This window comes from Patiriisocius marinistellae, from assembly GCF_009014635.1.
Lineage (GTDB): Bacteria > Bacteroidota > Bacteroidia > Flavobacteriales > Flavobacteriaceae > Patiriisocius > Patiriisocius marinistellae.
Genome location: NZ_BKCF01000002.1, coordinates 1 through 115,343 on the forward strand (window position 1 = coordinate 1; position 115,343 = coordinate 115,343).

Genomic DNA, 115,343 nt, shown 5'->3' on the forward strand with positions numbered 1-115,343 from the left:
CTAAGGTGGTTATAGCGACGGGGCTCACCTCTTACCTTTCCGAACAGAGAAGTTAAGCCCGTTTGCGCCGATGGTACTGCACTCGTGGGAGAGTAGGTCGCCGCCTTCTTATAGGACTCAATCAATTAAATTGATTGGGTCCTTTTTTATTATAAAAAAATTAAAGAAATTTAGCTGATTAAAGCTGGTAAAAAAGTCTTTTTTATACTCTTTGATTTTTAAATCTTTAACTGCCCAAGATAATATTGAAGTTCCATTAATGCTTTTGTTTTCTTATTTGTTATGAATAGCAGTAGTATAATGAATCCAAATTTATTTGTTGTTAGACTCTTAAATGTATAAACAAAAAAAACCTGTATATGAACAATGAAATTTGGATTACAGATAATTTTTTGTAGTAGAATTTATAGTTTTCGATTTAGAAAGGTTTTTTTTCAAGTCAATAAATATTATACTTGAAAATATTAATGGAATAATGATTGTTAACCGTCAATTCTAAAGGGGGTATAATACATTAAAAATTTTTTGATTAATAAATAATATCCAACATTAAAAAATTGATTTCATTATAGTATTAATTCCTTTAAAGCACATAAAAATAGCGCTTGCTCCAACAATTATTCCTAGAACCAAAAAGAGATAAAATGTCCAGTTATCTTTATTTAAGCCAGATAATGTAATTAAATATGGTCCAAGAAATAGCAAAGGCAATGCAAAAGCTAAAAATTTTAAGCCTCTTACTAATAACTTTACGTCTGTGTGTTCTTTACCCATTTTGATATTCTTTAATAGCAGTCCTTACGCTCATATGTTTTAATAGTAGTTCTTTTGCTTTATCTTCTGAAATATTAAGTGCATCCATAATCATTTTTTCACCGCGAGCAACTAGTTTGTTGTTGCTCAACTGCATGTCTACCATTTTATTTCCAACAACACGCCCCATTTTAATCATTGCTGCTGTTGAAATCATATTTAATACTAATTTTTGCGCTGTACCAGCTTTCATTCTTGAACTGCCAGTTACAAACTCTGGACCTACGACAACTTCTATTGGAAGTTTAGCTGTTTGTGCTAATGGACTTGCTTCATTACACGTAATACATCCAGTAACAATATTTTGTTCATTACATTTTATTAATGCTTCGATAACGTATGGAGTAGTGCCAGATGCAGCAATACCAATTACAATATCTTTTTCTGAAATATCATATTTTTGTAAATCCCGCCATCCTTGATCCTTAGAGTCTTCAGCAAACTCTACTGCGTTTCTAATTGCTTTATCACCGCCAGCTATAATGGCAATTACAAGTTTGTGTGATACGCCAAAGGTAGGCGGACACTCACTTGCATCAACAATTCCTAACCTTCCACTAGTGCCGGCACCCATGTAAAAAAGGCGTCCCCCAGTATTTATTTTTTCTGAAACTACTGTTATTAATGCCTTAATTTGCGGTAATGATTTTTCAACCGCTAATGGAACAAGTTTGTCTTCATTGTTCATATTGACAAGTAGTTCCTCCAAACTCATTTTATCTAAATGGGTATGGTTTGAAGTGGCTTCAGTGGTTTTTGTAAAACTCATAATTTTATTCTACAGTGTAAACGATTTTTGATAATTCTGATATTCTAAAATAGCCCAATGGGTAATTATCTGTGTTTGTTTCATTAATAATATTTCCGCGGATGGTTGCTGGCTGTGTTTCAAATGGACCTCCACCATCTGAGCTTTGTTGTAATAATGCAAACATAAAGTTATAAAATTGTTCGTCAACACCATACAAACTGAATGAAATTACATCGTCAGGTTCTATGTCATCAGCAAAGTATATTGCTTGAAAAGTATTTCCGCTAAAAAATTCGTCTGAAAAAGAATCTCTTAAATCACCCCTATCTGAAAGTCCTTCGAAAAAGTAATAATTATTTTCATTACTTGGATCTGTAAAACTTATCTCAACTTCAATCATATCGCCTGTGAAACCTCCTTCATTATTTTGTGTTACTTCTTCAAGGGGTACTACTGTTTGTAATGATGTTGTTGCAGTATATGTTTCATCGTTGTGTATTATTTTTAATGTATAATTTACCCCTAGTTGAGGAACTATAGCTGTAGTATATTCACCATCACCCTGATGTTCAAACATAAAAACTTCATTATTATCGCTAGTAATTGAAACAATGGCATTGGTAACTGGAGGGACCTCGTTTCCGAAGAAAGGAGCAGTCTCTGAAAGTTTAATTTTAGGTGTAACACTGCCGTCATCTAAAAGTATATTGATACTGGCATCAATAACAAGTCGTGGTGCGGTAGTATCTAATTCAACCTCAATAACTTCCTCACAACTCCAAAGGCTAATTGCTATAAGTAAAAGTATGAATGTATTTTTCATAGTTAAAATTTAAAATTATAGGTCACCGCTGGGATTATACCAAAAATGGAAAGCTTAGTAGCTTCGTTTTGACCATTATCTGTATTTTCTCTAAAAGAAATTGATGACGCATTTTTTCGGTCATATATATTATAGACGCTAAATACCCATTCTCCTTTAAAACGTCGTTTTACTTTCGCTTTTGGTTTCCATGTTGCAGATAAATCCATTCTATGAAAATCTGGCAATCTACTTGCATTTCTGGGTTCATAAACTGGTACTACGATATCATTATAAACATATTGACCTGTAGGATATGTGGTAGGTTGTCCTGTTTGATAGATAAAATTTGCGCCAAATGACCATGATGGTGATAATTCGTATTGTCCTGTGATTGAAAAGTCATGTACTCTGTCCCAAGCGGCATTATACCATTGACCATTATTTATGCCTGTTTCAATAGTGTTTCTTCCAGGGGTTCTTTGTTCAGATTTTGATAAGGTATAAGAAATCCAACCTTGAAAATTACCTGATGTTTTTCTCAAAAGAAATTCTAATCCATATGCTCTTGCTTCACCATTTAAAATAATTCTTTCGATTGCGTCATTTGCAATTAAATCTGCATCGTCAACATAGTCAATTCGGTTTTGAACTTCTTTATAGTAAGCTTCGACCTCGAATGAAAAATCATCAAAAGCTCTAAAATATCCAGCTGCAACTTGATCACCTATCTGTGGGTCTATAAACTGACCACTTGGGGCATAGATATCAAATGGAGTAGGGGATGTTGTATTACTAATTAAATGGATGTATTGGGTAGTTCTGTTGTAACTAGCTTTAATAGAGGATTCATCATTTAATTGATACGAAATTGCAAAGCGTGGTTCTAAGTTTAAAAATGATTTAATTGAAGCGTTTTTTGAAATACTTATAGTGTCAATGGGTTTTGCTTTTTGATAGATATCAATCGCTTCATTATATATGATTGGATTATCATCTTCATAAACGAAAACAGATTCTTGCCCTAAACGATTAAAGGAGGATAAACGTAATCCAGCTTGAATATTAATTTTAGGAGATACCTCTAGTTCACCTTCTAAATAAATAGCATTTTCAAAGGCATATTTGTCTGCTAATTTTTTAGGATTTATACCGCTATCTTCTGATGTTGCACTAATTTCACCTGGATTGAATTTATAATAAATGCTGTTTAGTCCATATTTTAATTTCAATTTTTCTGAAAAATAATGCGTTAAGTCATATTTTAAGTTGAAGTTTTTTATACCACTATCAAATTGAAATTCAGCAAATTTAAGTTCTAATCCATAATAGTAATCTGAATAAATTAATGATAAATTGCTAAATAATTTATCACTAAACAGATGGTTCCAACGTAGATTTACAGTTGTATTTCCAAAACTATTAGCAAATAAATCACTAATTTTAAATACATCTCTTCCAAAGTACCCTGAAAGAAATAATTTGTTATTATCATCTAAATCGTAACTTATTTTTGTGTTTAGATCATAAAAGTATGCCGTATTATCATTTCCAGGATCAACTAAAGGCAAGAATAAATGTGCATAAGTACTACGCCCACCAATTAAAAAAGATGCTTTATCTTCAACAATTGGTCCTTCTAATAGTAATCTACTAGCTAATAAGCCTATTCCTCCTGTTGCATGAAACTCTCTTTTATTTCCATCTTTTTGATAAATATCTAAAACCGATGAAACACGACCTCCATAACGAGCTGGAATCCCTCCTTTGTATAGGGTTACATCTTTAATCGCATCTGGGTTAAAAACAGAAAAAAATCCAAATAAATGAGAGGAATTATAAAGAGTAGCTTCATCAAGTAATACTAAATTTTGATCTGCAGCTCCACCGCGAACATTAAAACCACTTGCGCCTTCTCCAGCATTTGTTACGCCAGGCAATAATGTAATTGCCTTAATGACATCTGCCTCTCCAAGTACAGCAGGAATACTTTTAATGGTGCTCGCTTTAAGTGTGTTGACACTCATTTGAGGGGTTTTGATGCTCATTTTTTCAACGTCAGTTTCTAAGATAACTTCGTCTAAGAACTCACTTGCTTCATCTAATGAAACATTTCTAGTCAATGGCGTATTTAAAACTATCGTTTCTGTATAATCTGTAAACCCTAAACTATTATAGATAACTTCATGTGTGCCTGCAGGTAATGTTATAGAATAAAATCCATACTCATTAGTAATAACTCCAGTTTGTAATGTTGGGATTATAATATTTACACCTATCATTGTTTCACCAGAGGATGATTCAGAAACAGTTCCGCTTAGGGTGAATTTTTCTTGGGCTGTAGCGATTAAGCCTAATAATAAAAGTAGATAAGGTAACTTTTTTTTCAAATCTTAATTGTTAGTTTTAATAAAAAAGGGCATTAAAAAGATAAAACACTTTTGTCATTTTGACTTTAGTTTCATCTGTTTAACACCCTTTAATAACGATTATAATACTATTTTGTTTCAGTAAGTATTTTATTGAAAGTTCTGCTTGGTCTCATTTGTTCATTTACTAAAGTTTGAGTGGGTTCGTAATATCCACCTATATCAACCGCATTTCCTTGTGCGTCTAAAAGCTCTTGTAGAATAATTTTCTCATTAAATTTTAATGCATCATGTACTGATTTAAAACGCTTTTGTAATGCGTTATCTTGGGTTTGCTTAGCTAATGCCTCTGCCCAATACAAAGCAATATAAAAATGACTGCCACGATTATCTAATTCGTTTACTTTTCTAGATGGCCCTTGATTATTTTCTAATAATTTTTCTGTAGCGTCATCTAATGCTTCCGAAAGTATCAAGGCTTTATTATTTTCATAAGTTGTTCCTAAATGTTCTAATGAAACGGCCAGGGCTAAAAATTCGCCTAAAGAATCCCATCGTAAATGCCCTTCTTCAACAAACTGTTGCACGTGTTTTGGTGCAGAACCTCCAGCTCCAGTTTCAAATAATCCACCTCCATTCATTAAAGGAACAATAGATAGCATTTTTGCACTTGTTCCTAATTCAAGAATAGGAAACAAATCTGTCAAGTAATCTCGTAATACATTTCCGGTAACGGAAATAGTATTCTCACCTTTTTTAACACGCTCTAAGGTATATATGGTCGCTTTTTCTGGAGATAAAATTTTTATTTCTAAACCACTTGTATCGTGATTTGGTAAATAAGTATTTACTTTTTTAATAATTTCGGCATCATGAGCTCTGTCTTCATCTAACCAAAATATGACTGGCCAGTTTGTAGCACGACCTCTTGTAACAGCTAATTTTACCCAGTCTTGAATAGGTAAATCTTTTACTTGACACATTCTCCAAATATCACCTTGCTCAACATTATGTGACATTAAAATAGTTCCATTTGCATTCATTACATTTACAGTACCAGCTTCGGCAATCTCAAATGTTTTGTCGTGCGACCCATATTCTTCAGCTTTTTGAGCCATTAATCCCACATTAGGTACTGTTCCCATTGTAGTAGGATCAAATGCTCCATTCTCTTTGCAAAAATCAATTGTAGCTTGGTAAAGTGCAGCATAGCTGCTATCTGGAATGACTGCTTTTGTATCTTGTTGTTTTCCTTGTGCGTTCCACATTTGTCCAGATGTTCTAATCATTGCAGGCATTGAAGCGTCAATAATTACGTCACTTGGTACGTGAAGATTTGTAATGCCCTTATCACTATTAACCATTGCAATATCTGCTTGGTTATTCATTATTATATCAATATCCTCACGAATAGCATTTGCTTTTTCAACAGGGAGTTCATCAAGTTTACCAACTAAATCTCCAAAACCATTACGAACATCAACACCTATCTTTTCAAACTCTGTATCATATTTTTTAAATAGATCAGCAAAATAAGTCTCAACTGCATGACCAAAAATAATTGGGTCACTCACTTTCATCATTGTTGCTTTCATATGAAGAGAAAATAACAATCCTTTTTCTCCAGCATCTTTAACTTGTTCTTGTAAAAAAGATAATAATGCATTTTTACTCATCACAGAAGCATCAATAATCTCGCCATCTAAAACAGAAATATTATCTTTAAGGGTCACTTTTTTTCCTGCAGTAGTAGATAATTCAATTTTCACACTGCCTTTGTCTGCAATAGTTACAGACTTCTCATTGTGTCTAAAGTCTCCCGATGACATGGTTGAAACATGTGTTTTAGAGTCCTTAGACCAAGCACCCATACGGTGTGGATTTTTCTTGGCGTAATTTTTTACAGCTTTTGGTGCACGTCTATCACTGTTTCCTTCTCTCAAAACAGGATTTACTGCACTACCTTTTATTTTATTATATGTAGAGAGGATTTCTTTTTCTTTATCATTTGAAGGCTCTTCTGGGAAATCTGGAATTGCAAAACCTTTTGCTTGAAGCTCTTCAATTGCTGAAACTAGTTGAGGAATAGAAGCGCTAATGTTTGGTAGCTTAATAATATTTGCCTCTGGCGTTTTAGCTAATGCTCCAAGTTCTGCAAGAGCATCATTTACACGTTGATCTTCATTTAAATATTCAGGAAAATTAGCAAGTATTCTTGCGGCAAGTGAAATATCTCGTGTTTCAATATCAATATTTGAAGGTGCCGTAAATGCCTTTATAATTGGAAGAAATGAATGCGTCGCTAAAAAAGGAGCTTCATCTGTTTTTGTGTATATGATTTTAGCTGTTTTTGCCATTGGTTTAAAGTGTTTTAAATTTCAACAAATATAACGATTTGGGTGCGTTTTTTCCCTTCGGAAATTTGATAAAATTTGAATTTGAAGACATTAAAAATATATAGCTATTTTTTAAGATTTCTTTTTTTAGGAATGGAATAAATGAGAATACTGTAAATGTTAAAAGCCATAACATTGTATGAATACAGTGTTATGGCTTTTTCTGAAATAGATTTTAAACGATGATTATCAAATAATCTAAAGTAGTCAAATAATATAAGGCTCCACTCGTGATCTATTTCAAGGAAAGAGTAAACATTTTATTTTCATAATAAAACTTACGTTATACAATGCTCTTAAAATAAATACTCTCACTTTTTTTAAATTCTTCCTGCTTATTCTTGAATAAGGTCCTCGGTCTACTATTAAAAAAAGATATAAAGAACGTTTCTTTAATTACTAATTATAATGTTTCCATTTATTTAGTTGATTAAAGATAATGATAGATTTTGATTTAGCAAAGATTTTCAAACAATTAATAATGAACATGTTATAAACAGATGTTTTTAACAATTGTTTATAAAAAAAGCATCGTATATAATACGATGCTTTTTTATGTTGTCTAGTAATAGTCTAGTATCTTTTTTCTTTGATACGAGCTTTCTTACCAGTAAGACCTCTAAAGTAGTAAATACGTTTTCTACGTACTGCTCCTTTTTTGTTAATTTCAATTTTCTGTAATGCTGGCATATTCACTGGGAAGATACGTTCAACACCTACAGTTCCACTCATTTTTCTAATAGTAAATGTTTTAGTAATTCCAGTACCTTTTACTTGAATTACAACACCTCTAAAAAACTGAGTTCTAGTTTTTTCACCTTCACGAATTTCATAGAATACAGTTATAGTATCACCTGCTGAAAATTCTGGGAAGTCTTTTTTTGTTACAAATTCGTCTTGAACAAATTTAATTAACGATTCCATAGTTATAAATTAATATTGTTAGTTTAAAGTAACATTCGCGATTTTCGCCAGAGGTTAAGTTAAAACGAGTGCAAAAATAAGCAATTTATGTAATGTAGCAATCTTTCTGCAATTTTTATTTTGTTGCTGTTATCCAGCTATTTATCTTTTCTTCTAATAATGCTAATGGCACACAACCAGTTTCTAAAACTTGATTATGAAATTGACGAATGTCAAACTTATCTCCCATTTCTGCTTTAGCTTTAGCTCGTAATTCTTGGATCTTTAATTGCCCTATTTTGTAGGATAATGCTTGACCAGGATTTGCCATATAGCGCTCAATTTCACTAATGATTCCAGCTTCTGGTTCTGCTTCGTTTTCTAATGAATATTGAATTGCTTTCTCGCGACTCCATCCTTTTGCGTGCATACCTGTGTCAACCACTAAACGAATTGCTCTATGCATTTCGGCACCAAGCATCCCAAAATATTGATAAGGGTCTGTGTATAATCCTAGTTCTTTTCCAAGGGACTCACTATATAGAGCCCAACCTTCACCATAACCACTATACCAAAGCGTCTTTCTGAAATCTGATAACGTTTTACTTTCTTGTGTTAATGAAATTTGGTAGTGGTGGCCTGGTATCGCTTCGTGTAAAAATAATGACTCGTCACTATATACATTGTACTTTGTAGCATCTGGAATTGGTGTATAAAAAATACCCGGACGCGTTCCATCTAAAGACCCTGGATTATATTCTGCACTAGCCGAATTTTCTCTAAAGGCTTCTGTGCGGCGAACTTCAAACGGAGTTTTTGGTTTTGCGTCAAATAGTTTTTCTAATTGTGGTTTCATAGTTTCGTGAATTGCATTAAAATTTGCAATCACTTCTTCAGGTGTTTTAAACGGCATCAATTTTGGATTACTGCGAACATCATTGAAAAATGCTTTTATGTCTCCTTCAAAACCTATTTGGTTTTTTACTTGTTCCATTTCCGATAGGATACGAGCTACTTCTTTTAAACCCAAATTATGGATCTCATCAGCCGTCATGTTTGTAGTGGTGTACAATTTAATTTGATGATTGTAATATGCTTCACCATTAGGTATTGCATCGATACCTGAAGATTTACGACCTGCTTCTAAATATTCGTTTTCCATAAAGTCATGAATACTCTCATAAGTAGGGATTACCTTGTCGGCAATCATGTTAGTATATTCAATAGTAATTGTCTCTTTTTCTTCGTTAGAGAAAGACTCTGGAATAGTATATACTGGACTATAAAAAAGATGCTTTTTTACATCTGTCACGGTCATTTCGTTTAACTGGGGAATTATTTTTTTAATAAGAGATGCAGGAAGTACATAACCAGTTTTAACTCCTTCTCTCATATTATTTTCTGCCATAGCAAGCCACTGTAAATAACCGTCAACTCGTAGCTGCCAATTTTTATAATCGTCGACAGTGTTGAAGGGTTGTGCACCAGCACCACTTGCAAGTTGGCCAAAGGTTAAGTTTGCCGTCCACATTTGGTCAATAGGGAAGTACTGATGATTTTTATAAGAAAGGTGCTCTAGGTTGATATCACATTCCCATTTTAAAATATCCAAGCTCATTTTTTGACTATCTGTTAAATTGCTGCTGTCGTATGATGCAATTTTCTCTTTATATGAATTATAATAATTCTTCATAGCGTCAATATGATCTTGAGATAACGGATTAGGGTATTGCTCATTATATCTATTATCTCCAGACATTGTAGCGCTTACAGGATTCAATTTAAGACCATCTTCATAATAATCTTTTAGCATGGTTTCAAAAGTTTCGTTTGAATCAACGGTAGCTGTTGTTAAAGTTGTTTTTTCTTTACAAGCTACAATTGTGAATAAGCAAAATGATATAATTGCAAGTGTTTTTTTCATATTGAAATTATTAAATCTAATTTTTTAAATTCTTTTATTCTTCTAATAAATCTGGTCTTAACTTCTCGGTCCTTTCTATCGCTTGGTCTTCGCGCCATTGTTCTATTTTTTGATTATGACCGCTCAGTAAAATATCTGGTACTTTCCAGCCTTTATATTCTGCGGGTCTTGTGTAAATAGGAGGTGCGAGCATATCATCTTGAAAACTATCAGTCAACGCGCTAGTTTCGTTACCAAGTACACCAGGTAATAAACGAATTACGGCATCGCAAACAATTGCTGCAGCAAGTTCACCACCACTTAATACGAAATCTCCAACCGAAATCTCTCTGGTGATAAATTGATCACGCACTCGTTGGTCAACCCCTTTATAATGACCACAAAGAATAATTATATTTTCTTGTAATGAAACTTGATTTGCAATACTTTGATTAAGGGTTTCACCATCTGGAGTCATATAAATAACCTCATCATAATCACGCTCAGCTTTTAGCTTACTTATACATTTATCAATAGGCTCAATCATCATTACCATGCCTGCGCCACCACCAAATTGGTAATCATCAATTTGATTATAACTATTAGTAGCAAAATCTCTCAAATTATGCATGTGTACTTCAACCAGTCCTTTTTCAATAGCTCTTTTAAGTATAGAAGCTTCAAAAGGGCTTGTTAATAACTCTGGTAATACTGTAATAATGTCAATGCGCATAGTCGTAAAATATATCGCAAAAATATGCTTTTTTTAAGACGTCAACTATGCTGTTGTTAGATTTTGAAGTACTTCGGAAATATGTTCTTAAATTTTTTTGGTACTGGAATTGTAATTTCCATACTTTCGGTTGTAAATGGGTGTTTAAATTTTAAAGAAGAAGCATGTAAATAGAGACCTTTACCTTTTAAAATGTGTGGCTCATTTCCGTAGTTAACATCCCCAAGAATGGGGTTTTTAATGTAAGACAAGTGTTTCCTTATTTGATGACGCCTCCCTGTTTGAGGAAAAACTTCTACAAGATTTAATAAACTAAAACGCTCTGAAACTACACTTTTTAATACCCGAAATTCTGAAACTGCTGCCTTGTCATCAATAGTTACGTCTATAATCCCAATCTTGGGCATCTTGTCAATGGTTATTGCTATATATGTTTTTGTAATTGCTTTATCTTCAAAAAGTTTGTTAAGTGCAATAATGCTATTAGTCGTTTTTCCAACTAATAAGCATCCAGTTGTTGGATAGTCAAGACGATGAACTGGTTGTGGAATTGTAGCGGTGGGAAGTTTGCTAGGCTTTACGTTATTAATAAGTGCGTTAGCTACAGTTTTAAAAGTATTTCCGCTTACAAGAATTCCAGGAGGTTTGTTAATTATTGCGAGGTGTTCATCTTCAAATACCACTTCAAGTTTTAATTCAAGCGACTTGTGTTCTCGTTGTACCGTTTCAGAAGTAAACACTAATTTTTCTCCACCATAGATAAAAGTTGCTGTTGTAGCCGGCTCGCCATTAATTGTTATTTGGTTTTTTTTAAGTGCTTTTTTTAATGCAGATTTTGTAGGGAGTAAATTAAAAATAGCCACACCATATTCTTGGAGTCTTAGAGGATGCTCCTGTGGTGTAGCTATATGTGTTTGAATTATTTTATTAATCAAAGTACAATTTAAATATTAAAAAGGTTTTTTTCCTTTTCGCTTATTTAGTTTGTTAAAGGTCTTATCTCCTTTTGTTTTTGCTTTTTTGTATTTCTGTTTAATTGTTCTTTTGTAAGAACCGCCTTGATTTGTTTTGCTATTTTTCTCACTTTTTTCGTGAAAACTTTCGCCTCTTATTTCTTTAAAACTTTTGTGTGGATTGTCAGGCTCTACAACATGCGGTTGCTCTTCTGGAGTTAGTTTTTTTGAAATCTCTAAGCCTTCGGGAAGCTCTAATTTTTCAATTTTTAAATCCATTAAATTTTCAATGGCTTCTTTGTAAGATTGTTCGGTTTCCGTAGAAAAAAGGAGGGAAGTACCATCTGCTTCTGCACGCCCAGAACGCCCTATGCGGTGCATATAGTTTTCTGGAAAACGAGGTGTATCTACATTAATTACATGACTAATGGTGTCAAGGTCAAGCCCACGTGCCATGATATCTGTAGTTACTAAAATACGCGTTGTTCCTTCGTCAAAATCTTCAATACTACGTATCCTGTAATTTTGTGTTTTGTTTGAGTGAATCACTGCAACGGCACTACCAAATACCTCAGTTAATTCATTAAATAATCTATCTGCACTCTTTTTATTAGAAACAAAAATGAGTGTTTTTCTGTATGTTTCCTTGTCCTTTAATAGTGAGGAAAGTAAGTTAGCTTTTGTATAGAAATTAGGTACATCGTAACTATACTGCTTTATATTATCCAGCGGAGTTCCACTTACAGCTACTGAGATGGTTGTTGGGTTTCTAAAAAAATCGTTTATGAAAACTTCAACATCCTCTGTCATTGTTGCTGAAAACATGATGTTCTGGCGCTGTTCTGGGATGATTTCAAAAATATTTGTCAATTGAAAACGAAACCCTAAATCAAGCATTACATCTACTTCATCAATCACTAATTTATTGATGCTCTTAGGTTTTAATGCTCTACTTAAGATTAAATCATACAATCTTCCTGGAGTTGCCACAACAATATCTGCTCCTTGCATGACTAACTCTTTGTGTTGATTTATGTTGACGCCACCATAAACACCCACAACCCTAATGGAGGAGTATTTACCAAATTTTTCAATCTCATCCACAACTTGGATAACTAATTCTCTTGTAGGTACAAGTACTAAAATGCGAGGATCTGTTTGCTTTGAAAATTTAAGTCCGTTGATTAGTGGGAGCATATAGGCAAAGGTTTTACCTGTTCCCGTTTGAGCAATCCCTACCACATCTTTTCCTGCCATTATAGGAGAGAAGGTTTCTTTTTGAATTTCAGTAGGTACTGTAAATCCAAGGTCTTCAATTGCGTAATTAAGCTGCTTATTAATTTTAAAATCCTGAAAAGAATCCATGTAATAGGTTTTGCTGCAAAATTACAAATAAAACCAGCGTGTAACTACCTTGCTAGAGTATAGTTTAATGACGGTTGTGTTTTATTCTGAAATTTGACTTCGAAGGTTATGGGTATATTACAAATCTCTTCGTTTTAATATAGCGTAGCTTCCGTAGATAAAAATAGTGGTCCAGATTAAGACAATTAAAATTGTATACCACTGTACATTATAATCTTTATTAAATTCTTCGCCTACTTGATTAGCAAGAGTTTGTACACCGCCAAGTCTTGTAACGGGTTCTTTTATTAAATCTGCCATAGATTCTAAAGGAAAAAAATTGATGATTTTCTCAGCGATTTCAGTTCCTTTAAATAATTGCCATTTTAAAACTCCATAAATTATTCCTTCAATAATTTGCCATATTACTAAAAAGCCTAATGCAAAAGCAGAGCGTTTTACAAAAATGCCTAAGAATAAACAAAATGAGAAAAACCCAACCAACTTAATAAAATATGCTAGTAGGTATTCCATATCTCTGAAAACAACAGCTAGCTCTGTGTGGTCTGAAAAGAAAAACCCAAGTATTAACGAAACTAAAAACACAAATACTGTAGATATTGCTGCAAACATTAAAACGGTAAGAAATTTAGACGTAATAAATTCCTTTTTGCTCATACCATCAATTAAGTTTTGTTTGAGTGTGCGATAGCTATATTCATTAGACATCATAGACACTATGATTATGGCAAGGAATAATTTTAAAATACCAGCAACGTAAGTATTAAAGTGCCAGATAAATGGGAAATTAAAAAATCCTTGGTCAGCAATTCTAAAATTAACTTGTGCAAAATTAAACTCGATTGATGCAATTAATGCAATTGCAATTATGAGAAGAAAGTAAACTGCGGTAATAACTTTTGCCGCCTTGTTTAATTTTATTTTTTGGATCTCTATAGATAGTAATCTAAGCATGGCGGTCTAGTTTAGCGTTGGGTTGGTTGTATTTTTTGTAAGTTCTAAAAATTGCTCTTCAAGACTTTCTTTGCGTTTTACTAAGTGTGATAAAGTAATGCCTTTTTCAAATAATAATTTATTGAGTGATGCAGCGTCAATTTCTTTAGTGAGATAGGCAACTATTTTTTCGCCTTCGGTTTTAATGACTCCAAAATTAGTATCAGCCTCTAAAACTTTTTTCAAAGCTTCCATATCTGCACATTCCATAGTAACAAAACCAAAACTTGCATTCATACCATCAACAGAACCTACGTACAAGCTTTTTCCTTTACGTAAAATTACTACATGGCTACACACTTTTTCAACCTCATCAAGTAAATGGGAGGCTAATAAAATAGTAGTGCCTTCAGAAGCTATTTTCTTTATAATTTCTCTAATTTGATGAATTCCTTGTGGATCTAGACCATTTGTAGGTTCGTCTAAAATCAAAATTTCGGGGTCATTTAAAAGTGCTGAGGCAATTGCCAATCGCTGTTTCATCCCTAATGAAAATCCTTTGAATTTATCATTTTGACGCTCTAGTAAATCAACTGTTTTTAAGGCTTTTTGTACTTGCGTAACTGGTACCCCTTTAATCTTGCAAACCAACTCTAAATTTTGTTTTGCAGTCATATATGGGTAAAAGTTAGGACTTTCAATAATTGCTCCTACTTTTTTCAAAGCGTTATGCGTTGAAGTGTTTCCTCCAAACCATGCAAAATCTCCAGCAGTTTTATTTACAACATTTAATACAATACCTAGAGTGGTTGATTTGCCACTACCGTTAGGGCCAAGTATGCCATAAACATTTCCTTTTTCAATACTGAATGATAAATCATTAACAGCAACGAGTTTCCCAAATTTTTTAGTAAGATTTTTAATTTCAAGAATGGTTGACATAGGAATTTGGTTTTAGGTCTTATGGGTATGACGAATTAGGGTAGAATTTGTTACAGTTTTGAACTTTTGCTTTTTTTAAGCTTTAATTATTACTCCAAATAAAAAATCTCAAACCTTAAGTATTTTAAACTTTTTTAGGTTTGAGATTGGTCTTTTTAAATTATAAAAATCTTAAGATTTTTGCTCCTTGTTAAAGTACACCAGATAATAGTACATTTGTTTTTCCTCATCCCAACCCTTTTCTACAAACTTGTCTGCGCTGTCTGAGTTAATGAAATCCATTTTAATCTGGATATTTGTATCAAGATTGATAACATTTTTAATCTTTTTTCTTGCATCACTAACAGCTGTATTTGCAATATTAAAAGATGTTAAATCTTCAATTTTATATTTAGGAGCTTGCTCGGTTTTGTAATGATTAAATTCTGGAATCAAATCTGGGTTTTCAATCACTTCATTCATGAAAGCACTTTCGTTAAACGTATCGTTTTTAGCAAAGTGATTTACTGCCCTATTCATGAACATCACTTCCTCTTTTTTGTCTTCAGCAGGTAGTACAACATCTTTCGCAAAGTCTTGACAGAACTTTAAATACTTTTTTGTGCGAAAATTATCATCCTCACATGCATCAACCCCTAGAAAACTTTCTAACCAGTATTTGGCATCGTATCGATTACTATCAACACTCAAAATTTTATAACCTTCTTCCTTGTGCGTGTTGAATATAATACAACCTTTATCTAGTTTGTTCAAGTTCACACCTTGTTGTAATAAAGCTTCTAGTTGCGTGTCAGTCTCTTTAAATTGAAGAAAGTCTTGTTTCAATTCGCTCTTAAAAATCCCAATGGCATCCATTTTCACGTTGTCCAGTTGTACATTTTCTAAATAGGCAACATATACTTCTCCACTTTTAATAAGGGGATGAATAGACTGGTCGTAAAGATGCTTTGTTATCTTTTTACTTTCCTCATGAATAGACTCAGGGTTGCCAAAAATTTGAGCAGCACAGTTATAAATTTCATGAAAATCTAAATCTACTTCACCAGTAAAATTGAAATAATTTTCTTCTTTGTCTCTAAATGGTTTCAAGAAAAACTCTTTTAATAGCGGAGTAATCTCATCATCCATTTTGTAAGGCTCAGATGATAATAAAATAGGCTCATTCTTACTCTTATTCCCCACACGGTGAATAGATAAAGAAGCAATATGTGTTGTATATAAATTTATCATTTAAATGCTTTTTTTGCCTTAATAGGCTTTGTTTTGGGTACTTCGGAAATATTAATTAATTAACATTCTAGCCTAACGACTTAAATTATCTGTTTATTTATTTAATTCCAATTCTCATCAAAATCCAAAGATTCATAATCATCAGCATCCATGCCATAATCGTCATCACCGTATTCATCATCAAAAGGATCGCCGTCTAGATTTTCACTTACAAATTCTGGTTCTTTAGGCTCAAAAGGAACTTCTCCGTGTGAGTACATCACGTTAGGATAAGTCATTCCAGATTCTTCTTTGGCAATATCAGCAAGTTCGATAATGAATGTCCACATTAAAAGAAAATCGTACACGTAAACTAAATTACGGTCATCTTTATTAATGATATTTTCAAGATAAGTTTCGCCCATTGTAATGACAGGTTCATCTTTTTCGCCCATATCAAATTGTGCAATTTCAAGCAATTGTTCCCATTGCTCATTGCTTGTGTAGAATGAAGCCATCTCACTACCATCAAATCCAAATGACTGTAAAATTACATTATTAAAATCTTCAAATGAAGCTTCACTTTGTATTTCAATATCACGAAAAACTTCGTCGTCACTGTTTAAAATAACTCTAAATCTATAAATCATTACTGCATAAAATTAAGTGGGCAAAGGTACTTTTTATTGTGGGTTTTTACTAGCGGTGTTGTCACATTTCCGAAGTGAGTTTTAAACATTTTTTTTGCTCAATGGGAGTTGATGAGTTTTGGGATTTAAAGAAAAACCTTATTCTTTATTATAAGTTAAATTTTACTTAAACAATTTGACTTTAAGGGGTGACAGTGATAACGTAATTTCAGCTTACTTATAGTCTCTTCTTTTTATTTTTGTAGCGTAACGGCTTTTCTTTTAAGATCAAAGCTTCCAGCCTCCATTGCTACATAAAATTGTACTCCAAAAAGTAACGAAGCGACTATTAAATGAGCTGGTTGTGATAAAGCTGGAAAATCAAAATAGTACATCGCCATTCCCGTAGCAACTTCAAGCCCAATTAAAATGAGAACCCAGTTCATTTTTTTTAACCCGTAATTAAGTTTTCTATTGGTATAAAATAATGAAAGATTGAGCACAAGTACAATAACTGAGAATGTGCGGTGAATGTAGAATTGTAGCGTAGGGTTTTCTAGCCATAATGATTTAGCTTCATATCCTACAATATCAACTGTTTCGTCAACGTGTTGACGTACTTGTGTCCCTAAAATTACTTGCACTAGTGTTAATAATAGCGCAACTAATAAGAGCTTTTTATAATTATTGAATACCTTAATTTCTGTTCTATTTTCTGCTGAAATATATAACAAGTAAATAAGTACTGCGACAATCACTAGCGCCATAACCATATGGATAGTAATTTTCACTGGCGATAGTACTGAGTAGACAACCGTTGCTCCCAGCCAAGCTTGAAATACAATCATAAAAACACTCACGATTGAAAGAATTGTAATACGTTTTCTATGTTTCCATTTCCAAATGGAAAGTATTGCCATTGCAAGTATAGCAAGTCCTGAGAGCGCACCAAACAATCTATTTATATATTCAATCCACGTGTGCCAAACGTTAAATGTGGCGTAGTCGTGTTTTGTGTATGTTTCCCAGTTGCGTTCATCATAGGTGGTTGAAGTTGTAAAATTTACTGTTGCAACTTTTAGTGATTCGCCAACAATAATTACGTGCCCTTTTTCAAAAGTACGCTCCGGCGCCCATTCTAACACAGAAGCTTCCGTAGGAGGAATGTAGTATCCAAAACATTTAGGCCAATCTGGACACCCCATGCCAGAGCCCGTCATGCGTACCATGGCACCTGCAATGATGACAAGGTAAACAAGGATTAAAGCAATTTTGACCGATTCTCTATACATGGTTTACTTTTTTTTGATATTCAGATTTGGTGAGTTTATACCAAAATAAATCTACTGTTTCTCCAGGATATGGCTTTGTGTCATTGTGAGCAAAACCAAGTTTTTTTAATACAGAAGTCGATGCAAGATTCTCTTTTTCAACAAATGCTATTAGTTGTGATAATTTTAGAGTGTCAAAAGCATAAGTAATTATCGCTTTAGAAGATTCTGTAGCTATTCCTTTTCCCCAATATTCTGGTAAAAAGCGATAGCCTAAATCTGTTTGGTTTATTTCTGAAATATATTTTAAACCATTAAACCCTATAATTTTGTTAGTGGTTTTATCTATCACAGCAAACCTACCATATCCATATGTGTCATAATCTTTTAGCCACACATTCTTAATTAAACTAACTGCCTCTTCAATTGTTTTTAAAACAGTATTGCTAGTATATTTTTGTACCTCAGGGTTTGAGCTAAAACAAAAAACACCTTTTTCATCACCAATTTTAAATGGGCGAATTAACAATCGTTCTGTTTCTAAAACTAGGTCCATTAATTTATTGACAATCCTAATTCTTTTCCTTTTTTAAGCATCAATGCCTTTGCTTCTTCATAATCGTTTGAAATATCTCCTTCTAAGATTGCTTCTTTAATTGCATCTTTAATAATTCCAATTTCTCGCGATGGTTTTAAATTAAAAGTCTTCATTATTTCTTCACCAGTTACGGGTGGTTGAAAATTACGTACTTGATCACGTTCTTCAACTTCAACAATTTTATCTCTCACGAGTTTAAAATTATTGTGATAACGTTTAAATTTTTTTGGATTCTTTGTGGTAATATCTGCTTCGCATAATGTCATTAAATCTTCAACATATTCTCCAGCGTCAAATATGAGTCTGCGTACGGCACTATCTGTCACATCACTTGCTAGTACAATAGGGCGGGAGCTCATTAACACCATTTTTTGAACAAATTTCATTTTGTCATTTAATGGCATTTTTAAACGCTTGAATAATTTATAGACCATTTTTGAACCCACAAATTCGTGTGCGTGAAATGTCCACCCCACTTTTTTATCAAATCTCTTCGTAGGAGCTTTTCCTATATCATGTAATAATGCTGCCCAGCGCAACCATACGTTATCTGTTGTCAGCGCTATATTATCAACCACTTCAAGCGTGTGCCAAAAGTTATCTTTATGTCTTTGTCCTTCCTTTTCATCAATACCTTGCAGCGCAAGAAGCTCTGGCATTATGTGAGGTAATAGATTTGTTTTATGCATTAGCGCAAATCCTATTGAAGGAACGGGAGATGCTAAAATTTTATGAAGCTCATCTACAATACGCTCATTTGTAATGATTTTAATGCGTTCTGCGTTGCGAGTAATGGCATCCAGTGATTCCTTTTCTATCGTAAAATTAAGTTGCGTAGCAAAACGAATAGCGCGCATCATACGCAAAGGGTCATCACTATATGTAATATCTGGATTTAATGGTGTACGAATAATTTTATCGTCTAAATCCTTTACACCATCAAAAGGGTCTAGTAATTCTCCAAAAGTATCCTCGTTTAAACTTAGTGCAAGCGCATTAATTGTAAAGTCTCTGCGGTTCTGATCATCTTGTAACGTTCCGTTTTCTACTTTTGGGTTACGGCTATCTTTAGTATAGCTTTCTTTGCGAGCTCCAACAAACTCAAGTTCAACACCAGCGGTTTTTAAAGCAGCAGTACCGTAAGTTTTAAAGATAGCAACTTTAGGCTTATGTGATAAGTTTTTAGAAACCTCTTTAGCAAGTTCAATACCGCTACCTACTGCTACAATGTCAATATCTTTAGCATCACCACGTTTTAATAAATAGTCCCGTACAAACCCACCAATAACGTATGCATCTAATGAAAGTGCATCTGCCGCTTTTGAAACGGTATTAAATACTGGGTTTTTTAAGGCGTTTTTGTATGTAGGCTTTGACACAGAAATATTGTTTTTGCAGACTACAAAAATAACACTGATTTAGCGGAAAACCTTGTTTGAATCCTGTAATTATTCCTTCTTTTTTACTTCAGAAATATTAAATAGTTGCTATAATCTAGTTTGATTAAACAATGTAATTATTCTCTAATAATCTTTACATGCCCATCTTTACTTAATTTTATAATAGCAGAAGGCTTTTCACTTTTACCAGTGCGGTTAAGGTCAACGATGTAATCTACACCATATAATATTTCTTTTGAAATTTCACTAAAGCTTCCAGGAGTCTTTTGTCCACTAATGTTTGCTGAGGTTGAAACAATAGGACGACGAAATTTTCTACAAAGTTGTTTACAGAAATCGTCTTGAACAACGCGTATTGCAAGTGTATTATCAGAAGCGATGATATTTTCAGAAACTCTAATGGGGTCATCATAAATAATTGTGGTGGGTTTAGCGGCATATTTCAAAATATCATAAGCCACTTCAGGAATATCTTCCACAAACTGGTTAAGCATTTTAAAATCATTAACTAAACAAACCATGGATTTGCTCTCAGCTCGTTGTTTCAATTTGTAAATACGGTCTATTGCATCTGGGTGTGTTGCGTCACAGCCTATTCCCCAAACTGTATCTGTAGGGTATAAAATAATTCCTCCGCGCTTTAAAACAGCGAGTGCGTTTTCAATTTCGGTTCTCATGGTTTAGTTTGTTTATAACGTAGTGAATTGTCCATCCTATTTTCGTTTAGTATAGTAGGCCGCAAGTAGCTTTTTTTCTTTTTAAACAAAAATAAAAGTGATAAGTAATTTTTAATTAGTAAATATCTAAAATTTCCGAAGTGCTTCTTTACCACATATAAATACGAAATGTAACTCTCCATATTTATGGCCTTTGAAGTTCCAATACTCACACCTTGGATATGAGTAATTCTAGCCTCTGGTACTAAAGCAGCTGTAAAATTGTGCTTGCGTAATCGCTCGCAAATATCCATCTCCTCCCAATATAAAAAAATAGATGTATCAAACCCACCAATTTTTTTAAACACTGAGGTTTTAAAAAATAGAAATGCACCATTTACCCAATCTACTGTGATAGGTGTTGAATATTCTTTATTTCTGTTAGGATAGCGTTTTGAATTAATGGCCTCTAAAAATCCACGACCAAAAAGTAGCCTTCTTATTCCTTTATTATGATCAAAAGAGGGTACAAATTTACCATGCTCGTCATAATTTTGAGCTGTGGTAACACCTACTTTTGGGTGTGATTCAGAATAGGATTTCAAAATTGCTATACAATCATTTAGAAGAAAAGCATCATTATTCAAAAACAAGAGGTAGTTAGCATTTGCAAGTTTTGCACCCATCATATTTCCGCCGCCAAAACCTGTATTTATTTCACTTCGATGTAAAATAATATTAGTGGCAATGGGAAAATTTGATTCAAGGTTTTTATAATCTAAAGTTTTTGAACAATTATCAACTACTATTATTTGATACGAGTTTGATTTGTTAGTGTGTTTAATAACAGCATCAATACATTGTAATGTGTATTTTGAACTATTATAATTTATCAATATGACTGCTACGTCAAACATTATTGCTTTTTTCTTATTTTCGTCAAAGATACAATAGCCTAAGGGTTTAATGTTATAAAGAAAAGAATATACATTTGAAAAAAATTACCATCATTACGCCTTATGCATTTTCTTATCCATCACACATTGTAATTGTGCTTAAGAATACCGCTGGTGTTGATGCTGCAATTATATATCTAGACGAACCAGCTTTTATCTATCAAAACCTATTTCATCGAGTACAAAATTTTTTATCAAAAACGTTTTTAAAGAAAAATCTAAAAAAAACATTTGCTACAAAAAGAATTTTAAAAGAGCTTGCCATTAGAGGACAACAAGATGAAATATTTGTCATTCGTCCAGATTTGCTTGAAGATACAATGTTGAAACTTATTAAGTCACAGACTAATAACATGGTAGCGTATTACTGGGATAGCACTCGCAGATTTCCTAGAATGATTGATGTTGCACCGTTTTTTGATACGGTTTATAGTTATGATAGACAGGATGTTAAAGTACATAACTATTATTTTTTAACTAATTATAATTTTTATGAAGCTTCAGTTTTAGCAAAGCCGAAATATAACTTCTTCAACATATCAACTAACGATTATAGACTTCCTTTACTAGAAAGAATAGCTGAATATATAACGTCAAAAAAATGGTCACAGCAAATTTTAGTTTATAATAAAACTGAAATTGATGTTAAATATGTAAAATGGATTGATGCTCAAATTGCAACTAAAGATGTTAAGGCACTTATAGAAAATTGTAGTATTATAGTAGAGATTCAACGTAGTGAACAAATAGGGCTTTCTTTTAGAGTTTTTGAATCATTAGCATTAGAGAAAAAGCTAATTACAACAAATAGAGATATTGTTAATTACGATTTTTATGACTCAAATAATATTCTAGTTCTTGACATAGAAAATATACACATACCCAATTCATTTGTTACAACACCTTATAAAAAAATAGATAAAGATATTGTTACATATTATCACATTGATTCTTGGGTTAATCGCGTATTTAAATTAGAGTAGCGATTTATAAACCTCAAGATATTGTTTTGCGGTTTCATTCCAGTCAAAACTCTTTGCGCGTTTGATATACCAATCTTCAAAAATAGGCTGGTTTTTCTTAAAAGTTTGCATGCCTTCTTTAAGTATTTTAGCCATATATTCGGGCTCATAATGGTCCCAATAAAAGCTGTTGTCACCACCTATTTCTGGTAGAGAAGTGTTGTTTGAAAGAAATACAGGTTTGCCAAAATACATGGCTTCAATAGGCGGAATCCCAAAACCTTCTCGATGTGAAGGAAATACAAAAGCTTCACAATTTTGCAAATAATAATATTTTGCAATATCTTCAATTTTACCTGTCTGGAATACGCGGTCATTAAGCTCATATTCTTCAACTAAATGTGTCAACTTATTTGCGTAAATTGATGTATTATTTCCTGCCAAAACCAAATCATATTCTGGCGTATGTTTTAACATTTTTACTAAACTGATAAAATTTTTCCGTTCGCTAAAATCTCCAATAGAAAATAGATACGGCCGCTCTGTTTTTATTGAAGGTTTAAACGTTTTTGGGATGTTAACTTTAGTAATAGTATTGCCGTTGTAAATAACATATTCTGGTACATTGGGAACAGTAAAATGTGCATGCGTATCTTCCTTTGCAAAATTAGAAATATAAACAATGCCATTGCATCGTTTTAATTTTGCTTCAAATTTTTGTCGTAGTTTTTGCTGTAATCCTTCAGAGCCTTCAGTAACAAAATGTACGTCGTGCACTGTCAAAATATATGGGATGTTGTAGAAAGGTTCAATTTTAATATTCTGATTTAGACAATGCCAAACATCATATTTTTTCTTAATTCTAAAAGGTTTGTGGCGCGTAATGCTTTTATATTTTCTGTAATAAAAACTTGTGCCAAATTCCTTTTTTAAAGAGTCAACGTCCTTTGCATGCAAGGTAATATTCATGCCCGAAGTATCCTGTTTGGCGAGTGCTTTTATCAAATGATAATTGAACTGTCCAAAGCCAGAGAATTTGTTTTTTAAATTATGCGATTCTAAAAATACTTGGTGCATTATTCTGTTTATTGAGCCTTTATGCTTTTAATTTTACAATATAATGTTTCAATCAATATTACGATACAGCAACCACAAATTTACATACCTTTTAAATACTGAAAATGCACTCACGTATGCTAAGATAAAACCTTCTTTGCCATCAAGAATACCTAATCTAAAAAAAAATTGATTTACAAATCGATACCACGGTCTAAATAAAAAATGGTATAGTGTAGGCTTTTTCTTTTTCGCATATAACATCTTTGCTTGCAATGCACTATATTGATGCATTTTACCAGTATAATTGTCAAATGATTTATACGTGTAATGTGGCAATCTATTTTTTAAATGTGCTGTTTCACCTTTTGCCTCTAGTGTTTCGTGCACTAAATTATCGTTGTAATTACAGTAATTTTTATTGAAAACACGAATCACATTATCATTTTGTAATCCACTATATTTTATACGTTTGCCCATAAAATGAAACTCTCGATTTACATAATAAGCAATTGCTTTTGGGTTTTTTAGCGTTTCAACAATTTCGTTAGCGAGCGGTTTTGTAATTTCTTCATCAGGGTCAAAAAAAACCACCCAGTCATTATTTGCCTTAGAAATAGCAAAGTTTTTTTGTGCAGAAAAATTATCAAATTCACGTTGAAAGACTGTTACTTTTTTATTTTTTGAAGCAATAGCAACAGTGTCATCAATACTTTGCGAATCTACAATGATAATCTCGTTAGCAAACCAAAGACTATCTAGGTAGCTTTGCATACCGCTTGCTTCATTGAGTGTGATGGCAACTGCCGAAATTTTTGGTAGATTTTCCAATCGGTTTGTTTCGTTTGGGTGTAAAAGTACTAATTTTACAGTGATAAACATCGATAACCTCTATGGCGAAACTTCCTATTTTAATGTATCACAATATTGCTGAAACCGAAAGTAATGGGCTCACAATTAGCGCTACAAAAATAGAAGAGCAGTTTAAATATTTGGCTAACAAAAATTTCCGAAGTTATCATTTTAGTGAATTGAATGACTACTCAAAATTGCCTGGAAAGAGAAACGTGGTTATTACTTTTGATGACGGTTTTCTAAGTCAGTTAGAGTTTGCAGTTCCGCTTTTAAAGAAGTATAATTTAAAAGCTACTTTTTTTATCCCATTAGCTTATTTGGGTAAAAATGATGCTTGGCACACGAAGAGTCTCCCTATAATGACTTCGGAAATTTTAAAAACATTAGACCGATCAGTTATTGAATTAGCCTATCATAGTTACCATCACAAAAAATATCATGAGCTTAATATTTCAGAAATAAAGGAAGACACACGGCTTAGTATAGAAACAGTTTCTAAAAATGAACTTTCATTTTCGCCAGCAATCGCATACCCTTATGGGAAATTCCCAAAAGCAAAATTTTTAAAACAAAAATTTGTAAACCATTTAGAACAAAAAGGTTTTAAATATGGATTAAGAATAGGGAATAGATTGAATAAATTTCCATTTAAAAATAAGTTTGAAATCCAGCGAATAGATATTAAAGGGGAGTATTCTTTTAAAAAATTTAAGCAGAAACTACGCTGGGGTAAGTTTTTTTAATTTATCGCATACCTTTTTGTAATAAACGCAACTTTACATAACGTTCAAAAACACCGTAGGCATTTACTGCGGCAACGGTTAATCCTGGTACCCCGTCTTTAAAGCCTCCTTTGAGAATGAAGCTTCTAAAAAAACGGTAGCTAGGTTTTATAAAAAAATGAAACCAAGTAGCTTTTTTTCCTTTATTATAAAGTTGCTCTGCTTGATACCAAGCATAACTTTCTTTTTTTGTAATGTAATTTGTGAGTCCTTTATAGGTGTAATGGAGCATTTTATTTTCTAATTTTCCTGTGCTTCCTTCACACGTTAACTTCTCATGTACTGAGCCACTATAATTAGCCCCGTTTCTTTTTACCAATCGCAACACATCATCACTATGGCTATATAAAAAACGATTCATGTAAAAATGAGGGAAATTAATTTTGTATCCGCCGTGTTTTGGGTTGGCGATGGTTTTTTTAATTTCTGCTTCTAAGGATTGTGTTACGCGTTCATCAGCATCTACAAATAGTACCCAATCACCCGTGGCTTCTTGTAATGCAGCATTTTTTTGACCGCTAAAGTTATCAAATTCACGTTGCACAATTTTAGTCACGTAGGGCTTGGCAATTTCAATAGTTTTATCTTCAGAAAAGGAGTCGATTAAGATAATCTCATCAGCAAATGCAACACTCTTGAGCGCATCTTCAATGTAGGCGGCTTCGTTATAAGTAGGTATAATTACAGTGAGTGTTGGCATATGGCAAAAGTAAGTAAAAAGCTTGAAGTTGAGAGTGCGGAGCTGGGAGTTTAAATGAGGGAAAATATGAAGTATAGAATTTAAAAACAGCATTTTTTTACCTGACTTTTTAGGTTTAAGATTACATCTCTAATTTTTAAATACAGATTTTAAATGCTAACTCAATGGTCTATTTGTTTAAAATTTCAGAAGAGAGACTATTAAGTTTTTTGATCATTAGTCAATCATTATCTGTCTTATATCTCCCAGCTTTTTTTCTATCTTTGTAGCCATGAAAACGATTGATACTTCTATCATAATAAGTACTTATAACGCAACCGAATGGTTGGAAAAAACGTTGTATGGATATAACAATCAAACGTATAGAATGTTTGAAATTGTGATTGCTGATGATGGCTCAAATGATGAAACAAGACAGTTGTTAGAGCGTTTACAAAAGGAAGTTTTTTACCCAATTGTTCACGTATGGCATGAGGATAATGGTTTTCAGAAATCTGAAATTTTAAATAAAGCTGTTCTTAAATGTAGTACTCCTTATATTATAATGAGTGATGGAGATTGTATTCCACGAAAAGATTTTGTTGAACAACATGTTAAGTATAGAGAGGAAGGTTTTTTCTTGAGCGGAGGTTATTTTATGTTGCCGATGGGTATTAGTGAGGCAATTACAAAGGATGATATTTATAATGAGCGTTGTTTTGATTTAAAATGGTTAAAGGACAATGGCCTCAATACATCATTTAAAAATAACAAATTAACTGCAGGAAATGTAACGGCATCAATTTTAAACTTGATTACACCTACAAATGCTAGTTGGAATGGTCATAATGCATCTGGTTGGACTAAAGATATTATTGCAGTAAATGGCCTTAATGAAGAAATGCAATATGGTGGGCAGGACCGTGAATTAGGTGAACGTTTATTTAACTTAGGAATTAAAAGTAAACAAATAAGGTATAACGCTATTGTTGTTCATCTTGATCATCCACGTGGCTATAAAAATGAAGCTTCGATTAAGAAAAATCAGGCTATTCGTAAAGAAACGCGTGAGTATCAAAAGCAATGGACAACTGCAGGGATTGTCAAAGATGCACCACATAAAGCTGCGGTTTCTATAATTTTAAGCACCTATAATCAACCAGCCTGGTTGGAGAAATCTCTTTGGGGATTTGAAACCCAACTAGCAAAAGATTTTGAAATTGTTATTGCAGACGATGGTTCTGGGCCAGAAACGAAGGCAATGATTGATAAATTTAAATCAGAGTCAAAGTTAAGTATTATTCATGTTTGGCAAGAGGATGATGGGTTTCAAAAAACCAAAATATTAAATAAAGCTATTCAAGCTTCAAATGGGGAGTATTTAATTTTTAGTGATGGTGATTGTATTCCTAGAGAAGATTTTGTTGCAAAACATTTAAAAAACAGGAAACGAGGACACTTTCTGTCGGGTGGATATTTTAAGTTGTGCATGGAAATTTCAGAAGCTATTACAAAAGAGGATGTAGAAAAGCAAAGGTGTTTTGACGCTCAATGGCTTTTAGACAATGGTCAAAAAAAGAACTTTAAACTTAATAAATTAACTTCTCAAGGTTTAAAAGAAACATTCTTAAATACATTTACCACCACCACACCCACTTGGGATGGTAATAATGCATCTGGATGGCGAGATAATATTCTTGCGGTAAATGGTTTTGATGAACGTATGCAATATGGTGGAGAAGACCGGGAGTTAGGAGAGCGCCTTTCAAATTATGGCATTCAAGGTATTCAAATACGTTATAGTGCAGTAACTGTGCATCTTGACCACGCCCGTGGTTATGTAACAGAAGATATGATTTTTAAAAACAAAGAGATTCGTAAGAATACTAGAATTGAAAATAGTGTGTGGACGGAGTTTGGTATAATAAAGGGAGGGAAGGGGACTACTGCTGCTCGATCAGCTGGTACTTCCATAAACTCAATTTAACAACTTTTTTCAATTATAAGTTTTTTATTTTAAACCATATACTCCAACCTTCCAGTACCTTAATTCCTCGTCAGTCTTTACTATTGTAAAATCTAATTCTTTTAAAATTGTACTTTCTTTAAAGAATTCCCAGCAACCGTGACCTTCTCTATAAATAGAGGTAATTATAATTCCGTTAGGATTTAATGCGCTAATCATTCTATCAATAACCTTTTGCTTTTTTGTGTCGTGGATGTAATAGAAAGCTTCATTGAAAACAATGACATCAAATTTTTGTTTAGGTTGATAAGTGATAGCATCTGCCGTTTCAAAATGTGATTTAGGCAAGTTTCTTTCTTGTGCCTTTTTTATAGATTCTTTTGAAAAATCCAAGCCTAAAAAGTAACTGTAATCTTTTTCATCCATTCGCATAGTTAGGACTCCATCGCCAGAACCAATGTCCATTATACTTGGATTATTGTTTCCAAATTTATCAATATAACGTACAATTTGCTGGTAGCGCTTTAATTCTTTTTCGCTGGCAAGACTATCCCAACGTCCATTTTTATATTGCTTGTCCCAGCGCATTTTTCTGCGCCAATGGTTAAATTTATCAAGTATATTCATGGCTATTTTTTTGCGTTAGAAAGATGATGCTCAAGAAATGGTTTTAATTTGCTGAGGATCAATTCTGGTGTAAGTTTATCGTAAAGCTCGTCTGGCTTTTCTTCAATTTTCCTTCTTTCTTCTAGAGTAAAGGTGTTGAATAAATCTGGCTTTTCTTCTAATAAATGAATGGAATCGTGCGCTTTACCATCTTCAAAACTACACCAGTGTTCTTTATTTACATATGGCGAATAGATTGTAAACGTAGGCACTTCTAGTGCTTTTGTAATATGCACGCTACCGCCTTCGTTTGAGACAAGCAGGTCGCTTTGATTCATTAATTTTATAAAACCACGAATTGAGTCTTCGTAGATGTCAACATTAATCTGGTCTTTATTCTCACACAATTCATATATTTTAATTGCTTCTACTTTTTGATGTGGCGCATAGTTGAATAGGAGTGTAGTATTGTATGTTTTAGTAATATAATTTATAATTTCTGCTATATAACTATACGGCATTGATTTTTGAGGTGTGCTCCCTAGCACCCCTAACATAATTACAGGTTTTTTTAATTCTTTAATGGGGTTGTAATTCTTCTCTTCTTCAGTTAAAAAAATTTTTGGCGCGTATTCTGGATTTTCTATTCCAAATACTTCATCAATCATATTAATTCTATCCTCTATTGCTTTTCCGCAGTCCTTCGTACGGTGTTCTTTAAAATTTATAGGGTGTGTAAAAAATGGAAGTTTTAGTGTCTTATGCGCTCGTTTAAATCCAATGCGATATTCGGCTGTGCTAAAAAGGCAAATCAATCTACTTTGCAATTTTGAATAAGGGTCAAAAATAATATCGAACTTCATATTTCTAATTCTCCGTATCATTCTTAAAAGCTCTAACGGCTTTTTTAAAACTTTTTCTTGTACCGAAATGATGTGGTCAATATTAGGATTGTTTTGTAAAACACCCGTAGTGTAATCATACACAAAATAAGTAATTTCGCTCTGCGGAAATACCTGTTTAATATTATTAGCAATCACCGAAGAGATGAGTACATCACCAATCCTTTTGTTTTGAATTACGAGTATTTGTTTGCGTTCCATTATCTTCGCAAAGTACCGTTTTTTTGAATTTAGGGCAAATGTGTGTTTGTTGATTTATTAGTTTTATTAAAGTAGTTCATTGATTGAAAAAACACAGTGTTTTAGTTAGCCGTCTTTAATCGTTTAATGGTAGTTATAAATATTTTCTGTCATCTGTGGCTTTATAGTGAAAAGGAATAAATAAAATGAAAGTTAATAATAACCTTGCAATAAATCCAGCCTATTCTCATCTTCTTGGTGAGTTAGTTGCTGTACTTCAGGATTTTGAAAATCAAGGAGAGTATGTGACAAAAGGCGAGAGAAATGTTATTAAAAAAGCTACAATCCAAGGAGTTAAATTAAATATTAAAAAATTTAAAACACCTAATTTTTTCCAATCACTCGTTTATCAATTTCTTCGGAAAAGTAAAGCTAAACGCTCTTTTGAGTATGCGAATATACTTACTAAAGTTGGCATTAAAACTCCGTTGCCAATTGCGTTTTTAGAGCAGTTTAGGTTTGGTTTAAAAGAAAGTTTTTATGTAAGTGAGCACGTTGAATATGATCTCGATTTTAGAGTGCTTAACCATAGTCCCAATTATCCCGAACGCGACGAAATTTTACGCCAAATGGCAACGTTTACATTTAAACTCCACGAAAACAACATTAATTTTTTAGACCACTCGCCAGGGAATACACTTATTAAAAAAACTGAAAATAATACATTTAACTTCTACCTCATTGATTTAAATCGTATGCGTTTTGAATTGATGGATTTAAAGAAACGCATGCATAATTTTAGAAGGCTTTGGTTGTCTAAGAAGATGATAAATGTCATGGCGCCAGTATATGCCGCATTAGTTGGTTCGCCAGAAGATGAGGTGCGTCAATTAATGCAGTTATATAGTAAGGAATTTCAAGGGAAGGTTAATAAGCGCAAGTTGCGAAAGCGTAGAGGGTAATTTATAATCAAAGAAGATAATTTTTAGGTTGATTACTATTTCCGAAGCAAATATAATTAAGCCATTTTTTTTATTACCTTTTCAAAACTAACATTTCACTCATTTAAACGATGGCTTTGCTCATTTGCTATTTATAATTTGCTATAACTGGGTGTAGCTTTGAAAAAAAAATATCATGAAAAAATTTCATTTTTTATTTCTGTTGCTTGCGAGTATTTCTGCACTGGCACAAACGGAAGTCGCTTCAAAAATTGAGGCTGTTAAAATATTTACAAATAATGCTCAAGTTACAAGAGATGCTTCATTTATTACAACACTGGGAAAGCAGGAAGTTGTGTTAACGGGTATTTCGACTACTATAAATCCCTCAAGTTTGCAGGTGTTGTTTGATAATACAAATACGTTATTGTTATCTGCTAAATATGAAAATAATTATCTGAATTCTAAAATTAATAATCCAGAAATAGAAGGTTTGAAAACAGAGTTAGAAACCATAAATGATGACTTAGAGTGGTTGTCGCACCAACGGACTAGCCTTCAAGGAATGCTGCAAATACTTGAGAAAAATCAAGATTTAGGGTCTGGCACTTCTAGTTTTACACCACAACAGGTGCTAGAATTGAGTAATGTGTATCGCACAAAATTCCTCCAAATTAAAGAAGAAATGAGAGCGCTTGATAAAAAGGAAAAACCATTGCGAGAAAAAGCATCAAAGCTTAAAGGACAGCTGGCAGAATTGAATGCAAAATTTAATGTTCCTAGTGGAAATATTGTACTCCAAATAGAATCTAAAAAAGCAGAACGTATTAATTTAGATTGCAAGTATATTGTGAATAATGTGGGGTGGAGCCCAATTTATGATTTGAGATCTGGCGGCATTATAGAAAATGTAAATCTTACTTATAAGGCGAGTATTTATCAAAATACGGGGCTAGATTGGGATAATGTGGATCTAACAATTAGCACAGGAAATCCATCACAAAATAATAACAGACCTATTTTAAGTCCATTGTATGCTTCTATTTATGAGCAACAAATGAGAAGAGAATATGATGCTGTTATGGAGGAGGTTGAAGTTTCTAGTATGAATATGGCGTATAAACAAAGTGCAGATGGTGTAAACCCTACAAGTGTTTCTGAAAATCAGTTGACAATTGACTTTAAGATTTTAACCAAGCAATCTATAGCAAGTGATGGAAAAGAAAATCTAGTGGGATTACAAACCTTTGAATTAGATACGGAGTATGTATATCATACGGTGCCCAAACTAGACAGAAGCGCTTATTTATTAGCTAAAATAACAGATTGGAGTCAATATAATTTAGTTGCCGGTAAAGCAAATATTTTCTTTGAAGGTGCTTTTGTGGGTACTTCAAATATAAATCCTAAAGTAACGGCAAAGGAATTATTAATTTCTATGGGTGTTGATAATAGTATTGTTGTGGAGCGCACACCAATTAAAGAATATACTTCTTCAAAGTTTATTGGTAGTAACAAAAAAGAAACGATAGGCTACGAGATTACGGTTAAAAACAAAAAAGCAACACCAATTAAAATAGAAATTTTAGACCAAATACCTGTATCTCAAAATAAAAAAATAGAGGTAGAAATAGAAGATAATGGAGGTGCTGTTTACACAGAAGACATTGGGAAACTGCTTTGGACAATTAATTTACAAGCAAGAGAGACGGTGGTTAAAAAGTTTATGTATAGTGTTAAATATCCTAAGGATAGTGGTGTGATTGGGGTGAAATAATAATCTCTTTATATTCAACATCTGCGAATATTCAAAAATTTCCCAGTACTAAAAAAGTCACGCAATGAAACAACTTATAGATGTATTTAATTATCATGAAGATTTTATGTCTATTCAAGAAGCGAATGAGTTGTTTGAATATTTGATGGGTATAAAGACGCTCACCAGTATGCTAGAAATAGACACTGAGACCGGTGATTCTTTTACCTTTAATTTTGGTAAAATGATATTTGTTGATAAAGAGCTAAAAGAACAAAACAGATTTCCTAAGGAAAACTGGGGTAAAAGCTTAGAATGGTCTAAACATATTATTCCTCTTAAAAAACGAATTGAACAACACACAAATTGTGAGTTTAAAACCTGTGTATGTATTTTTTATCCTGATGGAAACTCAGGAGTAGATTATCATGCAGATAAAATAGCATTTGGTGATACATCAATAATTCCAGCCATAAGTTTAGGTGAAGAGCGACCATTTAAGTTAAGAGAAAATAAATCTAGGAAGGAGATAGGGTTATTTTTAAAACATGGGAGTTTGTTGATTATGGGAGCTAGATGTCAAGATGATTTTGAACATAGTCTCCCCGAGGATGCCAGCTTTAAACAACCAAGAATAAGCTTAACCTTTAGAAAAGTGGATGAATAAATACTGTTTTTAGTTTAGTTAAAAGTTATAATATAGCTAATGATTTCAGTAAAAAAATAAAATTCTAAAAAGTAAATCCTATTTTGATTCCACCCCATTTAGCAGTGCTACCTGTAACAAACTCTTTAGTAATAATCGCCTGCGAATATTCAAAATAAAGTGTTTTTGTTTTTATGACAAGTCCATAATTAAATTGCCCAGTCACTCGCTCTACATCTTTAGAGGCAATAGTGTATGGGCTTTTTTTATTAAATACGCCGCCTTGTAATGTAGCGTCGTATCCTATTAAACTAACAATAGGTTGTGCATAGCCATATATTTTAAAACCGCTTCTTTCTGTAATAGAAGCAAAAGGTTGATTGATAATCCCAAAAGTTGTATTAAGACCTAAAGAGGCATTAGTAAAAAGAGTTCCCACTTTTGCATTTGTTGTGGCTTGTAGCGAAAATAGATCGCTCAAATTAAGTAATTGTTTTTCGTAGCCTATCTCATAGTTGAGGACGATGTCATTTTTAATTTGGTGTCGCCATCCTAAGGGTGTTTTGTTCCCAGTGGCTTTATGGATACCTACTTGCATTTCTTCCCCAAAAGCTGCAGGGCCCATAAACCCTAAATTAAAAGAGGACGTGAATCTGGTTCTCTTTTCGGTATTTGTGGCAATCATAAAACTCTTTAACATAATCGACGCAGCAAAGGGCCTGTCACCCACTTGGACTTCGGGGAGTTCGTAGCGGTTGGGTGTAAACCCTAAATGTTCCACAGCTAGGCCATAGCGTGTTTCAGTAGCCTCATCATTTTGTTTATAAAACAAATGGTTGAACGGATTGGTTTTGAAATAGGGGAGTACTAACTCAAGACTATATCCTTGTGTATAATTCTCATCTGTCGCTGCAAAAAAGTCATTGTCGTAGTTAAATCTAAAATAGTTAGCACTTTTTATATCCCTAAAGGACACCATGTTGTCAATTTTTTGAGCTTTGGAAATTTGTAAACAAAAAAGGACAATGGAAATAAGAGTAAAAGCGTTTCTCATATTTAATATACGATGGTAGTAACAGCTTGGTTTTCCTAGTATTATTAACAAAACCTTCACGTGTTAACATTGTTTTTATGAGGATAAATGTATATTATTAGTGTATAAAGTTTTAAATAAAAACACCATGAATATTACACTAGAACAAGCAGAAAAATTAATAAAAACAGCAAAAGAAAAAGCTAAAGCATTAGATACAAAAATGAATATAGCCATTGTTGACGCTGGTGCAAATTTAGTTGCATTTGTACGTATGGATGGCGCTTGGCTAGGCTCGCTTGATATTGCAATTAAAAAGGCAAAAACAGCTCGTTATTTTGATATGAATACTGGTTCAATTGGTGAGTTGTCACAGCCCGGAGAGTCATTGTTTAATATTGAACATTCAAATAATGGGCTTATTACTTTTCCCGGAGGTGTGCCAATTAAAAATGGAAAAGGAGAAATTATTGGCGCTATTGGAGTAAGTGGAAGCTCTGTAGAAAATGACCACGAGGTAGCAGATGCAGGAGCAAAAGCAATCTAAAAAAAATAATATATTTTTTTGAAAAGGGATGATTTAAATGTATCACTCCCTTTTTTATAATTACTGAAAAATTTTTTAGGCTTTATAGCTAACTTATTTTAAACACTGCAAATTTGTTGATGTGTAATATTTCAGAAATAAATAGCGTTGCTGAAATGTTATTAGTTTAACTTAATTTAATTACAGCAATATTATAGTGAACAAATAAACCTAATATGTACTTACAATATATTAAATTAATATGAGTAGAGGATTTGTAAAAGAAGATGACCAAGAGGAAATTCCCATTGTACCACCAAGAGCAGATTTGCCAGATCGTGTTACAAACTATGTTACTCAAGTAGGAATGGACGCACTTGAAAATGAAAAGAATGCACTAATAGCTAGTAAAGATATTGTTGAAGCTATAAATGAAAATGAAAGACGGATTACAATTAATTACATTAATGCTAAGTTGCAATTGCTCAAAAACAGAATAGCCTCAGCAAAAGTGGTTGATTTAGAGAAACAAAATAAGGACAGGGTGCTTTTTGGCGCGAAAGTTACTTTAAAAATAAATAATGATAATAAACTACAGCAATTTCAACTTGTAGGTGTTGATGAAGCTAATATAAGTAAAGGGAAAATTTCATTTATATCTCCAATTGCAAAAATATTGATAAATAAAAAAGAGGGAGAGAAAGCAGTTCTTAAATTAGTGAAAGAGGATAGAAGCTTCGAAATTATTAAAATTAAATACTAATATTTAATATCATGATTTTAATGTAGTATAAAACCATAAAATTTAAAATTTGGTTTTTGTAAATCATGTATGCTTAATTATATTTACATAGATTAACTATCTTTAATTTGACATTTTTAGTTTAATGCCTTAATCTTCTTTAAATTAAAAAAATATCATGTAATAACCACCAACTCAACATAGAATGAAACTATTGCTCGCAACATTTTTAACCATAATTTCATTAACGTCTTGCATAGAAAAGAAAGAAATTAGTTCATATAATTCAGAAAACTGGTCAAAACGGGCTATTAATATTTCGGCGAAAGATTCGCTTGAGTATGGTAAATCTTACCTTTCTGTTTATTCTGAAATTTATAGTATTTCTGAACATAGAAAACATGGCCTTACAGCGATGGTAAGTTTAAGAAATACAAGTGATACAGATACCATATACTTACTCAAATCTGAATATTATGACACTCATGGTGTAAGTATTAGAACTTATTTTAATGAACCAATATATTTAGCTCCATTAGAGACTACAGAGATTATCATTGATGAGCTTGACGTAACAGGAGGCACAGGATCAAACTTTATCTTTGAATGGAAAGTACCTAAAGACTGTCCAGAACCTTTGTTTGAAGGAATTATGAATTCTACAAAAGGGCAACAAGGACTGTCATTTACAACGCACGCTGTACGTATTAAATAATATGATTGAATATTTAACCACCTTATTTTTTGTTTTTGCTGTTATAGATCCCATAGGTTCAATTCCCGTATATCTTGAAGCTACAAAAGAGTTTGATAAACTTCACAAAAAGAAAATTGCTATTAGAGCATCAGTAATCGCATTTTTTATTCTATTATTTTTTATTGTAATAGGGCAATTAATTTTAGAAGGGATGAAAGTTTCTTTGGACGCCTTTCAAATCTCTGGAGGAGTTATTCTTTTTCTTTTTGCTTTAACGATGATTTTTGGTGATGGAAAGCCAGAACAGGAAAAAAATCATATTACAGACTATAAACATGTTACAATTTTTCCAATTGCTATTCCTTCAATCGCGTCGCCAGGAGCAATTATGGCTGTTGTATTAATGACAGACAATCATATTTATACAATACAACAACAAGGAATAACAACCTTACTAGTATTAGTAGTTGTAGCTTTAACATGTTTAATTTTATTAATAGCAAATAAATTACAAGAACGTATAGGAGATTACGGAATAACTGTTATTAGTAAAATAATGGGATTGATATTAGCTTCCTATGCAGTACAAAGTATATTGAGCGGTATTAGTGCTTATTTTCTGTCGTAGAAAATTTTTTCTATAATCTCCTGCTACAATTTTCTACAATTACACAATAGTGTAAAATTTATAATTTAATTATTTACAAATCCAAAAGCTGAAGATATCCCTGAATTTGCGTGATTTTAAATTATCTTATTTTTAAAGTCTCTACCAAATAAACAAATCACGTTAACAAGTTTATTGTTTTAATATTTCTTTCTTAAAAAATATCATTAATAGTTTTTTTTGATTTAAAGCTTACAATATACTGATTGATAGCTTATAAGGCTTTTTTTATTCTTTTTTCGATGACTTATAATTATATGTAAATGTTAAAATAATATGAATTTTAACGATTATATTTGCATTTAATCTAATTTAATGTAGCTTTGTTGCCGATTATTCTTATAAAAACTCTACATAATGTACGAGGGTTTAAAAAATAAGGACCTGTTTAATTCAACAGATTAAGGTTAACAATAATAAACGAAAATGGAATTCAATATATTTAAAAGAGTTGTTTTATTTTTTACAGTTTTTGTATTTATATCCTGTAGTAAAGAGGATTTAATTATAAATGACACAAATGAGATGTCATTTGAGGATAGTTCTATTGAGTTAGAGCCTATAATTGAATTAGACCCCTTAATTGAATTTGATTTTTCAACTTCTCCCATTGACTTATTAGGAACAGATGCTCAGTTTGTAAGTGATATTCCATATGATGAGTTTGATAAAACAAGGTTTGATTTTTTTATGCCTAACAGCTCGGCACCAACTGGATTAGCGATTTTTATTCATGGAGGAGGATTTATAGCAGGAGACAAAAGTTTTATTTATAATTCCACAAATTCGGCACACGTTATTAATCTATTAGAAAATAATATTGCAGTAGCTTCTATAAACTATAGGTTATTAGATCAACAATTTGAAACAGAGGGAGTCCTTAAATGTTTGCATGACGCTAGGCGGGCGGTACAGTTTATTAGGTTTATTCATAATGAATTAAATATTGATAAAAATAATATCGTACTCTATGGCAGCTCAGCGGGGGCTGGTATTTCATTATGGTTAGGGGTACATAATGATTTTAGAGATGAAAGTAATGTTGATCCCGTTTTAAGAGAAAGTTCAAGAGTCAAAGGTGTTAGTCTTGGAGGAGTACAAGCAAGTTACGATATTGAAAATAGATGGGTGCATGATGTTTTAGGCGAATTTGATACAACATGGGAAGATCTTATTTTAGAATTTGGTACTGAAAGGTTTTTTCAATTTTATGGAGTTCACACCATTGAAGAATACAACAGTCCGGCTATAGATCGATATAGAAAAGATGTAGATATGTTATCTATGTTATCTACAGATGATCCTGAAATTTGGGTGGAAAACACACATTATGAGAATACAGAACCTCATACATTAAACAGTTTAGTTCATCATCCTTATCATGCAAAGGCAGTTAAAGATTATGCAGACGCTGTGGGAGTCCCAAACGTTAGTTATTATGGAAACCCTATACTTTATAGTGACCCGAGCGATGAAGCTTATATCGATTTTATTATTAGAAAGATAAATGAATAGACTAAGCTATAACTGATTTTAAATTTCAGTAGTTAACAAAAGAGCACTCATATTCTAAAATATGAGTGCTTTTTTATTTAATTTCTTTGACCTTAAACCGCCACATCATATTCTCTTAAAGCATCATTTAAGGATGTTTTTTTATTTGTGCTTTCTTTGCGTTTTCCAATGATTAGTGCGCAAGGTACTTGAAACTCACCAGCTGAGAATTTTTTTGTGTAACTTCCCGGAATTACTACAGAGCGTGCGGGAATTACACCTTTGGTTTCAATAGGAGTATCGCCAGTTACATCAATGATTTTAGTACTCATAGTCAATACAACATTAGCACCCAACACAGCCTCTTTTTCAACACGCACACCTTCCACAACAATACAGCGAGACCCTATAAATGCACCATCCTCAATTATCACGGGAGCAGCTTGCAATGGTTCTAGGACACCACCAATACCCACACCACCACTAAGATGCACATTTTTGCCTATTTGTGCACAACTACCCACTGTTGCCCACGTGTCAACCATGGTTCCTTCATCCACATAAGCACCTATATTGACATAACTTGGCATCATTATAACACCTTTTGAAATATAAGCTCCGTGCCTTGCAACTGCATTAGGTACCACTCTAATTCCCTTAGCCTGATATCCTTTTTTTAACGGAATCTTATCATGATATTCAAATATCCCTGCCTCCAGCGTTTCCATTTTTTGAATAGGGAAGTACAATACTACTCCTTTTTTAACCCATTCATTAACTTGCCAGCCATTTGCAGTAGGCTCTGCACAACGCAATGTACCTGCGTCACAAAGTGCCACGACTTCTCTAATAGCAGCAATAGTTGTTGCATCGGTTAATAAAGAGTGATCATCCCACGCTTTTTCTATGATATTTTGTAAATCTTTCATGTGTTATATTTCAGTATTAAATCTTAATTTTTTTATGTACTTCGGAAATTTGCTGCGCCGTAAAAATAATTTATACAAAATAAATATCTGTTAATTTAAAAATTCCAAAATCTCTGTTTACTACTTTTGTTTGTTAATCAAAAACTAGAAAAAGTAAAATAGTTTTAAGCGTCAATTATATAACTCAACTATTTAAAAGAATCTAAAGTCAATTTACTAGGCTGCAATGTAAAATTAAAAACAAAGATAACAACCCCATTCATTCCTTGCATACATTTTTAGCATACTAATCCTTAAACCCTTATTTTTGCCGAAATATGGCACGTATTTTAGCAATTGATTATGGAACTAAACGCACGGGAGTTGCCGTGACAGATGAGTTGCAATTAATTGCCAGCGGATTGACAACCGTAGATACCCATAAACTAATGCCTTTTTTAAAAGAATATATTAGTAACGAAAGCGTTGAAACTGTCGTCATTGGAGAGCCAACACAAAAGGATGGTTCGGCAAGTGATGTGGAAGGTAATATTCAGAACTTCATAAAGGGTTTTGAAGTCATATTTCCGAAGATACCCTTAAAAAGAGTGAATGAGCGTTATACTAGTAAAATGGCGTTCCAAACAATGATTGATAGTGGCTTGACAAAAAAACAAAGAAAAAATAAAGCACTAGTTGATGAAATAAGTGCAACAATTATATTACAGGAATATTTGTATAACAAGTAAAAATTATTTGAATGCACTATCATTTGTTATAATGCGTTCAACATTAAATATTTAATTAATGATTTTACCAATAGTTGCTTACGGCGACCCAGTTTTAAGAAAAGAATGTGAAGAGATTTCAAAAGATTATCCTAAATTGGATATTCTGTTGGAAAATATGTACGAAACAATGTATGCCGCAAATGGAGTAGGGTTGGCTGCACCACAAATAGGGGTGCCTATTCGATTATTTCTAGTAGATGCAACTCCTTTTGGAGATGATGAAGATTTAACAGAAGAGGAACAAAAGCAAGTTTCAGAATTTAAAAAGACATTCATCAATGCAACAATCCTAGAAGAGAGTGGGGATGAATGGGCTTTTAACGAAGGTTGTTTAAGTATTCCAGATGTACGTGAAGACGTGTTTCGTCAACCAGATATTAAGATTGAATATTTTGATGAAGATTTTAAAAAGCATACAGAAGCATATTCTGGTATTATTGCTAGAATCATTCAACATGAGTATGACCATATTGAAGGTGTGTTGTTTACAGACAAACTTTCACCATTAAAAAAGAGATTAATTAAAGGGAAATTGACAAACATTAGTAAAGGAAAAACGAACATCGATTACCGTATGCGTTTTCCAAATGCTAAAAAGAAACGTTAAACAATTGCATATAAAAAATATTCAAAACATATTTGCACCCTTATTTTAAATAATAAATAGACTTTATGAGCTTAGAAAAAGTATTATCAATTTCAGGAAAGCCAGGGCTTTACAAATTAACAACTCAAACAAGAAGCGGCTTTTTAGCTGAATCTCTTCTTGATGGAAAAAGAATTAACGTAAGTGCTAGACATAACGTAAGTCTACTTTCTGAAATTGCAATTTATACCCTAACAGAAGAAGTACCATTAAGAGCAGTATTTGAAAAAATAGCAAAAAAAGAGGATGGGAAAGCAACTATAAGTCATAAGGTTTCTAAAATAGAATTAGAAGAATATTTCTTCGGGATTTTACCAGATTATGATGAAGAACGTGTTTATGCAAGTGATATAAAAAAAGTTGTTCAATGGTATAATCTTTTAGTTAAGAATGACTTAACAGACTTTTCAGAAGCTGAAGAAGCAGTAGAGGAAGAAGTTAAAGATAAGTTGACAACCCCACAGCGCGATGCTATAACTGGAGTTTCAAAAACAACTTCACCTAAAGGTGGAGGTAAATCATCTTCTAAAAAAGGAGGAACAGCAAAAAGTACAGCTGCAAGAAAGAAGTAAATAATAAATAGTTTATAAAAAAAGCTGTCCAAAAGGACGGCTTTTTTTATTTAATACGTTGTGTTAAAAAATAACTGTACTTTTTAAAATTAATTTGATAACTTTTACATTTAAACCACAAACCACAAAATGAACTCACGCCAACAACAACTCGCCGCTTTTGATCGCTTACTTACAATAATGGATGAGTTACGGGAGCAATGTCCTTGGGATAAAAAGCAAACCATGGAAACATTACGTCACTTAACAATAGAAGAGACCTATGAGTTGGGAGATGCTATATTAGAGAACGACTTAGATGAGGTAAAAGGAGAATTAGGTGATTTGTTATTGCACATTGTTTTCTATGCTAAAATAGGGAGTGAGACAAATGATTTTGATATTGCTGATGTAACAAACCAGATTTGCGAAAAACTTATATCTCGTCACCCACATATTTATGGTGATGTTGAGGTGGCAGACGAAGAAGAGGTAAAAAGAAATTGGGAAAGTTTAAAACTTAAAGAAGGTAAAACAAGTGTATTACAAGGAGTGCCTAAGTCATTGCCAGCATTAGTTAAAGCAAATAGAATACAGGATAAAGTTGCAGGAGTGGGGTTTGATTGGGAAAAGCCAGAACAAGTTTTTGAAAAACTACAAGAAGAACTAGGGGAATTACAAGTTGAGGTTGCCGCTAATGACCAAGAAAAAATGGAGGCCGAATTTGGTGATGTTCTATTTTCTATGATAAACTATGCGAGATTTTTGAAAATTGATCCAGAAAACGCTTTAGAACGAACTAATAAAAAATTTATTAAAAGGTTTCAATACTTAGAGAAAAAGGCAAAGTCCCTAGATAAAGAATTAAAAGATATGACGCTTGAGGAGATGGATATATTTTGGGAAGAAGCTAAAGCCATCTAATTACTAAAAATTAGATATTCTTTTAATATTTTTAAGTATTTGAACCCTATATTATTCTTAATCCATTCAAGGCTTTTGGGAGTATAGAAAATAACGTGGGTACTATCATTTTTGTAAAACCAATTATCAAATTCATGTTTATCTGGAAGCAGCGAAGTTTTACAAATTAGTTGACCGTTTTCTTTTAGCAAGGATTTTAAAAGGTTAAATTCTTTTTCGGGATTATTAAAGTGTTCTATAACCTCACAACATACAATGTAATTGTATTGTGTTTTAAAGACAATTTTGTTAGGATGAAAAAAAGGGTCGTATAATGTTACATTATAACCTGCTTGATCTAATAACTTAGCAATTACAGGTCCTGTTCCAGCACCAAAATCTAGTCCATCCGAAGTTTTACTAAATTTATTTTTTATGTGCGTAACAATTGGCATTACAAATGATTGATATCCTATATCTTCGACATTATTATTGTGTTTTAAATATCTTTCTTTTTCTGCTTTTTCAGAAAGATGAAATTCAGATGGCACAGAAACTACATCACAAGTATCACAATACACAAATTTTCGTTTCTTGTAGAATGCATAAATTTTTGTAGTAAAGTTTTTACAAAGTAAGCATTGATGTTTTCCCATATTCTTAACGTAACTAAAAATAGTCCAGCTTAGTAAATATACTTAGCTGGACTATTAACACTATAAATAATTATAAAAATGCTCTATAATTAAGCTTCAGTATCAAGAGCTTCATCAGTTGATTTTGGAGCTTCTTGAATTTCTGGTTGTGGTGCGTCTTTTGCAGCACGCATTGCCTTTATTTTTGAATATTTCTGCTTCCACAGCGCCAATTGCTCTTTATGCTTTGCGATATTTTTGTGAACATCTTTGACTAAAGGGTTATCATCATCAACATGACGGAAAAAACCTAAATTATTCTCTAATTGACTAATTTCTGCTTGAACTTCATCAACCTTTTTAGATAAGAAAAATTGTTCGTTTTGTAACTGGCGATCATCGTCTTGAGAAACCATTGAGTTTACTTTATTCTCAAATTTTATAAGCTCAGCTTCTTTTTTATCTAAGTCAAGTTTACCAAATAATCCGTCAAGGACTTTGTTAAATTTCTGGTCAATACTTTTCTTTTTAAAAGGAACACGACCTATTGATTTCCATTCGGTTATTTTTTCTTTGATAGCAGTAATATCAACTTTATGATCTCCTGTTAATTCAAGGTTTTCTGTAGCATCAAGTAATACTGTTTTCTGCTCTAAGTTTACTACCTCTTCTTTGTTTTCTTCATCTTTTAAGGCATTTAACCTATCAAAATAATGATTACAAGCTTTTTTAAATTGCTTCCAAACTTTATCGCTTTCATTTCTTGGTACGTGACCAATCTTTCGCCAATCTGCTTGGACTTTTTTCATAAGCTGCGTTGCACTTTTATAATCCTCACTATCTTTATGCTCTTCAGCAATAGCAATGAGTGCGCGCTTTTTCTCTAGATTTTCAAACTGCTGATTTTTTTGATTTTTATAAAAATCATTTTTAGCTTTATTGAAGTTACGCATAGTGTCTTTAAAACTAGCCCAAATCTCCTTGTTTTTGTCTCTTGGAACACGTCCAGCTGTAAAAAAGATATCCCGTATTTCTTGCACCTGTTTCATGGATTCTTGCCATGCTTTATGGGTAGGTTTTGCTTCTGCTTTTACCTTATCAATAAGCCCAATAAGTTCTTTTTTGATGCTGTAGTTAGCCTTGAAAGTATCTTCTAATGCAGCTTCAGCCTGTTCTTTTTTATCGTGGATAACTCTAGATGCTGCACTAAATTTTTCCCAGATTTCATCACTTACTTCACGTGCAACAGGTCCAATCTCTTCTTTCCATTTGCGGTGAATTAATTGTAACTCTCTAAAAGCTTTATTAATATCACTCTCTTCAGCAAGTTCCTCTGTGTGTTTAATAAGTTTTTGCTTTTCTTCAAGATTGTGTTTAAAGTCTAGCTCTCTAAACTCATTATCTAAATGCAGAGCGTTATAATAATTGTCAACATGGTGGTGATAATTGTTCCACACTGTATTATATTTATCACGCGGAATTGCTCCCGCATCACGCCAGCGCTCTTGAATATCCTTTAGTTTTTTGTAATTTTTATTTACACTTTCATCCGTTTCTACAAGAGCTTTTAACTCTTCAATTAAAGCAGTTCTAGTTACTAGATTACTTTCTAGGCTTTTCTTTAAATTATTATAGTATGCATTTTTTTTAGCTCGGTAGATAGAAAATGCTTCGTTGAATGCTTTTTTTTCAGAAGATTCGTAATGAAAATCTATGATGTTTCCACCTTCAGCAAGAAACTCTTCTTTTTTAGTTTTAAGTAATTCTTGAAACTGGTTATTGAACTCGTTTTTGATTTCATCAACGGGATCCTTTATTTTTTGAACGGGGTATTTAGTAACTAAATTATTTAATGCTTCGGTTAAGTTGGGCATTGAAAGCTCACTATAGTCAACTTCAGGTATCTCAATTTCATCTGTTTCGTTAATATCATCAGATGTTTCTATTTCCTCTTCATCCACTTCGTTTTCTTCTGAAACGTCACTACTTGTATCACTATCGCTCTTTTCAACCATTGTAACAACCTCAGTAGTTTTTACTTCTTTGGAAGGAGTTTCAATTGAAGTTTCGGGAGTTGTGTTTGGTTTTTCCGTAGCTTTTTCAACAACGGCAGAAGTTTCGGGGGTATCTATTTCCGAAGGTATACTATCACTAGTGCTATTTTGAGCAGTAGTTTCTGCTTGGTTTATTTCCGAAGTTATTTCAGAATTATCAGTTGTTTTTTTGTCGTTTTGGTTTCCGCTAGGGGAGATTTCTTCAGACATTTCTTTCAATGTTAGGGTTCATATTCTTGCTGGTGAAGATACTAACTACTAATAAGAATGCCAAGATAGGCGTGGGTTTTTAAAAATGAAGTATTGAATTTATAAGTTCCATATTTTCCAAGATTTTTTAGCTTGGTATTCTAGCATTTTCATTCCGTTTGAAACTGTGGCGCCTTTAGCAAAACCTCTTTTTAGAAATTCGGTTTCTGTTGGGTTGTAGATAAGGTCGTAAAGAAAATGACTTGGGGTAATTAAATTGTATGGAATGTTTGGGCATTCTGTAACATTGGGATGTGTGCCCAAGGGTGTTGTGTTTATAATTAACTTGTATTTATTAATTACTTCTGGAGTAAGAGCTTTGTATGAAAGTTGTCCTTCTTTTGGAGTTCTTGACACAACTTTAAAATCAAAGTTCATTGCCTTGAGGACATATATAATTGCTTTTGAAGCACCACCACTTCCTAGCACAAGTGCTGTTTTTTCTTTGAATAGAGGGAATGATGTTAGTGCCTTTGCAAAGCCATAATGGTCTGTATTATAGCCTGCAAGACGACCATCATTTAAAATTTTAATGGTATTAACAGCACCAATTTTTTTTGCTTCTTTATCAATACGATCTAAGTAAGGAATAACATCCTCTTTGTAAGGGATGGTAACGTTTAATCCTTTGATTTCTGTATTATCTTTTAGAATGTTTTGAAGCTGATTGATATTTTTAATATCAAAATTGACGTAGGTGTGGTTTAGTTTTTCTAAATCAAACTTAATAGTGAAGAATGTTTTTGAAAATGAATAACTTATATTTTTTCCTACGAGACCAAATTTAGCCATTATTTTTATGCTTCATTTTATAATACCAGTCTAAACTAAGTACAATTAATATTCCTACAAAAATGCAACATAAAGCTAGGATGGTATCGAGAGAAAATTCTGACGGAAAATATCTATTATAACCTACAATAATATTTTTGCCATTGGCATCTACTAAAATATTATTTGAAGTATCTAAGCTAAAAACTTTTGTTTTCCATGGCCAAACAACACCTAATGAACCTGCGATGAAACCAATAATTACTGCATAAGTTGCTTTTTTATATCTTTTTAAAACATATCCTAATATATGTGATAATGAAATTAATCCTACTAATGAACCCAATGAAAACGCAGTGAGTACTTTTAATAAACGCATATGGCCTACGTCATTTACAAAGCTAAAATTACCTTGAACCATCATTGCAAAAGTGTCAAACAATGCATTTACGCTATCAACTAGAAGTAAAACGTAATTTCCTAAAAGGATAAGTATAAATGAGCCTGATAAACCTGGAAGCGTCATGCCACTTACTCCAATTATGCCACAAAAGAAAACAAAAAATAAATTATCATTTTCACGAGCAGGCTCTAAAAAACTAATAGCAACTCCTGCTGCAATGCCGCAACATAGATATGCAATGTACTTTCTATTCCATGCTCCAAAATCTTTTGATATATAATAAATTGAACCTATTATCATCCCAAAGAAAGCGCTCCAGACGTAAAGTTCATAGTGGATAATAAGATAGTCTAGAATTTTAGAAACACTAAAATAACTAATAATCATTCCTAAAATAAGCAACCCTAAAAATGAACCATTGATGTATCTATAAAAACTTTTAAACCTGCCGCCTAATAGTAGCTTGAATGCTTTTTTATTAATACGTTGAAGTGAATAGATAAACTCTTCATAAAAACCAGCAACAAAGGCTACCACACCACCAGATACACCAGGTACTTTATTTGCAGCGCCCATGACTAAGCCTTTTAAGACCAGCCAGATTTTATCTGAAGATGATCTTTGGGGTGTCAATTAATTTCTTGTTTTGAATTTTTTTTTGTTGCAGTAAATTCTAAAAAATAGATACAAGCAAAACCAAAAATAGTGCAGATAATTGCTGCTATTATTTGAGGATCACCATCATAGTTAGCAGGAAGAATACTACGTTCTAAAAAAGGTATTTCTTCACCATGACTGTTAACTCTGTACTTTAAAACTTCTTTCCATGGCCAGATTTTATTTAAAGCGCCTATCATAAAGCCAGTTAGAATGGCTAACGTTATATTTTTATAATGCTTAAACATCCAGTTAAGAACCCCTGAAAATACTTTTAATCCAGCAATAGCTCCAATACCAAAAGTAATTAATTTTAAAAATGCATTAGAAACTTGACCAAAATCTACCCTTAAAATGCCCTCGCTAAAACTTGAAATTGTACCTATTACAGAGGTGTAAGCTCCAAGCAATAAGAGTATAAATGCTCCTGATATACCTGGTAATATCATTGCAATAATAGCAATAAACCCAGCTAAAAATAAAAACCAAGTACTGTCGGTATTGCCTATTGGTTCTGCAAGAGTAATATAATATGAAAGTGCAGCTGCAATGAATACAGCAATCAATACTGAAAGTGAAAAACGAGTAATTTGTTTTCCTACGTATAAAATACTTGCAACCACTAGTCCAAAAAAGAATGCCCAGACTAAAACAGGGTATGTGGCTAGTAGCCAGGTTATTAATTTTGCTAATGAGATAATGCTCACAGCAACACCACCAAATAAAGTAACTAAAAAACCAAGATTAAATGTAACCCAAGCAGCTTTTAAACCTTCTTTTTTCCAAATTTTAAAGAAAGAAAAATTAAGGTTATGTATTGTTTCGATTAGTTCTTCGTAAATCCCAGAAATAAAAGCGATAGTACCGCCACTTACTCCAGGAACTACATCTGCAGCTCCCATTGCTAGGCCTTTTGCAAATAGGGTTAATGATTGTAAAAGCGTACGTGAAGGCATAATAGTTGGGTTGTTATGCTCTCAAAAATACAATTTATAACGTAGTTTTTTTATGGTTTTTCACAATTTCTTTAACTGATTTACTTGATAATATCATGGGGAATAACTCCTCAATAATCATGAAAAACTCTGGTTCAATATCAAGTGCATTTTTTAAATGAAATGCTCCACTATGCATTTCGGCGGTGACATAATATAAGCCTGCTAATCTAAATTCAATTTCAGCACATTCAGGATAGAATTCATTAGCTTGTGTTAGGTTATTGATAGCAGCCTCATATTCTCCAAGCTTTGTTAGTATGTCTGCACGAGTAAGCCATGTTTCAAGTTCATAATTGCCGAGTTCAATAGTTTTTCTAAAGCCTGCCTCTGCTTCTTCAAACCACTGAAGCCTTTTATTTATTTTAGCATAACGTTTCCAATAGTGCACATTTTCACTATCAATACTTATGGCTCTGTCTATAAAATAAAGTGCTTTCTCAAAATCTTTTCGTTTATAATAGTAATCCGTAATAGCTATCCAGCCCTTATCTAATAAAGGGTCTTCTTCAACACATTTTGTAAAATATTGTAATGATAACTCACTATTACCCTTTTTTTCATAACATTTTCCTATTCGTAATAAAGCGAATGAGGTAGGGTCATCAATTCCTAATGTGATTGTGTAACTTTCTATGGCTTCTTCAAAACGGTTTAGCTTTTCTAAAACTTTACCCTTTTCTAAATAAGCACCTACAAAACGATCATCACTTATAATAGCAAAATCAAATGCGGCTAATGCTTTTTTATACTTCTCTACAATACAATATTGTTTGCCTATTTGGTGCCAAGCAACCTCGCAATATGGATTTTTGTTCAGAAAGACATTGAGGTACTCAATAGCTTCTTCGTTTTCTTCAAGACACTCAAAGCAATAAATTATATTATAAAGCGCAGAATAATCTGTATCATCGCTTTCTAAGCATCTCATGAAGCTATTCTTTGCATTTTCAAAATCTTCCAAGAATAAATATTCCATTCCTAGAAGAGAAAGAACATCTGCTTTGTCTAGCGTTATTTCTAAGGCGGTTTCTAGTAATTTAATTGCACCTTCGTGATCGTCTCTACGGGATAATATATTTGCTTTTTGAATGTAAATTTCTTCGTTAGATTGCTCTATTTGATATAGTTCTTCTAATAAGGCATCAGCTGTATCTAGCTCATTTTCAAAAATGAACATTTCAACCTGAAATAATTTAAGATTTGTAGAAGTAGGGTGTTGTTCAAGACCAAGCTTAGTTGCTTTTTTAGCTAATGAAATTTTACCTATTTCTAAATAGTGATGAATAATTTCTTCAAACTGGTCAGCATCAAAAAATAAAATGCTATTCGTTTTGAGCATAGACTCAAAACGAGTTAGTGATAAATTATTAGGTTCGTCTGGAAGTAAATTCATACGCTACAATTTTACGGTTCCTACTAATTTAAAGATAGGAATGTAATATGGAATTCAATTAATGTGCCGCTATTCTTGTTAACGACTTATCAACAGATAATTTTGGTTTTAAGCTGCTGTTTTTCAATTGTTAACTCTTGCTTTGTTGGTCTTCAATGCTATCCAGGATTTCAGTCAAGATGGCACATCCTTCTTTTATTTCTTCTTCTGAAATGGTTAGGGGTGGTGTAATGCGTACTGCTGTTACTTCAAATAGTAACCAGAATAAAATGAGACCACGATCTTTACAACGTAGAATAATTTCTGAAGCTATTGTAGCACTCTCTGTAATAATTGCAAGCATGAGTCCTCTTCCTCGTATTTCTTTAATGAGTGAATGTTGTAGCAGGGAACGGAACAATTTTTCTTTTTGTAACGTTTCAGCAATTAGGTTAGTTTCGGTAATTTCTTGTAACGTTGCTAATGCTGCCGCAGCAATTACTGGATTACCGCCAAACGTAGTAATATGCCCTAATTTAGGCTTATCTTGTAATAGCGCCATTAATTCGTGAGATGCAGTAAATGCTCCAATAGGTAAGCCGCCTCCCATGCCTTTTCCCATTACGAGAATATCAGGAATGACATTAAAATGTTCAAAGCCAAAGAGTTTTCCTGTTCGACCAAATCCCGGTTGGATTTCGTCAAGAATCAGTAAAGCTCCCATTGCTTCGCATCTCTCTTTAACTTTTACAAGAAAGTTATTCGTAGGTTCAATAAACCCTGCACCTCCTTGTATAGTTTCAAAAATTACAGCTGCTGTTTTTTGAGTTATGCGTTCTATAGAGGATTCCTCATTAAAATAAATGGGGTAACATTCTGGAACAAGTGGGCCAAAAGCTGTTTTTCGTTCTTCAAATCCCATAATGCTCAGCGAACCCATTGTGTTGCCATGGTACGCGTGGTGTGCATATAATATTTCGGCTCTGCCTGTGGCACGTCTTGCCAGTTTTAATGCTCCTTCAATAGCTTCTGTGCCACTGTTAACCAAGTAGGTTGTTTCGAGTGATGGTGGTAGGTGAGAGGCTAATAATTTTGAAAGTGCTACAGCTGGTGCTTGAATATATTCGCCATAGACCATAACATGCAAATATTTTTCTGTTTGTTCTTTTACTGCGGAAACGACGCGAGGATGACAATGTCCTAAACTACATGCAGAAACTCCAGCAACAAAATCTAGATGTTTTTTTCCTTCGCTATCATAAATATAACTACCTGCTGCATGCGAAATTTCCATCGCTAACGGATGTGGTGTGGTTTGCGTTTGATATGTGTAGAAATCCTTTTTCAAAGGTTAATTTTCTTTTTTGGGAGTATTGTTTTTCTCAACATTTGTGTCTGGTGCTGTTTCAGGGGCAGCATCTTCAGGACGGTTTTTAAAATCTTTAGGAGATAATTTTGAAGATTCGGGCAAGTTCAATTCTTCTTCGGTTTTTTCTTCAAAGAATTCTCCATCATCCTCAGGTAATGGTATTCCTTTAATTTTAGGTAAAATAGGGGGTGGCTTGTTTTTAAAAAGATCTTCTTTTTTTAACAAACGTTCATCACCACGCCATTCAAAACCTGAAAGAATTCGCGCTTCTGGCGGAAGCATAGAAAGTGGATATACCTTCCCTTTCCCTTTTTTGATAAAGCGAATTCCTTGAATTTCTTGATTTTCTAAATACAACTGGATGGAACTTGAAACCGTATTATTAATACCAATCATTTTATCATTATCATTACGGGCAAAGTAAATTACTTGTGCGTTTTTATCAATATTGACGGTGTCTAATTGATTTTCTGTGAACAAGCCAGTGAGTCTCTCTCCTTTAACTTGATTAAAACCAAGACTATCTTTTTGTGCTAAGAATGCATTGTTGAACACTTTTAATGTATCTAGCTTTTCAGTTTTAGTATTAGTTATTAAATGAATGGTATCACCTGTCATTTGGTTTTCGCCACTCCATAAAATAGGACGTCTTAGCATTTTTGTAATTCCTTCTTTTTGAAAAAGGTAAATGGAATCACATTTTCCAGACGTTGCTTCTTCACCAGGTTTTGGTTCTTGAAACATGCGGGCACGATAAAATCCTTTGAGAATTCTGTTTTCAGGTTTTCCTGTAATTTGCAGTGTATCTGCGTGGACATATAATGAGTCATTATCTCTTACCGAAATTGCGACAGCTCTTTTAGTAATAAATACGGAGTCTTTTTTTCTAAATACTTCTGCATAATGGCCTTTGATAATACTTTGATTTGCGGTGTCTAAAACACGAATGTTATTAGTTGCTGACGCAAAAGCTTTGTTTCTATCAAAATAAATACTGTCACCATATAGGGTGCGATTGTCATAATCTACTCTAGAGTTTTTTACAAAATAACCAGTATCTCCTCGCGTGTCGTAATAACCACGTTCACAGTAAACTGTACTGGTTTCGCTCTCAATAACAGATTTTCCATAAAGATACGCGCCTCCTGTTTCGCTATAAAAGTCAAGTTGTGGAGAGGTTACTGTATATTTTGGGTTGACAATTTTTACGTTACTGATAAATTGGTATTTTTTGCTCTCGGCATAATATCTACCTATTCGGCTTGTTAAGGTGCTTGCGGTATCAATTACAGTGCCTCCAGACCTATAAAATGCTTGTTGCTTTACGCGGTCAAAGTAAAGCGTGTCAGTTTTTAAAGTTGTTTTTGGTTCTTTAAATACTACATTTCCACTAGCAAAGGCAAATTTGGTGTTTCCATTGTATTCAGCATAACTACTGTTCATGGTGATAGTGTCTGCTTGTTTTATTTTAACATCACCATATGCTTTTACAAAATTATCATTTAGATACACGAATGCTTGGTTACACCACATTTCAACTCCTTCATGAAGTATATATACCTGTTCATTAGCTTCTTTTGTATAGATAAAAGCATCTGGCAATTCTGGTCGTCTTTCTAAATATCCAGACTTTATGTCAACTTTAGTTTTTTCCTGCTCTTGGTTGGGTTGTGCAAATGAGGCAGTGGTTACTGTAAGTAAAAGGAGGATTATTAGTATGTTATTTGCTTTGTTCAATATTAATTTTATTTCTGTTAGGGTTGAAATTTTATGGAACGTGTAATTTATTAAAATTGCTTTTAATTATTGAAACAAAACATACCTTGGCGGAACTAGCCCATTTAATCTCATATAAACAAGCATTTGAGCTCTGTGATGAGTTATATGGTCAGAAAGTAATAAGAAAATTTGCCTTTTGGATCTATTTAAACCAAAATAGTCTAACTCGTCATCTAATTGAGTTGTGTCAAACTCTTTAATTAGATTTTTTGTTTCAACAAATGTTTTTTCGATCGTTGCGATCATTTCTTTTTTAGATTTATTAGAAACTTTATAGATTGTGTCTGTTTTCCAGTCTTTTGATGGTCTTCCTCCTAATAATGATTGACTATGCCAATCCATTGCATATCCTATATGTAATAGATTTTCAGCAAAAGACATTGATTCTGGTGTAGCTTTAAAGTTGTATTTATCTTCTGGCATTGTCTCCGCGACAAGGATTAGATACTTTTGTGAATTTTCTAACCGTTCAATAAAATCTTCAACGAAACTATTCTGCTGAGCTATTGTAGGAAATAAAACTGAATTAAACAGCAAAAAAAATAAAAGTATAAATAGTTGCTTCATAGTCTAGTTTTTTTAGATTTTTCTTCACTTAGTTAACTTAAATTATAAACGATTTTTATTTATTTAAATTTTGTTGTTAAGTCACATTTCCGAAGTAAAGACGAAACAATTACTAAAAAATCACAATCCCGAGAAGTATCGGGATTGTGATTTTTTTATCTATGTATTGTTTGAGTTCTATCTGGTCCTACTGAAACTACTTTAATAGGAATCTCTAATTCTTTTTCTAAAAATTCAATATATGTATTAAGCTCTGCGGGAAATTGTGATGGGTCTGTCATTTTTGTCAAATCTTGTTTCCAGCATTTGAAAGTATTGTAAATAGGGGTTACATTTTCTGGCTCAATATTGTACGGTAAATGAGTAATTGTTTCACCTTTATATTTGTAGGCAGTACACACTTTTAATTCATTGAATCCAGAAAGTACGTCGCCTTTCATCATCATTAATTGTGTTACTCCGTTTACTTCACACGTATATTTAAGCGCAACTAGATCTAGCCAACCACAACGTCTAGGGCGTCCTGTAACGGCACCAAATTCTCTTCCTACTTTTGCCATTTCTGCACCTACTTCATCAAAAAGTTCTGTTGGGAATGGGCCAGAACCTACTCTTGTGGTATATGCTTTAAAAATTCCGTAAACATCCTTTACTTTATTTGGGGCTATTCCTAAACCTGTACAAGCACCTGCAGCAGTAGTATTTGAGGAGGTAACAAAAGGATACGTTCCAAAATCAATATCAAGTAATGAACCTTGTGCGCCTTCGGCTAGAATTGTTTTTCCTGATTTAATTGCTTGATTTAAATATTCTTCGCTATCAATAAATTGTAACTCTTTTAATCTTTCGACTGCTTCAAAAAACTCAGTCTCCATTTCATCTAAATCATATTGGACATCTACATTGTAAAAAGCAATCATTGCCTCATGCTTATCTGCTAAAGCTCTGTATTTGTCTTTCCAGTCAGTAAGTTCTAAATCACCCACGCGAATTCCATTACGACCTGTTTTATCCATGTATGTAGGTCCTATTCCTTTTAAAGTAGAGCCTATTTTTGCTTTTCCTTTTGAGGCTTCACTTGCTGCGTCTAGTAATCTGTGTGTAGGCAAGATTAAGTGTGCTTTTCTAGAAATAATAAGCTTGGCTTTGTAATCAATATCAAATTGATCAAGACCTTCTAATTCTTTTACAAAAACAACTGGATCAATCACAACGCCGTTACCAATAACGTTCATAGATTTTTTATGAAAAATACCTGATGGGATGGTTCTAAGTACATGCTTAATTCCATCAAATTCCAAGGTGTGACCTGCGTTTGGGCCTCCTTGAAAGCGTGCAATAATATCATAATCTGCTGTTAGAACATCGACAATTTTTCCTTTGCCTTCATCTCCCCATTGTAATCCTAGTAGTAAGTCTACTGCCATAATAAAATATAATTGTTCCCTATTTTTTTTTAGGGCTGGTTGTGTTTTTCTTTCCGTAAAAATAAAGTGAATGTTTTGTGATTTCAATATCAAAAACCTCTTCAATAGTTTTCTTTATTGTTTGAATTCTGGGGTCACAAAATTCTATTACTTCACCATCTTCTAATATAACGTGATCGTGTTGTTTATCAAAATACGATTTTTCATAATGTGCTTGGTTTTGACCAAACTGATGTTTTCTTACAAGCGCGCACTCTAACAACAACTCTATAGTATTATATAGTGTTGCACGACTTACACGATAGTTTTTATTTTTCATGTTGATATAGAGAGACTCTATGTCAAAATGTTCTTTTTGGTCGTAGATTTCTTGTAAGATTGCAAACCGTTCTGGAGTTTTACGGTGTCCTTTTTCTTCTAAAAATGTAGTGAATACATTTTTGACAACGGCTTGATTATCGATGGCAGTTTTTAGCGTCATAATAAGCTACAAAGTTACTTAATTTACTTGCGTGTTACTTTATCAATTCCGTTTATTTTTTTAATGTTTTGAACCAAGTTATCAAGAATGTTTTTATTTTTTACAACGACGACAATATTACCTGTAAATACACCATCGTTACTATCAAAATGAACACCTCTCATATCAATATTTAAGTTGTTTGAAATTTCTTTCGTTACTTCATTCACTAATCCTATAGTATCAATTCCTGTGATGGAAAGTTCTGCTTTAAAGTCCCGTTGAGTAGAATCAATCCACTTGGCAGGCATAACACGATAGTTATAATTTCCTTGCAATTGTACCGCATTAGGACAGTTTTGTTTGTGCACTTTAATACCTTCATTTACAGTAAGAAATCCAAAAACATCATCACCAGGAATAGGGTTGCAACAATTAGACATTTTATAATCTAATTTTTGTTCCTCTTTACCAAAAACTAACTGATCGTATTTCTCAGTTATTTCTTCTTTATTTATTTCTTCAAAATTATTAGGCTTACGTATTTTATTTTTGAAAAAACTCACAAAAGCATTACTGCGTGAAGACGCATACTCTTTTAATTGCTTATTATCAATAATACCAGCACCCACACGATAAAATAAATCTAAACTAGTCTTGACCTTGAAAAATCGAACCATTTCGGTAATCGAATTATCATCAAAATTAATTTTTAGAGATTTCAACTTTCTCTTTAAAACTTCTTTTCCTTCATTAGCAGTTTCTTTTCTATCTTCTTTTAAAGATGATTTTATTTTTGAAATAGCTCTCCCCGTATGTGCATAATCTAACCAGTTATTAGTTGGTTTTGCATTGTTTGAAGTAATAATTTCTACTTGGTCACCACTATTCAATATATGACTTAACGGTACTAGCTTTCCATTTACCTTCGTACCCCTAGTGTGAAGTCCAATCTCTGTATGAATAGCAAATGCAAAATCTAATGCAGATGCTCCTTTAGCTAGGGAATACAAATCGCCCTTAGGCGTAAACACAAAAATTTCTTTTGAGTAGAGGTTGAGTTTGAACTCCTCAACAAAGTCAACTGCACTAATGTCTTGATTTTCTAATGTTTCTTGAAGTTTATTTAACCATACTTCAAGCCCGCCATCATCACTGTTTTTATTTTTGTATTTATAGTGTGCGGCAAAGCCTTTTTCGGCAATCTCATTCATACGTTCACTTCGTATTTGTACTTCCACCCACTTGCCTTCTGGCCCCATAACAGTAATGTGTAATGCTTCATAGCCAGTAGATTTTGGAGAAGAAATCCAGTCTCTTAAGCGTACAGGGTTTGGTCTAAAGTGATCTGTTACAATAGAGTATATTTTCCAAGCTATAAACTTTTCATCCTCTGGAGCGCTTTTGTAAATAATTCTAACAGCAAACTTGTCATAAACTTGGTCAAAAGTTACAGTTTGAGCTTGCATTTTTCTACGAATAGAGAAAATAGATTTAGGTCTCCCTTTAATTTCATAATCTAATTTCTCTGCATTTAATGAGTCTTCAATTGTTTTTGAAAACGATTTTATATAAGCATCTTGCTGTTCTTTACTCTCTTTTATTTTACTTAAAATATCATTATAAATCTCTGGCTCTGTATATTTTAAACTTAGGTCTTCTAGCTCAGTTTTAATATTGTAAAGACCTATTCTATGTGCCATAGGAGCATAGATGTATAAAGTTTCACTAGCAATTTTTACTTGCTTGTGCGCTGGCATAGAATCCATTGTTTGCATGTTGTGTAAACGATCTGCAATCTTTATTATAATAACTCGAATATCCTCATTAAGCGTTAATAGCATCTTTCTAAAATTTTCCGCTTGTAGCGATACATCACCCTCATAAGGCATGTTCGAAATTTTAGTCAATCCATCTACAATACGAGCTACAACCTCACCAAACATTTGTTCAATATCTGCTAAGGTGTAAGAGGTATCCTCAACAACATCATGTAAAAGCGCAGCAGCAATAGAGGTTGCATCAAGTCCAATTTCAGAAGCCACAATTTTTGCAACAGCAATAGGATGAAAGATGTATGCTTCGCCACTTTTTCTGCGTTGTTCCTTGTGCGCATCAACAGCTACGTCAAAAGCAGAGCGAATTAGCTTTTTATCTTCGTCTGATAAAATGCGATAGCTAATTCTGAGGAGTTCTTTATATTCCCTAGCAATTGCTTTTCTTTCTTTTTCTAATGCTTGTTCTGTCATACATTAAAAGTACAATTATGACTGAGATAGGGCAATTTTTTCTGAAATTTATTTATCTAAATATTTAAGATAAAAATCCACGTTGTCTTTTAGCTTCAAAAATGAGAATTCCTGCAGCCACCGAAACATTCATCGAGTCAATTTCGCCATTCATGGGTATTTTAATATTCTGGTTACTCGCCGTTCTCCATTTTTCAGAAAGTCCTGTAGCCTCAGTTCCAACAACTATAGCTGTAGGCTTTGTGTAATCGCAGGTGTCATAATTGACTGCTTCTTGAAGAATAGCACTATAAAAGCTAATATTATTGATTTTTAAAAAATCGATTATTTCCTCAGTAGTGCCAGTGGCAATATTGTTTGTAAATACGCATCCCACACTACTACGTATAATGTTTGGGTTATATAAATCTGTTTTTGGGTTTGCGATAATAAAAGCATCCACATTTGCAGCATCTGCAGTACGTAAAATTGCACCAATATTTCCAGGCTTTTCTGGTGCTTCACTAATGAGGATCAATGGGTTTTTATGCTGAAATTTTAAATCCTTTAAAGATAAAGCTTTGGATTTGGCGATTGCGATAATACCTTCGGTAGTGCTTCGGTAGGCTAATTTTTGATAGACGTCTAATGAGACTTCAATTATTTCGGTTTCTTGAGTTTTAAAGTTAGTTAAGTTTCCGAAGAAAATTTCAGAACAAAATAAAATAGTTTTGATGCTATAACCACCTTTAATAGCAAGCATAATTTCACGTTCACCTTCTATAATAAATGTACCTGTTTTCTTGCGTTCGCGAGACTTGTCAAGTAAGAAAAGGCATTTTTTTATAAATGTATTTTGAGGGCTATCAATTTTTTTATGCATGGGGTAAAGATATAAAATAAGCTACCTATAAAATTTTTTTATAGACCAGATACTATGGACAGTTTTAAGGCAATATATGTATATTTAGCAAAAAAAAATATGAAAAATATTATACTCTTGTTCTTCTTTATAGCAGGAAGTACCGTTGCACAAGTGACTGCAAATTTACCAGATAATATAAGAATATGTGATGTGAACAATCCTGGAGATGGGGTTGAAGTTTTTGACCTTACTATTAGAGAAGATCAAATTCTTAATGGCCAAACTGGTTTAACGGTTACTTATCATTTAACAAGTGGTGCGGCACTAAGCGGTTTTGGTGCATTTACTAATCCTCAAACATATACTAATACCTCAAACCCACAGTTAATATTTATAAGAGTGCAAGGCAATGGAGATTGGGATGTTACAAATATGGAAATTGAAGCTGTCGCTTTTCCAGAGGCTGAAATGCTTCCTGAAGATATTACAATAGATGAAGGTGATGGGAATGGGCAGGCGGTTTTTGATTTAACTATTAATGAAGATATGATGTTGGGGAGTCAATTTGCAATTGATTTTATTTTTACCTATTACCTCACGCAAGCAGATTGTGATACTGGCGTTAACGCTATTGCGAATCCTAGTACGTTTACAAATTTTGAAAATCCACAAGAAATTTTTGTACGTATGCAAAATGCTATAGCAGATTGTGGTACTTGTTACAACTACCGTATAATGAGCGATGGAACTTTAGGTTTGCATCAAAATGGTTTAAAGAGAGTTTTATTATTTCCCAGCCCTGTAACAACTACTTTAACGATTGAAACTCCGCGCCTAGTTGCAGAGACCACCTATTATATCTACAATTTAAAAGGGCAATTAATGACTTCAGAAATTTTAAGGGTGGGAGATAGTAACAAACAAGTTGATGTTTCTGAGTTAACTAGTGGCGTTTATTTTGTACGACTCATTTCAGAAGGAAGTCAAATTACACAACAAATTATAAAAAAATAAATCTTAAAGGTTTTATAAAAGCTCTCGTCTAAGACGGGAGCTTTTTTATATTTACTAAAATTAAAATTTAAACCAATGAAAAAAATATTGCTCGTAGCAGGAATAGCAATGGCTTTTACTGCTTGTAAAAACGAAACTAAAGAAAATATTAATGCTAATGATATTGTTATCAACGATACGATTAAAGTTGATAAAAGTTTTCCAGCATCTGTTGCTGGAGTAATGAAAGCACACGGTGGATTTGAGCAATGGAATAAGATGAATAATCTTTGTTTTGAGATAGATAAAAATGGGGGAGTGGAAGCACATACTACCTCATTAAAAGATAGAAAGGCAAAAATTGAACATAAGGATTGGACAATAGGTTTTGATGGTAATGATGCGTGGTTACTTGAAAATGAAAAAGGGTCTTACGAGGGTAATGCTCGTTTTTACCATAATTTAATGTTTTATTTTTATGCTATGCCATTTGTGCTTGCAGACGATGGTATTACATATACAGATTTACCAGAAACTGAAATTGATGGTGAAAAATATAAAGGAATTAAAATTAGTTATGGAACTGACGTAGGGGATTCACCAAAAGATGAATACGCATTATATTTTGATCCTTCAACAAACCAAATGGTATGGTTGGGGTATACAGTTACATATAATCAAGGTGAAAAAAGTGACAAGTGGAGCTTCATTAAATATGATAAATGGCAAAAAGTAAATGGGCTTATGCTCCCAGAAAAATTAACATGGTATAATGTAGAAAATGGGCTACCTACGAGTGAGCGAAAAGATATGTTGTTTAGCAAGGTTACGGCTACTGAGACTATCCTTGAAAATAAAATTTTTGCAAGACCTCAAGGGGCAATTGTAGTTCCTAAATAATATAAAAATTATGCTTTAATAAAAAGACCCAAATTCAAAAAAATATTGAGTTTGGGTTTTTTTGTTGTTTTTTAAAATTACTCGAGTGTCTTGATTAATTGAATGTTTTTTATTTCTGTTTCGGTTAATAAATTTGTAGCGTCTAGATTTTTATTTTCGTACCAAGATTGTGACTTAAAATAAGTGTCCATTTCTCTGCCTTTTAAAAAGGTGTGACCATGCCGAGCAAATATTTCGTTGCGCATAATTTTTAAATCTTTTTTACTGTATGATTCTAGATCCCCTAATGAAAGTTGTGTTGTACTAGCTTTTGGGAAGCGCCCATTAACAGTGGGTTGCTTAATTGCTGCTTTTTTAGGTGTTTCTTCTTTAATAATTACTTCAGGTGTTTTTTCTGGAGTTACTGTTTCAAAATGTTTAGCTACGTGACTGTTTTTTTTATAGATTATAGGAATGTCATGACTATCTTTTGCAATCATTGATTTGCTAATAATACTATCGTTATCATTAAACGCATATATAAATTCTACACGTTCTTTAGGTGAAGCAGCTTTCCAATTACCTTCATATTCAATATTTAATGTATAAGCTTCTTCAACGCCAGCGTCTAACCTTCTTTTTTTACTGGGGAATCTTTTATTTCGATTTTTTGATATGTCAATTATAGTATAATCACGACTCAAAACTTCGTTACCGCTTTCCTCATACCAATTTAAAAAGTAATCAAAATCTTTTTTTGATTCCTCTATCCATACTTCATTTTCGGTGTTTTTTGTAACAGTATTACTCTCTAATACACTACAGGAAATCATTGAAGTAATTATAACGAACGATAATAAATAACTAAAATTTTTCATGGCTTTTTGGTTTAATACGTCTAGTTGAATAGCTAAAGTTCGGCATTTTTAACCAAACGAATCAAAGTTTATAAGCTAATTTGTAGTTTTACTGATTTGAAATAGAGTAATTTATAATTTCAAAAACTAAAAGGCATTAATTTTGTAAGAGAATTCTTTAATTTAAATAGTGAGCTTTCAAGGATTAAAATTTCAGAAACCTAAAAAAGATAGAACGCTATTAAGTAATTTGTTTTCAGTAGGAGTATAAAATGGTCAAAGTAATCTTAAGTATAGAGATGTTGAGTGCTTTTTGCTTTCAAATGCATTAGCTTATTTAGTCAATATCATTAATTTTAAAGAGTTGATTTATAGCCGATTGAAATTTAGTGTTTTAATGGCCTTTTCTTTACAATACCTCCTTTAATATCTTTTATACTATTCATTACCATAAAAGCATTAGGTTCAATTTTTTCAATTTCGGTATTTAATTTATTTAATTCCAGTCTTGTTATAACAGTATAAATTATGTCCATTTCTTTTGATTTACCATCAACAGCATAACCTCCTTGACCTTTATAAATTGTTACTCCACGCCCCATTTTATCGATTATCATTTCCTTAATTCGTTTGCTTTGCGTGGAAATTATCGTTACTCCAATATATTCTTCAATACCTTCAATTATAAAGTCTAATGTTTTTGAAGCAGCGATATATGTAATCATAGAATACAGTGCGATTTCAATTGAGAGTAAGTATGCTGCAAATGAGAAAATAATAATATTTATCAATATAATTACATCGCCAATAGTAGTAGAAAATTTTTTACTTAAAAAAATTGCAAGAATTTCTGTTCCATCAATAACAGCGCCGCCTCTAATTGCAAGTCCTATTCCAGCCCCAAGGAAAAAGCCGCCAAAAATAGCAACAAGTAAGTCATCATTAGTAACGTTAGGGAATGGAACAAGTGCCACACAAAGCGCAAGACCAATTATAGCGAGCGCTGTTTTCATAGCAAATCGCTTACCCATAATTCTATACCCCATAACTATAAAAGGTAGATTTACGCCTATAATTAATATGTAAAGTGGAATATCTGTAATTGCAGCTAAAAGCAATGAAATTCCTGTTGCACCACCATCGATAAAGTCATTTGTTAAAAGAAAGCCTTTAAATCCAAACGATGCACAAAAAATTCCAACTACAATGAGAATTAGATTTTTAGTGTTTCTTTTTAATGAAATTACAAATTCTCTATATTTTTTAGCAAGTTCATATTCAGATGGTTTTTCCTTCGGAAATTTGCCACCTTTAAATTTGAGTGTTGTTTTAATTAAAATATTTGCTAAAAACGAATTCATTTATTTCGAAACTTTATTGAATGGAATAAAACTATTATGCACGAACGTCTTTTAAACTATCGTCATTATCAAAAACTTTTTTTACGTAGGAGCAAAGAGGTTTGATTTTTAAATTGTTTTTGCGAGCATGGGCGATAGCTTCCATAACCAATTTTTTACCAAGCCCTTTACCTCCAAATCTTTCCTCAACTTCTGTGTGGTCAATAGCAAATACAGATTTGCTCTCCCATGTATACGTCATTTCGCCGGCAAACTCATTATTTTCATAAATTACAAACCGACCTTTTTTACCTTTATCTTCTCTTTCAATTTTATTCATGTGTTTATTATTTTAATATATGCAATTATAATCTTATCAAATAAAAAGTTACTATGTAAGTTATAAATTTGAGTATAAAAAATTGCTTTTCTTTATTAAAATTTAACAAAGAAAAGCAACAAATAACCTTTAATCAATATTATAGAAATATACTAACTTCTTCAATACATATTATTTATTCCTAAATTAAACCGCAATATTTTGAGCTTCTTTAGCTCTATTCCAGTTTCTATGATTTGCAATAGCGCTAATAAAATCTGACGCTTTTCCATTTACAAAAATAGCTGCATCATTATTCTTAAAATTTTTAATTTCAGACATATCTATTAATTGCTCACCTTCTTTATCTACTGAAATGGCTTTGCAATATTTTAATGTTTCATTTAAAAATTTAATAAATTTTTTATTTTCACTTAATTTATCAATAGATTTTTTGCCACCTGGAATATATACTGCATCAAATAAAACACTCTCTGTGGTTGCAATTGAAGCATCAACTTTATGAGTCATATCTTCATCACATTTTATAGTTCCTCCATGTGGAGCAATTATATTTACGATTGCCTTTTCTTTTTCTAAAGCCGTTTTCATCTTCTTAAACTGCTTCATTGAAAACCCATCTGATGCTAGCACAGCTATTTTTCTACTTTCTATAGTGTCAAATTTTGTGTTAGACTGGCTTAAAGCTTCAGAAGAATCGAGATAATTTTTCTTTTTCTTAGGTTGGTGTTTCTTTTCACTGGCATCTGCACCAATTGCTTGGTTTATTGGTTTGTCTATATCTTTAGGTACCTGTAAACCTAAATTTTCGGCTACAGTATCTGATAGATTTTTATCAATTTGGGCAATGAGCCAAAGCATGCGTTCTTGGATTGTTTGTACCTCGCATTTGCCTAATTCAAAACTATATGCCTCTGCAACATGCTTTTGTTCCCAATCGCTTAAACTTCTATAAAAGAGGGCTGGTTGCGAAAAGTGGTCGCTAAAGCTTTCACTTCTGTTTCTTATTTTATGTGCTTCTATTTTTTCTTCGTAATGAGTAAATCCACCATCTGTTTCACCATTTAAGTAGGGGCATCCACCGCCTAAAGTGTTAGGTGAATAGGCAGTACGCCCCTTTGGGATATCCATTTGCATATGACCATCACGCTGATTGTTATGCACATCGCCTAATGGTTTGTTTATTGGTAATTGATGAAAATTATGACTACCTAACCTGGATAGTTGTGTATCTCGGTACGAAAATAATCGCCCTTGTAATAATGGATCATTCGTAAAATCTATACCTGGCACAATGTTTCCTGGCAAGAATGCAACCTGTTCTGTTTCAGCAAAAAAGTTTTCAGGGTTTTTGTTTAATACCATTTTACCTATAATTTGTACAGGCACCATTTCTTCTGGAATTAGTTTGGTAGGATCCAGCAAATCGAAATCATATTTGTGTTCATCTTCTTCTGGTACAACCTGAATACCTAATTCCCATTCAGGAAACATTCCCTGGTCTATGGCATCCCATAAATCTCTACGATGAAAATCACTATCTGCACCACTAATTTTAACTGCCTCTTCCCAGGTTACTGAATGCACACCCAATTTAGGTTTCCAATGAAATTTCACAAAATGTGCTTTTCCTTTTTTATTTACTAATCTAAATGTGTGAATTCCAAAACCTTCCATCATTCTTAAACTTCTAGGTATTCCTCTATCACTCATCACCCATATATGATTGTGTAAGGTTTCAGTAGTAAGTGTTACGAAATCATAAAATGTATCATGCGCAGATGCTGCTTGGGGTATTTCGTTATTGGGTTCTGGTTTTACTGAGTGAATAAGGTCTGGAAATTTCATGGCATCCTGAATGAAAAATACAGGCATATTATTACCTACAAGATCCCAAGTACCTTCTTCCGTGTAAAATTTTACAGCAAAACCTCTTACATCACGAGCTAAATCTGTAGATCCTTTTGAACCTGCAACAGTAGAAAATCGTGCAAAAACGGGAGTCCTTCTTGAAGTATCGGTAAAAATACCTGCTTTAGATAAATCTTCAATACTTTCATATAATTCAAAATACCCATGAGCGGCACTACCTCGTGCATGTACTATACGTTCCGGAATTCTTTCGTGGTCAAAATTGTGAATCTTCTCTCTCAATAAGAAATCTTCCAGAAGTGTTGGACCTCGTTCTCCTGCTTTTAAAGAATTGTGAGTATCATTTACTTTTAAGCCTTGCCTGGTCTTCATAGGCTGGTCTTTACCATCAAGATGATAGTTGCTTAGTTGATCAATTTTTTTGGAGGTTTCTTTTTTTGAAGTTTTTTTCTTAGCACACATATTTACTGATTTTTAAAATTCACTTTAAATTTCAGAAAATTGAAATTTTATATTTAACAATATTTAGTTAAAAATTAACGCAATCAATAAATCGACTTAGAGTTTAATAATTTGTTAACTAAATTTCAGAATTGTTTAACAAAAAGCTTGTTTATCGAACTTTATTGCTAACTAGCTTTGTAGATAACTAAACTCTAAACTATGGAAAACTGGATCTTTGCAGCATTACCTATTCTTTTAAAAGTGACATTAACTGTCCTTGCAATTTTTACAATCATCATCATTATTACCAGGGTTTCCGGGCTTCGGACCTTTGCAAAAATGTCCAGCTTTGATTTTGCATCCACTATCGCAGTAGGTTCCATATTAGCTGCTGTGGTAATGAACACAGATCAGTCTATTTTGAAGGGCGGAATTGCATTAGTGGCTGTTATTGGTTATCAAACAATTTTCTCTTTCGCAAAGCGGAAATTTGAATGGTTTGACGCTTTATTTACTAATAAACCCATGCTTCTTATGAAAGATGGAGAGTTTTTAAAAGATAATATGAAAAAGACTAATGTAAGCCTCGAAGATTTATATGCAAAATTAAGAGAGGCAAATGTGAGAGATACCAGCGAGGTCTTAGCAATGGTTATGGAAAGTACTGGAGATATTTCGGTAATTCATACAGATGTAAAGGATAATCTTGCTTCGGAAATTTTAACGGGGGTGCGTAAAGATTAGTCTAATGGAACATCAGGAAATCATTGGGACATTAGCTGGAATATTTACAACCGTTGCGGTGATACCACAAATTGTCAAAGCAGTACAGACCAAAAAAGTGAATGATATAAGTCCCGTTTTCTTTTCAGTTTTACTATTAGGAGTTGGACTTTGGACGTACTACGGAATTTTAAAAAAAGACTGGCCTATAATTTTAACTAACGGAATTTCATTTTTATTAAATGGCTTTATGTTAGTTTTTTATTTTGTAACCAAGGAGAAATAGAAGCGATTTTTATATATGAAAAACTTTTTAAAAAATAACAAACAAGCATTTATAGGCGGAATTATTACTACATTTTTAATAGCGCTAGGAGTTTTTCTTTTAGGAAATATTTCTGGATACGAAGCAAAAAAATTAATTGCTACATCAATGCAGGGATTTAACATGTTGTGCAATACAATTGTTTTAGCTTCTGCTACAATATTAGCTTTGCTTTTAACATTGCTGGGTATTAGTACAGGTACAGAAACAAAATTAAAAAAGAGACATTATCAACAAGTTTTAAGCATTGCAAAATTTGATACTATTTTGTTTATAAGTGCTTTAATATTATTTCAATTTTTTAATATACCTATAACTGAAGCTGAAAATGTTGAAACCAGCTGGTTTAAATATATATATTGGGCAACATTATTTTCGTCTTCAATAATTAGTGGTATGATGGTAACAACTGTATTAATGCTTTATAGGACAGTAGCAAATATTATTGCTATTGTGGGGTTAAAAAAAGAAAATCATCAACTGCTAGATACTGATGGAGAGGATTGAGACAAAATTTCAATAAATCTTTTACCTTCCAAATTTATAATATTCTAAAAAAGGGTGAGGGGTATTTTCAATACTTGCAACAATTGCTTCCATTCCCATAATGCTAAATGTAATACCATTACCTCCAAAACCTAATATATAATGTTCATTTTTTGTAGCATCTGGTTTTCCCATATAGGGTAAACCGTCTTTTGTTTCTCCAAAGGTTCCTGCCCAATTATAATCTGTTATAAACGGAATATCAGGAAATGTTTCATTAAACTGTTTTGATAAATTTTTAGATTTTTTTTCGAGTAGACCATCTCTGGCTTTAGCATTTTTGAAATTTTCATCCCCTCCTCCCATAATTATTCTTCCATCTTGTGTATTTCTAAAATAGAGATAGGGTTTTGATGTGTCCCAAAATAGATTGTCTTTAAATGATTTTGGAATAGATTTTAAAGTTTCCGAAGCAAGAGCATAGGTGCTTTTTAATTTTACAATGTTCTCTTTCAACGTATAACTACTTTCATAGCCTGTACAATGCACTACATGTTCAGTAGTTATTTTCTTACCATCTTTTGTCTTAAGTGTTAACTTTTCATTTGTTTGATTAATGGTATCAATTTCTGTTCTATCATAAATTTGAAGTCCTTTTTTTACACAAACTTTTAATAGATCTTGAGTAAATTTATAAGGATCCATACAACCACCAGATTTAGATTTTATTCCAGCCAAGCCATCTTTAATGCCTAAAGCAGTAAGCTCTTTATTTTCCAACCATAAAACATCAAAACCATGTTCTTTTCGGATTTTGAATTCTGTTTTTAAGTATTCTACATCTCGCTTATTTGTAGTGAAATAAATACTATTCTTTAATTCAAAATTACAATTAGATTTAATCTCTTTACTTAAATCATATAAGGTGAAAATTGCTTTTTCACAAGCTTTATAGCTAGACACGGCAAGAGTCAAGCCACACTGTTCAATGAGCTCATGAAGAGGGACATCGACTTCATATTGTAACATTGCTGTACTGGCAGCGCTGCTACCATTAAAGACATCGCGTTTTTCTATTAATATTACATTATATTTTTTAAGCAATAATTGATATGCAATCAAGCTCCCAGTAATTCCACCCCCTATAATAACTATTTGACTTGATACATCTTCTGTCAAACTAGGATAGCTTGTATCCATTGCATTTTTAATTAACCAGAAGGGTTCATTTGAACGTAAATCCATAATATTAGTTTTATTTAAAAAAATAGAATTTCCTATTTACTCTTCAAGAGCAAAAGGTTGTAGTAGGGCGTCTGTTAAACCTAGCCAATTTAAACCAGCAAGTCCAATAGTATTTCCCATTAATATTGCAGCGTTTCTGATGGTGTCTTTTAAGGGTATGTCTTTAATATTTTTTTGTTGATTTCTACCATGTACTTCGGCAAAAAGATACGTTCCCATTCTTCTAACTACAAAAGTATTTGTGGATTCATCATCAAAGAAATGCGCCACTACGTCCTTTGAGTTTTCTGGTGATTTGCACGGTTTTAATGTAAATGTTAGAAAAGGATAGTCATCATTTTCTTTACTTTCCTGCACGTTAATAATATCAGTCCAGTCAAATCCATTACCTGAAGGATTTCCGGGTCCAGGAATATCAATTTTCACAAAATTTCCTGTTTTAAAAGTAGTTGTAATTTTCAGGGTTTTTGCATCCACTAAATAAAAAGATGCTTTAACTTTATCTGAAAAAGATTCCCAATTATTTATAGCTTTAAGCCTCTTATACAATTCTGAATAATTAGATTTAGCTATACTAATATTTGGACTCGTTTTCATACTTACAATTTCATGAAAATCGCCTTTTTTTTGTTTAGGAAAATCTGGAAATGTTTTCATATTGATTTTTTTTACTCAAATGTACATTACAAATTCTTTTGACTAAATAAGGTTTGGCTAAAAATTAACCATCTTTTTTTTCAGAATATCTTCCATTCTTAAACATTTCAGAAATACATAAAAGAAATATTTTAATGTCTAAATTTTTAATTGTCCGTTATTTAAGTTTAAAGAAGTTATTTAAAAACTTTAATTACTATGCGTGCATAATAAATTTGAATCGCCTAATTTCGCATCAGTTGAAATAACCAACCGCAACAATTTTTTTTAAATTATGGATGGAGATTATATAATTGCATTAGACCAAGGTACTACAAGTACACGAAGTATACTTTTTGATACGGAGGGGAACATTGTAAAGATTTTTCAAAAAGAACTAACGCAATATTACCCAAGGACCGGGTGGGTAGAGCATGACCCTATGGAAATTATTAAACATCAGAAGGAAACGCTACAACGCTTATTTGATGAAACTAACATCCAGCCCAATCAAGTGAAAGCAATAGGTATCACTAACCAGCGGGAAACTACAGTAGTTTGGGATAAAGTTACAGGTAAACCTATTTATAATGCTATAGTATGGCTAGATAACCGCAGTAAAGCATTTTGTGAGCAATTAAAGACAGAAGGTTTTGAGGACTATGTAAGAGAAAACACAGGCTTGGTTATTGACGCTTATTTTTCGGCAACAAAATTACATTGGATTTTAAACAATGTTCCTGGTGCAAAAGAAAAAGCTGAAGCTGGAGAATTACTTTTTGGAACCATTGATAGTTGGCTAATCTATAATTTAACAACAGAAAAAAATCACCTTACAGATCACACAAATGCATCTAGAACAATGCTATATAATTGTAAGAAATTGCAATGGGATGAAATGTTGTTAAAACAATTTAATATTCCTAAAACAATGTTACCCTCTGTGCAAACATCCTCTTCTTTTTTTGGTGATGTACTTATTAATGGAACAACTATTCCCATTTATGGAGTTGCAGGAGATCAACAAGCTGCTTTGTTTGGACAAGGAGGATTTAAATCTGGAATTGCAAAAAATACATATGGCACTGGATGCTTTATGTTATTAAACACAGGTGATAAATTCGTTTCTTTAAAAAATGGTTTGCTTACAACAATTGCTTGTAGTCTTCCGGATCAAAATATACATTATGCCGTGGAAGGTAGTATATTTATTGGAGGCGCTTGCATACAATGGTTACGAGATAAACTTAATATTATTAAAGAAGCACAAGAAACCGAGACGATTTGTAATAGTATTCCTCCACTGGAAGATGTATATGTTGTTCCAGCATTTGCAGGTCTTGGAGCACCCTATTGGGATGCAAAAGCCAAAGGAGCCATATACGGATTAACTCTAGATAGTGGCAAAGCCGAAATTATAAAAGCAACCGTCGAAGCATTAGCCTACCAAACAAAAGATGTACTATGGGCCATGCAAGAAGAAGAGGGTATTAAATTAAAAAAATTACAAGTAGATGGCGGTGCGAGTGCTAATGGATATTTGATGCAATTCCAAGCAGATATTTTAAATGTACCTGTTGAAAAGCCAAAAATGATTGAAGTTACTGCCCTAGGAGCGGCATTTCTTGCGGGAATAAAAGCAGGAATATGGAGAATTGAAGATATTTCAAAACTTAAAATGACCGAAACCATTTATAGTCCAAAAATGAGCACAGAAACTCGCGATAAAAAATATGCTGGTTGGAAAAAAGCAGTTGAAAGAACAAGAGAGATTTAAATTTACGATGGAAGCCATACACACTTTTTCAGTATTAAATAGAGTCGCACAATTACAAAAAATTGAGACGGTTCCTTATGATTTGGTTATCATTGGCGGAGGTGTAACAGGTGCTGGAATAGCATTAGACGCTGCCTCACGCGGACTCAAAACCTGCTTGGTAGAAAAAAATGACTTTGCTTCTGGTACAAGTAATAAATCGACAAAACTCATTCATGGAGGCTTGCGTTACCTTAAACAATTAGAAATTGGGCTTGTAAAAGAATCTGGAAGAGAGCGTGCCATCGTTCATAAATTGGCACCCCATCTCGTTATCCCAGAAAAAATGCTTTTGCCGCTCACTAAAAATGGTACGTATGGAGCGTTACTTACTTCAATAGGTTTAAAAGTATATGATTTACTTGCAAATGTAGAAGGTGATGACCGTAGAAAAATGCTTGATAAAAACGAAACTTTAGCATTAGAGCCACTACTTTCTGAAAACACATTGTTAGGAGGTGGTTATTATTCTGAATATCGAACTGACGATGCCCGTTTAACAATTGAATTGTTAAAAACAGCATCTAGCTATGGAGCTACAATAATTAATTATGCTGAAATGACTGGCTTTCAATATAGTACCAAGAATAAAGTAAACGGTATAATCTGTATTGATCATAATACTGATGAAACATTTGAAATTAAAGCTAAACGATTAGTCTCAGCAACAGGACCTTGGGTAGATTTACTTCGGAAAAAAGACGGATCCTTAGACAAAAAGCATTTGTATTTAACAAAAGGAGTGCATTTGGTTTTTCCGTTTCAGAAGTTACCCGTAAAGCAATCTATTTATTTTGATGCTCCAGATGGGCGAATGTTATTTGCAATTCCTAGAGGTAGAATAACCTACGTGGGTACTACAGACACTCCGTATAATAATTCTTTAGAACGCGTTGTAACTACGAAGAATGATGTTGCTTATGTAATTAAAGCTATTAATGAAACATTTAAAACAAGTACTGTTACTGAAAAAGATATAGAAAGTACTTGGGCTGGTTTGCGCCCCTTAATTCATGAGAAATCTACATCACCTTCAGAGGTTTCTCGAAAGGATGAAATATTTGTTTCGGAAAGAGGTTTAATTTCAATTGCTGGTGGGAAATTAACAGGTTATCGCAAAATGGCGCAGCGTGTTATTGAAAAAGTTTTAGATACCATGAAGCAAAAATATAAAGTTGATTTAAAAAAATCTACTACAAAAAATATTTCACTAACAATACCAGCGTTTAAAACAGCTGCTGAGGTAGCTATTTATAAATCTGAAATTAATCAAAGAATTAAAAGTTTAGGAGTATTTGATGAATTTGAAGTTGATTACTTAATCGCCACCTATGGAAAACAAACAGAATTAATCATTGAAAAATCTTTAAAATTTCAGAATACAAACCTTAAAGAAAAGTTTATTAGGGCAGAATTATGGTTTTGTATTACCTACGAAATGGTGAATAGCCTTACCGATTTTTTTGTGAGAAGAACTGGACGGTTATACTTTAATATTGACAGTGTTATTGCATTCAAAAGTATAATTTTAGAAGATTGTATTCAGATTTTGAAATGGGATGAGCAAAGAGTTGATAAAGAAATTACTGAGCTAAACGTGCTTATAAAAGATGCAACTACCTTTTATGAGGAGGAAATAAAAACACAATAAATCCCCAAACAAATTATGTCTCGGGATTTTTCGTTTTTGATTAAATTGATTTTAAAGTCTAATTTCCATTGCCACATCTTCACCATTTACAGCAAATTTTGCGTCGCTCCACATGGGTGGGCCAAAACTCATCACATTGTTTGATGCCCCATAATTTTCTAATGGCATTTTGTTTAAGCTAAAATCCATTTGATTGTTATTATTCTTGTCATGATATATTGTGATTGCATATTCTCCATCTGGAATATTTTCAAACGTAATTATTGATTTTCCGTTTTTTATTTCGGCTCTTGCCCCTCTAAAAGGGTCATCTTTCATAAAATTATGTTCCTCGTATAAAGCAAGACCTACTTTTCCTTCGTCTGTATTTACAGGAACGGTTACAGTAATTGTATTACCTTTTGTTGTTTTGATGTTGGCTTGCGCGTTTGCAATGAATGAAACAATTGACAATGTAAGAGAGATGATGATAGTTTTCATTATATAAAGTTTATGTGTTAGTTATTATTTATGAAACAAAGATGCTACAGAAATAAGCCCAACTAAATTTTATAAAACTGAACTGTAGTTTTTTTATGCTGAAATGTAAAAAAAAGTACCAAGATGCTATAACATAGAAAATAATGTATAAAAAAATAATCCCTAAAGCCTAAAGTTATAAAAGACCTCTTGCTTTAATCTCTAAATACTTATTAATGGTATTTACGGTCAAGTTCTCTGGCGCAGTCAAGATGGTTTGTATGCCGTATTTTTGAAGTTCATTAATAATAAGTTTTTTCTCATAGACAAACTTTTCTGCGATTGTCTTTTCAAAAATTTGGTGCGTAGTGATTGCTTTTTTCTCGCTAAAATCTTTCAACTCGGTATTCTCAAAAAAGATTATAACTAGTAAATGTGTTTTATTGATGGCTTGTAAATAGGGGAGTTGCCTGTGCAACGCGTCCATTGTTTCAAAATTTGTGTATAGTAACATCAAACTTCTTTGTTTGACCATACGTTTTACATCAATATAGAGTCTTGCAAAATCACTCTCGCTAAAATCAGTCTGAACATTGTAAAGGGTTTCAAGAATAAGATTCATTTGTCCTTTTGAACGTTGCGCTAATACTCTGTCTTCTACTTTTCGGCTAAAGCTAAACATGCCTGCTTTGTCTTTTTTCTTTATGGCGATATTAGAAATTACTAATGTAGCATTTATTGCATAGTCCAATAAACTCAAGCCATTAAAAGGCATTTTCATCACGCGGCCTTTATCAATTATGGAATAAACAGGTTGCGATTTTTCATCTTGATACTGGTTGACCATTAAATTACCACGCTTTGCCGTGGCATTCCAGTTAATATTACGCACATCATCTCCAGAGACATAATCTTTAATTTGTTCAAACTCGAGTGTATGTCCTATGCGTCTAATTTTTTTAAGTCCAAACAATTTCAGCTTATTTGTAAATGCGATAAAATCATATTTTTTCAATTGCAGAAATGAAGGATAATTAGGAATCATCGCATCTGTATCAAACAAATGTTTGCGAGAGGCTAATCCAAGCAACGTAGAGGTAAAGATTATTAAATTTCCAAAGTGATATTCCCCGCGCTCCGTTGGACGTACATGATAGGTAAAAAGTTTTTCTTGCGACGGCGTGAGTGTAGACTCAATATTAAAATCTCTAAGTTGCCATTGCACAGGTAGTTCGTCAATAATTTTAATACTTGTTTTAAATTGGTAGCGATTAACAATGTGAATTTCAATAGTATTATCATCACCGTTACTTAGTTTTTCGGGTAATTGTCTAGTTGCGGTAACGCCAGTTTTATTTCTGAAAAGTAACAATACATCAAACAATAATCCCACCATTAAAATGAGAAATAAAAGCCTTGCAACTCCATACAAATCCTGAAAAAAATAGGACAGTATAAAAACAACCACAATAACTATGAGCAGTTCAAAAAAGCGTTGTTTTAAGTAGAGACGTTTAAATAATGATTTCATTAAATTTAGTAATGAGTGTTTAGCAGTGCATGGTTAATTTTACCTCGGTATTTCTATAGTTTCAATAATTTGACTTACCACTTTGTTTGTTGTTATGCCTTCCATTTCTCTTTCTGGCGTTAATATGATACGGTGGTTTAATACAGCCGGTGCTATTTTTTTAATATCATCTGGCGTTACAAAATCGCGGCCATTTATCGCTGCAAGTGCTTTTGATGCGTTCATAATTGCAAGGGATGCACGTGGTGATGCTCCAAGAAATAAATTAGCGTTATTTCTTGTGTTTTCTGTAATTGCTGCTATGTAGGCTAGTAAATTGGGTTCTATTATTATTTGACGAATTACTTTTTGATATTTTGCAATTTCGGCAGCCGAAAGAACCGGAGCAACCATATCTAATGCCACCTTATTTTCTCGCTGATGTTCGTTTGTCAAAATCTGAATTTCCTCAGCAAGACTAGGATACGGCACATTGATTTTAAATAGAAACCTATCTAATTGTGCTTCTGGCAATGCATATGTTCCTTCTTGTTCTACTGGGTTTTGAGTGGCGAATACTAAAAACGGCGGTTCCATTTTATAGCGTGCACCGTCAATGGTAATTTGGCGTTCTTCCATCACTTCAAATAAGGCGGCTTGAGTTTTTGCAGGTGCTCTATTTATTTCATCAATTAAAATAATGTTTGAAAAAATGGGACCTTTTTTAAAATCAAATTCGTTTGTTTTTACATTAAAGACGGAGGTTCCTAAAATATCACTCGGCATTAAATCTGGCGTAAATTGTACACGGCTAAAATCTACTGCGAGTGTTTTTGCTAATAACTTTGCTGTTATTGTTTTTGCAACTCCAGGAACACCTTCAATTAAAGAATGGCCGTCTGCAAGTATAGAGACTACGAGCATTTCTAGCATGGCGTGTTGACCAACTATTACTTTTGCTAATTCTATTTTAATTTTTTCAACGGCATTTTGTAATCCAGATAAATCAATGCGCGAGTTAAAAGCAACTTCATTATTTTTTGTAGCATCGGGTGTTGAGGTAATAGAGCTTTGAGGGGTAGGCTGTTGCTTATTTAATGGTTGCTCTTGTGGTATGTTTTGATGCGAAGTATCGTCGTGTGGATTTTCCATAATATTAAGGTGTCTTAAAATTTTCAATGAGTTTGTTAAGTGTTATCAGGTCTTGTTCAGTATGGAATGATTTTCCTTTTAATACTTGAATTGTCTTGATTGCCTTTCTAGTTTCTTCAATGCTATTGCCGCTTTTAAGGGCTAATTTTTTAATAAAAGTTTCAGAAAGGTCATTGGTATCAAGATAATATTGTGTCCTGATATTTTCCATGAAATACGAAATCTTTTTGGCGATTATATTTCCGAAGTCTTTGTGTTGATAATACAAATTACCAATAGTACGGGTAAATTCGATTGATGTGTTTTCTAAGGGTTCAATTACTTCAATGATACGTTGCTCACGTTTTCCTTTAAAAATAACAAAAATTAGTAGCCCAACTATCGTTACGTAATATGCCCATTTTAAAGGAGCTTGGTCAAAAATGAAGCGCATTTTTGAAGAAATGGTTTTTTTTCCATCTTTGATAAATGCATCCCAATACACGGTATCTGCATCTATAAATGCCATTACGTTTGCAGTATATTCATCTGCTCCGTTAAGCATGTAATAGTTTGAAAAAGCCTCTGGTAGCGTATGGAAATAGAAATATCCATCACCGTAGGGCACTCTAATATAATTAATGTTTTCATCTAATTGTTCTTCCTCGTTAATGCTATAATCATGCTCATCCATTGATTCGATAACGCCTTCTGTTTCAATATATCCTAAAGCCTGTGTTTTGAGTGTGTCAATACTTTCAAAACGGGAATATGTGACACCACGTTTAAATTTTGGTGGTTTTTCTGTTTTTAAATTTTTTGAATAAAAATGAGGGAAGATGTCGTCTTCTGCAAAGCTATAACTTGTAAAAATGTCAAGGTTTAATGAGTCTGTCACCATGTACCCAAAGTAATGTGCAGATACAAACGCAGTGTTTCCTTTTTCAACATATGTGCGTAACGACTCAAAACGTTGCTCATCTAATAAAATATGTTCATTAATTAATAAGTATGCTGAGTTGCTTTCGTATTTTTCTTTTACTAGAAATTCGTAAGGGTCTTCATTAATGGTTTTAATGGTTGCATTTTTAAAAAGTGCGGGTAGTTCATCAAAGAATACTTTTGAGCCAAAGGGGATAGTATCTTGGGCAGTATAGCTTGTCCACCAATTAATAGGTTTTGGGCGTATAACTTCAGAAATGATCACCACTAATAGTGCGACTCCAAATAGGATGAGTATGTTTTTTGAACGTTTATCCAGCATTGTTAATGTGTTTTTTTACACGTTCAAAATCTTTTTGGGCACTTATAAAATCTTCTTCATTCAATGTAAATTCACCATACCATACATAATCATAGAGGTATGAAATGCGCTTGAAAGTGGTTTTTAAACTTGGGTCTTCAATCTCATTATAATAATCTTGATTTGTTTTTTCAAAATCCCAAATAATTTTTGAGGCTCCAGAAAGTTGTTTCAATGTTTTTAAATACATATACCTAATGGCAAGACGGTAATTGTTGTCTTGCAAAGCTTTTTCAATGAGGCTGTTGATGTCTATATTTTCTATGTGCTCTTCTTCAACATTTAAAGGTGCAAGTTGTGCACTTTTTTTTGTGAAAAAACTAGATGCATTATCACCAACTAGCAATTTTATAACAATATAAATCGCAAAAATTACGAGAACTCCATAAATTAAATATCGCAGTATTGTGAAGGTTTCGGGGTCAATGTCAACACCAAAGAGTTCGGCTAGATTTTTAAAAAACCAATTGAGGGCTCTTGTAATTAGGTTTTCGGCCTCGCCTTCCATTACATCATAATTATAATCGGCGCTAGTGTAATTTTCTTTGAAATTTTGGTCGAAACGCTTAGGGGTTATTGCGGTGCTATCAATTTGTAATTGTGGTGCATTATCTTGTGCTCGCAGCAAATTTCCGAAGTAAATAGAAAGTAAAATTAGTATGTTATTCTTGTTATTCACCAGCACCTATTTGTTCAATTTTTTCACGCGTATGATGATTGTAAGTTTCTTCATGATTTGAGAAAAATAAAATACCATTGACAAATTGCGCAAGCGATTGATTAAATGAAAATATGAATAAAACTATTGTAAGAGCTATAATCCAAATGACTTTTGCAACACTGCTATTCATTAAATCGATGTCGTTTTCAGCAGCATGGAATACATAAATACTAATGAGGATTCCAGGTATCATAAGTACAACAACAAGTAATATTCCTAAGAGTAATGAGATGACGAGATTTGTCAATATATTTTTCCAGAAAAATTTGAAAAGTAGATTCCAGCCTTCTCCAAGGGCACTTGTCACATCTTTTTCTTCATAAAACATTGACATAAAAGAAAGTCCCATCCATGCGGTCCATCCTAGAATTATAACGTAATATGCTAGTGTTCCAAGGATGGGAATAAAGGAGATAAAGGCACCTACAACTGCAACTCCTATATAAGTAAGTATGAGCAAAACCATAAATAAAATGGTTTTTCCAATGTTCTTTTTTAAACGTATCCACACATCTTTTTTGTCTATTACGATTGTTTTATTGTTTTCATATTCTATCATGTAGCTTGCGGCAAGACTATAATTTATAAGTCCTGTTATAAGAAATATAAGTACAAAAGCAATTGCGCCAAACCCTACATACCATGCGCCTGCGTCCACAGGATTTTCCCCTGTAACACTATAATTTACACTACTTTGAACCATGCCTAAGAAACCTGTAACTAATAGGTAGCTAACACCTAAAAGACCAATAATAAAGAGTCCATTATAACGTATGTATAAATTGAAATAAGAACCAACATTTTGTTTAAAAAAATCAAAGAAAGTACTCACAGCATCCCCTATGTCTCTTTTTTGTTTTAATTCTATGAAGTCTTTTTTAAGCATATTTTTTGTTCAAAATAATAGGGTAAATTATGTAGTAATACACTATTAAAAATAAAGATGAAAAAATTATTGATAAGGCAAGCCACACAGGCATATTACTATATCGTGTTACAAAACCTTCTATAAATCCAGCAATGATAAAAAATGGAATGGTGCTTACAACTACTTTAAGCCCATCTTTTGCGCCTTTTAAGAAAGATACTCTACGTGAGTATGTCTTCGGAAATAAAATAGAATTACCCATAATGAGACCAGCGCACCCAGCAATAACGATTACCGAAATCTCAATAGTCCCGTGTAACCAAATAGTTTTTGAAGCTTCAAATAACAAGTCTCTATTATAAAAGAAAGTGAAAAATGCACCAAGCATCACTCCATTTGAAAATAAAATATATCCTGTACCTAAGGAGGTAATTATCCCAAATGCGTATGCTAAAAATGCAACTCTAATATTGTTAATCGTGATTCCTAAAAAAGTGCCAACCTCGCCACCACTTTTATAAATTGCAGTGGGATCACCATTGTCAATATTTTCAAGAGTTTGGTTTACATAGTTATCCCCTAAAATTAGCCTAACAAAAGAGTCATCATTAATTGTTGAAATAATACCAATTGCGGTAGCTGTGGCAAAAATTAAAAAGGCATAAAGTAAGGTGCGTTGATATTGTAAAAAGAATATTGGAAATTCGTATTTCCAAAAACTCACAATTCGATTTTTAGATTCTTTTTTATTCTTATAAATTTTTTGATGTGCTTCGCTAGCAAGCGAATTTAAATACTGTAACGTTTTACTTTCTGGGTAATATGTTTGTGCGTAAGCGAGGTCATTTGTAAGCTGAATATAGTAGTCTGCCAAATAATCTGGTGTTATTTGATAATTAAGTCGCATTGCCTTTTCAAAAGCAATCCATTTTTCTTTATTTTGTTTTACGAATGCTGCTTCGCGCATTTTTTTTAGTTAAATATAATTACAACTTACTTAATGACAAATTTAGCAATCAATACCACACAAAATGTTAATCTTAACTATAAAGTTGTTAGTATTGGCGAGCGCATTCTTGGATTTTTAGTCGATTTATTTGTTCTTTTTGTTTATATGTATGTAATTGAGCTTGTTACAGATGCAATGGGGGAGGCGATTTCAGATAATTGGACGGTTTTTGGACTTCAACAATTATTATTATTACCTGTTTTTTTCTATTCACTATACATGCATTTACTTTTTGATGGAAGAACATTAGGGAAAATGGTAATGAAAACGCGAGTAGTAAAACTTGATGGAAGCCCCGCACAATGGTCTACATATTTAATATTATGGATGATGCGCTTGGTAGACATATGGATATTTTTAGGTTCAATTGGATTGTTAGCAATTGTATTTAGTGACCGCCACCAGCGATTAGGCGATCATGCTGCAGGAACCGTAGTTATTTCAAACAAGAAAAAAACTAAAATTAGTCATACAATTCTAGAAGAAGTAAATGATGATTATGTGCCTAAATTTTCTACGGTAACAATATTAACAGATAAAGACGTTCGCTTAATTAAAGAAACATTTTTAATAGCACTAAAATCTTCAGATTATAAAACCTTACGGATGTTGCGAGAAAAAGTTGAAGCTACAATTAGTACAACTTCAGACTTATACGACAAACAATACATTGACACAGTTTTAAAAGACTATAACTACTATACCCAAAAATCATGACATTACTTTTAATTATTGACTTTTTAGGGACAATAGCTTTCTCTGTATCTGGAGCCTTGACGGCAATGAAAAAGAGATTAGATCCTTTTGGGATTCTCATTATTGCCTTTGTAACAGCTGTAGGGGGAGGAACACTACGTGATTTACTGTTAGGGGCACACATAACATGGATGCGTGATTTGACATTTGTTTACGTAATAGGAGTGGCAACATTGCTGGCAATAATTTTTAGAAAAAAGCTAGGGTATGTAAGACGTTCCCTTTTTTTATTCGATACAATAGGTATTGCACTTTACACAGTTTTGGGGGTAGAAAAAGGTATAGCTGCAGATTTACCTCCTATTATTTGTGTAGCGTTAGGTACAATGACGGCATGTTTTGGTGGTGTTATAAGAGATATATTATGTAATGAAATTCCAGTAATTTTTAGAAAAAACATTTATGCAACCGCTTGTATTTTAGGAGGTGTAAGTTATTTTATATTACAAAAAACACCATTTTCAACCGAAGTGATAGTTGTCATCGCAGGTAGCGTTGTAATTTCAATAAGATTATTAGCAGTTACTTTTAACTTATCATTACCAAGTGTTTATGGGAAAGACAATGAAATTGAAACGCAGAAAAGAATAGAAAATGCAAATAAAGAATAACTTATGAATTTTTTTTAAATTATTCCATAACCTCAACAGTTAACTCAACATTTGTTAATGGCCATTCTTGTTCATCTTTTGGCTCATTTGCTATTTTTTTAACGACATCCATACCGTTGGTAACCTTCCCGAAGACTGTGTAATTACCATTTAAATGTGAGGTTGATTTTTGAGGACCAAGAAAAATAAAAAACTCATAGGGTTCACTTTTTTTGTCGTCATTGTCACGATAATATTTTGCTCCCGAAAGTGTTCCATACGTATGATTAATTTTAATTTCGGCAGGAATCCTATAATCTGGCCCTAACTTATCACGCATTTTTGGCGTTGACCAATTATCGCTCGTTCCGGCTTGGATTATGAAGTTTGAAACTACGCGGTGAAAAAATGTAGTATTGTAATAGCCTTGCTTTGCGAGATAAATAAAATTAGCTCTGTGTAGTGGTGTGCTTTCAAAAAGTTCTATGTCTATTTCGCCAAGACGGGTGGTAATTTTTACTTTAGTCTCGGGATTTTCTTTTCCGTATTTGGATAAAAAAGCTACTACATTTTTATTGGTAATTTTCTCGTATTTAGGAACTTCTTTTTTTGTCTCTTTCTGAAATGTATCAACATTATTACTGTCTTCGTTGTTGTTTATTTCCGAAGTACTTGAGTTTTCAGTGCTATTTTTGGTTGTAAGTGTTGTCGTCTTTTTCTTATCTTCACAATTAGTAAAAAGGAAAAGAATCACTACTACCGAAGCTATAATTTTAAAGGAATATGACATTTTTAGATTTTTCAAAACAGATTGTAAAAATAGAAAAAATGAAGCTTCCTGGTGTCCAGTCACACTATAAAATGGCACCTATTGAGCGTTTACAAGAATTAACAAACAAAGCAAAAGCAACTAATACAGCGAGACGTGCGGCAGTTATGGCATTGTTTTACCCTTCTAAAGACGGAGAAACAAACCTTATTTTAATTCTTAGAAAGACCTATAAGGGAGTTCATTCTGCGCAAGTGGGTTTTCCAGGAGGAAAAGCAGAGGAAGAGGATATTGATGAAGCAGCAACTGCGTTACGTGAAACTGAAGAGGAGGTAGGTGTACCGCAACAAGCTGTTGCTGTATTAAAAAAACTAACAGAAATTTACATTCCTCCGTCTAATTTTTTTGTGCAACCTTTTTTAGGAATTACTAGCGAAACTCCAGAGTTTGTACCACAAGAAGAAGAAGTTGAGGCATTAATTGAGGTTCCTTTGTCCCACTTTATGGATGATAGTTTTGTAGTTACTAAAACTTTGACTACAAGTTACGCTACTAATATAGATGTTCCTGCATATTTACTTAATGGTCATGTGGTGTGGGGAGCTACTGCGATGATGCTCAGTGAGGTACGTGAACTACTTAAAAATATTCTCTAAGGTGTATAATTTTGTATATTTGTCGTTCCCCTAAAATTTATGGAATAGGGTATCTAAACTGATATTTATGGGTCTTTTTAAAAAGAATCCTTTTGGACATATATTATTTTTAAAACTATGGTTGATTCGCATTCTTGGTGCATTAACCCATAGACGTTTTAAGGGTTTTAACAAGCTAGAGATAGACGGTAGCGAGATATTGAGAAACCTTCCTGAAACTAACGTACTTTTTGTTTCAAACCATCAAACTTACTTTGCAGATGTGGTGTCAATGTTTCATGTATTTAATGCAAGTTTAAGTGGACGGGAGGATAATATTAAAAATATAGGCTATTTGTGGAAACCTAAATTGAACCTTTATTTTGTTGCTGCTAAGGAAACTATGCAAGATGGTTTGCTACCTAAAATCCTTGCATACGCAGGTTCGGTTAGTATTGAAAGAACATGGCGAGCAGAGGGTAAAGATGTGCAACGACAGGTAAAGATGAGCGATGTTAGCAATATATCTAAGGCATTGAATGATGGTTGGGTGATTACATTTCCGCAGGGAACTACACGCCCTTGGAAACCTATTAGACGTGGTACGGCACATTTAATTAAGAAAAATAAGCCAGTTGTTGTACCTATAGTTATTGACGGATTTAGAAGGTCTTTTGATAGAAAGGGGTTACGTGTAAAGAAAAGAGGCATTTTACAATCAATGGAAATTAAAGCTTCTTTAGATATTGACTACGATAACATTCCTGTTGATGAACTTGTTGAAAAACTTGAATATGCAATTGAGCAACACCCATCTTTTTTAAAGGTAATTCCAGCAGATGAAATTAAAAGTGAGGAGGCATTAAATAAAGAGCGTGAGTGGCGTTATTAATCATAAACTATTAATTACAAAAAATCCCAAATATAGACTGTAAGTACAGTTTTTAATTTGGGATTTTTAATTTTATGAGATATTAAATTTAATTGTTTACAATTCTATTCTCTCAAGTTCATCATAATTATTTTTTAATCTCTTGAGTAAAATTCCATAGATAATACGATAGACAAGAACTAATAATCCTATAAATACAGCGCCAACAACAAGTTGTGTTATAAAAAATATAGATGTAAAGCTTTCGGCCGGGATTGCAGCATAATTTTTATTTCCGTTAGTTAATAATGTATAAAGCTCTGTTTTCTTAGTATAGAAATACATATTGACATATAAAAAAGCAAGTATTGTTCCTAGTACATTATATATAACAAAATATTTAACGGTCTTACGTGTTTTTAAAATGTTAGCCATTAACTCTTTTGCTGTATCTGTTACTTTAATTTTTTTATAATTAAGATAAAAAAGCACAAGAAAAACGGCTAGAATAACATAATGAAAGATAGAAATAATTGATAGGCTTTCTTTAAGACCTATATTTTGAATTAAATCTTTATTAGATTCTGGAGTTAAAAAACTGATTACTATCCAAAATAATATTTCAGCAATACTTATCATGAATATCCATTTTACAATAGATGATGACTTTTTAAGTAACATCTTGTAAATGTCTTTGTACGACAAAGTAGGATGCGTTTGCTCCTGTTGTTGCCATTTTGATTTTAATAATTCTAATTGATCCATACAATTACGGATTTAATATTGTTCTTAATTTCCCTTTAATTCTATTCATTTTCACTCTCGCATTTACTTCACTTATACCAAGGGTTTCAGAGATTTCTCTGTAATTTTTATCTTCTAAATATAAAAACACAAGTGCCTTGTCAATGTCATTTAAATTTTTTACCGCGGCGTACATCAATTTTAATTGTTCTTCTATTGTATCATCATAATCTTCTGCCGAAATTTTAAAGCTTACGCCTTCAAAATCTTGTGTCTTAACCCTTCGTTTACTTTTGCGGTAGAGCGTAATTGCCGTATTAAGTGCGACTCTATACATCCAAGTACTAAACTTAGAATCTCCTCTAAACTTCGGGTAAGCCCGCCACAATTGAATTGTTACTTCTTGAAATAAATCATTGTGTGAATCCCTATCGTTTGTATAAAGCCGACAGATTTTATGCACAATATTCTGGTTTGCTTCTAGTAGCTCAACAAAATTATGTTCAAGTTCTTTGTTCAATGTTTTGGTTTTGATAGTTGCAGTATAGGTGTATGTATTTTAATTAATGTTACATTTTTATCAAAAATAAATACAACTCTATGTATATAATTTTAACTCCTAATTAATTAGAAGTGCGTACGTCAATTTTTCCTTCGGAAATAAATCTACCTCCAACCTCATCAATATTTACGTCTAACTCGTCTTGCGTATCGATACTTTTAATATTTACCTTAACCTCATCGTAAGTGTTAACACTTTTTAAGTTTATGTTAAGTTCATCGTAGGTGTTGATGTCAACAATACGAACGTCAATCGTATTAGTTTCTGAAATGGGAACTAATTGATACTTTGTTGAAGTATTCTCATTGAGGAATGTTGTTTTATTCCCAGCATAAGCACTTGGAATAATTTTAAAATCTCTGACAGCATTTATTGTCAAACAAATAGCAATAATTGTAAGAATGGTTTTTGTGTAGGTGTCACTTTTCATAAATAATAAGTTTTAAAAATTATTTTATTTAATAACATGACATCAAAAAACTTACCGTAATTTTATTTCTTTTTTTTAGAAAATGATTTTCTTGTGTAAGTTACAAGTTGCATCTCGTCTGCTTTTCCACGTAGTTTTTCTTCTCCTAAATCTTCTCTTTTAACACGTGGAGGAAGTTTAGTATTAATATCTGCAAATTCTTTAGAAACTAAAATTTCCACGCCCAGTTCATTACATAATGCTTGTATTCTAGAGGCTGTATTTAAAACATCTCCACTAAAGACTATTTCTCTTTTAATTTGACCTATTTCTCCCACCATCACATCACCATAATGATACCCAACTTTAAATTCTGGGTATAAGCCATATCTTTTTTTATATCTAGGTCGTTTATATCTTATAATTTTTTTCATGCTATAAAAGCATTGTATAGCATTACCTCTTTTAAGACCATGTTTCATTTTCCAAGAGACTACAATTTCATCCCCTACGTATTGATAAACTTCTCCACTAGTTTGAACTATAGCAGGAGCAATATCTCTAAAAAAATCTTTCAAGAAATTAAAGTAAGGTTCTTCATCTAATATTTCGGCTATGCCCGTAGCATTTTTTATATCACAAAACATAAAAATACGACGCTCTCTTTTAGGCCTAAAATAGCGACCCATCAAAAAATCTGGGAAAACACCTGGTCCATATTTTTCATTAACCATTAAAATTATGAGTGTTACAATTACAATAGCAAGCCAAAGAATAAAGTTTTTAATAAAAATAAACTCTCCGAAAAACGGAATCATTAATTCTACTACTTCAGGATTAAACATGCCTACTCCAAGTTCTTCACTAAAATAATATAGACCGCCAAAAAAGCTTACTATTATAGCTGTTAATGTGTAAATGATGACAATTTGAAATAATGCTCTTAAAAAAGAATGCTTTCTTAGCCAGCGTTCCATAAGGTTAACTGTGACTATCCCGCCTATAAGACCAGCCATAACACCAACAATTAAGTTTGCAGTAAAAGATTGTTTAAAATCATATTCACTCGTGAGCGCATTGTATTCTATGAGCGTATAGTATTCATAAAAGAAAACGATATTAGAAATTGCTGTCCATGATATGAGAATCCAAAAGGCTCTTTTCGCATAATACCAAAGTTGGCGTTGCGTATATCTTTTAAATCGAATTGCCATTAGCTCTTTTTATATTTATCATGAAGGCCTACACCATTTTTAATCATCGGTCTTATTTTTTCTAAACGATTGAGCTTTGTCGTTTCTTGTTTTGCGGTTGTTATAAATTCTGCATACTCCCGTTGTTTACCAGGTGTAAGTTTTTTAAATAAATCACTTAAAGTAGTATCTTCCTTAAATGCCTCTTTTAGTACTGTGGGGATTATTGTTTTCTTATTTTCAGGTTTAATTTCTTTTCCTGCTTTACAGTTTTCAATAGCCTCTATTGTGTAATTTAAAACAATTGTTTTTTCAATTTTATCGCCTTTATTAATGCGTAGTTGTCTTAATCCTTTTGTTTTACCTTTTTGCGCATTAATCAAAATACCTTTAGCATCTTTCAAAAAAACGCCTTGATAAAACCAAATTCCTAAATGATTTTTAAAGCCTACCATTCCCACAACATTTTTATTATTTATGGTGTAAATAGGCGCTCCCCATTTAAAATTTTCGATTAATTCAGTACTGTTAAAAATTTGGCGAAGTAGTTTTAATTCGTCTATCCATTGTCCACTGTTTTCAATGAATGCGTCTACTTTTTGCGATGAGGTCACTTTATAGGAGATAATTTGTTTGTTTGAAGTGAAGATACAGTTTTTTTGTGCTTCCTAAATGTGAAAGAATTGATAAAATAATGTTAGAATACAATTTAAAAAGAGTATGTGTGGATAGACTTTTTGTTTACAATTGAGTCACTAAAAAATACAGTTCGGTTTTCTTTTTTTCTAAATGCTTCGGAAATGTGACAAATTTGAACTATCAAAATAAAAATTACCTTTAAACTTTCATTATGCTAACAACCAAAACTATAAAAATCAAAAAAAAGCTATTGTTATCATTGTTAGCCTTTGCTCCGTTTTTCGCAATGGCACAAACAACCATATCTGGGATTGTAACTTCAACAAGTGGAACACCTATTTTTGGAGCAAACGTATATCTTGACGGAACTTACGATGGAGGAACTACAAACGAAGCAGGCAAGTTTACTTTTACCACAGTTGAAACTGGAATTCAAACCATCATGGCATCTTATGTATCATTCGAAACTTTTATGATGGCACAGGAGGTTACAAAAATGAAAAACATCACTATTAAATTAAGGGAAGATGTCAACTCGTTAGAAACGGTGGTGTTATCTGCAGGTACTTTTGAAGCGAGCGACAATAGTAAAGTTTCAGTTTTAAAACCTCTTGATGTTGTTACAACCGCAAGTGCGTTGGGCGATTTTGTAGGAGCATTACAAACATTACCAGGCACAAGCACAGTTGCAGAAGATGGTCGTTTGTTCGTGCGTGGAGGAGACGCTAACGAAACTCAAATTTTTATAGATGGCATTAGAGTTTTTACACCTTACACGCCAACAACAAATAACACTCCCACACGCGGAAGATACAGTCCATTTTTATTTGATGGAATTACATTTTCTACAGGAGGTTACAGCGCAGAATATGGTCAAGCATTGTCATCTGTGCTTTTATTGAACACTATTGATGAGCCAGTGCAAGAAGCTACAAATATTTCGATCATGACATTGGGGCTTGGAATAGGTAATACACAAAAATGGGAACGAAACTCTTTAAGTGTCAATGCGAGTTATATAAATTTGGGGCCTTATAATGCAGTATTTAATAATCGTAATGATTGGAAAAAACCTTATCAAACAGCAAGTGGCGAAGCAGTTTTTAGACAAAAATTTAAAACCGACGGACTTTTAAAAGTTTATGCTGCTTTTGATACTTCAAATTTTGAGCTCATACAGGAAGATATAAATATTGCTGAGGGAGTTAGGTTTGAGTTAGACAATAAAAACTTTTATACAAATGTAAGTTATAGAGATTATTTGGCAGCAGACTGGAAATTAGAGGCGGGAGGAAGTTATACAATAGCAAAAACAGATGTAGGAATTAATGATGAGACTATTGAAGGTACAGAAAATTCTGCTCATGTTAAATTGAAGTTGCGTAAACGTTTTAGTAGTAGATTTAAATTGTCCTTGGGAGCAGAACAATTTTTAACAGATTTTGAGGAAGGTTTTTCCAGTCCTTTTGTAACAACACAATATGGTTATGATAACAACATTTCGGCAGCCTTTACTGAGGCAGATTTAATTTTTTCTCGTAAACTAGCTTTAAAAGTAGGATTAAGAGGCGAGTACAGTGGTTTGTTTGACGCGTTTACAGTTTCACCGAGAGTCTCTTTAGCTTACAAAACAGGAAAAAACAGTCAGTTGTCTGTCGCGTTTGGAGATTTTAAACAACAGCCAGATAGTGAAGTTTTAAAATTTCAGCAGGACTTAAAGGCACGTTCTACACAACATTATATTCTTAATTATCAATATACGGCAAACAACCGTATTTTTAGAGCAGAGGCCTATAGAAAGAATTATGATGACTTAATAACGTTTGACACTGAGTTTGCCGAGTTTGATAGTAATTATACTAACAACGGAGATGGTTATGCGCAAGGGCTAGATGTCTTTTTTAGAGATAATGAAACGTTTAAGAATATGGATTATTGGGTGAGTTATTCTTTTTTAGATACGGAGCGTGAGTACCGTAATTACCCAACAAGCGCAACACCATCATTTGCAAATACAAACAATCTTTCACTAGTAGCAAAATACTGGATTGAAGATTGGAAAAGTCAAGTAGGATTTAGTTATCAATATGGTAGCGGTCGCACATTTACAAATCCTAATAAGGATGGATTTTTACAAGATAAAACACGGGATTTTAACAGTGTAAGTTTAAATTGGGCATATTTAATTGATCAACAAAAAATACTATACCTCTCTGTCAATAATGCCTTTGCGTTTAAAAATGTAAATGGATATCAATATAACTCTACACCTAATAGTCAAGGTGTTTTTGATCGCAGAGCTTTACAACCTGCTACAGATCAATTTTTCTTTGTAGGGTTCTTCTGGACAATAAGCGAAGACGGTAAAGAAAACCAACTGGATAATTTATAAAAGATTTATTTACAATTCAGTCATTTAAATTGACAGTTCGGTATCTCAAAATTTTTAAACTTTTAATGTAGGTGTACTTTTATAATGTAAACAAAAACTAATAATTCAACCTCTTAAAATTTCAGAAATCATGCAAACAGTTATCACTTATATTACTTTATTTTTCACAGGCTTAGTATTGCAAGCGCAAGTAAACACCATTGAATTGACAATTACTAATCTTGATTCTAATGATGGGACGGTTTTAGCTGGTCTTTATGATAGCGAATCAAACTGGTTAAACAAACGACTTATGGGCTCAATTTCTAAAATTGAAAATAAGAAAGCAACAGTTGTTTTTACTGATGTGCCAGACGGGACGTATGCTGTTTCAACATTTCATGATGAGGATAATGATGGGAAGTTAAATATGATAATGGGTTTTTATCCTAGCGAAGACACCGCATCATCAAATAATGCTCCTGCACGTTTTGGTCCACCTACTTGGGAAGATGCCAAGTTTGAAGTTAAAAATGGCAAAGTTGTGAAGCAATCAATCTCTATGTAATTATAATCTTATTAAATTTAGCACTATGAAAACTATTATCTACATCACCTTACTATTTGTGGGATTTGCCACGCAAGCACAATCAAAATATGAAATGGGTATGCAAAATGCACTCGAATTATGGCGTGCTGACAAACCACAAGAAGCAGCAAACCTTTTTGAAAGAATAGGTGCAGCAGAACCCACAGAATGGCTACCTCCATTTTATACATCACAAATTAATGTATTCAAAGCTTTTAATGAAAAAGATAAGGCTAAGATTACTGCTACATTAAACAAAGCACAAGAGTTTTTAAATCTTGCAAAAACAAATGGTGGTGGATCAAACCCAGAAGTGATGATACTCGAAGCACAATATTACACTGCATGGATTGCTTTTGACGGGCAACAATACGGTATGCAATACGCGGGTAAAGTTGCTGAGTTATATAAAAAAGCAGCAGCAATTTCACCAGATAATCCAAGAGTAGTTATGGGAAAGGCAGAATGGGATATGGGGAGTGCGGCATACTTTGGTGGGGACGCATCAATTTATTGCAAAGATATAAAACGCGCTATAGAATTATATAAAACTGAAGTGCCAGAAAGCTCAATTCATCCTTCGGGCGGTGAAGAACATGCGCAAGATGTTCTTGCAAGAAACTGCGGGAAATAATGAAAAATTTAAGCAAAGAAATAGGGAAAGCAACGTTTATTGGACTGCTAGTTTTTCTAGTCATTTCATTAATCCAGTATGCAAATGGATTTAATGTTGTAACCAGTGGGAGACTTATGGTCAACCTATTGCTTAACATGCTTTACTCGTATGTACTATACTTTGCAAATACATTATTTTTTAACTATTTTTTGAGTGAATACAAAGGCAAACTCTTTAAAGTAAAAAACCTCACACTAGGTATTTTTGGAGGAATTATAGTAACGTTAGTATGTATTGTATTGCTTAGGTTTTTCACTGAAGTAGTGTATGCTGGACAATCTTTAGAGTATTTTATTGCCAATGAGCGTATAGCCTATTATTACGTTTCTTTTTTAATATCTGCAGTAGTAACCTCTCTATTTTACGTGGTTTTTTATTACAAACATAAACAAGAGGGAAAAGTAAAGGAATCGCAGATTATTGCGGGGACAGCATCAGCAAAATTTGATGCGCTCAAAAATCAACTAGACCCACATTTTCTTTTTAATAGCCTTAATGTATTGACAAGTTTAATTGAGGAAAATCCACGAGCGGCTACAAAATTTACAACATCACTTTCAAAAGTATATCGCTATGTGCTTGAACAAAAAAATAAAGATTTAGTTACAATAACTGAGGAGTTAAAATTTGCCCAGTTATATATGTCATTATTAAAAATGCGATTTGAAGATAGTATTGTTTTTACAATTCCTTCGGAAATTTCTGATCCTGAAGCTAAAGTTGTCCCACTAGCACTACAACTGTTATTAGAAAATGCAGTGAAGCACAATCAAGTAATGCCTAATAAAAAATTACACATTACAATTACAGAAAACAATGGTAATTTAATTATAGAAAATAATATCCAGCCCAAACAGACTATGAAAGAGAGTAGTGGTGTTGGTTTAAAAAATATTAAACAACGCTATCAATTGCTCACTACACAACCCGTGAGGATTGTAGAGACAAAGGAAACATTCAGCATTTCCATTCCTATGCTGGAAAGAACAACAACAGTTATGAGAACACAAACAGAACATATTTCAGAAAAAAAATATGAGCTTGCTAAAGAGCGTGTAGAAAAGCTTAAAGGTTTTTATGTGCACTTTGCAATCTATTTAACCTTTGTACCCATTTTTATTTGGTTGTGGTATCAATCAAACACTAGCTTTCCATGGTTTTTATTTCCTATAGGAGGATGGGGTTTTGGAGTATTAGGACATGCAAGCGATACTTTTGATTGGAATCCTTTTTTTAGTAAAGACTGGGAGCAGCGTAAGATTAAAGAATTAATGGATGAAGACGATAATATTTAAAAGGGGATTAAAGATTTCAGATTTTTTTATTTTGCTTAAACTTTAAATAAATAATTCAACTTTTTAATTCTAGTTACATTTCAGAAGTGAAAAACGACATTTGAGCATTTATAAATTTTAAAAACAATATACTCACAGTACTTTTAAGCTATAATTAAAAAGACAACGGATTATGGAAACTTTTAGAAAGGACGATAAATATTATAGAGCAAAGGAACGTCTTACGCTCATAAAAAAGTTTTATATGAGTTTAACCTTCTTTATCATCTTTGCTATTTTTATAGCATCACTTAATTATTATGTTGACCAATGGAGACATCCATGGTTTTTATGGGCAGTTGGTGGCTGGGGTTTAGGACTCTTCTTTCAAGGAGCAAAAGCTTTTAAATGGAATCCAATTATGGGTAAAAATTGGGAAGCTCGTAAAATGAAAGAATTTATGGAAGAAAACGATAATGAACCAACGGTAAAATTTTAGTCATGAGAACAAAAGAACACTTAAAATATAAACAAGCAAGAGAGCGCATAGAAACTTTAAAAGGATTTTATAAACACCTTACAGCATATTTAGTAATAAACTTTTTACTTATTTCGTATCGCTTTTACAGGTTTTCAAGTAGAAGCACAGACGCAATAAATGAAGATTTTTATAATTGGATTGATTGGAATGTTTTTGGAACCGCAATATTTTGGGGAATAGGATTAGCTATTCATGCTTTATACGTATATCAATTTAAATTTGGCTTTATCAAAAAATGGGAACAACAAAAAATGGAGCAATTCATGAATGAGGAGGATACAAAAACAACAATAAAATTTTAAGAAGGATGAAAAGTTTACTTTTTTTAGTGGTAAGTGTTTTTGCATTTTCAGTAACAAGCGCACAAAACTTTGTAATCAAAAACGTCACAGTTTTCGACGGTGAGAAATTGATTGAAAAGACTTCAGTTTTAGTTGAAAACGGAATGATTGTAAGAGTAGCCCCGAAGATAAATTCTAATAGTGAAGTTATTGATGGAAATGGTAAATTTTTAATGCCTGCTCTTACTAATAGTCACGTACATGCTTTCTCCGCGTTGAGCTTAAATGAAGCAGCCAGTGCCGGTGTATTACAGGTATTTGATATGCATGGAATGGAGCCATACCAACGACAAATGCAAGAGACATTTAAGGATAGTACAAACTATGCAGATTTTTATTACGCTGGTTCAGCGGCAACGGCCCCAGGTGGACACGGAACGCAATTTGGATTTCCAGCTCCTACATTAACAATGGTTGCTGAAGCTACAGATTTTATAGATAAAAGAATAGAAGCAGGAGCGAGTTACATTAAAATAATCGTAGAGCCTTGGAAAGAAACATTATCACATTATGTAGTAAAAGAGTTGATCGAAGTTGCTCATAGAAAAGATAAAATAGCAGTAGTTCACGTTTCAAAACTAGATGACGCATACCAAGTTTTGAGTAATGGGGCAGATGGATTAGTACACGTGTGGTGGGACTTGCCAATAACGCAGGAAGAAATTGAAGTTTTAAAATCTAAAAATGAGTTTTTTGTAATTCCCACATTGCTTACATCTCATTTAGCATTAGAGGCTATTAGAAAAAGTAGCCCTACAAATAACTTTATGACTAATGAAGCTATCACTGCTGAAGCTAAAAAACTCTACGACGCAGGCATTCCTTTATTAGCAGGAACAGACCCTCCAAACGCTCAGATTAATTATGGGACAGACCTGTATAGAGAAATGGTTTTGTTTTCAAAAGCAGGAATTCCAAACATTGAAGTTTTAAAAACGGCAACTTCAAATCCCTCAAAATATTTTGGTTTAAAAGACATGGGATATATCAAAGAAGGATTTAAAGCAAACATGCTTTTACTTGATGAAAGTCCAATTGACAAAATGGATAACATGAAAACCATTACAACAATCTGGAAAATGGGAAAAGAAGTAGACCGCAATTAATTTAAAAATAAATTTTTAAGGCAGAGCCGAAATATTAGCCAACCAAAGCAAATTTAAATGAATGTATTAATTATAGAAGATGAAAAGCCAAGCGCACGAAGATTACAGCGAATGCTTGAAAGGCTTGATGTAACAGTAAATATAATGTTGCACAGTGTGGAAGAGTCTATAGAGTGGTTTCAAAACAACGAACATCCCAAATTAATTTTTCTAGACATTCAATTAAGTGATGGATTATCTTTTGAAATTTTTGAAACAGTCACAATTAATAGTGCTATTATATTTACTACTGCTTTTGATGAATATGCATTACAAGCATTTAAATTAAATAGTATTGATTACTTATTAAAACCCATAGATGAAGATGAATTGATTGCTGCCGTTAATAAATATAAAGCACGAACACCAAACAAAGAAGCGATACAATTTAATTTTGATGACATAAAAAAATTACTCACTAACCCTGTAGAGCGAGATTACAAAAAACGATTTACAACAAAAATAGGGCAGCACATTAAAATGATTGCAGTTGATGAGGTTGAATGTTTTTATAGTGAAAATAAAGGTACTTATGCTCATACTATTGAAGGAAGAGATTATTTGTTAGATACCACATTAGAGGAACTAGAAGGAGAACTAAATCCAGAAGTTTTTTTTAGAGTAAGCCGTAAATTTTATATTAATATAAATGCTATTAAAGACATCATTTCTTACACAAACTCTAGATTACAACTTAAACTGGAAAGTTATAAAGATCAAGATGTAATTGTAGCAAGAGAACGAGTAAAGGATTTTAAAGTTTGGTTGGGGTAGTTTTAAAATTAACTAATAACTAAGTTATTCCACTCGGTTTTCATCAAATGCTGATGGCAACATTTTAGGAATAAATTTAATTAACAAGGGGAGTAAAATAGTTCCTCCAGGTAATAGAAAAATAGTTAAAGATGGGATTGTCTTACAGATGTCTAATAATTGTTCCTTCACTTTTTTCTTTTCAGTGATATCTAAATCACGTCTTGTAGAATAGCTTAATAATTTTACTAATTCACCACTTTCGGCAAGCTCTTGTATTAATCTTGCTTGGTTTCTTAAGATGAGTCTCTTTACCGTATTTGTAGATTGTTTATAAAATTGTTTAATAGGGTTTGAATACTCAAAAAGTGCAACCTTAGTGGTGTTTCTTTCTGAAAATTGCTGCAACGAAGAAACACTTTCAGCCACCATACTGGTTGGCAGGTCTAATGAAGCTGCAAGGTTTTCAAGAAATAATATTTCCGAAGCATCTAAAATAGAATCTTCCCAAACTGCAAGACTCGAAACATCAAGCAAATAATGTTTTTCAATAGGAGTAAGTGAAAGGTCTTTAAATACTTTTAATGAAACGGGAGTCTCATCATCTATTAAATATTGTGAGGAGTTTTCAAACAACTCAATTAAAAGTCGGTCGTATTTATTTTTTTTGAGTTTTGATTGTAGCGCTAAAAAACAAGAAAGAATAACTAATCGCTCTGTTTGTTTTATGTAGGTTTTTGGTTTTATTCCATTTTTTAAATACTCATTATATGCTAGCACGTCCATGAATAATAAGGCATAGGTTAACAATGAAACAGCATTCACTTTTAAGAAGGTGTTTGATTCTTGTAATCTCTTTGCAATAATTTCTTCTAATATTCGAGTTTCAACCTTTTCATTAAGCAATTTTTTAAACCATCCTTTTTTACCTCTATCTAAGTGTTTGTAAAACTCTAAAATTGAAGTAATGGCATTTTCTTTAGAATTTTCTGGATATATATTAAAATGAGTATATAGGAGTGAATGAAATAAATTCACTTTAGTCATTTCATCAATATTAAGCTTAATAGTTGTGCTTTTTATTTCTGAAACAAGTCCCATTGAGATCCCGTACAAAAAACCAGTCCCTTTAAGACCATCATAAAAGTGTTGCCAGTCATTGTGTTTAGGCTGATTAGCATAAAGGCTTAAAAACTTTTTTATCCAGTCTGAAGCAGATGGGTTCATAGCTAATATTAATTTCTTTAAGAGTATTTGTGATAAAAAACTTGTTATTGTGAATAGATTAACTGCATAAAACTTCTGTTAACACAAGATTAACGACTCATGAAAAACCGTGTCTGTAGTTTTACCGTAAGTTAAAGTAAATAAAGAATATTTAAATTTTAAAACCAAAACTATTATGAAAAAAACAAAACTTTTCGCAGCCATTGGTGGAATGGGATTAGCCATTGCAGCAATTGTATTTATTGCGGCAGATCACGTTGATGCTCCGGCTGTAGCGGGAACTAAAACTGACATTGCAGATTTATATGCATTTGAAGGAGATAATCCAGACAATACAGTATTTGTAGCAACAGTACAAGGGCCATTAGCAGCAGGTTCAGCAACTACGGGTGCTACTTTTGATGAGGATGTAATGATTCAATTTAATATTGACAATACTGGAGATTTTATTGAAGATGTAGTAATTCAAGCTGTTAAGAGAGGAGATTCAATGTATTTCTTTGGACCTCACAACGTAACGGCAGGACAAACAGGTTTAACTAGTCAAGTATTTACAAGTGCAACTCGTACTGCTGTTAAGGTTAGTACATCAAGTGATGTTCAAACAGCAAATAATGGAGGAATCCAAGTGTATGCAGGACCAAGAAGAGATCCTTTCTTTTTTGACTTTAACCGTTTTAATATGGTAGTTGCAGGAGCTGTGGCACCAGAAGGTTTTTTACCTCCAGGTCAAGCATCAGATTTTTTCGAAGACTTAAATGTACTAGCAGCTGTAGTTGAAGTACCTAACTCTTTATTAGGCGATGCACCTGCTCACGTAGCTGGAGCAGTTGGAATCAATGGACTTCCTAATGCATATAATGTATGGGTTACAACTAAGAGAAAAAACAATTAAGAAGAAATAAACAAAATTATAATTTTTAAAACATATAAAAATGAATACATATAAATTAAGAATATTATTTGTTGCAGTTTGTACTTCTCTCATGTTTGTACAATGTGGTAACGATGACGATAACATATTAATTATTGAAGATGATGAGCCTGTAGCAGTTGATTTTTCAGGGACTTGGTCTCAAGAAGATTCTATGGGAAGACCAGGTATTAACACTGTGTTTAGTGGTAGTGATGCTGTAAAGAATGATTTTAATAGTAGAATACCTACAGATAGAGCTTCATTTCAGCCTATATTCCAAGAAACTTTAGAATTTTATCATGATGTTTATGCTATGTCATTAAACATTCCAGTTGAAGATTTAGATTACGAGGAAAATATCTTGGGACTTGATGCTCCTACATTTACTACAGTATTAGCTCAATTTGATGCTTTACAAGTTGCTCCAGAAGGAGAAACAATTTATTTTAATCCAGCAACTGGGCTAGCATTAACAGGAAGAAAATTAACTGATGATGTTATCGATGTATCTTTAACATTGATGTTTGGTGGTATGTCAGGAACACGTTTTGACGGTAACAATGGTACTCCACAATTAACTAGTGATGGTGTAGGTGTTGGAGATAGAACTTTTGGTTCATTCCCTTACTTAAATACTCCTAATTAATTAAATTTTGAGGCACGTACTAAAGAGCATTCAATTTGGATGCTCTTTTTTTTTATCATTTTTAGTCTTAACAAATTTTTATCTAGTATTATGACCATAGTTATTAGCAACTTCCTCTTAAAAATGATATTTTTAAACCTTAGAAAAATTAATTTAAATAAATTATGAAAAGAACAAAAATTATAGCTGCCATTGGTATGGTAGGAATAGCAGTTAGCTCTGTATTCTTATTGTCTGCAGACCATGTGGATGCTCCTCAAGTTGAAGGCACCAAAAGTGATATAGCAGATTTATATGCTTTTGAGGGTGATAACCCTAATAATACTGTGTTTATAGCTACAATACAAGGACCGCTTGCATCAGGACAGCAAACAGCAAATGCTCAATTTGATGAAGATGTTTTAATAGAGTTTAATATTGATAATACTGGTGATTTTGTTGAAGATTTAGTAATACAAGCAATAAGAAGAGGAGACTCTATGTATTTCTTTGGACCTGCAGCTCCAGCAGAAACAGGACTAGAAAGTACAGTTAATACTTTTGCTGCCAGAACTGCTGTAAAGATTTCTACTGGTGAAGAAGTTGAGGTTACAACAGCAAATAGTTTAAATGTCTATGCAGGGCCTAGAAGAGACCCATTTTATTTTGATTTTAATCGATTTAATTTAGTTGCATCTGGTTCAGTTGCCCCCGAAGGATTTTTGCCATCTGGCGAAGCATCAGATTTTTTTGAAGACCTAAACGTATTATCTGTAGCTGTTGAGGTTCCTAACTCAATGCTTGGAACAGCGCCTACACATGTTGCAGTAGCAGCAGAAATTCTACCTCCAGGAGGAGCTCCTAACGCCTACAATGTATGGGTGTCAACAAAAAGAAAATCAAATTAAGAGTTATAAATTTCAAAACGAAAAACATGAAAATATATAAAATAACAGCAGTATTCGTTGCAATTTGTATCTCTTTACTATTTGTACAATGTAATGATGATGATGATAACGCAAATATAATTGAACAGTCAACATGCTCAGATGGAATACTTAACGGAGAAGAAACAGGAATAGATTGTGGCGGACCTTGTGAAGCCTGTGAAGATACAGGAGTTGCATTAGATTTTACTGGTACTTTCATACAAGAAGATGTAATGGGAAGACCAGGAGTAAATACAGTATTTAGTGGGAGCGATGCAGTTAAAGACTTATTCAATAAAGTACCTACAGCTATGAGAGGAACTTTACAAGATGGACAAACAGAAACATTTCAAGCTACTTTTCAAAATACCTTAGAGTTGTATCATGATGTATATGCAGCAGCATTAATGATTGATCCAGAAGACCTTGATTACGAGGAAAATATATTAGGGATGAACGCAGCGACATTTACAACAGTGCTTGCAAATTTTGATGCACTTCAAGTTGCACCAGAAGGAACAACAACTTATTATGATGGAACTAATATTCTTACAGGACGTAATCTTAATGATGATGTAATCGATATTTCACTAACATTAATGTTTGGTGGTATGTCAGGAACACGTTTTGACGGAAACAATGGTACACCACAATTAACAAGCGATGGAGTAGGAGTAGGAACAAGAGTTTTTGGTGCTTTTCCTCATTTAGAGATACCTAATTAAAATTAATAATAACACGTATTAAAAAGAGCAATTCATTGCTCTTTTTGTATATAAAATATATTCAACATGAACATCAAATATTTAATCTATACAGCTACTGTAGTCCTATTAATAGTGTCTTGTAAAAACGAAACCCCAAAAGCTGAAATTGTTGAGACCTCAAGTTATGAGGCTTACTTAAATAATGTAAACAAGCAATCAACAGTAAACGCTGAGCAAGAAGTTGCCTATTGGTCAAAACGCTTGGATAAAGATACTACCGGAATAGGAGATATAGGTGCATTAGCAGGAGCGTACTCAAGTCTTTTTGACGCAAGCGGAAATATTAATGCATTAAAAAATTCTGAGGTATTATACAAAAGAGCAATAGAAATAGCGGCATCAAAAGATCCCTACGTAAGAGGACTTGCTCATAATTATATTTCACAGCATAGATTTAAAGAAGCCAAAACATTACTCGAAGATTTATACGCCGGACCAACAAATAAAAGAGCTACAGAGTTTATGCTTTTTGATGTCTACATGGAGTTAGGAGAATATGAAAAAGCAGATCAAATGCTTGGAAATTTCAGAAACAATGGCGACTATAATTACCTTATTAGAGTAGCAAAATGGAGTGACTATAATGGAGAGCTTGATAGTGCAATACGGTATTTAGAAAAAGCAAAAGATATTGCAGAATCTAGAGACACTAAAGCATTAAAAATCTGGACTTATTCTAACATTGCAGATTTCTATGGCCATGCAGGAAGGCTAAATGACTCTTATAATCATTATATTAAAACATTAGAATTGCAACCAGATAATTCTTATTCAAAAAAAGGAATTGCTTGGATGAAATATTCAAAAGAAAAAAACACTACCGAAGCTAATAGAATACTTGATAGTATTATAGTACATCACAACATTCCAGACTATTACCTTCTCAAAGCAGAAATGGCTGAGTTTGATGGAGACACAATAAAAGCAAACGCATATTTAGACACCTTTATGGAAAAAGCGGCTAACCCAATGTATGGCGCTATGTATAATACATATAAAATAGAAGTACTCGTTGATAGAGATCCTGTAAAAGCACTAGCATTAGCAAACGAAGAAGTAAATAACAGGGAAACTCCGGAGGCCTATCAATTATTAGCATTAGCGCAGTTGAAAAATGGTCAAAAAAAGGAGGCGTTAAAAACAATCGAAGAGCACGTTGCAGAAAAAACATATGAGCCTATGGCATTATATCATAGTGCACTCGTATACCAAGCAAATGGTCTAAAAGATAAAGTTGAACCTATCAAGGAAGAGCTGCAAGGAGCTAGTTATGAGATAGGTCCAGTACTAGCAGCAGAGGTAGAAAAGTTATAACTTTAACATAGTTTTAAAAACCAATAATTGCATTATACCGTAAATATAGTTGAAAGGTTGGTTGATCATACAGAGTAATGATCACTCAAAATCGATTAAATTCGATTTTTTCAGAGTTTTTTTGTTAGTTGAGCGTCCTCGTGGTTGGGGACGCTTTTTTTATACTGAAATTTTAAATACATTATACATTTGAATTCATAAGTCATATTTGGTTGATGATTATAAAATATTTTACTTTTCGTATATAATATATAAATTGTGATTTATGAGGTTGCCCATATACTAACTAAATCGAATTTAATTAAATAATACCTTCATTAATAAACCTTCTTTTTTTAAAACGATTTATGATAATTTATAATAGTAGAAAAAAATTCCAATTCAAATTTATCAAAGGTTAAAAATTGAATGTGGATTATCGAGTAAAATTAATGAAGCTATTCAAATTGGATTAGAAAACTCAATTCATTCAATACTGCTTGAATTTGATGAAGAAATCATTGGGATGGGCAGAATTATTGGAGATTGAGGTTGATTTTGTCAAATTGTTGAAATTGGTATTCTTCCTAAATTTCAAAGAAAGGGACTAGGAAAACTTATAATGAAAAACTTAACTAAAACTTGCTATGTGAGTTTTAAGAGCTGATGAAAACACTTCATTTTTATACGAAAAGTTTTAATTTAAAGAGACTATTCCAGAATCTAAAAGAATTTACTTTAAAAAATAAAACAAACGTAAAATATCTTTATAGCTACAAACTCTTCTACTATTTCAATTTTATCCGATAACAAGTTCAACTATTTTTTAATAGTCTAGATAAATATAATCTCGCCACATTTCCGCAGAAAAAAGCCTCATGTAATTATGAGGCTTTCATTTTATAGTTATGTTTTTAAATTATTAAGGAGCGGTTGTTCCTAAAGTATATAATTGAGAAAGGGTTGGAGACTCGCTTCCGCCGGCTGGCTCAAGTGTGATTCCAAATGCTTGTGGAGCATCTTTCAAGTTCTCAAATTTATGAACCCCATTTGAGGCTAATGTATTGTCGTCAATTAATCCCATACTCGTAGGTGTTAATGGCTCTAACATAAGTGACCATACTTGATATACTTTACCTTCGGGAGCTTCAGGGAGTCCTTTAGTGTCAATATACGCAACATTTGTATCATTGTTAAAATATACCTTACTATATGCGGTGGGAGCAACTGCTTGGTTACCTGGCAGTGTATAAGCTTTGTAATCTTTTGAACGAATTACATCTAATAGGGCTTCATTTGCTACAAGCATATCTGTAGATGCCTCTAGCTCTTCTTCAAGCATATTTCTTTCCTCAGTACTTATGGTAACTTGATTTTCAAGCTCATTATTTTGATTTAACATCCAGAAAATACCACCCACACATGCAATTGCAGCAGCCCATCCAGTAATAGCGCCCCAGTTTGTTGTATTACTACTCGTATCTTTTCCAAGAGTTCTTGTTCTGGTTATTGCATTTAAAATACTAGTCCAGTTCATTACTGAAAGTGCAGGAGCAGCCTCTGATGATAAATTCATCAATGTATTTTCAATTCTTTGGACCTCTGAGCGGACGTCCTTGTTTTTTTGAATTTCTTCAAAGACATATTGTGCTTCATCCTGTGGCAATGCACCACAAACATAAAGCTCTAATGTTCCAGATTCTATTAATTCTGTTGTTGTCATTTGTAATCTTTTATCAAATTAACCTAAAACCTGCATCTGTAATTCTTTGATGCAATTTCTATTCCTTGTTTTAATTGTTCCCAAAGGCATTTCAAGTTCTTTGGCTGCATCAACTTGTGTGTATCCTTTAAAATAGAGCAAGTCTATAATTTTGATACAAACGGGTTTTAATCGTTCTACAAATTTGGCAATGCCAATAGAGTTGGTTTTTTTGTTTAAGTTATCTGTACTTGATATAATATCTACGAAATTTGTCGTAGATAGGTTTTTCTTTGAATTTTTATATGCTTTAGAACGTGTAGCATCAATCGATGTATTGCGAGCAATATTTAATGCCCAAGTAAAAAAGCGTCCTTTGTTAATATCATAGGACTTAGAATTATTCCATATTTTAATAAATACATCTTGGAGTGTCTCCTCGGCAAGGTCGCTATCACGCACTACACTATAAACTATACCGTATAGAGCCTCAGAGTATAATGTATAAATTCTTGCAAATGCCTTTTCATTTCCGTTTTGCATTTCAAGAATTAATTCGTCTGGTTGTCTCATTTTTTGAGTTTTTTTGAAAGGTAATAAAAAAAATAAATCGTCGGTTATGGAAACATAATTCTTTATTAAAAATAGTGGTATTGTTTTTGAATAATAGTAAGTACACTATGAAACAACACTTAAGCACGATGATTGCAGTGCCGCTAAAAAGCCCCATAGTAAAAAAACCGATTGAAATTTCAATCGGTTTTTAATTTTTATGCTTTATTATTATTGGATAATTCCACCACAGCTCATTCTTGCACCAGCATCTCCAGAAGGTTGTGATTTAAAATCATCTATACCTTGATGTACTATAATTGATTTTCCAAGGATGTCTTTAGTATTATCTCCACAACCTATACACCACTCATTAGTTTGCATACTTATGGAACCAGTACCATCATCTTCTACTTTAAAATTACCTATATCGCCTTTATGATATCCAGCCTCATCTCCCCATTTACCATGATTTTTCATAGTAGGATTCCAGTGCCCTCCAGCAGATTTCCCATCTTCTGAAGAACAATCAGCGTTTTCATGAATATGTATTGCATGCATCCCTGGTTTTAATCCAGACAGTGAAGCCTCAAACATGACCATGTCACCATCTTGTTTAAAATTAACTTTTCCAGTAGCATTCCCGCCGCTTTTAGATTCTAGCATAAATGCGACACTTTTAGATGTTTCCGAAAGTGTTTTTTCATTTTCATTTTTCATTTCTGTTACCGTAGATTCGGTTTCGGTTTCAGTTTTTTTTGCTTCATTTTTACAACTCGTAAAAGTGATTGCCAATATACTTAATGTAGCAAGTGCTAATTTTTTCATGTCTATAATTGTTAGGGTTAATCTATGACTAAGGTACAGTTTAACATTTCCGTAGACAACATTTTATGAAAAATTTAAAAGTCAGTACTACTCAAAAAAGTAGTCTTCTTGATGATTTATATGTTTTTTTAAAGATAGGGTTGGTGTCAATAAATCTATTTTTGGATCTTTAGATTAGACATGTAATAGTAAAAAGACGATTTGAAGTTTTACAATACCTATAATTATAGATAAAAGAGATTAAACTAAACAGGTTTAATCCACAGCCGTTGGTCAACAATACCTCTCTTTAAATTCTCTGAGATGGTAATTGCTTTATCAATTTTTGTCTGTGAACTTTTGTAGCGTTTAATGGTGTAAATTAAATTACGTTTTTTACCGTCTGTTAATGTTTGAAAAGCCTCCATAAATTCTAGGTCACTTTCTAAAACAGCTTCGAGTTCTTCTGGCATTTCTACACCATATTTTGTGGTGTTTTCAAAAAACTGAATTGTAAAATAATCTGAAGGACACATCCCAAGTTCTTTTTGATGTTGTTTGCTAAACATCATTCTATAAACTCCTTTAATTTTTCTTATTGCTGCATGGAATGAAATTTCTTTTTTATTAAAAGAAGCAACAACTCGCGCGCGTTTATGTCCAGCATTGAGAAATTGTTCAGCTAATGCTTCAGGTAGGATAACAAAATATGGTCCTTCCTTTGAAACTTCATATTTTTTTGATTTCAGCATACAATTAAATTACACAAGTGCTGTGATAATTTGAGTTTCACTATGCAAAGTTTTATGCACTGGGCATTTATCTGCTATTTGTAATAATCGTTTACGTTGTTTTTCGTCAAAGTCTCCAATGAGTTTTATTTCACGGTGAAAAGTGTCAATTTTATTTGATTCACTTTCTTCACAAGCCTCACAGTCTGCTGCATAATCTCTAGAGTAGCTTGTGTGTACTTCTACATTTTCAATAAGCCACCCTTTACGCTTTGCATACATTTGAATAGTCATCGCGGTACAAGCGGATAAACTTCCAGCAAGTAGCTCATAAGGAGTAGGTCCATAATCATTACCGCCTACACGCACAGGTTCATCAGCCTTCATATAATGGGACCCAAGTTTGAGAAGTGTTGTGAATCCATCTTCATCGTCTAAGCTTGCCACTACTTGGTGCGTTGATTTAATAACATCTGGCAGTGGGACTTCAATATAGCGGGCAGCCCAACCTGCAATTACTTTACCTACATAAGATGCATTTTTTTTATCAATTAATAAATGCTCAGAGCCGTCTAGGGTTACAAAACTTTTAGGGTGTTTTGCTGCGTGATAAATTTCTTCAGCATTTTTTATAGACACTGTTGCGTCTTGTGGTGAATGAAGTATGAGTAATGCTTTTCCGTCAAGTTTAGCTGCTGCAGCTTCGCAACTTTGCTGGTCAAGATCATCAAAAAATTGTTTTTTAAAAATAAAGTCACGACCCGCTAAAGTTACATTTGCTTGTCCATCGTTTTCAATAACATTTGCCTGATGGCCAAATTGCTTCTTCACATGTACAGGGTTACTAGGTGCTCCAATTGTGGCAAGAGCTAACACGCTAGGAATTTCTGAAGCTGCAAAAATAGCCGCTGCGCCGCCTAAGGAATGACCTACAAGTAGGGAAGGTGCTTTATGTTCTCGAGCAAGAAAGTTTGCAGCCTCCACTAAATCTGCCACATTGCTGGAAAAATTTGTATCTGCAAAATCACCGTCACTATCACCAAGTCCAGTAAAATCGAAACGTAAAACGCCAAAACCCTCACTAGCTAATGCTTTACTTACATTACGTACCGCACTAAAATCTTTTGTACACGTAAAACAATGTGCAAAAATTGCAAAGTTGTGTGGCTCTTGTTCTAATGGTAAATCTAAGCGTCCCGAAAGTGTTGTTCCTTGGGCATTAGTAAATGTGATTTTTGATGATTTCATTTTAATTTAGTTTTAAAGTTAAATGTGCAGATTTATTGCGCATCTGCTTTTGTAAAATCTGGTTTAAATGTTAGGCTTATTAATAACCTATCAAAATCAATTCCTGAGGTTTGAATATTTTGATATCCTAGACGCGTATTTATTAAGTCATTAATTTTATACGAAACACCACCACCTATCCAATTCTGGGCAAAATTATCTGTGCCTTGAACATTTATAAAAACTTCGTCGTAAAGGTCTATTGCAACTTTCTCATTTATAGGATAACTTGCCTTTAACATGTAACGCATCCATCCACTACTATCCATGCCACCATCAAAAAATCTATGTTCATAACGGTAGCGGTGATTAAGGGTGAGCTTTGTAAATTTGTTTCTCAAATGTCCATCAAGGACTAAACGGTGCTCATTAAAATTTTCGGGAGTTTCTGAAAGATAACTAGGGTCATTTAAAAAATACCCGTATCCTGCACCAAACATAACTGTGTTATTTACTTTATATGTTACACCTGTTCTTATTTTAAATTGTTGTAGTTCACTAGCTAATTCATAAAATCTAAATTGGGTTTGCAACTGCACATTAATTTTTTCTGAAATTTTACTATTTGAAGCTAAAATATACCAAGTTCCCAATTCGTCTTTGGGGTTTTCTTGTGCAAATAGTAATAAACTGAAAATGCTTAGTACTGCTGATAATATTACTTTTTTCATTAATTTTTAATCTTTATTATTAGTCAATTTTAATTATTCTTACTTCTTTAAACATAGGTATTTCAATGCTTTTTACCATGTTTATATATGTTTGCCATTCAGTATTTAAAAATGCATTTGTCTTTGTTAATGCTTCTTTAAGCTCATCATTTGCTTGCTTTATCAAAGTGTGCTCAGTCGTAGTTAAGCCATTAGGGCGACTGCCACTATACCAACTAGCTGTACCTATTCTATTCATTACAGTAACTTCAGGATTACGAGTAATTCCTTGACGTTTATCAACTTTACCTATGTATAAAGCAATTAAATTATCAATTTTCTCAACGATATCCTTACTAGCCTTAATTTCCTCTTTATAAAGATTTTTTTCTTTAGAATTTTCCTCCGCTTCATCTTTCATTTTCTTTCTCAAGTTTGAAGCAGCTTCTTTACTTTCTACTAATTGGCGCACCGCATCTGCCGCTGTATTTGTCATTTTCTCAATTTCTTTTGATGCATTGTAAGCTTCTGTTACTGCGTTTTCTGTATTATTAAGTCGAGGATCACTTTTTATTTTTATCGTTGTTTGTGTAATTACGTCATCGTGCAGCATTTCAATTCTATAAGTTCCTGGTTTAACTTCAGTTCCTCTTGGTTCTCTTGTAGATTTTTTGACGCTTCTTGAAGGTCTATTAACGCCAGCCTCTTGCATTCCCCAGCGCCATTTGTAGATGCCAGTGCTATCTGGCACTTTTCTTTTTAATGTTCTAATCAATCTGTCTCCATCATATATTTTCATATAAATTGAATCTTTTCCAGGCCCTTCATTTTTTTCTTCGGAAATTTTAGCTTCATTATCTTTTTCATCTTCGTCATTTTCATCTGTATCATCATTGCCTTTTTCTTTGTTGTTATCCATTTCGGCTTTGCCTTCCCCTTTAAAATAATAAGAAATTAATGCACCACTGTTTCGGTTTTCTGCATTGTACATTGCGTCGCCGCCAAAACGGCTTCCAGTAGGCTGTTGATAGGCTGCTTGATAGGCAACGGGCGGTTCAAAAACTTTGAGTTTTTCATTTAATATATTTTTATCTTTAGCAATGGCACGTAATGGGCGGATATCATCTAACACCCAAGCTGCACGACCAAAGGTTCCAATCACCAAGTCATTTTCTCGCTCTTGTATCACTAAATCTTTTACTGAAACAGTAGGGAATCCATGTGTCCATTTTGTCCATGTAAATCCAGCGTTTGTTGAGTAGTAGAGTCCATCATCAGTACCTAAGAACAGTAAGTTTTTCTCTTCAGTATCTTCTATAATACAAAGCGCGTAACTTTCTGTATCTTGCTCATTTACAATGCGGCTCCAAGAGCGACCGTAGTCTGTAGTACGATACGCATATGGTTTGTAATCAAATCTTCTATAATTGTTGGCTACGATTAAGGCTTCACCCTTAGTCTTGTTACTAGCTTTAATTTGAGTAATCCAGCTGCCAGTTGGTAAGCCAGATAGTCTCGAAATTTCATCCCAAGTTTGTCCACCATTTTTGCTTACGTGTACACGTCCATCATCTGTCCCTACATATAAAACATCTTTTTCAACTGAAGATGGTTCAATGACTAGAATAGTAGTATGATTTTCTGCTCCTGTAGCATCCATTGTTAATCCGCCACTCTCACCTTGTTTTTGCTTTTCGGGGTCATTAGTTGTTAAATCTGGCGAGATCACATTCCATGTCAACCCCTTGTCTGTTGATTTATGAACAAATTGACTTCCAAAATATATTGTACTATTATCAAATGGGTCAATGTTTATGGCACTGTTCCAATTAAATCTTAACTTAACTTCTGGGTCAGGATGTGTAGGTTTTATCGTGTAATTATTACCGGTAATATGGTCATAACGACTCACAGAGCCTTGCTGGCTCATACTCCAACCATAACGGCTATCATCACGATCTGGGACAACATCAAAACCATCTCCAAAACTTATTTCCTGCCAGTAACTATTGCGAATTCCTTGTGCTTTCCATACGTATGCAGGACCTCTCCAGCTTCCGTTGTCTTGCATTCCACCGTACACATTATAGGGATATTCGTTATCTACGTTAATATGATAAAATTGTGCTACGGGTAGATTTCCAATAAATCGCCACGATTTTCCACCATCTCTAGTAATGTTCATTCCACCATCATTACCATCAATCATTAAATTACCATTTGTGGGGTGTATCCACCATGCATGATGATCAGGGTGTACACCATTATCAACACCATATGCAGGCATTAATTCTTCAAAATTTTTCCCTCCATCTTCACTTACATTTACATATGTAAAAACAGAATAAACTCTATTCTCATTTTGAGGGTCAACAAAAATGTCGCTGTAATAAAATGGCCTGTTACCTATATCACTTTTGTCATTATGCTTGTTCCAAGTAAAACCCCCGTCTGTTGATTTATAAAGGGCATTTTTCTTTGCTTCTACTAGTGCATACACAACATCTGGTTTGTTTGGTGCAATAGCTAATCCTATTCTACCCAACTCTCCCTTAGGTAAACCATCTTTATCTGTACGTTCTTCCCAATTTTTACCACCATCATGCGTTATAAACATTCCAGAGCCTTCACCGCCAGATTTAAAGAACCAAGGGTCACGTTTATGTTCCCACATTGCTACAATTAATTTGTTAGGATTTGTTGGGTCCATTACCATATCTGCAACTCCTGTTTTTCTATTATTGAATAAAATACGTTCCCAGGTTTCGCCACCATTAACAGTTTTATAAACACCACGTTCTTCATGGACACCCCATGGAGAGCCTATTGCACCTACATAGACTATATCAGGGTTTGTTGGGTCAATTATTACTTTATGAATGTGACGGGTTTTTTCTAAACCCATTGATTTCCATGTTCGGCCAGCGTCTAGTGATTTGTAAACTCCATATCCTCCATTTAGGCTATTACGTGGATTTCCTTCACCAGTACCTACCCAAATAACAGATGGATTTGATTGTTGTATTGCCACCGCACCTATAGATGCAGTCTTCTCATTATCAAAAACAGGTTCCCATTTTATTCCACCACTAGTAGATTTCCAAAGCCCACCACTAGCAGTACCCACGTACATAATTTCTGGGTTTTCGGTAACTACATCTATTGAGGTAACGCGCCCAGACATCCCGCCTGGACCAATGTTTCTTGGTTTTACATCTTTTAAAATATCGTTTGTTAGTTCTTGACCATTACCATTAAAGGCTACAGAAAGCAGTAGTAAAAGGAGAATTTTTTTCATAGTTGTTAGTGATTTGAAAAACTATATTTTTAATATTGTTCTATTTCAGTTTTAAAGATAAAAAGATAGGTTCCAAACTGAAAGTATTTAAACAATAATCCCTAAAAAGTCTTTGTTTTTTGACTTTTTAGGGATGTATAAGATGATATTAAAATTTATTCCTCTCCCTCATTTTTATTGTTCTCTGAGGCTTTTTTTGATTTTGTCTCTTTATGTATGTTAATTTCTCTTTCTTTATCATCACGCGCTTCTTTTAAATCATGCGCATTATGAACTTCAACTTGTGTAGGGAATGGTAAATCTATACCAGCTTCGTTCATTGCCTGTTGAGTATCATGAATAACATCACTCCAGACATGAACTACACTTGCACGATCACTTTTAGTCCACCAACGTACTCTAATTGTTAACCAACTATCTGCTTGATCCCACACTAAAGTTTCTACAGGTTTTTCACTAGTGACTCCATCTATTTTTTGAACTGTTTCTTTTAAAATTTTCATGGCTTCTAGATAATTTTCATCGTATCCTAAACCAATGTCGTATTGCGAACGTATAAACTCGTGTGCAGTTTTTACCACTACAGATGTATTGTAAACGGTGTTGTTAGGAATAACAACTCGTTTACCGTCATACGTTGTTATAATTGTTGCTCGGGTTTTTATTTTTTCAACGGTACCTTCATAATTATTTACAATTATTTGATCACCAATTTCAAAGGGTTGACGAAGTAATATTAAAATCCCTGCAAGCCAGTTTTGTAAGATGTCTTGAAATGCAAAACCTATTGCTACAGATGATACTCCCATTCCAGCAATCAAATCGGCTGGGCTTAAGTTGGGCGCCATAATTGTCAATGCTAAAGCAATACCACCAATCATAACTAGATATCTAGTAAATGAACCTAAAAGATCTCCAAAGTTTTTACGTCCCTTATTCTTGAGCATCTTTTTAACAAGATTACCTACCCAGCGACTAATAAAAACAAATGCTATTAGTATAGCAATACCAATTAAAATATTAGGTAATGCTTTTATAAAACTATCAAGCCATTTGTCTAATTTTTCAATAATAGATGTTGGGTTTATATCTATTTCTCCTTCTTTATCTTTAGGTCCAGTAACATCTTCTTGTAATATGAGAAGATTTATAAGTAGTTTGTTTATTATCATTGTTTTTGGTTTTGTGACAAATTAATTTTTTTTGAAAGCAGTTATTCTTAATAAAATTGTAAAAAACAATACTCTAACTTTTGTTTAACATTTGGTATTAAATTCTTCAGCATTTAAGTCGTAATTTTATAATATGAAGAAGAAAACTCCGCGTGCAGGTTTTGTTTTTACAAAACATACCCCAAAAGAAAAATCCATATTTGACCGTTTATTTGAAGTTTTTCAAGAGCTTATAACACATACCTCTGGCGATTTTGATGAAGCTATTGATTGGCTAAGACAACTTGATAAAGAGTATGAGTTGACTACAGCAGATTACACAATAGAAGATTTTATTCAAGAGTTAAAAGACCGTGGATTTATTAGGGAAGAATTTAAACCTGATGGAAAAGGTGGTGATAAAGGTGATGGAAAAGGAGGGATGTCTATTACTGAAAAGTTAGAACGCTCACTTAGAAAGCGTGCCTTAGAACAAATTTTTGGTAAAATAAAAAGAAGCGGACAAGGAAATCATAAAACAAAATATGTAGGTAGTGGTGATGAGCAATCTGGTGATTTTAGAAATTACCAATTTGGTGATGGCTTAAATAATATACGCATGACCGAAAGTATAAAGAATGCTCAAATTAATAACGGTGCAGAAAATTTCCGCTTGACGGAGAATGATCTTGTTGTAGAGGAGTCCATGCATAAATCACAAATGAGTACTGTATTAATGATTGATATTAGTCACTCAATGATTTTATATGGTGAGGATAGGATTACACCAGCAAAGAAAGTAGCGATGGCACTCAGCGAATTGATTACTACACACTACCCTAAAGATACGCTTGACATACTTGTCTTCGGAAATGATGCTTGGCCCATTAAAATTAAAGATTTACCTTATTTAAATGTAGGTCCCTATCATACAAATACTGTGGCAGGATTGGAATTAGCGATGGATATGTTGCGCCGAAAACGCAATACAAACAAGCAAATTTTTATGATAACCGATGGAAAACCTAGTTGTTTGCGACTACCAGATGGGCGTTATTATAAAAATAGTAATGGGCTAGATGAGCACATAGTTAATAAATGTTATATGATGGCAGCACAGGCAAGAAAATTGCATATTCCCATTACAACTTTTATGATAGCTAGCGATCCGTACTTACAGCAATTTGTTGATAATTTTACGGAGGCAAATCAAGGCAAAGCTTTTTACACAGCTCTGCAAGGCTTAGGAGAGATGATTTTTACAGATTATGAGAATAATAGAAAACGGAAATTGTAATAGCTGATTTAAAAAATTTTGCTCATCAATTAATGAATAGGATAGACATAATAAAACGATATGAAGATAGATAATATAAAAACATTCGGTGAACTTAAAAAAGCTGGATTTGAACACAAAACAGTAAAAGAAGAATTGCGTCGCAATTTACTTCAAAAAATGATGAAGAAAGAAGTAGTTTTTGAAGGGATTCACGGGTATGAATATACCGTAGTCCCTGAGCTTGAACGTGCTATTCTTTCTAAACATAATATTAATTTATTGGGATTGCGAGGGCAAGCTAAAACTCGCTTAGCACGCCAAATGGTTTCACTGCTTGATGAATATGTTCCAGTTGTAGCTGGTAGCGAAATTAACGATGACCCATTTGAGCCCATTTCAAGATATGCCCAAAATGAACTTGAAGAAAATGGAGATGACACTCCTATAACTTGGTTGCACAGGGATTTACGTTTTGCTGAAAAGTTAGCTACACCAGATGTAACTGTTGCAGATTTAATAGGTGATGTCGACCCTATAAAGGCAGCTAATTTAAAACTAACGTATGCGGATGATAGAGTGATTCATTTTGGGATGATTCCTCGTGCAAATCGTTGCATTTTTGTTATTAATGAATTACCAGATTTACAAGCTCGTATTCAAGTAGCATTGTTTAATATTTTACAAGAAGGTGATATTCAAATTAGAGGTTTTGCATTACGACTACCTTTAGATATTCAATTTGTGTTTACTGCAAATCCAGAAGATTATACAAATAGAGGTAGCATAGTAACTCCGTTAAAAGATAGAATAGGGTCACAAATATTAACACACTACCCACATGATTTAAAAATTGCTAGAACAATAACAGAACAAGAAACGGCGGCAGCATCTGCAGAGAAAAGCAATATTTATGTGCCAGCGTTAGCAAAAGATATTATTGAACAGATAAGTTTTGAGGCTAGAGAGAGCGAGTTTATTGATGCAAAAAGTGGTGTTAGTGCTCGTTTAAGTATTAGCGCTTTTCAAAATTTGTTAAGTACAGCAGAACGAAGAGCATTGCATAATGGTGACAAAAAAACTGCTGTGCGATTGAGTGATTTTTTAGGTATTGTACCAGCTATAACAGGAAAAGTTGAGCTAGTTTATGAAGGAGAACAAGAAGGTGCAAACGTAGTTGCAAATCAATTAATTGCAGATGCAGTAAAAAGCCAATTTTTAGAATATTTCCCAAAAATTGAAAAGCTTCAAAAAGCTGATGATAAAGACCCTTATGCAGATGTTGTGACGTGGTTCTTTGAACAGAGTAGTTTTGAGTTGTTAGAAACGCTAGATGACAATGAATATCAATTACAACTTGACCGTATAGAGCCTTTAGATGATTTAATGAAGGAATATGCACCAGAAATTTCAGAAGAAGATCAACCCTTTTTTAAAGAGTTTATTCTTTGGGCCTTAGTTGAAATGAAGAAGCTAAGTAAATATAATTTAACAGATGGACTTCGATTTAAAGACGTCTATGGTGGATATATTAGTGGATTACAATAAGTAACAATTTTTACATTTAATAAAAAAACCTCATTACGCGAGTAATGAGGTTTTTTTATTCGTGAATATAAATTCTAGATATTAGGAATAACTAATTCCTGTCCTGGATGGATAACATCTGCGCTTTTAAGTATGTTTTTATTTGCCTCAAAAATAGCGTTGTATTTCATTGGGTCTTTATAGTAATGTTTTGCTATTTTGCTTAAAGACTCGCCGCTTTCTACAGTATGTCTTGCATATACAGTAGTATCAGCAACGGTAATGTCTGCCATAATATCAGCAGGGTTTTCGCCACCAGAAGCTTTAATTTCGTCCCATAATAAATTTTTCTCATAAGCCGTATTAGCTACACCAGTAATATGTAATTTATTTCCGTCAACTTTGACGTCTCCGTTTTGTATTTTAAGCTTTTCACCTAAGTCTAGAACGTTTTGATATTTAGCCTTAACCATTGTTTACATTGTTTAAATTAATAATGATTTAAAGATATGCATTTTTAAAATTTCAGAAAAAATCTAAAGCGATTATAAAGGCATCTCATCGAAAAGATATTGACACAACAATTTAACTTAATATTAATTTCTTTTAATAAAAATTAGCAAATACTCAAAGTACATTTGTCTTAACAATGTTAAACACTAAACAAACAAATATTATGAAAATGTCAAAAATGTTCGTATCAATTGCAGTAGTAGGTTTACTATTTGCTTCTTGTGATGATACTAAGAAAAAAGAAGCTGAAGCTAAGGCTGAAGCAGAAAAAATGGAAATGGAAGCTAAAGCTCAAGCAGAAGAAGTTGAGAAAATGGCTAAAATGGAATTTGAGAAAAATACTATTGCTGCAGTAGCAATGGGTAACGAAAATTTCACAACGTTAGTTACAGCTTTAAAGCAAGCAGGATTAGCACAAACTTTTATGGCAGAAGGAGAGTATACAGTATTTGCTCCTACTAATGATGCCTTTGCTAAAGTACCACAGGCTACTTTAGACAACTTAATGAAAGATGAAAACAAAGCTAAATTGCAAAATTTACTTAAATATCATGTAGTTAAAGGTGAATTTATGGCTCCTGCTGTAATGAAAGCAATTAAAGATAATAACAACGCTTATAATGTTACTACACTAGCAGGTCAAAACATTACGTTAATGGAAAAAGACGGTAAAGTTATGATTAAAGATGCTACTGGAAAAACAGCAACAGTTGTTATGGCAGATGTAGATGCTTCAAACGGTGTTATACATGCTATTGATACTGTAATTATGCCTAAGGGATAATCCTAACATAATTAATTAAATCAAAGACCTCAAAGCAATTTGGGGTTTTTTTTATATACAATTTATTGGAGAAAATTATCTTTAAAACTAAATGCGTAAGAAGAAGCTCCATTAGCTCTATAAAATTCGAGTCGTTCCTTTCCTTCTGAAATTTTAGGTTGATGCCCCACAGGTACATACCATAAAATCATGTGCATTTTTGGTTGTTTTGCAAACCATTCTTTTTTTCTAATCATTATATCTTTATGAACAGACTTATATACAAAGTCAAAAAGTGAGGCTTTATCTTTCCAAACACTCATATTTACCAATAAACTATCCTTGCCAAAAATAGCCACTCTGTCTTCTTTTTCTTGCTCTGGTCGTTCTTCTAAACTCCAAATGTAACCTGAGCTTTTCTCTGCAAGAGCGTTAATGCGATCTGTATTATTAACAAAATCTGCCATAATTGGAGAGTCCATATCAGCAATAGCGTCTGCAAGGTTTAATTGAGCTAAGTGCATTTTCATATTATAATATGTAATTTAATTTTTTTAAATCTTCAGTAGTTTTAATGAGATGACCTTTTCCATCTTTAATAACGAGGTTTTGTGAGCTAATCTCAAGCACATCATTATAATAATGATCTGTAATTATAATACCTTTTAATTTTGAAACCGAAGTTAAAAATAATTTTAATCTTTCCTTATGCAAAGGTTCTAACATTGAAAAGGGTTCATCAAGCATCAAAAATGGATGTGGAAGATAGCTCATCAATACCACTTCAAAATACTTTCGTTCACCGTGAGACAAATCCTTCATTGACTTATTAGTCATTGTAGCTATTTGCGGATCATAAAAAATGCGGTCTTGCTCCGCCTCTCCACTATGAAACATGGGGATGATATCTCTAACTTTCGCATGTGCTGGTAAAAAAGGATCTTGTGGTAAATAGCTAATAAATTGTTTAGGAATAACTTCGGAAATTTTAATCTCATTACTATTCATTGAAACCTTAATACTATCAGCCTTCATATTTCCGAAGAGCAACTTTAACAACGTAGATTTTCCAGAACCATTGCGACCAAAGAGTCCCAAAATATCACCCGTCTCAATTTGAAAAGAAACATCTTTCAAAACTTCTTTTTTTTTAAAAGATTTAGAAACGTGATGTAAGACTAAAGTCGCCAAGTATTATTGATATTAGAATGAACAGAATTGAAAATGCGGGTAACCCAATTAATAAATTTATAAAAAATGCAGCTCTATAAAGTTCCCGTTTTTTAATACCGAGGTTATAGTAACTATAAAGTTCATTTTCTTTGAAGTAATGAAACGCATAAAAACCAAATATTAATCCAAATGATATAAAGAAAAAGAATCCCCAAAAGACTCCAAAAGCAATCACACCTAATAATGAAAACCCAACAATAAATAAAAAAATATCTTTATAAAATTGCCAATAGGGGCGCATGGTTAGGTGTTAAATTGTTAGTATTTTGTAATACAATTTTTCATTTTAAACGTATTAATGAGTACAGCCTTGATGCGTAAAGCTCTGTGTGTCTTCATGCCAATCGAATGCTTGATTGTAGCCATTTACTTCCCAATAAAATTGAGGGCGTTCAGATGGATAATTACCTATTTCGTTCATTGTATTAGGATCGTACACTCGACCATTTTGAATTACTTTTTGAATATATTGCGTATTCTCAATATTATCTAAAGGATTTTTATCAAGTACAATTAAATCTGCAAGTTTACCTACTTCTATAGAGCCTATATCATTGCCGGCGCCTATATAATTAGCTCCATTAATAGTGGCTGCTTTTAAGGCTTCGTGATTACTCATACCACCTGCTGCAAGCATCCAGGTTTCCCAATGAGCACCAAGTCCTTGTAGTTGTCCATGTGCTCCCATATTGACTTTAACACCTGCTTTAGCAAGATCATTTGTAGTTTTTGAAACTAGTATATGCCCATTTTCATATTCTTTTTGAGGCACCATCTGGCGATGTCTAGAGCGACTATCTACAATTGCTCGTGGTGTAAAGTTTAAAAGCTTTTCATTTTCCCAAACATTATCACGTTGATAATAAAAAAACTCACCATTGAGTCCACCATAGTTTACAATTAGAGTAGGGGTGTACCCTGATCC

112 protein-coding genes, 1 rRNA gene and 2 pseudogenes (1 of these 115 running past the window's edge) are annotated in these 115,343 nt (G+C 33.0%); 44 read left to right on the forward strand and 71 right to left on the reverse strand.

What is annotated here, in order from left to right:
- Window position 1: 1 nt before the first annotated feature.
- Window positions 2–109: ribosomal RNA gene (gene rrf, locus GB234_RS06610) — 5S ribosomal RNA — on the forward strand.
- Between the two features lie 440 nt (window positions 110–549).
- Here rrf and GB234_RS06615 read toward each other — a convergent pair.
- From GB234_RS06615 to GB234_RS06705, 19 genes are all read right to left on the reverse strand, one after another.
- Entirely contained in the window at window positions 550–774 is a 225-nt protein-coding gene (locus tag GB234_RS06615; RefSeq protein ID WP_151893766.1) for a DUF6095 family protein, read from the reverse strand.
- Window positions 767–1,582, reverse strand: a complete 816-nt coding sequence (gene murQ, locus GB234_RS06620) for an N-acetylmuramic acid 6-phosphate etherase (protein ID WP_151893767.1) — start codon at window positions 1,580–1,582, stop codon at window positions 767–769. The genes GB234_RS06615 and murQ overlap by 8 nt, the downstream gene beginning before the upstream one ends.
- 4 nt (window positions 1,583–1,586) lie before the next feature.
- Window positions 1,587–2,387 carry a DUF4249 domain-containing protein gene (locus tag GB234_RS06625; RefSeq protein ID WP_151893768.1) on the reverse strand — a complete coding sequence of 267 codons (801 nt, stop codon included), beginning with the start codon at window positions 2,385–2,387 and terminating at the stop codon, window positions 1,587–1,589.
- A gap of 2 nt (window positions 2,388–2,389) precedes the next feature.
- Window positions 2,390–4,756, reverse strand: a complete 2,367-nt coding sequence (locus GB234_RS06630; protein ID WP_151893769.1) for a TonB-dependent receptor — start codon at window positions 4,754–4,756, stop codon at window positions 2,390–2,392.
- A 107-nt stretch (window positions 4,757–4,863) separates the two neighbouring features.
- On the reverse strand, window positions 4,864–7,092 hold the full coding sequence (locus GB234_RS06635) for an NADP-dependent isocitrate dehydrogenase (RefSeq protein ID WP_151893770.1): 2,229 nt from the start codon (window positions 7,090–7,092) through the stop codon (window positions 4,864–4,866).
- Window positions 7,093–7,704: 612 nt separating this feature from the next.
- Window positions 7,705–8,055, reverse strand: coding sequence for a 50S ribosomal protein L19 (rplS, locus tag GB234_RS06640; RefSeq protein ID WP_151893771.1), 351 nt, complete (start codon window positions 8,053–8,055; stop codon window positions 7,705–7,707).
- A 115-nt stretch (window positions 8,056–8,170) separates the two neighbouring features.
- On the reverse strand, window positions 8,171–9,958 hold the full coding sequence (locus GB234_RS06645) for a DUF885 domain-containing protein (protein WP_151893772.1): 1,788 nt from the start codon (window positions 9,956–9,958) through the stop codon (window positions 8,171–8,173).
- Window positions 9,959–9,992: 34 nt separating this feature from the next.
- Window positions 9,993–10,670, reverse strand: coding sequence for a tRNA (guanosine(37)-N1)-methyltransferase TrmD (gene trmD / locus GB234_RS06650; RefSeq protein ID WP_151893773.1), 678 nt, complete (start codon window positions 10,668–10,670; stop codon window positions 9,993–9,995).
- A gap of 56 nt (window positions 10,671–10,726) precedes the next feature.
- Entirely contained in the window at window positions 10,727–11,605 is an 879-nt protein-coding gene (locus tag GB234_RS06655; RefSeq protein WP_235906078.1) for an RluA family pseudouridine synthase, read from the reverse strand.
- Between the two features lie 15 nt (window positions 11,606–11,620).
- A complete protein-coding gene (locus GB234_RS06660; RefSeq protein ID WP_151893774.1) occupies window positions 11,621–12,988 on the reverse strand; it encodes a DEAD/DEAH box helicase in 1,368 nt (455 codons plus the stop codon).
- Window positions 12,989–13,105: 117 nt separating this feature from the next.
- Window positions 13,106–13,942, reverse strand: a complete 837-nt coding sequence (locus tag GB234_RS06665; protein WP_151893775.1) for an ABC transporter permease — start codon at window positions 13,940–13,942, stop codon at window positions 13,106–13,108.
- Between the two features lie 6 nt (window positions 13,943–13,948).
- On the reverse strand, window positions 13,949–14,863 hold the full coding sequence (locus GB234_RS06670; RefSeq protein ID WP_151893776.1) for an ABC transporter ATP-binding protein: 915 nt from the start codon (window positions 14,861–14,863) through the stop codon (window positions 13,949–13,951).
- Between the two features lie 171 nt (window positions 14,864–15,034).
- Window positions 15,035–16,093, reverse strand: coding sequence for a nucleoid-associated protein (locus GB234_RS06675; protein ID WP_151893777.1), 1,059 nt, complete (start codon window positions 16,091–16,093; stop codon window positions 15,035–15,037).
- A gap of 101 nt (window positions 16,094–16,194) precedes the next feature.
- Window positions 16,195–16,722 (reverse strand): IS1096 element passenger TnpR family protein, encoded by a 528-nt coding sequence (locus tag GB234_RS06680; protein WP_151893778.1) that lies wholly within the window; start codon window positions 16,720–16,722, stop codon window positions 16,195–16,197.
- A 233-nt stretch (window positions 16,723–16,955) separates the two neighbouring features.
- On the reverse strand, window positions 16,956–17,993 hold the full coding sequence (locus GB234_RS06685) for a COX15/CtaA family protein (RefSeq protein ID WP_151893779.1): 1,038 nt from the start codon (window positions 17,991–17,993) through the stop codon (window positions 16,956–16,958).
- Window positions 17,986–18,528 carry a GNAT family N-acetyltransferase gene (locus GB234_RS06690; RefSeq protein ID WP_151893780.1) on the reverse strand — a complete coding sequence of 181 codons (543 nt, stop codon included), beginning with the start codon at window positions 18,526–18,528 and terminating at the stop codon, window positions 17,986–17,988. Before GB234_RS06690 ends, GB234_RS06685 begins: the two co-directional genes overlap by 8 nt.
- Window positions 18,528–19,949 (reverse strand): CCA tRNA nucleotidyltransferase, encoded by a 1,422-nt coding sequence (locus GB234_RS06695; RefSeq protein ID WP_151893781.1) that lies wholly within the window; start codon window positions 19,947–19,949, stop codon window positions 18,528–18,530. The genes GB234_RS06690 and GB234_RS06695 overlap by 1 nt, the downstream gene beginning before the upstream one ends.
- Before the next feature lie 137 nt (window positions 19,950–20,086).
- Entirely contained in the window at window positions 20,087–20,647 is a 561-nt protein-coding gene (locus GB234_RS06700) for an L-threonylcarbamoyladenylate synthase (protein ID WP_151893782.1), read from the reverse strand.
- Window positions 20,644–21,543: a glycosyltransferase family 2 protein gene (locus GB234_RS06705; RefSeq protein ID WP_151893783.1), complete on the reverse strand. Its 900-nt coding sequence runs from the start codon at window positions 21,541–21,543 to the stop codon at window positions 20,644–20,646. Before GB234_RS06705 ends, GB234_RS06700 begins: the two co-directional genes overlap by 4 nt.
- Window positions 21,544–21,617: 74 nt before the next feature.
- Between GB234_RS06705 and GB234_RS06710 the strand changes: the two genes are divergently transcribed.
- Window positions 21,618–22,565, forward strand: coding sequence for a WaaS/CpsH family glycosyltransferase (locus tag GB234_RS06710; RefSeq protein ID WP_151893784.1), 948 nt, complete (start codon window positions 21,618–21,620; stop codon window positions 22,563–22,565).
- Here GB234_RS06710 and GB234_RS06715 read toward each other — a convergent pair.
- Together GB234_RS06715 and GB234_RS06720 are read right to left on the reverse strand one after the other, a co-directional pair.
- A complete protein-coding gene (locus tag GB234_RS06715) occupies window positions 22,557–23,621 on the reverse strand; it encodes a glycosyltransferase family 4 protein (protein WP_151893785.1) in 1,065 nt (354 codons plus the stop codon). The genes GB234_RS06710 and GB234_RS06715 overlap by 9 nt on opposite strands.
- A gap of 48 nt (window positions 23,622–23,669) precedes the next feature.
- Complete coding sequence (locus GB234_RS06720) at window positions 23,670–24,431, reverse strand: glycosyltransferase family 2 protein (RefSeq protein WP_151893786.1); 762 nt, start codon at window positions 24,429–24,431, stop codon at window positions 23,670–23,672.
- A 62-nt stretch (window positions 24,432–24,493) separates the two neighbouring features.
- Between GB234_RS06720 and GB234_RS06725 the strand changes: the two genes are divergently transcribed.
- Complete coding sequence (locus GB234_RS06725) at window positions 24,494–25,198, forward strand: polysaccharide deacetylase family protein (RefSeq protein ID WP_151893787.1); 705 nt, start codon at window positions 24,494–24,496, stop codon at window positions 25,196–25,198.
- Between the two features lies 1 nt (window position 25,199).
- Here GB234_RS06725 and GB234_RS06730 read toward each other — a convergent pair whose 3' ends face one another.
- Window positions 25,200–25,937: a glycosyltransferase family 2 protein gene (locus tag GB234_RS06730; RefSeq protein WP_151893788.1), complete on the reverse strand. Its 738-nt coding sequence runs from the start codon at window positions 25,935–25,937 to the stop codon at window positions 25,200–25,202.
- A 271-nt stretch (window positions 25,938–26,208) separates the two neighbouring features.
- On the opposite strand from GB234_RS06730, the pseudogene GB234_RS15345 reads away from it, so the two are divergent.
- Together GB234_RS15345 and GB234_RS15350 are read left to right on the forward strand one after the other, a co-directional pair.
- A pseudogene (locus GB234_RS15345) lies at window positions 26,209–27,024 on the forward strand (glycosyltransferase family 2 protein); the annotation flags it as partial.
- Between the two features lie 36 nt (window positions 27,025–27,060).
- Window positions 27,061–27,903: pseudogene (locus GB234_RS15350) on the forward strand (glycosyltransferase family 2 protein); the annotation flags it as partial.
- Between the two features lie 24 nt (window positions 27,904–27,927).
- On the opposite strand, the gene GB234_RS06740 reads toward GB234_RS15350, so the two are convergent.
- Both GB234_RS06740 and GB234_RS06745 read right to left on the reverse strand, forming a co-directional pair.
- Complete coding sequence (locus tag GB234_RS06740; RefSeq protein ID WP_151893789.1) at window positions 27,928–28,509, reverse strand: class I SAM-dependent methyltransferase; 582 nt, start codon at window positions 28,507–28,509, stop codon at window positions 27,928–27,930.
- A gap of 2 nt (window positions 28,510–28,511) precedes the next feature.
- Window positions 28,512–29,591: a glycosyltransferase family 9 protein gene (locus GB234_RS06745; RefSeq protein WP_151893790.1), complete on the reverse strand. Its 1,080-nt coding sequence runs from the start codon at window positions 29,589–29,591 to the stop codon at window positions 28,512–28,514.
- A gap of 185 nt (window positions 29,592–29,776) precedes the next feature.
- Here GB234_RS06745 and GB234_RS06750 point away from each other — a divergent pair, with 185 nt between their 5' ends.
- The 3 genes from GB234_RS06750 (at window position 29,777) to GB234_RS06760 (ending at window position 32,934) form a co-directional block, all read left to right on the forward strand.
- Complete coding sequence (locus tag GB234_RS06750; protein WP_151893791.1) at window positions 29,777–30,532, forward strand: lipopolysaccharide kinase InaA family protein; 756 nt, start codon at window positions 29,777–29,779, stop codon at window positions 30,530–30,532.
- 175 nt (window positions 30,533–30,707) lie between these two features.
- Window positions 30,708–32,288 carry a DUF4139 domain-containing protein gene (locus GB234_RS06755; RefSeq protein WP_151893792.1) on the forward strand — a complete coding sequence of 527 codons (1,581 nt, stop codon included), beginning with the start codon at window positions 30,708–30,710 and terminating at the stop codon, window positions 32,286–32,288.
- Between the two features lie 64 nt (window positions 32,289–32,352).
- Window positions 32,353–32,934, forward strand: coding sequence for an alpha-ketoglutarate-dependent dioxygenase AlkB (locus GB234_RS06760; protein ID WP_151893793.1), 582 nt, complete (start codon window positions 32,353–32,355; stop codon window positions 32,932–32,934).
- Window positions 32,935–32,998: 64 nt separating this feature from the next.
- Here GB234_RS06760 and GB234_RS06765 read toward each other — a convergent pair whose 3' ends face one another.
- Window positions 32,999–33,967 carry a lipid A deacylase LpxR family protein gene (locus GB234_RS06765; protein ID WP_151893794.1) on the reverse strand — a complete coding sequence of 323 codons (969 nt, stop codon included), beginning with the start codon at window positions 33,965–33,967 and terminating at the stop codon, window positions 32,999–33,001.
- Between the two features lie 127 nt (window positions 33,968–34,094).
- Here GB234_RS06765 and GB234_RS06770 point away from each other — a divergent pair, with 127 nt between their 5' ends.
- The 5 genes from GB234_RS06770 to GB234_RS06790 all read left to right on the forward strand — a co-directional run bounded on the left by GB234_RS06770 (window position 34,095) and on the right by GB234_RS06790 (window position 38,093).
- A complete protein-coding gene (locus GB234_RS06770) occupies window positions 34,095–34,493 on the forward strand; it encodes a GlcG/HbpS family heme-binding protein (protein ID WP_151893795.1) in 399 nt (132 codons plus the stop codon).
- A gap of 241 nt (window positions 34,494–34,734) precedes the next feature.
- Window positions 34,735–35,235: a GreA/GreB family elongation factor gene (locus GB234_RS06775; RefSeq protein WP_151893796.1), complete on the forward strand. Its 501-nt coding sequence runs from the start codon at window positions 34,735–34,737 to the stop codon at window positions 35,233–35,235.
- A 184-nt stretch (window positions 35,236–35,419) separates the two neighbouring features.
- Window positions 35,420–35,929: a DUF3124 domain-containing protein gene (locus GB234_RS06780; protein WP_151893797.1), complete on the forward strand. Its 510-nt coding sequence runs from the start codon at window positions 35,420–35,422 to the stop codon at window positions 35,927–35,929.
- A gap of 1 nt (window position 35,930) precedes the next feature.
- Window positions 35,931–36,539, forward strand: coding sequence for a MarC family protein (locus tag GB234_RS06785; protein WP_151893798.1), 609 nt, complete (start codon window positions 35,931–35,933; stop codon window positions 36,537–36,539).
- Between the two features lie 465 nt (window positions 36,540–37,004).
- The gene (locus GB234_RS06790; protein WP_151893799.1) at window positions 37,005–38,093 is read left to right on the forward strand and encodes an alpha/beta hydrolase; all 1,089 of its coding nucleotides are present in this window, start codon (window positions 37,005–37,007) and stop codon (window positions 38,091–38,093) included.
- A 92-nt stretch (window positions 38,094–38,185) separates the two neighbouring features.
- On the opposite strand, the gene GB234_RS06795 is transcribed toward GB234_RS06790, so the two are convergent.
- Window positions 38,186–39,001 (reverse strand): 2,3,4,5-tetrahydropyridine-2,6-dicarboxylate N-succinyltransferase, encoded by an 816-nt coding sequence (locus tag GB234_RS06795; protein WP_151893800.1) that lies wholly within the window; start codon window positions 38,999–39,001, stop codon window positions 38,186–38,188.
- Between the two features lie 317 nt (window positions 39,002–39,318).
- Here GB234_RS06795 and ruvX point away from each other — a divergent pair, with 317 nt between their 5' ends.
- From ruvX to mazG, 4 genes are all read left to right on the forward strand, one after another.
- Window positions 39,319–39,729, forward strand: coding sequence for a Holliday junction resolvase RuvX (ruvX, locus tag GB234_RS06800; RefSeq protein WP_151893801.1), 411 nt, complete (start codon window positions 39,319–39,321; stop codon window positions 39,727–39,729).
- Window positions 39,730–39,787: 58 nt separating this feature from the next.
- Window positions 39,788–40,378 (forward strand): peptide deformylase, encoded by a 591-nt coding sequence (gene def, locus GB234_RS06805; protein ID WP_151893802.1) that lies wholly within the window; start codon window positions 39,788–39,790, stop codon window positions 40,376–40,378.
- A gap of 65 nt (window positions 40,379–40,443) precedes the next feature.
- Entirely contained in the window at window positions 40,444–40,989 is a 546-nt protein-coding gene (locus GB234_RS06810) for a DUF5606 family protein (protein ID WP_151893803.1), read from the forward strand.
- 129 nt (window positions 40,990–41,118) lie between these two features.
- Entirely contained in the window at window positions 41,119–41,892 is a 774-nt protein-coding gene (gene mazG, locus GB234_RS06815; protein ID WP_151893804.1) for a nucleoside triphosphate pyrophosphohydrolase, read from the forward strand.
- Here mazG and GB234_RS06820 read toward each other — a convergent pair.
- The 13 genes from GB234_RS06820 to GB234_RS06880 all read right to left on the reverse strand — a co-directional run bounded on the left by GB234_RS06820 (window position 41,889) and on the right by GB234_RS06880 (window position 57,723).
- Window positions 41,889–42,527, reverse strand: coding sequence for a class I SAM-dependent methyltransferase (locus GB234_RS06820; protein WP_151893805.1), 639 nt, complete (start codon window positions 42,525–42,527; stop codon window positions 41,889–41,891). The two genes, mazG and GB234_RS06820, sit on opposite strands and share 4 nt — an antisense overlap.
- An 89-nt stretch (window positions 42,528–42,616) precedes the next feature.
- A complete protein-coding gene (locus tag GB234_RS06825; protein WP_151893806.1) occupies window positions 42,617–44,770 on the reverse strand; it encodes a DUF349 domain-containing protein in 2,154 nt (717 codons plus the stop codon).
- 99 nt (window positions 44,771–44,869) lie between these two features.
- Entirely contained in the window at window positions 44,870–45,601 is a 732-nt protein-coding gene (locus tag GB234_RS06830) for a shikimate dehydrogenase family protein (protein ID WP_151893807.1), read from the reverse strand.
- A complete protein-coding gene (locus GB234_RS06835; protein WP_151893808.1) occupies window positions 45,594–46,616 on the reverse strand; it encodes a DUF368 domain-containing protein in 1,023 nt (340 codons plus the stop codon). Before GB234_RS06835 ends, GB234_RS06830 begins: the two co-directional genes overlap by 8 nt.
- Window positions 46,613–47,596 (reverse strand): DUF368 domain-containing protein, encoded by a 984-nt coding sequence (locus GB234_RS06840; protein WP_151893809.1) that lies wholly within the window; start codon window positions 47,594–47,596, stop codon window positions 46,613–46,615. Before GB234_RS06840 ends, GB234_RS06835 begins: the two co-directional genes overlap by 4 nt.
- 34 nt (window positions 47,597–47,630) lie before the next feature.
- A complete protein-coding gene (locus GB234_RS06845; RefSeq protein ID WP_151893810.1) occupies window positions 47,631–49,031 on the reverse strand; it encodes a tetratricopeptide repeat protein in 1,401 nt (466 codons plus the stop codon).
- A gap of 130 nt (window positions 49,032–49,161) precedes the next feature.
- Window positions 49,162–50,358, reverse strand: coding sequence for an aspartate aminotransferase family protein (locus GB234_RS06850; protein ID WP_151893811.1), 1,197 nt, complete (start codon window positions 50,356–50,358; stop codon window positions 49,162–49,164).
- Window positions 50,359–50,361: 3 nt separating this feature from the next.
- A complete protein-coding gene (locus GB234_RS06855) occupies window positions 50,362–52,116 on the reverse strand; it encodes an OstA-like protein (protein ID WP_235906079.1) in 1,755 nt (584 codons plus the stop codon).
- Between the two features lie 66 nt (window positions 52,117–52,182).
- Window positions 52,183–52,725 carry a DinB family protein gene (locus tag GB234_RS06860; RefSeq protein ID WP_151893812.1) on the reverse strand — a complete coding sequence of 181 codons (543 nt, stop codon included), beginning with the start codon at window positions 52,723–52,725 and terminating at the stop codon, window positions 52,183–52,185.
- A gap of 155 nt (window positions 52,726–52,880) precedes the next feature.
- Window positions 52,881–54,152, reverse strand: coding sequence for an adenylosuccinate synthase (locus tag GB234_RS06865; RefSeq protein ID WP_151893813.1), 1,272 nt, complete (start codon window positions 54,150–54,152; stop codon window positions 52,881–52,883).
- A gap of 19 nt (window positions 54,153–54,171) precedes the next feature.
- The gene (locus GB234_RS06870; protein ID WP_151893814.1) at window positions 54,172–54,633 is read right to left on the reverse strand and encodes a Fur family transcriptional regulator; all 462 of its coding nucleotides are present in this window, start codon (window positions 54,631–54,633) and stop codon (window positions 54,172–54,174) included.
- 23 nt (window positions 54,634–54,656) lie between these two features.
- Entirely contained in the window at window positions 54,657–56,861 is a 2,205-nt protein-coding gene (locus GB234_RS06875; RefSeq protein WP_151893815.1) for a RelA/SpoT family protein, read from the reverse strand.
- A 64-nt stretch (window positions 56,862–56,925) separates the two neighbouring features.
- Entirely contained in the window at window positions 56,926–57,723 is a 798-nt protein-coding gene (locus GB234_RS06880) for a TrmH family RNA methyltransferase (RefSeq protein WP_151893816.1), read from the reverse strand.
- Between the two features lie 99 nt (window positions 57,724–57,822).
- On the opposite strand from GB234_RS06880, the gene GB234_RS06885 reads away from it, so the two are divergent.
- Both GB234_RS06885 and GB234_RS06890 read left to right on the forward strand, forming a co-directional pair.
- Window positions 57,823–58,719: a T9SS type A sorting domain-containing protein gene (locus tag GB234_RS06885; RefSeq protein ID WP_172966855.1), complete on the forward strand. Its 897-nt coding sequence runs from the start codon at window positions 57,823–57,825 to the stop codon at window positions 58,717–58,719.
- 75 nt (window positions 58,720–58,794) lie between these two features.
- Complete coding sequence (locus GB234_RS06890; protein WP_151893818.1) at window positions 58,795–59,598, forward strand: DUF6503 family protein; 804 nt, start codon at window positions 58,795–58,797, stop codon at window positions 59,596–59,598.
- 77 nt (window positions 59,599–59,675) lie between these two features.
- Here the strand turns inward: GB234_RS06890 and GB234_RS06895 are convergent, their stop codons facing one another.
- The 4 genes from GB234_RS06895 to GB234_RS06910 all read right to left on the reverse strand — a co-directional run bounded on the left by GB234_RS06895 (window position 59,676) and on the right by GB234_RS06910 (window position 64,448).
- Complete coding sequence (locus GB234_RS06895; RefSeq protein ID WP_151893819.1) at window positions 59,676–60,455, reverse strand: YARHG domain-containing protein; 780 nt, start codon at window positions 60,453–60,455, stop codon at window positions 59,676–59,678.
- A gap of 365 nt (window positions 60,456–60,820) precedes the next feature.
- Window positions 60,821–61,795 carry a YitT family protein gene (locus tag GB234_RS06900; protein ID WP_151893820.1) on the reverse strand — a complete coding sequence of 325 codons (975 nt, stop codon included), beginning with the start codon at window positions 61,793–61,795 and terminating at the stop codon, window positions 60,821–60,823.
- 34 nt (window positions 61,796–61,829) lie between these two features.
- Window positions 61,830–62,114: a GNAT family N-acetyltransferase gene (locus GB234_RS06905; RefSeq protein WP_151893821.1), complete on the reverse strand. Its 285-nt coding sequence runs from the start codon at window positions 62,112–62,114 to the stop codon at window positions 61,830–61,832.
- Window positions 62,115–62,300: 186 nt separating this feature from the next.
- Window positions 62,301–64,448, reverse strand: coding sequence for a catalase (locus tag GB234_RS06910; protein ID WP_151893822.1), 2,148 nt, complete (start codon window positions 64,446–64,448; stop codon window positions 62,301–62,303).
- A gap of 201 nt (window positions 64,449–64,649) precedes the next feature.
- On the opposite strand from GB234_RS06910, the gene GB234_RS06915 reads away from it, so the two are divergent.
- The 3 genes from GB234_RS06915 to GB234_RS06925 are packed head-to-tail and all read left to right on the forward strand — an operon-like array spanning window position 64,650 to window position 65,985.
- The gene (locus GB234_RS06915; RefSeq protein ID WP_151893823.1) at window positions 64,650–65,174 is read left to right on the forward strand and encodes a DUF421 domain-containing protein; all 525 of its coding nucleotides are present in this window, start codon (window positions 64,650–64,652) and stop codon (window positions 65,172–65,174) included.
- 4 nt (window positions 65,175–65,178) lie between these two features.
- On the forward strand, window positions 65,179–65,439 hold the full coding sequence (locus GB234_RS06920; RefSeq protein WP_151893824.1) for a SemiSWEET family sugar transporter: 261 nt from the start codon (window positions 65,179–65,181) through the stop codon (window positions 65,437–65,439).
- Window positions 65,440–65,454: 15 nt separating this feature from the next.
- Window positions 65,455–65,985, forward strand: coding sequence for a hypothetical protein (locus GB234_RS06925; RefSeq protein WP_151893825.1), 531 nt, complete (start codon window positions 65,455–65,457; stop codon window positions 65,983–65,985).
- A 21-nt stretch (window positions 65,986–66,006) separates the two neighbouring features.
- On the opposite strand, the gene GB234_RS06930 is transcribed toward GB234_RS06925, so the two are convergent.
- Together GB234_RS06930 and GB234_RS06935 are read right to left on the reverse strand one after the other, a co-directional pair.
- Entirely contained in the window at window positions 66,007–67,209 is a 1,203-nt protein-coding gene (locus GB234_RS06930) for an NAD(P)/FAD-dependent oxidoreductase (RefSeq protein ID WP_151893826.1), read from the reverse strand.
- A 36-nt stretch (window positions 67,210–67,245) separates the two neighbouring features.
- Window positions 67,246–67,866, reverse strand: coding sequence for a hypothetical protein (locus GB234_RS06935; RefSeq protein ID WP_151893827.1), 621 nt, complete (start codon window positions 67,864–67,866; stop codon window positions 67,246–67,248).
- 274 nt (window positions 67,867–68,140) lie between these two features.
- Between GB234_RS06935 and glpK the strand changes: the two genes are divergently transcribed.
- Both glpK and GB234_RS15205 read left to right on the forward strand, forming a co-directional pair.
- The gene (glpK, locus tag GB234_RS15200) at window positions 68,141–69,622 is read left to right on the forward strand and encodes a glycerol kinase GlpK (RefSeq protein ID WP_151893828.1); all 1,482 of its coding nucleotides are present in this window, start codon (window positions 68,141–68,143) and stop codon (window positions 69,620–69,622) included.
- Window positions 69,579–71,312, forward strand: a complete 1,734-nt coding sequence (locus GB234_RS15205) for a glycerol-3-phosphate dehydrogenase/oxidase (protein WP_235906080.1) — start codon at window positions 69,579–69,581, stop codon at window positions 71,310–71,312. The genes glpK and GB234_RS15205 overlap by 44 nt, the downstream gene beginning before the upstream one ends.
- A 51-nt stretch (window positions 71,313–71,363) precedes the next feature.
- Here GB234_RS15205 and GB234_RS06950 read toward each other — a convergent pair whose 3' ends face one another.
- From GB234_RS06950 to GB234_RS06980, 7 genes are all read right to left on the reverse strand, one after another.
- Window positions 71,364–71,792, reverse strand: coding sequence for a DUF2141 domain-containing protein (locus GB234_RS06950; protein ID WP_151893829.1), 429 nt, complete (start codon window positions 71,790–71,792; stop codon window positions 71,364–71,366).
- Between the two features lie 175 nt (window positions 71,793–71,967).
- Entirely contained in the window at window positions 71,968–73,302 is a 1,335-nt protein-coding gene (locus GB234_RS06955) for a DUF58 domain-containing protein (RefSeq protein ID WP_151893830.1), read from the reverse strand.
- Window positions 73,303–73,341: 39 nt separating this feature from the next.
- Entirely contained in the window at window positions 73,342–74,433 is a 1,092-nt protein-coding gene (locus GB234_RS06960; RefSeq protein WP_151893831.1) for an AAA family ATPase, read from the reverse strand.
- Window positions 74,434–74,437: 4 nt separating this feature from the next.
- Window positions 74,438–75,676 carry a DUF4350 domain-containing protein gene (locus GB234_RS06965; protein WP_151893832.1) on the reverse strand — a complete coding sequence of 413 codons (1,239 nt, stop codon included), beginning with the start codon at window positions 75,674–75,676 and terminating at the stop codon, window positions 74,438–74,440.
- Window positions 75,666–76,394, reverse strand: a complete 729-nt coding sequence (locus GB234_RS06970) for a hypothetical protein (RefSeq protein WP_151893833.1) — start codon at window positions 76,392–76,394, stop codon at window positions 75,666–75,668. Before GB234_RS06970 ends, GB234_RS06965 begins: the two co-directional genes overlap by 11 nt.
- Window positions 76,387–77,322, reverse strand: a complete 936-nt coding sequence (locus tag GB234_RS06975) for a hypothetical protein (protein ID WP_151893834.1) — start codon at window positions 77,320–77,322, stop codon at window positions 76,387–76,389. The genes GB234_RS06970 and GB234_RS06975 overlap by 8 nt, the downstream gene beginning before the upstream one ends.
- Entirely contained in the window at window positions 77,315–78,271 is a 957-nt protein-coding gene (locus GB234_RS06980) for a stage II sporulation protein M (protein ID WP_151893835.1), read from the reverse strand. The genes GB234_RS06975 and GB234_RS06980 overlap by 8 nt, the downstream gene beginning before the upstream one ends.
- Window positions 78,272–78,304: 33 nt before the next feature.
- On the opposite strand from GB234_RS06980, the gene GB234_RS06985 reads away from it, so the two are divergent.
- Together GB234_RS06985 and GB234_RS06990 are read left to right on the forward strand one after the other, a co-directional pair.
- Window positions 78,305–79,030, forward strand: a complete 726-nt coding sequence (locus GB234_RS06985; protein ID WP_151893836.1) for an RDD family protein — start codon at window positions 78,305–78,307, stop codon at window positions 79,028–79,030.
- Entirely contained in the window at window positions 79,027–79,680 is a 654-nt protein-coding gene (locus tag GB234_RS06990) for a trimeric intracellular cation channel family protein (RefSeq protein ID WP_151893837.1), read from the forward strand. Before GB234_RS06985 ends, GB234_RS06990 begins: the two co-directional genes overlap by 4 nt.
- A 19-nt stretch (window positions 79,681–79,699) precedes the next feature.
- Here the strand turns inward: GB234_RS06990 and GB234_RS06995 are convergent, their stop codons facing one another.
- Window positions 79,700–80,449, reverse strand: a complete 750-nt coding sequence (locus tag GB234_RS06995) for a peptidylprolyl isomerase (RefSeq protein ID WP_151893838.1) — start codon at window positions 80,447–80,449, stop codon at window positions 79,700–79,702.
- On the opposite strand from GB234_RS06995, the gene GB234_RS07000 reads away from it, so the two are divergent.
- On the forward strand, window positions 80,443–81,084 hold the full coding sequence (locus GB234_RS07000) for an NUDIX hydrolase (RefSeq protein WP_151893839.1): 642 nt from the start codon (window positions 80,443–80,445) through the stop codon (window positions 81,082–81,084). The two genes, GB234_RS06995 and GB234_RS07000, sit on opposite strands and share 7 nt — an antisense overlap.
- 67 nt (window positions 81,085–81,151) lie before the next feature.
- Window positions 81,152–81,955 (forward strand): lysophospholipid acyltransferase family protein, encoded by an 804-nt coding sequence (locus GB234_RS07005; protein ID WP_151893840.1) that lies wholly within the window; start codon window positions 81,152–81,154, stop codon window positions 81,953–81,955.
- 96 nt (window positions 81,956–82,051) lie between these two features.
- Here GB234_RS07005 and GB234_RS07010 read toward each other — a convergent pair whose 3' ends face one another.
- The 5 genes from GB234_RS07010 to GB234_RS07030 all read right to left on the reverse strand — a co-directional run bounded on the left by GB234_RS07010 (window position 82,052) and on the right by GB234_RS07030 (window position 85,456).
- The gene (locus GB234_RS07010; protein WP_151893841.1) at window positions 82,052–82,699 is read right to left on the reverse strand and encodes a DUF8845 family protein; all 648 of its coding nucleotides are present in this window, start codon (window positions 82,697–82,699) and stop codon (window positions 82,052–82,054) included.
- 4 nt (window positions 82,700–82,703) lie between these two features.
- Window positions 82,704–83,198, reverse strand: coding sequence for an RNA polymerase sigma factor (locus GB234_RS07015; RefSeq protein WP_151893842.1), 495 nt, complete (start codon window positions 83,196–83,198; stop codon window positions 82,704–82,706).
- Between the two features lie 103 nt (window positions 83,199–83,301).
- The gene (locus GB234_RS07020; RefSeq protein ID WP_151893843.1) at window positions 83,302–83,670 is read right to left on the reverse strand and encodes a hypothetical protein; all 369 of its coding nucleotides are present in this window, start codon (window positions 83,668–83,670) and stop codon (window positions 83,302–83,304) included.
- Window positions 83,671–83,732: 62 nt separating this feature from the next.
- Window positions 83,733–84,863, reverse strand: coding sequence for an adenylate/guanylate cyclase domain-containing protein (locus GB234_RS07025; RefSeq protein WP_151893844.1), 1,131 nt, complete (start codon window positions 84,861–84,863; stop codon window positions 83,733–83,735).
- The gene (locus GB234_RS07030; RefSeq protein ID WP_151893845.1) at window positions 84,863–85,456 is read right to left on the reverse strand and encodes a YdeI/OmpD-associated family protein; all 594 of its coding nucleotides are present in this window, start codon (window positions 85,454–85,456) and stop codon (window positions 84,863–84,865) included. Before GB234_RS07030 ends, GB234_RS07025 begins: the two co-directional genes overlap by 1 nt.
- A 236-nt stretch (window positions 85,457–85,692) precedes the next feature.
- Here GB234_RS07030 and GB234_RS07035 point away from each other — a divergent pair, with 236 nt between their 5' ends.
- The 8 genes from GB234_RS07035 (at window position 85,693) to GB234_RS07070 (ending at window position 93,192) form a co-directional block, all read left to right on the forward strand.
- Window positions 85,693–87,873 carry a TonB-dependent receptor gene (locus GB234_RS07035; RefSeq protein WP_151893846.1) on the forward strand — a complete coding sequence of 727 codons (2,181 nt, stop codon included), beginning with the start codon at window positions 85,693–85,695 and terminating at the stop codon, window positions 87,871–87,873.
- Between the two features lie 130 nt (window positions 87,874–88,003).
- Complete coding sequence (locus tag GB234_RS07040) at window positions 88,004–88,420, forward strand: DUF2141 domain-containing protein (RefSeq protein ID WP_151893847.1); 417 nt, start codon at window positions 88,004–88,006, stop codon at window positions 88,418–88,420.
- A gap of 25 nt (window positions 88,421–88,445) precedes the next feature.
- Entirely contained in the window at window positions 88,446–89,075 is a 630-nt protein-coding gene (locus tag GB234_RS07045) for a hypothetical protein (RefSeq protein WP_151893848.1), read from the forward strand.
- A complete protein-coding gene (locus tag GB234_RS07050) occupies window positions 89,075–90,412 on the forward strand; it encodes a 2TM domain-containing protein (protein WP_151893849.1) in 1,338 nt (445 codons plus the stop codon). The genes GB234_RS07045 and GB234_RS07050 overlap by 1 nt, the downstream gene beginning before the upstream one ends.
- Window positions 90,413–90,584: 172 nt before the next feature.
- Window positions 90,585–90,890 carry a 2TM domain-containing protein gene (locus GB234_RS07055; RefSeq protein WP_151893850.1) on the forward strand — a complete coding sequence of 102 codons (306 nt, stop codon included), beginning with the start codon at window positions 90,585–90,587 and terminating at the stop codon, window positions 90,888–90,890.
- 2 nt (window positions 90,891–90,892) lie between these two features.
- Complete coding sequence (locus GB234_RS07060) at window positions 90,893–91,234, forward strand: 2TM domain-containing protein (RefSeq protein WP_151893851.1); 342 nt, start codon at window positions 90,893–90,895, stop codon at window positions 91,232–91,234.
- A gap of 5 nt (window positions 91,235–91,239) precedes the next feature.
- The gene (locus GB234_RS07065; protein WP_151893852.1) at window positions 91,240–92,379 is read left to right on the forward strand and encodes an amidohydrolase family protein; all 1,140 of its coding nucleotides are present in this window, start codon (window positions 91,240–91,242) and stop codon (window positions 92,377–92,379) included.
- A gap of 57 nt (window positions 92,380–92,436) precedes the next feature.
- On the forward strand, window positions 92,437–93,192 hold the full coding sequence (locus tag GB234_RS07070) for a LytR/AlgR family response regulator transcription factor (protein WP_151893853.1): 756 nt from the start codon (window positions 92,437–92,439) through the stop codon (window positions 93,190–93,192).
- Between the two features lie 24 nt (window positions 93,193–93,216).
- Here the strand turns inward: GB234_RS07070 and GB234_RS07075 are convergent, their stop codons facing one another.
- The gene (locus tag GB234_RS07075) at window positions 93,217–94,398 is read right to left on the reverse strand and encodes an LETM1-related biofilm-associated protein (RefSeq protein WP_151893854.1); all 1,182 of its coding nucleotides are present in this window, start codon (window positions 94,396–94,398) and stop codon (window positions 93,217–93,219) included.
- A gap of 175 nt (window positions 94,399–94,573) precedes the next feature.
- On the opposite strand from GB234_RS07075, the gene GB234_RS07080 reads away from it, so the two are divergent.
- The 5 genes from GB234_RS07080 to GB234_RS07100 all read left to right on the forward strand — a co-directional run bounded on the left by GB234_RS07080 (window position 94,574) and on the right by GB234_RS07100 (window position 98,949).
- On the forward strand, window positions 94,574–95,293 hold the full coding sequence (locus GB234_RS07080) for a DUF4331 family protein (protein ID WP_151893855.1): 720 nt from the start codon (window positions 94,574–94,576) through the stop codon (window positions 95,291–95,293).
- A gap of 40 nt (window positions 95,294–95,333) precedes the next feature.
- Window positions 95,334–95,960, forward strand: a complete 627-nt coding sequence (locus GB234_RS07085) for a DUF4331 family protein (RefSeq protein ID WP_151893856.1) — start codon at window positions 95,334–95,336, stop codon at window positions 95,958–95,960.
- A 164-nt stretch (window positions 95,961–96,124) separates the two neighbouring features.
- The gene (locus GB234_RS07090) at window positions 96,125–96,847 is read left to right on the forward strand and encodes a DUF4331 family protein (RefSeq protein WP_151893857.1); all 723 of its coding nucleotides are present in this window, start codon (window positions 96,125–96,127) and stop codon (window positions 96,845–96,847) included.
- A gap of 26 nt (window positions 96,848–96,873) precedes the next feature.
- Window positions 96,874–97,593 carry a DUF4331 domain-containing protein gene (locus GB234_RS07095; protein ID WP_151893858.1) on the forward strand — a complete coding sequence of 240 codons (720 nt, stop codon included), beginning with the start codon at window positions 96,874–96,876 and terminating at the stop codon, window positions 97,591–97,593.
- 66 nt (window positions 97,594–97,659) lie between these two features.
- Window positions 97,660–98,949 (forward strand): tetratricopeptide repeat protein, encoded by a 1,290-nt coding sequence (locus tag GB234_RS07100; RefSeq protein WP_151893859.1) that lies wholly within the window; start codon window positions 97,660–97,662, stop codon window positions 98,947–98,949.
- Between the two features lie 901 nt (window positions 98,950–99,850).
- On the opposite strand, the gene GB234_RS07110 is transcribed toward GB234_RS07100, so the two are convergent.
- The 8 genes from GB234_RS07110 to GB234_RS07145 form a co-directional block, all read right to left on the reverse strand.
- Complete coding sequence (locus tag GB234_RS07110; RefSeq protein WP_151893860.1) at window positions 99,851–100,651, reverse strand: anti-sigma factor; 801 nt, start codon at window positions 100,649–100,651, stop codon at window positions 99,851–99,853.
- Between the two features lie 18 nt (window positions 100,652–100,669).
- The gene (locus tag GB234_RS07115; RefSeq protein WP_151893861.1) at window positions 100,670–101,203 is read right to left on the reverse strand and encodes an RNA polymerase sigma factor; all 534 of its coding nucleotides are present in this window, start codon (window positions 101,201–101,203) and stop codon (window positions 100,670–100,672) included.
- Between the two features lie 210 nt (window positions 101,204–101,413).
- Window positions 101,414–102,010: a superoxide dismutase family protein gene (locus GB234_RS07120; RefSeq protein WP_151893862.1), complete on the reverse strand. Its 597-nt coding sequence runs from the start codon at window positions 102,008–102,010 to the stop codon at window positions 101,414–101,416.
- A gap of 245 nt (window positions 102,011–102,255) precedes the next feature.
- Window positions 102,256–102,741, reverse strand: coding sequence for a YdeI/OmpD-associated family protein (locus GB234_RS07125; RefSeq protein ID WP_151893863.1), 486 nt, complete (start codon window positions 102,739–102,741; stop codon window positions 102,256–102,258).
- A 9-nt stretch (window positions 102,742–102,750) separates the two neighbouring features.
- Window positions 102,751–103,968, reverse strand: a complete 1,218-nt coding sequence (locus GB234_RS07130; protein WP_151893864.1) for a bifunctional alpha/beta hydrolase/OsmC family protein — start codon at window positions 103,966–103,968, stop codon at window positions 102,751–102,753.
- Between the two features lie 32 nt (window positions 103,969–104,000).
- Window positions 104,001–104,678 carry a DUF2490 domain-containing protein gene (locus GB234_RS07135; RefSeq protein ID WP_151893865.1) on the reverse strand — a complete coding sequence of 226 codons (678 nt, stop codon included), beginning with the start codon at window positions 104,676–104,678 and terminating at the stop codon, window positions 104,001–104,003.
- A 19-nt stretch (window positions 104,679–104,697) separates the two neighbouring features.
- A complete protein-coding gene (locus GB234_RS07140) occupies window positions 104,698–107,955 on the reverse strand; it encodes a WD40/YVTN/BNR-like repeat-containing protein (protein ID WP_151893866.1) in 3,258 nt (1,085 codons plus the stop codon).
- Between the two features lie 155 nt (window positions 107,956–108,110).
- A complete protein-coding gene (locus GB234_RS07145; RefSeq protein WP_151893867.1) occupies window positions 108,111–109,127 on the reverse strand; it encodes a mechanosensitive ion channel family protein in 1,017 nt (338 codons plus the stop codon).
- A 133-nt stretch (window positions 109,128–109,260) separates the two neighbouring features.
- On the opposite strand from GB234_RS07145, the gene GB234_RS07150 reads away from it, so the two are divergent.
- Window positions 109,261–110,403 carry a vWA domain-containing protein gene (locus tag GB234_RS07150; protein WP_151893868.1) on the forward strand — a complete coding sequence of 381 codons (1,143 nt, stop codon included), beginning with the start codon at window positions 109,261–109,263 and terminating at the stop codon, window positions 110,401–110,403.
- A 60-nt stretch (window positions 110,404–110,463) separates the two neighbouring features.
- A complete protein-coding gene (locus tag GB234_RS07155; RefSeq protein ID WP_151893869.1) occupies window positions 110,464–111,930 on the forward strand; it encodes a MoxR family ATPase in 1,467 nt (488 codons plus the stop codon).
- Window positions 111,931–112,004: 74 nt separating this feature from the next.
- On the opposite strand, the gene GB234_RS07160 is transcribed toward GB234_RS07155, so the two are convergent.
- Entirely contained in the window at window positions 112,005–112,382 is a 378-nt protein-coding gene (locus GB234_RS07160) for a LysM peptidoglycan-binding domain-containing protein (protein ID WP_151893870.1), read from the reverse strand.
- Window positions 112,383–112,600: 218 nt separating this feature from the next.
- Between GB234_RS07160 and GB234_RS07165 the strand changes: the two genes are divergently transcribed.
- Window positions 112,601–113,206, forward strand: coding sequence for a fasciclin domain-containing protein (locus GB234_RS07165; protein ID WP_235906081.1), 606 nt, complete (start codon window positions 112,601–112,603; stop codon window positions 113,204–113,206).
- Window positions 113,207–113,268: 62 nt separating this feature from the next.
- Here the strand turns inward: GB234_RS07165 and GB234_RS07170 are convergent, their stop codons facing one another.
- From GB234_RS07170 to GB234_RS07180, 3 genes are all read right to left on the reverse strand, one after another.
- Window positions 113,269–113,715 carry a DUF3291 domain-containing protein gene (locus GB234_RS07170; RefSeq protein ID WP_151893871.1) on the reverse strand — a complete coding sequence of 149 codons (447 nt, stop codon included), beginning with the start codon at window positions 113,713–113,715 and terminating at the stop codon, window positions 113,269–113,271.
- Window position 113,716: 1 nt separating this feature from the next.
- Window positions 113,717–114,376 (reverse strand): ATP-binding cassette domain-containing protein, encoded by a 660-nt coding sequence (locus tag GB234_RS07175; protein ID WP_151893872.1) that lies wholly within the window; start codon window positions 114,374–114,376, stop codon window positions 113,717–113,719.
- A 337-nt stretch (window positions 114,377–114,713) separates the two neighbouring features.
- Window positions 114,714–115,343, reverse strand: partial view of an amidohydrolase family protein gene (locus GB234_RS07180; RefSeq protein WP_151893873.1) — the 3' portion only. Its footprint extends 2,637 nt past the window's final position; 630 of the gene's 3,267 nt are visible here — the last part of the coding sequence; its start codon lies beyond the right edge, outside the window; the stop codon is at window positions 114,714–114,716.

Coding starts and splice junctions, on each gene's coding strand:
- GB234_RS07080 (WP_151893855.1), top strand. CDS start 94,574: ATGAAAAAAACAAAACTTTTCGCAGCCATTGGTGGAATGGGATTAGCC.
- GB234_RS07155 (WP_151893869.1), top strand. CDS start 110,464: ATGAAGATAGATAATATAAAAACATTCGGTGAACTTAAAAAAGCTGGA.
- GB234_RS06770 (WP_151893795.1), top strand. CDS start 34,095: ATGAATATTACACTAGAACAAGCAGAAAAATTAATAAAAACAGCAAAA.
- GB234_RS06975 (WP_151893834.1), bottom strand. CDS start 77,322: ATGCTTAAAAAAGACTTCATAGAATTAAAACAAAAAAGAGACATAGGG.
- GB234_RS06920 (WP_151893824.1), top strand. CDS start 65,179: ATGGAACATCAGGAAATCATTGGGACATTAGCTGGAATATTTACAACC.
- GB234_RS06825 (WP_151893806.1), bottom strand. CDS start 44,770: ATGTCTGAAGAAATCTCCCCTAGCGGAAACCAAAACGACAAAAAAACA.
- GB234_RS07125 (WP_151893863.1), bottom strand. CDS start 102,741: ATGCTGAAATCAAAAAAATATGAAGTTTCAAAGGAAGGACCATATTTT.
- GB234_RS07020 (WP_151893843.1), bottom strand. CDS start 83,670: ATGAAAAGTGACACCTACACAAAAACCATTCTTACAATTATTGCTATT.
- GB234_RS07120 (WP_151893862.1), bottom strand. CDS start 102,010: ATGAAAAAATTAGCACTTGCTACATTAAGTATATTGGCAATCACTTTT.
- GB234_RS07115 (WP_151893861.1), bottom strand. CDS start 101,203: ATGAGACAACCAGACGAATTAATTCTTGAAATGCAAAACGGAAATGAA.
- GB234_RS06625 (WP_151893768.1), bottom strand. CDS start 2,387: ATGAAAAATACATTCATACTTTTACTTATAGCAATTAGCCTTTGGAGT.
- GB234_RS06660 (WP_151893774.1), bottom strand. CDS start 12,988: ATGGATTCTTTTCAGGATTTTAAAATTAATAAGCAGCTTAATTACGCA.
- GB234_RS06760 (WP_151893793.1), top strand. CDS start 32,353: ATGAAACAACTTATAGATGTATTTAATTATCATGAAGATTTTATGTCT.
- GB234_RS06935 (WP_151893827.1), bottom strand. CDS start 67,866: ATGAAAACATTTCCAGATTTTCCTAAACAAAAAAAAGGCGATTTTCAT.
- GB234_RS06615 (WP_151893766.1), bottom strand. CDS start 774: ATGGGTAAAGAACACACAGACGTAAAGTTATTAGTAAGAGGCTTAAAA.
- glpK (WP_151893828.1), top strand. CDS start 68,141: ATGGATGGAGATTATATAATTGCATTAGACCAAGGTACTACAAGTACA.
- GB234_RS07005 (WP_151893840.1), top strand. CDS start 81,152: ATGGGTCTTTTTAAAAAGAATCCTTTTGGACATATATTATTTTTAAAA.
- GB234_RS06860 (WP_151893812.1), bottom strand. CDS start 52,725: ATGAAGCAACTATTTATACTTTTATTTTTTTTGCTGTTTAATTCAGTT.
- GB234_RS07145 (WP_151893867.1), bottom strand. CDS start 109,127: ATGATAATAAACAAACTACTTATAAATCTTCTCATATTACAAGAAGAT.
- GB234_RS06950 (WP_151893829.1), bottom strand. CDS start 71,792: ATGAAAACTATCATCATCTCTCTTACATTGTCAATTGTTTCATTCATT.
- GB234_RS06885 (WP_172966855.1), top strand. CDS start 57,823: ATGAAAAATATTATACTCTTGTTCTTCTTTATAGCAGGAAGTACCGTT.
- GB234_RS06905 (WP_151893821.1), bottom strand. CDS start 62,114: ATGAATAAAATTGAAAGAGAAGATAAAGGTAAAAAAGGTCGGTTTGTA.
- GB234_RS06765 (WP_151893794.1), bottom strand. CDS start 33,967: ATGAGAAACGCTTTTACTCTTATTTCCATTGTCCTTTTTTGTTTACAA.
- GB234_RS06750 (WP_151893791.1), top strand. CDS start 29,777: ATGAAAGTTAATAATAACCTTGCAATAAATCCAGCCTATTCTCATCTT.
- GB234_RS07090 (WP_151893857.1), top strand. CDS start 96,125: ATGAAAAGAACAAAAATTATAGCTGCCATTGGTATGGTAGGAATAGCA.
- GB234_RS06795 (WP_151893800.1), bottom strand. CDS start 39,001: ATGAAAGATTTACAAAATATCATAGAAAAAGCGTGGGATGATCACTCT.
- GB234_RS06880 (WP_151893816.1), bottom strand. CDS start 57,723: ATGCATAAAAAAATTGATAGCCCTCAAAATACATTTATAAAAAAATGC.
- GB234_RS07085 (WP_151893856.1), top strand. CDS start 95,334: ATGAATACATATAAATTAAGAATATTATTTGTTGCAGTTTGTACTTCT.
- GB234_RS06995 (WP_151893838.1), bottom strand. CDS start 80,449: ATGTCATATTCCTTTAAAATTATAGCTTCGGTAGTAGTGATTCTTTTC.
- GB234_RS07150 (WP_151893868.1), top strand. CDS start 109,261: ATGAAGAAGAAAACTCCGCGTGCAGGTTTTGTTTTTACAAAACATACC.
- GB234_RS06685 (WP_151893779.1), bottom strand. CDS start 17,993: ATGTATAGAGAATCGGTCAAAATTGCTTTAATCCTTGTTTACCTTGTC.
- GB234_RS07070 (WP_151893853.1), top strand. CDS start 92,437: ATGAATGTATTAATTATAGAAGATGAAAAGCCAAGCGCACGAAGATTA.
- GB234_RS07100 (WP_151893859.1), top strand. CDS start 97,660: ATGAACATCAAATATTTAATCTATACAGCTACTGTAGTCCTATTAATA.
- GB234_RS06715 (WP_151893785.1), bottom strand. CDS start 23,621: ATGCACCAAGTATTTTTAGAATCGCATAATTTAAAAAACAAATTCTCT.
- GB234_RS06705 (WP_151893783.1), bottom strand. CDS start 21,543: ATGTTTGACGTAGCAGTCATATTGATAAATTATAATAGTTCAAAATAC.
- GB234_RS07075 (WP_151893854.1), bottom strand. CDS start 94,398: ATGAACCCATCTGCTTCAGACTGGATAAAAAAGTTTTTAAGCCTTTAT.
- GB234_RS07135 (WP_151893865.1), bottom strand. CDS start 104,678: ATGAAAAAAGTAATATTATCAGCAGTACTAAGCATTTTCAGTTTATTA.
- GB234_RS06840 (WP_151893809.1), bottom strand. CDS start 47,596: ATGCCTTCACGTACGCTTTTACAATCATTAACCCTATTTGCAAAAGGC.
- GB234_RS07160 (WP_151893870.1), bottom strand. CDS start 112,382: ATGGTTAAGGCTAAATATCAAAACGTTCTAGACTTAGGTGAAAAGCTT.
- GB234_RS07035 (WP_151893846.1), top strand. CDS start 85,693: ATGCTAACAACCAAAACTATAAAAATCAAAAAAAAGCTATTGTTATCA.
- GB234_RS06965 (WP_151893832.1), bottom strand. CDS start 75,676: ATGCTGGATAAACGTTCAAAAAACATACTCATCCTATTTGGAGTCGCA.
- GB234_RS06845 (WP_151893810.1), bottom strand. CDS start 49,031: ATGAATTTACTTCCAGACGAACCTAATAATTTATCACTAACTCGTTTT.
- GB234_RS06910 (WP_151893822.1), bottom strand. CDS start 64,448: ATGTGTGCTAAGAAAAAAACTTCAAAAAAAGAAACCTCCAAAAAAATT.
- GB234_RS07050 (WP_151893849.1), top strand. CDS start 89,075: ATGAAAAATTTAAGCAAAGAAATAGGGAAAGCAACGTTTATTGGACTG.
- GB234_RS06980 (WP_151893835.1), bottom strand. CDS start 78,271: ATGCGCGAAGCAGCATTCGTAAAACAAAATAAAGAAAAATGGATTGCT.
- GB234_RS07040 (WP_151893847.1), top strand. CDS start 88,004: ATGCAAACAGTTATCACTTATATTACTTTATTTTTCACAGGCTTAGTA.
- GB234_RS06895 (WP_151893819.1), bottom strand. CDS start 60,455: ATGAAAAATTTTAGTTATTTATTATCGTTCGTTATAATTACTTCAATG.
- mazG (WP_151893804.1), top strand. CDS start 41,119: ATGAACTCACGCCAACAACAACTCGCCGCTTTTGATCGCTTACTTACA.
- GB234_RS06915 (WP_151893823.1), top strand. CDS start 64,650: ATGGAAAACTGGATCTTTGCAGCATTACCTATTCTTTTAAAAGTGACA.
- GB234_RS06675 (WP_151893777.1), bottom strand. CDS start 16,093: ATGATAAATTTATATACAACACATATTGCTTCTTTATCTATTCACCGT.
- GB234_RS07110 (WP_151893860.1), bottom strand. CDS start 100,651: ATGACAACAACAGAATTAATAGAATCTGGAACATTAGAGCTTTATGTT.
- GB234_RS06755 (WP_151893792.1), top strand. CDS start 30,708: ATGAAAAAATTTCATTTTTTATTTCTGTTGCTTGCGAGTATTTCTGCA.
- GB234_RS07095 (WP_151893858.1), top strand. CDS start 96,874: ATGAAAATATATAAAATAACAGCAGTATTCGTTGCAATTTGTATCTCT.
- trmD (WP_151893773.1), bottom strand. CDS start 10,670: ATGCGCATTGACATTATTACAGTATTACCAGAGTTATTAACAAGCCCT.
- GB234_RS06985 (WP_151893836.1), top strand. CDS start 78,305: ATGACAAATTTAGCAATCAATACCACACAAAATGTTAATCTTAACTAT.
- GB234_RS07025 (WP_151893844.1), bottom strand. CDS start 84,863: ATGGCAATTCGATTTAAAAGATATACGCAACGCCAACTTTGGTATTAT.
- GB234_RS06775 (WP_151893796.1), top strand. CDS start 34,735: ATGAGTAGAGGATTTGTAAAAGAAGATGACCAAGAGGAAATTCCCATT.
- GB234_RS06665 (WP_151893775.1), bottom strand. CDS start 13,942: ATGCTTAGATTACTATCTATAGAGATCCAAAAAATAAAATTAAACAAG.
- GB234_RS06955 (WP_151893830.1), bottom strand. CDS start 73,302: ATGAAATCATTATTTAAACGTCTCTACTTAAAACAACGCTTTTTTGAA.
- GB234_RS07170 (WP_151893871.1), bottom strand. CDS start 113,715: ATGAAAATGCACTTAGCTCAATTAAACCTTGCAGACGCTATTGCTGAT.
- GB234_RS06875 (WP_151893815.1), bottom strand. CDS start 56,861: ATGACAGAACAAGCATTAGAAAAAGAAAGAAAAGCAATTGCTAGGGAA.
- GB234_RS07060 (WP_151893851.1), top strand. CDS start 90,893: ATGAGAACAAAAGAACACTTAAAATATAAACAAGCAAGAGAGCGCATA.
- ruvX (WP_151893801.1), top strand. CDS start 39,319: ATGGCACGTATTTTAGCAATTGATTATGGAACTAAACGCACGGGAGTT.
- def (WP_151893802.1), top strand. CDS start 39,788: ATGATTTTACCAATAGTTGCTTACGGCGACCCAGTTTTAAGAAAAGAA.
- GB234_RS07165 (WP_235906081.1), top strand. CDS start 112,601: ATGTTCGTATCAATTGCAGTAGTAGGTTTACTATTTGCTTCTTGTGAT.
- GB234_RS06740 (WP_151893789.1), bottom strand. CDS start 28,509: ATGAATATACTTGATAAATTTAACCATTGGCGCAGAAAAATGCGCTGG.
- GB234_RS06790 (WP_151893799.1), top strand. CDS start 37,005: ATGGAATTCAATATATTTAAAAGAGTTGTTTTATTTTTTACAGTTTTT.
- GB234_RS06745 (WP_151893790.1), bottom strand. CDS start 29,591: ATGGAACGCAAACAAATACTCGTAATTCAAAACAAAAGGATTGGTGAT.
- rplS (WP_151893771.1), bottom strand. CDS start 8,055: ATGGAATCGTTAATTAAATTTGTTCAAGACGAATTTGTAACAAAAAAA.
- GB234_RS06810 (WP_151893803.1), top strand. CDS start 40,444: ATGAGCTTAGAAAAAGTATTATCAATTTCAGGAAAGCCAGGGCTTTAC.
- GB234_RS06930 (WP_151893826.1), bottom strand. CDS start 67,209: ATGGATTTACGTTCAAATGAACCCTTCTGGTTAATTAAAAATGCAATG.
- GB234_RS06780 (WP_151893797.1), top strand. CDS start 35,420: ATGAAACTATTGCTCGCAACATTTTTAACCATAATTTCATTAACGTCT.
- GB234_RS06670 (WP_151893776.1), bottom strand. CDS start 14,863: ATGTCAACCATTCTTGAAATTAAAAATCTTACTAAAAAATTTGGGAAA.
- GB234_RS15205 (WP_235906080.1), top strand. CDS start 69,579: ATGCTGGTTGGAAAAAAGCAGTTGAAAGAACAAGAGAGATTTAAATTT.
- GB234_RS06635 (WP_151893770.1), bottom strand. CDS start 7,092: ATGGCAAAAACAGCTAAAATCATATACACAAAAACAGATGAAGCTCCT.
- GB234_RS07130 (WP_151893864.1), bottom strand. CDS start 103,968: ATGAAATCATCAAAAATCACATTTACTAATGCCCAAGGAACAACACTT.
- GB234_RS07000 (WP_151893839.1), top strand. CDS start 80,443: ATGACATTTTTAGATTTTTCAAAACAGATTGTAAAAATAGAAAAAATG.
- GB234_RS06990 (WP_151893837.1), top strand. CDS start 79,027: ATGACATTACTTTTAATTATTGACTTTTTAGGGACAATAGCTTTCTCT.
- GB234_RS06925 (WP_151893825.1), top strand. CDS start 65,455: ATGAAAAACTTTTTAAAAAATAACAAACAAGCATTTATAGGCGGAATT.
- GB234_RS06865 (WP_151893813.1), bottom strand. CDS start 54,152: ATGGCAGTAGACTTACTACTAGGATTACAATGGGGAGATGAAGGCAAA.
- GB234_RS06680 (WP_151893778.1), bottom strand. CDS start 16,722: ATGATTTATAGATTTAGAGTTATTTTAAACAGTGACGACGAAGTTTTT.
- GB234_RS07065 (WP_151893852.1), top strand. CDS start 91,240: ATGAAAAGTTTACTTTTTTTAGTGGTAAGTGTTTTTGCATTTTCAGTA.
- GB234_RS06870 (WP_151893814.1), bottom strand. CDS start 54,633: ATGACGCTAAAAACTGCCATCGATAATCAAGCCGTTGTCAAAAATGTA.
- GB234_RS06725 (WP_151893787.1), top strand. CDS start 24,494: ATGGCGAAACTTCCTATTTTAATGTATCACAATATTGCTGAAACCGAA.
- murQ (WP_151893767.1), bottom strand. CDS start 1,582: ATGAGTTTTACAAAAACCACTGAAGCCACTTCAAACCATACCCATTTA.
- GB234_RS06700 (WP_151893782.1), bottom strand. CDS start 20,647: ATGAGAACCGAAATTGAAAACGCACTCGCTGTTTTAAAGCGCGGAGGA.
- GB234_RS07055 (WP_151893850.1), top strand. CDS start 90,585: ATGGAAACTTTTAGAAAGGACGATAAATATTATAGAGCAAAGGAACGT.
- GB234_RS07045 (WP_151893848.1), top strand. CDS start 88,446: ATGAAAACTATTATCTACATCACCTTACTATTTGTGGGATTTGCCACG.
- GB234_RS06730 (WP_151893788.1), bottom strand. CDS start 25,937: ATGCCAACACTCACTGTAATTATACCTACTTATAACGAAGCCGCCTAC.
- GB234_RS07140 (WP_151893866.1), bottom strand. CDS start 107,955: ATGAAAAAAATTCTCCTTTTACTACTGCTTTCTGTAGCCTTTAATGGT.
- GB234_RS06645 (WP_151893772.1), bottom strand. CDS start 9,958: ATGAAAAAAACACTTGCAATTATATCATTTTGCTTATTCACAATTGTA.
- GB234_RS06820 (WP_151893805.1), bottom strand. CDS start 42,527: ATGGGAAAACATCAATGCTTACTTTGTAAAAACTTTACTACAAAAATT.
- GB234_RS06900 (WP_151893820.1), bottom strand. CDS start 61,795: ATGAATTCGTTTTTAGCAAATATTTTAATTAAAACAACACTCAAATTT.
- GB234_RS07010 (WP_151893841.1), bottom strand. CDS start 82,699: ATGGATCAATTAGAATTATTAAAATCAAAATGGCAACAACAGGAGCAA.
- GB234_RS06830 (WP_151893807.1), bottom strand. CDS start 45,601: ATGGCTAAATTTGGTCTCGTAGGAAAAAATATAAGTTATTCATTTTCA.
- GB234_RS06890 (WP_151893818.1), top strand. CDS start 58,795: ATGAAAAAAATATTGCTCGTAGCAGGAATAGCAATGGCTTTTACTGCT.
- GB234_RS06690 (WP_151893780.1), bottom strand. CDS start 18,528: ATGGACCTAGTTTTAGAAACAGAACGATTGTTAATTCGCCCATTTAAA.
- GB234_RS06785 (WP_151893798.1), top strand. CDS start 35,931: ATGATTGAATATTTAACCACCTTATTTTTTGTTTTTGCTGTTATAGAT.
- GB234_RS06960 (WP_151893831.1), bottom strand. CDS start 74,433: ATGGAAAATCCACACGACGATACTTCGCATCAAAACATACCACAAGAG.